Source organism: Rosistilla oblonga (genome assembly GCF_007751715.1).
In the GTDB taxonomy this organism is placed as follows: domain Bacteria; phylum Planctomycetota; class Planctomycetia; order Pirellulales; family Pirellulaceae; genus Rosistilla; species Rosistilla oblonga.
The window spans coordinates 7035920-7151262 of record NZ_CP036292.1; the positions used below are offsets into that span (position 1 = coordinate 7035920).

A 115343-nucleotide genomic window follows, 5' to 3' on the forward strand; every position below is an offset into this window, starting at 1 on the left:
TCAATCGCTCGGCGCCCCACAATTCGGCTAACCGACGCACGACCGGCTTAACATCCCGATGCGGATATTTATTCTGGTCTGGGATCGCCGCCAACTTCATCACCGTGTTCGGCAACTCCGACCAACGCAGCACCACCGCGTGTTCCTCTAGCGTTCCCTGCATCGGTCGGCCCAGATGGTCGATGATGACTTGAGTCTCTCTGTAGCGACGGATGTAGGGATCCAGCCGTTCTGCATAACGGGGTTCTAGATGGATCTGCATCGCGACACCCGCATCTGTGGCGATCGACCACAACCGATCGAGCTCCGGAGTGCCCCACGGAGGCAAACGGCCTGGCGCGTATGCATGCAGACGCGTCGCAACGATATGATCCTCGTGCTGCCTCAAAAATTGCGGCAAGCGTTGCAGCGAATTCGGCTGGTCTGCGAAGAAGAGGCAGGTCCCCTTCAAACGTCCTTTGCCGACTTCGATACAGTGTTCCAGGTAGCAGTGGTCATCCTGGTAGGGTTCGGGGTGAACGACAATCGCGCGATCCACCCCCGCTCCGTCCATACGCTCGAGCAGGAACTCGGGCGTTGCGGCTTGCCCAGGCCGATATGGCGCATTTTGGTGGTATGGAAAACGAGCATCATCCGGTCCCGCAAAACAGTGGAGATGGGCATCGACCACCATCGACGCATCGCTGGCAGCGTGCGTTACCGGCAACGACGACGAAACAGCAAGCCCGGCGGCGATGACGCCCATTGCCTCTCGACGATTTGGCAGGCGTCGTTTTTCATAACCCGAACGATCGATCATTTGATGAGACTCACAAGTTGCAGTAGGAAACTTCGTGCGGCGGGGATGGCTTCTTATCAGCGTCTAGTTTAGTCGATACCGACGCAAAACAAATATCCAGGCAGCGAAGCCTCTCCGTCGCACGCCCCCCACCCTCGGCTACTGTCGACTTTCAGGTCAGCTGCCAGGACTTTGACGAGCATCCAAATTACTGGTGCACCGTCTGGCGTCCAGTCTGCCTGAACACTGCTGCTGTGGCCGATGATGCACCCTTCACCCTCCGCCAAACGAAGCTTGAAGGGGAGGGTCGAACGAGCGAAGCGAAGTTCGGGGAGGCAAGTCCGCGCATCGACCCCGCCTGATCCTACGGCCGGCCCTCCTCAGAAAATTTGCTAAACGCTCTTTTTCTGGCTCTCCGTGCTTCGCAGTGCGGGTATCGTGTGGGACGTGGCAGCAAGGAGAGTGGGCGGTTTTAGGCGAGCAGTTGGTAGGGGATTTTGCGCTGCACCGATTGCGAGAGTCGCTGTGGGTCGGTCAGGACGATCTTGCGGCGGCCGACGTTGATGAAACCCTCAGCGCGGAGCTGCCCCAGCAGGATCGTGACGGTTTCTCGCGTGCTGCCTAACAGGTTGGCGATCTCTTGATGAGCTAAGCTGATCCGCAGCCGAATCCCGTCGTCGGCGACCGATCCAAACTGTTCAGCCAGGTCCAACAGCAGATGGATCAACCTGTCGCGGTTGGAAACAAACAACAGGTTCTTCAACCGGCGTTCGATTCGACTGCGCCGCAGACCGACCATCTTGGTGATCGCCAATGCGACGCCGCCGTGCTGTGACATCAACTGCTGCAACGCATCGGCAGGGATCATCACAACCGTCGTCGGCTCGACAGCTTCGACGTATTCCTCCCGCGCCACATCGGCAAACAACGCCAACTCGCCAAACATCTCCCCCGGCTCGACAAACGCCAGGATCGATTGCTTGCCATCTGGCGTATGATTGCAGACTTTGACCAACCCCTTGGTCAACAGGAACACGCTGTCCGCCTTCTCGCTGGGAAGGTAGACCGGGCTGCGGGCCCGAAAAGAACGGGAGCGACAGCGGGTTTCGAGCCGCTCGATCTGTTCGGGCAGAAGCCGAGCGAAGAGGTCACAGTTTTGCAGGTGCCATAATTTTTCAGGCATGGCCGTGTCCTTTCGTTGATCACCACACGATTAAACCGGAGATGGCTTGCGGTCGTCCGCAGGACTTCTCTAGATAGACGCGTGAACACCTGTCTGCTCACACACAAAAGCCGAAACTTCGCCGACTAATTCAGCGGCGCGTTGGCTGGGACTGCATATTTGGCGGGGTTCGCGAGGAACATCTGCCGCTGCTCATCGCTCGGGAACAGGTACCGCAGGCCCTGGTGAACCGTCGCAATCTCCGGCTTCCCCGGCACATCCTGCTGCATCTCGACGCGGCAGACCGAACAGAGGCCTTTCATCGCGAGGTCGACGTTGGCGTATTTCGCAGGGTCGGCACGGAACACTTCCTTCTGTTCTTCGCCGGGAAACAGGTACAAACGACCGCCGTAGAGAGCCGCGTGCTGGACCTTGCCAGGCATCCGCTGGGACATGTTGACCGAGCAAACGGTGCAGTCGCCGCCCAACGCGGGGACGTACTTCGCCGGGTCAGCCAGAAAAACCTGCTTCTGCTCTTCGCCGGGGAACAGATAGACCTTCCCGTCATAGGTGACTTGGTGCTGCGTCGTTCCACGAACCCACTTTTTCATGTCGATCACGCAAACCGGGCAATAACCGTCCATCGCGATCTTCGCCTGTGCCGCTCGACTCTGGCTGCCACCAGCTGCCGGCTGCGGCGCGCGGTTCTGACTGCCACCGCTCGCAGGCGGCTGGGCTGGACGAGGAGCTCGCGTGCCCGATTGGGCATCGACTTGAGAGGTGATTACCAGGCACATCGAAAGGGTTACAGCGGCCGAGAGCGAGCGAAGACCAAAGCGTTGATTCAGCATCGAAAAATGCATCCTTTGAGACGAAGGGAAGTTTCCAAAACAGGGGCGTTGATAGCCGAGAGGACGAGGCCAGCCAGAGATCCTTACAGACGAGGGCAAAGATTTTTTTGAGGCCGGCCAGCCGCGACTATCACCGCCCGAGCGGACTTCAATCGGGAACGCGGGCGAAAGAAACACTTCACCCTCTCACAGCGATTGCCGCGGAGAAGCGTGGGGACTGACAGCGCATTCGCCAAGATCGTCGACGCGCGATATAGAAATGCAAATCGAAACAGCTCAGTCGTTGCGGGCTTCGATCGCTTGCTTGATCCGCTGGCGAGCCCCTGCGGAGAGCTTCGCTTTTGCGACGCTGCGATCGCTGTCGAGCTCTTCCACGTGTTGCTGCGTGCGAAGATGCAGCGTATCGACATCGCGACGAAACGCAGCGCACAGCCGACAGAGCCGCAGGTGCATCCAAAGCTCGACCCGCTGACGTAGCGTCAGCTTGGTTTCGAGCGATTCGGAGACGAGCTTGGAGATTTCTTTGCAGCTGAGCATCATCGCGTGTCCAGTTGGTCCCTGTCTTGGTTCCAGCGAGCTTTCATGCACTGCGCCAGGCGAACACGCGCCCGATGGAGCAAGACCCAGAGGTTCGACGGAGTGATCGCAAGTTCCTTACAAATTTCTTCGGTTCCCAGGTCTTCCATCTCCCGCAACGTAAACGCATCGGCTTGATTCGCAGGCAATCGGTGCAGGCACTGCCGTAGAATCGGCCAGAATTCCTCCCGCTCCAACGAATCGAGTGGTTGCATGAGGGTCGATCGCACGCTTTTCTTCCAGTTGCCGGCGCGGTCGAACATCTGATCCATTGGATTGCCACCGTCATCATCGATCAAGTTCTCGGTTCGCTGGCGAACGCGAATCAGATCGATGACCTTGCGTTTCAGGATGCCGGTCAGCCAACCTCGCTCGGATCCTTTGCCCGAGAACTGATGCACATGTTGCAAACCAGCCAAAAACGTCTGCTGCACCACCTCTTCAGCCGCTTCGGCGTTCCGCAGCCGCGAGACCGCGTATCGGAAAAGGAAATCACCATGTTCGTCGACCCAGCTGGCTGGTTCCAGCAGCCCAGGGCCTTCAGGTTCAGCAGGATTATCCATCTGTCTCCAGCCGTAAAAAGAAGATTGCCAACTCGCGTGCGCCTATTGAACGCGATCGCCCGCCGCGACGGTGTGATGTAGCTCACGGTTCGCCATAAGGGTAGCCAAAACAGCGGCGGCCTGGCTGCTGGGGCTGCGTGGCTATCCGCATTGTACATGCTCCGGTAAAATTGTGCCCCGACGCGAAAAACACTACATACCCTTAAAAAACTCTTCCTCAGCAGATCCGATGCCACGATACAACCCTGCCCAGATCGAGCCGAAATGGCAAGCGTATTGGGAGCAGAACAAAACCTTCGCCGCCCCCGAGATGCCGGGCGACAAGAAGCTGTACGCCCTGGACATGTTCCCCTATCCCAGCGGCGATGGGTTGCATGTCGGTCACCCCGAAGGCTACACGGCGACCGATATCGTGTCCCGTTTCAACCGCATGCGCGGCGTCTCGGTCCTGCACCCGATGGGCTTCGACGCCTTTGGCCTGCCCGCCGAAGAGCACGCGATCAAAACCAACACGCCGCCGCGAGCGTCGACCGAAAAGAATATCGCCACTTTCCGCCGACAACTGAAGTCGCTCGGCTTCAGTTACGATTGGGACCGCGAGATCGCGACCACCGACGTCGATTACTTCCACTGGACCCAGTGGATCTTCTTGGTGTTGTTCGACACGTGGTTCGATGCCGATCAACAGAAGGGGCGTCCGATTGCGGAACTGCCGATCCCGGCAGAGGTCACCGCCGCGGGAGCCGACGCGGTCCGCAGCTATCAAGACGATCATCGCTTGGCCTTCCAGAGCGATGCGTTGGTGAACTGGTGCCCGGCGCTGGGGACAGTGTTGGCGAACGAAGAGGTTGTCGATGGTAAGAGCGAACGGGGCAGCCATCCGGTCGAACGCCGTCCGCTGCGACAGTGGATGTTGCGGATCACCGCTTACGGCGACCGCTTGCAGAACGACTTGGAATCGGTCGATTGGCCCGAGAGCATCAAGACGATGCAGCGCGATTGGATCGGCCGCAGCACGGGGGCGGAAGTCGATTTCTTTGTCGGCGAGGTCGATGACTTCCAGACTTGGAAAAGTGCCCGCAGCGAGTTTCCTGCAAAGCCAACCGACGACAGCTTGCGGATCTACACGACCCGCCCCGACACGCTTTACGGCGCGTCGTACATGGTGATCGCTCCGGAACATCCGTTTGTCGATCGCCTGACGACGGACGACCAAAAAGCGGAGGTCGAAGCCTACTGCCAAGCGGCGGCGAACAAGAGCGACCGCGAGCGTCAGGAGGACAAAGAGAAGTCGGGCGTCTTCACCGGCTCCTACGCGATCAACCCCGTCAACGGACAACCGACGCCGATCTGGATCAGCGATTACGTGCTGATTCACTACGGCACCGGTGCGATCATGGCGGTCCCGGCGCACGACCAGCGGGACTTTGAATTCGCCAAGAAGTTCGACTTGCCGATCACGCCGGTCGTCGATCCGGGCGAGGTGCATGAAGAGCGCGATCAGGTGCTGGCGGGCGAAGCCTGTTTCGCCGGACACGGCAACGCGATCAACAGCGGCCCGTACAACGGAGTCCCCACGGCCGACTTCAAGCAGAAGATCTCCGAGGCGCTGGAAGCGGAAGGGACTGGGCACGAAGCTGTCAATTACAAGCTCCGCGATTGGTTGTTCAGCCGTCAGCGATTCTGGGGCGAACCGTTCCCGATCCTGCACGAACTGGACGACGCTGGCAATCCGACGGGCAACATCCGCGCTGTCGATGTCGCCGACCTGCCGATCGATCTGCCGCATCTGGAAGATTACAAACCGCACGGAAAACCGGAACCGCCGCTGGGCAAATCGCCCGACGAGTGGCTGTATGTCGAGATCGACGGCAAGCGATACAAACGCGAAACGAACACGATGCCTCAGTGGGCTGGTTCGTGTTGGTACTACCTGCGGTTCATCGACCCCAAGAACGGCGACGCCTTTATCGATCCTGAAAAGGAAAAGGCTTGGATGCCGGTCGATCTGTACATCGGCGGTGCCGAACACGCGGTGCTGCATCTGCTGTACTCTCGCTTCTGGCACAAAGTCCTCTACGATCGCGGGCACGTCAGTTGTCCCGAGCCCTTTGGCCGCTTGGTCAACCAAGGGATGATCCTTGGCCAACCGCAGTACCACGTCAGCGAAGCAGCAGCCGAAGCGGCGGAAGCCAAACTGACATCGCTGGGCGTGACGCCGGTTCGCGTCGAGAATAACGACAAGGTTTCGTACATCCTGCAGCAGACCGCTGGTGGCGCCGACTTGTCGGACGACATGACCGAAAAGCGTCAGGGGCAAACCTATCTAGCCGGAACCGATATCGAACTGACGCCCAAGGCGGACAAGATGTCCAAGAGCCGCGGGAACGTGGTCAACCCAGACGACATCATCAAAGTCCATGGTGCCGACACGCTGCGGATGTACGAGATGTTCATGGGCCCGTTGGAAGCGACCAAGCCGTGGAACATGGCGGGCGTCGGCGGGATCCGCAAATTCCTGGATCGCGTGTGGCGAATGATCGCCGACGAAGATGCTGAAACGCCGACGTTGGCTGCGGAGGTGCAAGACGTCGCGCCGACCGAAGAGCAGAACCGTGTGCTGCATCAGACGATCAAAGCGGTTACGCACGACACCGACACGCTGGGCTTTAACACAGCGATCGCGCGGATGATGGAGTTCGTCAACTTCTTCAGCAAGCAGAAGGTCCGCCCTCGCGCGGCGATGGAAAGCTTTGTCCTGATGCTGGCTCCGTACGCTCCGCATGTCAGCGAAGAGTTGTGGGGACTGCTGGGGCATGACGGCACGCTGACTTACGCCACTTGGCCCGAGCACGACGAAGCGGCATTGGTCGAATCATCGATCGAATTGCCGGTTCAGATCCAGGGCAAGGTCCGCGCCAAGATCCAAGTCGCCGCCGACCTCTCGCAAGACGAAGTCCTCGCGATCGCATTGGCCGACGAAAAAGTGGTCGCCGCGATCGGCGACAAGCAGGTCGTCAAGAAGATCGTCGTCCCCGGACGCCTGGTCAACTTGGTCGTGAAGTAGTCCCGCCGTATCACCGTCGCACGAGGTTGCCCCATGTGCAAGCGAGTCACCGCCGTCCCCTTTGGGTTCGCAGTGGTCCTGTTTTTTTCATCGCTTGCAGTGGGGCAACAGGATGCCGATCCGTACAGGCACTACGTCCAGCATTCACGCGATTTCCAACGCGTGCATCAAGACCGCCAATGGGCACTGCAGGCGTTTCCTAGCTGGACCTACATGCCGTGGACCTACCGGTGGACGATCGGGTTTGACGACGCTGCGGGGCGTTGGAGCCAAGAGCATGGTTACAACGGCGGCTTTGTCGATCGCGACGACATCGGCACCGCCGGATCGCCGCGCGGGCGGCTGCAGTGGCTGGAGAAATTTCGCCTCCCCTTCTATATGGATCACGCTGCTGGCAAGGGATTGCTACATCTGTTTGATGGCGGCGAAGTAAAGCCCCATCTCGATGCGTTGCATTCGACCGGCATCCGAACGGTGCCGATGAACCAGCAGACGCTAACGCAACTGCGGGATCGAATGCGGAAACATATCACGGCGGTCCGAGATTCGCCGCAGCGCGTCGCGTATGCACTGGATGATGAAGCCTCCTGGGGGCATTTTGTCCATCCGACGATGTGGCAGATCACCGATGATCCGGCGGCCTACCAGGATTGGTTGACGGAGATCTACGGCGAGGCGAACGCGCCCAAGCGAACCGAATGGATCAGCTACGACACGCTCCTCCCGCATCTCCGCGAAACGACCATCGCCGAGTTCGACGCCAGTCCGCTGATGGACCAATGGACGTTCAACGACTCGTGGTGGAGCAACCAGATCGGCGAACTGGTTCAATACTCCAACACGCTGGATCCCGCCACGCCGTGCGGTCTCGTGGGCGGCCAGATGCCGAGCCCTTTTGGCGGATACGACTATGCCAAACTGATGCGGAAGGTGCAGTTCATCGAAAGCTACAACCTCGGCTCATCGCAGGCGATCATCCGCTCGCTTAATCCCGAGAACGGGCTGCCGGCAGTCACCACCCACTTTCATCGCTCGGTCGACGATACGATCTGGCAGACTTGGTATTACCTGGCGCACGGCAACCGCGGCTTCATCGGCTGGGTCGACGGATGGTTCGATGGCGAGACACCAAAACCGTGGCATCGCGAGGTAGCTCCGTCGTACCGCGAGGCGGGCGATACGATCGGGCCTCTGCTGGTCGGCAGCCGCTGGCAACACGATCGCGTGGCGATCTATTACAGCCATGCGTCGATTCAACTCGGATGGATCCTCGACGCGGAAGCCCATGGGAAAACCTGGCGAAATCGCAACAACGACCATCGACTCAGCAGCGCTGCCAACGTCCGCAAAGCTTGGGAGAACATGCTTCGCGATTCCGGTTTGCAATACGATTTCATCAGTTATGTCGATGCGATCCAGCAGGGGATTCCCGACGAGTACGACGTTCTGATCCTGCCCGCTTGCTTGGCGTTATCCGATGCGGAAGCCGACGCGATTCGCGCGTTTTGCAAACGAGGCGGAACGGTCATCGCCGACTACCTGCCGGGCATGTGGGACCAACATGGCACCGGACGCCCCGAGGGCGGAGCGTTGGACGACATGTTCGGTATCGAGCAACCCAGTTCGCTTGCGGCCAAGTCGATCTTTGGAGAATCGCTGTGGGTGGAAGTCGATCAGGACGCGAACTACTCCTACAAAACCGCGACCGACTTCTTGACCAACAAGAACACTTGCCTGGTCGACGAAAGCGGTTTCCATCTCGCCATCCGCGACTTCCCCACCGGGCAGACGGCACGCTTTGGAGAGGGACAAGCGTGGCTGATGAATCTATCGCCCCAGTGGTACAACGCCTATCGCGAGCAAGGAATGCAAACCGCGGCTAAGCGTGATCGGTTCATACAGCCGATCTTCGACGCGGGTGTGCGACCGTGGGTTCGGATCGCCGATGAAAGCGAGCAGACGTTTGGATACGAGATCACCTACTGGCGGATGCCCACCGACGAGGGCCAGCCGCCGCGAACGCTGCTGTTCGTATGCTTCAATCCCGACGTCAGCGGGAACTCACAAGGCGGCGGCAACTCGGTCGGACTCAAATCATCGGAGCTAGAAATCACGCTTCAGTTCGCCACACCCGTCACCCAAGTCCGCAACGAACGGACGGGAACGATGCTCCAGAACGGACGCCAAGTAACGGTTCCCTGGAAACAGAACGAAGCGGTAGTGCTGTCGCTGCAAACCGAAGCAGAGTAGCACCTACAAACACCAGCACGAAGCGCAAGCAAGTGAAATTCGATCACTCAAAAATACCAGCACGAAGCGCAAGCGAGTGATCAGAATCCACGGCTTGCGCCGTGTGTTCGCTCGCATGCGTCATGTATCCACTCGCTTGCGCTTCGTGCTGGTATTTAGGTGCTACACGGACCTCCATAGAGTGCTCGCCTGTGGCCAACTGCCCGCCGGGAGTCGTGGAGTGGTCGCAGCGAGCGGGAGTTCACGGGGATGCGTTGCGTGAAGCAATGGTCCTGCTGACTCGCGACGGCTTATTGAACCGGCGTTCTACGGGCGGTTTTTTTGTGCCGCACCCGGAAGAATTCGACTTCCGCGCGCTCCGGGATGCTCGCCTCGCAACCACAAAAGATGTATTCAATCTCTCAGAACGCGTGGAGCTTGTGGACCGTGGACTTGAGCAGGCTGCGATGCGAGTGTCTACACGGTTGGATGTTTTTCGTTCCAACGCTTCATCGCTGGCGTGATCGTTCTCATAAAGACCCAAGCACCACGCGTTTTGGAAAGGCAGCGGATGAGTGTTTCGGGACGTATCTCCCCCGAATCGATCCGGTGCAGAAATTCTGGTTCCCGGATCGGGCCGACTCGTTTCGAACCCAACCAGCCACGCTTCATGTAATACCAGTTCACTGACATACTCGGCGTCCCTTCGTTTATCGAGAATTACGATACCGAAGCCCCGCGGCTACTGCTCGACCGGTTATAGCCAGTTTGGATGGGGCATTGAAAAACTATCCCGATGATTGCCGATATTACCCAGGCACTTGCGGACAAGTGCATTGCGTGGCGGTGTTCAAATCCTCCCCAGCCGATATCTCAACTGGGCGCTAAGCTGCGTTGCAAATACCAGCACGAAGCGCAAGCGAGTGAATTCTCGTGATTTTCGCATGCGGGCGCGACGCTGTCGCGAGTGGAATTCGAATCACTCGCTTGCGCTTCGTGCTGGTATGCGTTGATCGCGCTTCGCTTTGGTGCCTACGCTTTTTGGGAGACTTCGCAGGCGGTGGAGCACGCTGTGGGACTGCTCGACTCGTGGCACATCGGCGTTGCCGACGCGGTGTCGACGGCTAGCTGCCGTTCGAAGAAGCAAACGAGCTTGTCGAAGTGGGTCTGCTGGTACTGCGTCGGATCCTCTTGGCCGACGAAATCGATCGCGCGGATCAGCTTCCGTTTGCCGCAATGTTCGTTCAGCCGCCAGTCGTTTTCGAGCGATTCGCTGATGTGATGCTCGGCGATCAATGCGTTGCCGCGCATGTGGCGGATCCGCGGATGTAGGTAGGCGTCGTTGTAAGCCTTCTCCGGATGCGGCTCGCGTTCGAGGCTGAAGACGTTCCCTTCAAAGTCGCCGTATTCCATCGTGATGATGTAATAGTCTTGCTGTTGGCCAAATTCGCTGTCCAAGATGTAATCGACAGCCAGCCCCTCGTGATACCGCGACTCGCCCGTCTCGCGGTCGACCACCATACAATCGCCCAAGAAGCCCGGTTGGTGCATCAGCCCGGCGTCGCTGCTGACGCGGTCGATGATCTTGTCGGCGAGCGGTTCGGCAGCCAACGGCAAGCGGTGCGACGGATAGGGCGTCGATTCGTGTCGCTGTGCGATGATGTTGTACAGCGATTTAATGTTGAACCGAAAACCGTGCAGCACGTTCGACATCGTCTTCTTCAGATCGCGGATCTGCATGATCGTGCCGGCGTAATACAGGTTGGGAATGTTTGTCGATTCCCAGCCGCTTGTCATCGCGGGCAAGCGGTCTTCGCAAGCCATATCGGGGCGGCAGTTCTCGCCAAAGAACTTCGGGTCCCAGCGGAATCCGGTGCAGCAGATCACGCGATCGTAAGCCATTTCCGCTCGCTGTCCTTCGGCGTGCGTAAACGTGATATTGACGCGGTATTCCCCGTCGACCTTTTCGATCTTGTCGATGTTGGCGTCGAGGACGGAGTTCTGTCCCTTCAGAATGTAGGTGTCCAGGAACTCATTGTTAACAGCTCGCAGGTGGCCGAAGAAGTGCGACTGCCAAGCCATCTTGATCGCCCCAGGGCTGGCCAGGTGCGTGACGCGGGTGGCGTTGAGCAGATGGTTCGCCGTCTCAAACGCCGAGTTCCCCTTGCCGATGATCAACAGCCGCTGGTCGGCGTAATCCTTGGGATCGATCGACATGTCGAAGTAGTTTTCGGTCAGTTCGATGCCCGGGATTTCGGGAACGTACGGCTTGGAAACTCCCGTCGCGACGGTGAACGTTCGCGAACGGTAGAGGTTGCCGTCGGCATCGCGAACGATAAACCTGCCCGACCCGTCCTCGGCACGGCTGACATCGCTGATCCAGGTGTTGTATTGGATCTTCAGATCGAAGCGGGCTGCGTAATCGCGCAGGTATTGCGCGTACAGTTGTGCGTTGGGATAATAGGCGTCGGTATAGTTCTGGAAGTTAAAACCATCGTCATCGCACAACAGCGAATTCCAGTCGTATCGCAACTGGGCCCGTCGCTCGGTATAGCCGTTGTAGACCTTATTGATCGAGATCAGTTTACCGTGTCGCGGGAACCGTTCGTAAAACGCTCCGGCGCGATCGTTTGCTTCGAGAACCAGATAATCGCGTTGCTCGCGGTCCATGAAATAGGCAAGCTGCAGCCCTGCAGGGCCGGCGCCGAGGATCAAGTGGTCGATGTCGCGAATGGTTTCTGTCGTGGTCATGTTTCGGGCTCGTTCGCTATTGGGAATCGCTCAAGTTGTCGTTGCGGTCGCGACCTGCGTCGTCGTCACCGCTGGCATCCAAGCTGCCCAGTCGTCGTTGCACCTCCTCGTCCGAGAGGCTCTCCAGTTCTTCAAGCATGCGGATTTCATCGATATCGGCCTGCTGCAGCTGATCCTGCACGATCGATTCGGCGATCGCTGCAATCGTTGGCGAATCGTACAGCAGCCGCAGCGGAATCTTCGCTTCGAATTGGTCGCGGAGCCGCGATAACAGCTGTGCCGCTTGCAATGAGTTGCCGCCGAGCTCGAAGAAACTTACGTCGCGGCCGATCGGTCCGGTCTGCAAAACTTCCTGCCAGAGATTGGCAACCGCATGTTCCAGCGGCGTCTGCGGCAGCGCAATCGCTGCGACCGCCACAGGCTCCGTGTTCGGAAGCGGCAACGCTTTGTAGTCGGTCTTGCCGGCGGGAGTTTGCGGGATCGCTGGCAGCCGACAAATCGTCGACGGCAGCATGTATTGCGGCAGTCGACCGCCGATCGATTGGCGAATCGCATCGACATCGACGTCGGTTTGGCAGAAGGCGACGATCTGCTGTTGAGCTGCTTCGCCGCGAACGACGACCGCCGCGCGATGAACTCCCGCGACCGATTCGATCGCCGATTCGATCTCATCCAGCTCGATCCGGAAGCCGCGGAGTTTGATCTGTCGGTCGTTGCGAGCCAAGAAGTGCAGCTGGCCTCGGCTGTCGATTCGCACTTGGTCGCCGGTCCGGTAGACGCGCGGCGAGGGCTGGTCGGTTGTGGATGAGTCGTCGGCGGAGAAGGACGTCGGCGGCAGCGTGACAAAACGCTGGCGCGTCAGTTCGGGTTGGTTCCAATAGCCGCGAGCCACTCCGGATCCGCCGATGCACAACTCGCCCGAGACGCCGCGTGGCACGGGGCGCAATTCAGGATCGAGCAGATAGATCGTGGTGTTGTCGATCGCTTGGCCGATGCAAACGCGTTCGCCTTCGACTCGGGAGATTGTCGACCAGACGGTCGTCTCGGTCGGACCATAGACATTCCACAGCTCGCACCCGCTGGCCAACAACTGGCTCGCGAGATCGGCTGGCAACGGTTCGCCACCGCTGAATACCCGCAACTGTTGACTGGGTGTCCAACCGGTCGTCATCAAGACACGCAGCGTCGAGGGCGTTGTCTGCAGGTGAGTGATCGGTTCGGTTTCGAGGATCGATTTCAGCGACTCTGGTTCGGTCGCCGCTCGATCGGCGGTCAACCGCACGTGCCCGCCGGCCCACAGCGGCAGAAACAGCTCCAACACCGAGATGTCAAACGAAGTCGTGGTCAGAGCCAGGATCGAATCGTCGGCGGTGAAGCCGGGACGCGCGGCGAAGCTGTTCAACAGATTGGCGACGCTGTGATGTTCGATCGCAACGCCTTTGGGTTTGCCCGTCGAACCGGATGTATAGATCACGTAAGCGAGATCCGTCGGCAGAGGTCCGTCCAGCGACAGATCTTGCGCATCCAATCGACTCAGTTCGGCGAACTGCCAGACGGGAACGTCGGCCTGCATCGATGTTGTATCGGAGAGGATCGCCGCGAGCCCGGCATCTTCGATCATCATCGCCAGTCGCTCTTGCGGAAGCGCCGGATCCAACGGCACATAAGCCGCTCCCGCTTTCCAAACCGCCAGCATCCCGACAAGCATCTCGATCGATCGCTGCATGTCGACGCCAACCAGATTCCCGGCCGCGATGCCTCGTTGCCGCAAGACCTTGGCCAAGGCTGTCGATTGCGCGTCGAGATCGCGGTAGCTGAGTCCGCGATGGTCGTCGGTGATCGCAATCTTATCAGCCGCATTGGCGGCGACATCGGCCAGCCGATCGCAGAGCGTTGCCGAATCACATTCCGCGGCGGTGGCGAGGTTCAGTTGTTCGAAAGCTTGGCGATCGGTCGGCGATGCACTGGGCAAGTCGATCAGCGCACAAGCGGGATTGGCGGCGATCGCTTGCAGCGTCGCTTCCATCAGATCCAGAACGCCTTCCGCTGTCGCACGATCGATGTGATCGTTGTGCACCACCGTGATCTCGGTCGTCGACGACGGATGGATGACCATCGACAGGTCGTATGCCGTGACGGCGGCGTAGTCGGGTTGGACCGCTTGCAGCGTGCCGCCGGCGATCTCGATCGGGGCGTCGCTGGCATGCAGCGGCTGTTGGAACAGGAACATGTTTTGCGCCAACGGCATCGCGTCCAGCGACCGCTGGTGATCGATCGATTCGACCACGCGTTGGAACGGCACGTCGGCATGTTCCAAATCGTGCAGCAGATGATCTCGTGTCGAGCGCAGCAATCGCAGGAACGAAGCTTGGCGATCGATTTGGCCGCGGAAGATGATCGGGTTCATGAAGCATCCGACCGTCGCGGCCAGTTGCGACGAGGGGCGATCGGTCGTTGGCATCGCGATCGGCAGATCGGACGATCCGGTGTATCGCGAGAGGACGTGTTGGTAGGCGGCCAGGTAGACCATCGACGCAGTGGTGCCGTGGTCGCGAGCGACGCTTTCGAGATCGCGAGCGAGCGAACTATCCAAGGCTCGCGTGATCGCTGGCGATTCGTCGGACGCGGCCACATCGGATTCCGCAGCTGGCAACTGCAGACGCTCGGGAATTCCGGCGAGTCGCGTTTGCCAATAGCCGACCTTTTGATCGATCTGTGCGATGTGCGATTCGGATTGATCCCATTGAGCGAAATCGAGATAGGTCAGCTGTTCTGGAGCGACCGGAGCCGCGGCGATCAGATCGCGCAACAGGATCTCGACCGAGCTGGCATCACAAACGATGTGATGCAATACGATCTCCAGCTGATATTGCGACGGACCGGTTTCGATCAGTGCCGCTCGCATCAGCGGAGCGGTTTGCAAATCAAATGGCTGGCGAACCAAATCGGATCGAACTTTGGCGACGTTTTCGGGCGAAGCGGTCAGCCTTTGCAAACGCAGCGGCGCATCGTCCAGCACGCGTTGCATCGGCACATCGCCCGACATCTCGATGATCGTTCGCAGCGCCGGATGACGTTGGCAGATCGCGGCGAGCGAGGCTTCCAATCGATCGGCGTCGACGTCGCCGGTGATTTGCAGCGAGACGGGGACATGCAAAAACGCGTTGGTCTGTTCCAGTTCGTGCAACAACCAGAAGCGTTGTTGCGCGGCCGACAGCGGCGCCACCTTGGCGTCGCTGTTGCGTCGTGTGACTTCGTCTTTAAGACGTCCTTCCCCCGCATCGATCGCAGCGGCAAGTCGGCCCAGTGTGCTGTGGCTGAAGAGCGTGGAGAGTCCGATCTCGACACCAAACTGTTCGCCGATCCGCGTGACCAACTGGCCAACCAGCAGCGACTGGCCGCCGAGATCGAAGAAGTCATGGTGTCGGCTGATCTCATCGACGTGCAGCAGTTCGTTCCAGATCGATGCCAGCGCGACTTCGGTCTCCGTTTCGGGAGCTTCGAACTCCGCAGCCGCCTGGGTTGCGGCGAACCCGCCAGCTTGCCAGCGTCGGACTTCGGAAAGCTCTCCGTCGAGGAACATCTGCCGGCAATCGCGACGGCGAAGTTTCCCGCTGGATGTTTTGGGCAACGATCCCGACTTCACCAACACGATCGCATGGGGCGTGACCTGATGACTTTCGGCGATCGCTTCCAAGGCTTCGGGCAGCAGGTTATCGATGGCAAATTTGCCCGGCCGCCAAACCTCTTGCAGCACGACCAACTGCTCTTGCCCATCGTGGTCGATCGAAAACGCCGTCCCCGAATCGGGCTTAAAGGCTTCGCTGATCGATTGCACGGTCGCTTCGATGTCGTGCGGATAATAATTGCGTCCGCCGATGATGATCAATTCTTTGATCCGCCCGGTGACGATCAATTGACCATCGATGATGCAGCCCAAGTCGCCAGTCCGCAGGTATCCCGATTCGCCGGTGCCAGCGATCGTCGCGTGGAAGGTGGCTTGCGTTAGTTCGGGTTGGTTCCAGTAGCCTGCGGCGATCGAACCGCTGCGCGCCCAGATCTCGGCGACTTGGCCTGGCGCGGCCAAGCGGCAGGTTTGCGGGTCGACGATTTCGACTTCCATTCCCAAAACCGGTTCGCCCGAACTGACCAACGTCTGCGTGCCGGGCCCCGGCTTGTCGACTTGTTTGATGCGGCCAGCGGCCAGCGCGCGGCTGTCGACTTCATACATGATCGGCATCTTGCCCAGCGGGCTGCCGGTCATGATGACTGTCGTTTCAGCCATCCCCATCGCGGGCGAGAAGGCTGCGGGATCGAAGCCATACGGTTGGAACTTTTCCGTGAATCGCTTTGCTGTCGCAGCGCGAACTGGTTCGGCTCCGGAAACCGCAACTTTCCAGCTGCTTAGGTCGAGCCCCTCGCACTGTTCCGGCTTGATCTTGCGAACGCACAGCTCGTATCCAAAGTTGGGACTGCCGTTGCTGGTCCCTTGGTAGCGGTCGATCGCTTGCAACCAGTGCAGCGGATTGGAGATGAAGTTCTTGGGCGTCAGGATGACCGTCTCGACACCTTCATAGGCTGGCAACAGGATTCCGCCGATCAACCCCATGTCGTGATAGGGAGGCAGCCAGTGCAACGCTTTGGCGCCGGGGAAGTGGTAGTGCCGGACGAGGGCTCGCAGGTTGTGCATCAAGTTGGCGTGCGTCAGCGCCACGCCGCGAGGGATGCCTGTCGAACCGGAAGTGTATTGCAGCAGGGCGAGTTCGTCGGGGGCCGGTGCCGAGGGACGCCAATCGTCGGCGGCCGAAAGCGACAACTCATCGACAGCGATCGCCGCGGCGTTGTCGAGATTCCAGAGCGGGCTGAGTTGCGGACCAATGATCTCGCGACTGGAGAGCATCACTTTGGCGTCGGCGTTTTGGATGATCGCTTGCAGCCGCCCCAGGGTGTGCTGCAGCCGCAACATGCTGGGCGGATAGACGGGGACCGCAACGGCACCGGCATACATGCACCCGAACAGCGAACTGACGTAATCCATGCCTGGATCGAGAACGATCAGCACTCGCTCGCCCGCGCCGCCAAGGGCTTGGATCCGAGCGGCGATCGCGCGGGCGCGATGGTCGAGATCGCGATAGTTCAGCTGGGTGTCGTTGAAGTCATGATCCAGGACCATCGTAAACGCGGTTCGATCCGCGTGCTCGGTCTGCCCGTACCAACGCAGCCGATGGACCAGCGTCGGCAGCTCCTTCGGCGCAGAGGTAGCGACAGGTGCCGTGAAGCCCTGGTGATGCGAATTGTGGTCGATGCTATTTTCCGTCGCGTCCAACAAATTTTCCCCAACGTCTTACTAAGAGAGTTTTGGACTATAAAGATAGAATAGGTCGCCTGTAAGGCGAGGAAGCACGTCTAACCATTTTCCACAGAAGTGGGGATAGACAACCGAGACAAAACCAAACGTACACCACGCTTTGCGAGGCATCACGGGTCGCGACCTGAAAGAGGAGCCATGATCACTAGTTTGAGGAATGCTGGATCGCTTCATCGAGTTGATACGTTTTGGAGATTGCAGGCGGTCAGGTTTGCGATCGCGACCCTGGTGACCGCAGTGTTAACCGCAAGCGATTGCTGCGCCGAAACCGACGAACCCTCCATAATTTCGAAGATTCCTGCCGGCAAACTTATAACTGCCGACGGACTTCAAGACTGGACAAACACTGTCCTCGTCGCGACACCCAAAGTTACTGGTGGGGAAGTCGATAAAGTCTCGGAAATGGTGCTGCGTTATGCGGCGATGTTCACGACGGTGATCGCTGTGGATGTTCAAAAGGTCCAGGGAGAACATCGACTGCAGCGGATCGGGCTCGGGATCGCTGTTGCCGATGGAGACAATTTCCGGATCGTCAGCGCTCGCGATGGTTCGGCGGGACTGGGGATGATCGGAACGCAGGTGTTGCAAGCTGCCGAGCAGTCGTTAGACCGCGTGACGGTTGCACTGCGATTGGCGACGGCGATCACGATCGATTCCCCCGCGGTGGTGGCAGTCGGCGGCCAGCATGAAAAGGTAGTCGCGAGGCACCTGATTTGGGCACAACCGAAGTCGGGTTCGGTCAGTTCGGCCGTCTGGTTCATCCGGGGCGGCGAGTCGCCCGAAGTGGTCGATGGGCAGGGGATGTTTTTGCCCGAAAACTTCCGCGAGACGCGACACTTACATGTCGACGTCGGCGAATTTTTCCTGGGCATCCCCGGTCCCAAAGCCTTTGCGATGCAAGGCTTGCCGCCGGGGAAGCCGTTTCCGTTGGCCGCGTCACACGCCGCAGCAGCTTGTGCGACGCCGCTGACGATCGACGACTTCAAGTCGCTGGCTCACTATCTGACGGCGGCGGCCAGTCGTCAGTAGACGGGGCCGGCGCGGAGTTCAATGCGTTGCTGGCATTACTTCAGCTGTTGCAAGGCAGCGACGACCTTTCCGGTATCGAGTCGTTCGCGGTAGTTCGGGTCGCTGTGAGCGAACACGATTTTGCCGCTTTTGTCCACGATATAGACCGCGGGTACGGGGAGTCCGTGGTGCTTGAATCCGGAGGCCTTCTCGAGGTCGATTCCAAATCCTTTGTAGCGTTCCAAGGTTGGCGCATCGACTTCGAATGCCAGCCCAAACGCTTTGGTTGCCGCCAGGTCGGAGTCCGAAAGGATTGGAAACGGAATCGAATTCTTGGCGACGTTCGCTTGCGAGTGCTGGGGATCATCGGGGCTGATGCCGACCAGTTCGGCTCCCAGTTGTTTGATCGCAGGATAGGCCTTGATCAAAGTTTGCGTGTGCCGGGTGCAGATCGGGCACCAACCGCCGCGGAAGAAGACAAGGACAACGGGCTTGTCTTGGTGCAGCGAAGCGATGCTGACCGGTTTGCCATCGACCGATTTGACAGCAACATCGGGCAGCGCCGCGCCAACCTCTAAAGGCTTCGTCTGGGTCGCGTCGCTAGCAATCGCAGCATCATCGGCTGTCGCCAATGCCGAACAGGACAGGATCGCGGCCAGCCCGAGGCTCAAACGCAGGGACAACAATTTTTTCAGCGACATCGAAATACTCTCCAGAGAAATGTTTGACACGTAAACGTTGTTCCATGGTAGACGTGCCGTCCAGCCAGCCCACCCCCCTGTTGGGTTGTCGCGACAATAGATCGAATACCAGTGGGGTGTCAGTCAGTGCATTTGAAGATGCTGGAAGAAAGACGCTGCCCGACGGGCGACATAGCTAATGCCGGTGGCGTCAGTCACCGGTAGGCGAGCGGGCTGATAGAGAAGAAAAAGCCCGGAGGGTGGCACAGGGACCGGAAAGCTTGTGTCGCCCTCCGGGCTTGGTGCGGCTTGCGGTCCGAGGTCCGGTGCCTCACGGCACCGGCAGTTCGTGTGCCGCCCTCCGGGCTGAGCAGGGGAGCGCCGTCCATCTGACGCCCTCCGAGCTTGTGCGGCTTGCGGTCCGGGGACCGGTGCCTGACGGAACTGGCAGTTCGTGTGCAGCCCTCTGGGCTGAGCAGCCGGGCACCGTTCATCTGTGTTGCCCTGCGGGCTTTTCAGCGGAGCGCTGGTTGCAGATGTCCGGTGAAAAAACCGCTCCGTGGCTGAGCTGGCTTATGCGGCGCCGGGCATCGCGCGGCCTTCTAATTGATAGACGTAGCGGAGGACTTCGGCGACGGCTTGGTACTGTTCCGAGGGCACCGGGTGGCCAACTTCGACGTTTTTGTACAACGCTTGAGCTAGCGGTTTGCGTTCGACGATCGCGATCCCGTGCTCGAGTCCGATGCGGCGGATCTTCTGCGCCAACAGACCGGCTCCTTTTGCAGAGACGATCGGGGCGGCCATCGTTTGCGGATCGTATTTGATCGCGATCGCCAGTTCGGTCGGGTTGGTGACGATCACGTCGGAATTGGGAACATCCGACTGCATCCGCTGCATCGCCAGTTGGCGTTGCACCTGGCGTCGGCGGGCGATGACCTGCGGATCGCCTTGAGACTCTTTCATCTCATCGCGCATCTCTTGCTCGGTCATCATCAAGTCCTGCTCGTGCTTCCACCATTGAAAGGCGAAATCGAAAGCGGCCAGAACAAACAATGCTCCGCCGATCCAAAGGCAGGTGAAAAAGGTGGCGTCGAAGATCACTTTGGCAACCGCGGCGACGCCGAATTGACTAACAGCCAACACCGCTTCGTACCAATGATAAAGACAGATAGCCGCGACGACCGAGATCACGGCGAGCTTAAAGATGCCAAAGCCCAGACGCATGAAGTTGGGGAGGGCCAGCAGACGCTTGATCCCTTGCATCGGGCTGATGTTGCTGAACTTGGGCATCAGTTTATCGGGCAACAACATCGGGCCGGTCTGCAAGATGTTGACGAGGATCGCGCAGATGAACATGCAGACCATGATCGGCCCGACGGCCATCAAGGTGAAGTAGCCGGTTTGGGTCAGCAAGCTGCTGGCACTTTCGATAGTAAACGCTTCGACTTCCGAATCGGCTAGCGATTTGGCTAACACCTCCGCAACATCGGCCACCATCGGTCGCCCGAAATATCCGATCACCGCCAGCGCGGCCAACAGCAGAGCCGCCGAAGCCAGGTCTTGGCTGCGGACGACTTGTCCCTGTTCGCGGGCTTTCTGTCGCCGGCTCTCACTGGCTGAAAACCTCTTTTCGCCGTCCTGGTCCGCCATCGCGTCTGACGCGTCCTTTCAAAAACTGTTGCAGTGGAAACTAAATCAAAACTCAAATCCGTCGACGTGTCAGCCGACTCGATCAGTCCGGCTTGGCCGACGCCAACAGGTCGCCAAGCCGTTCGAAGACCGCAAGCAACTCGGTCTCGAACAACAGTCCGCACGACCCCAGCGCGATCGCAGAGATCGCCATCATTGCGATCGCGTTGACATTCAAACCGACGGCAAGAATGTTCAATTGCGGCAGCGTGCGGCTGAGCAAACCGGTGATCAGATTCGACAGCAGCAGACCGGTCACGACGGGAGCTCCCGCGCGAACGCCGGTCGCCATCCCTTGGGTCAACTCATACGTCAGCAACTGGATCCAACCGATCTCGACTCGAACCTGCCCCGGCGGAATCGTGGTAAAGCTGTTGACCAAAGCGTCGAACATCATGTGCTGACCTCCGACGGACATCAAGATCACCGTTACCATCATCCCGATCATGTTGCCCAGGATCGGCATCGCCGCTTTGGTCTGCGGATCGGTGCCAGCCCCCAATTGCATACCGGCGGTCGAACTGATCAGTTCGCCAGCCAATTGGATTCCGGTGATCAACAATTGAACCACCAGCCCGATAAACAGACCGACGATCGCTTCGCGGCCGATCGCGATCGTGAGGTCGGTGATACTGTTGACTGGCGGAACGGGCAGATCGCCCAACAGCGGCAACAGCATCGCCGTCAGCGCCAACACCAAGAAGGCTTTCACTCGCCGCGGCACTCCCGCACCGATACCGGGCATCCCCATCAGCATCAAGCTCAGGCGCGTTAGCACGAGCATGAACAGCAGCAGTTGGTTTTGGCCGATTTCTGTCAGCAAATCCATCGGGCGAGCCTTTGATAATCCTTGGGAACGGCAGCGGTCGCTATGGGCCGATCTGACCGGCGCTGATGTACAATTCCCTCGCGAATTCGACCATCCGTTGGATCATCCAAGGCATGCAGACGATCATCGTGGTCGCCATCGCCAAGATCTTGGGAACAAACGAAACGGTTTGATCCTGAATCTGCGTCAACGCTTGCACCAACCCAATGATCAATCCGGCAGCCATCCCCATGAACAGCAGCGGCGAGGCGATGATCACCGCTTGCAGCAAGGCTTCGCGAACAAAATCGGCGGCGGAGTTTGCGTCCATGTCTCTTCCTGTGATGTCTTTCCGTTGGGGCTTTCGCCCGATGTCGCTGGCTGGCTGGGTGTGTGTCGTCGTGGTGGGTGGTCGCGTCGTCAACCAGGGATCGTGCCGAAACTGTCGAGTAACATTTGCACGACCAGACGCCAGCCGTCGACCAGAACAAACAGCAATAACTTAAAGGGCAGCGAGATCACTCCCGGCGGCAGCATCAACATACCCATCGAAATCGTGACGCTGGCGACGACGATGTCGAGGATTAAGAAGGGGAGATAGATCTTGAAGCCCATCAAAAACGCGACCTTCAATTCGCTGAGCATATAGGCCGGCAGCAACACGCGGATCGGCACATCGGCCATCTCCGTTGGGGGCGGTCCGTCGACGTAGCGGAAGAAGAGATGGACGTCGTCGTAATTCCCGGCCGCCGCGATCTGGCGGCTCATGAATTCACAGATCGGCGCCTTGCCGATATTCCACGCATCTTCAAGGCTCATCTCGACCGCAGGGTCGGTGTAGGGCTGGATCGCGTCTTTGTAGACCTGATGCCAAATCGGTCCCATCACAAACAGCGTCATGAACATCGCGATGCTGGTCATGACTTGGCTGGGAGGCAATTGTTGCAACCCCATCGCTTGTTTCAACAATCCAAACACGACGATGATCCGCACGTAGCAGGTGGTCATCAACAGGATCGCTGGGGCCAGGCTGAGGACTGTCAGCAACAGCATGATCTGCAGACTGCTGCTGAGCCCCTCGGGACTGGTCCAATGCTCGGGGCCCTGGCGGACAAAGTCCATCGGATCGTCTAACCGAATCGGCGTCTGCGTGATCACTTCCTGCGCGCACAAGTCGGCGGTGCTGATCGTCGCAGCAACGCAGCCGAGCAATACAGTGGTGATCCAACCTCGTCGCATCCGTGCACACCGCTTGGAGAGGAAACCGTCCTTAGGTTGGCTGAGGGTAGAAAACCAGGGCGTTCAGCGGAAGAGAAGTTAGGAAAAATCGAAACTTTGATTCAAGTTCGGGGCGTGCTAGCAACGCGGTTAATCTTTGTCGATTTTGGCGACTATCGCAGCCGAAGAAAAGGAAGTCATGGATGTCCGATTCCATAGTCGACGAATTGATGTGTAGCTAAACAAGGGTTCGCTGCTAGCGGATTAAATCAATCGATAGCATGCTCGGCCAAAGCACCTTCTGCAGGTCGCAGCCTTGCCACCCCCGATCCATGCGAACCAGACCGCACACCTCCCGCATTGCCCCTGTAAAAACTGGACGAGGAATCTCATGAAGAATCGATCGGCGACCCGTTTCGCAATCCATTGCATTCTGTTTGGAAGTGTTTCGCTCTGCACGCTGAGCAACCTCGATGGGGATGAAAGCGTTCTGATCCCATCGGGCGATTTCCCGGCGATCTTTGCTCCGACAAGCGAGCCAGAATCGCCTGAAAATCTTCCCGCCGTGGCGGAACCAGAGGCGATCACGCCCTACGTCGCTCAGCGATTCCAGGAAACAAACAACCAACTAACCATCAATCCAAGCGTCCCCGTAGCCGAAGATGCTAGCGATGGCGAAATCGTTCGCGAGCGATACGACGACGGATCGGTCCGAGTCGAACGGAGCGTGATGCAGGACGAACACGGCAACTTCGTCAACAACGGCACCTTCCGGATGTACAATCCCGCCGGCAGCCCGATCGCCGAAGGGCACTTCCAGATGGGCAACCGACACGGCGAATGGCGGCGTGTTTACGCAACCGCCGACGCTAGCTTATTAAGCGCTTACCCGTACAACGAATTCGAAGCCCCGTTTGTCTCCAAGGCGACCTTCGCTCACGGGCAACTGCACGGCAGTTGGATCATCAGCGACGCCGATGGCAAGATCGTCAGCGAGATTCCGTTTCGCAATGGGCTGCGGCACGGCCAAGCCGTCTGGCATCATCCCGGTGGCGAGCGGATGTATATCGCCAACTACCGCGACGGAATGCTCGAAGGGGTGATGGCCGAATACGACGACGCCGGCGCCGAACTAACAAGCTACACATTCCAGGATGGGCGGCGAGTCGAACGCGAAATCGAACGCTACAAGAGCCAACAACCGAAAGCCGACATCCGCTACCTTTCGGCTCAACAGACACTGAAACAACGCGACGATTGGTGGAATGCCAAGCCGGCGGTCTACGAGACTTCGGGCAAGCGTTTGAAACATGGCGGCTTTGTCGAATATCACCCCAACGGCCAGAAGAAGTCGACGGGAACGTATGCCGAGGGGCGTTTGACCGGCGAATTTTCCAGCTGGTATGAAAACGGCCAACGCGAAACCCAAGGCTTCTACCAAGACGGAGCCCCTTCGGGTGCATGGGCCTGGTGGCATGCCAACGGGATGCGTCGCGCCGAGGGAAGTTACGCCAACGGAGCTCCCGAAGGGCAATGGACCAGTTGGACGCCCGATGGCAAAGTTGCCAAACGGCAGAACTACAGCGAAGCCAACCAATCGGACATCGCGAGAAATCGCACGCCAGCACCAACTCCGAAGCGGCCTAGCTCTGCTAGCAACCAGCGTCGGGTGCAGCGTTAGCGGACCGAGACCACGGACCTACGACGCGCTGTGACTGAACAGACTGCGTCGCGGGGCCGACTGGGAATCGAGAAACCCACTGGCGGTCTTACCATCGCCGGCATCTTTCATCGCTTCGGCAAAGGTCGCTCGGGCCTTGCCGGTGGCGCGAGCCAGCAGGTCGTTGACTTCGCCCGGTTCGGTGAATTCGGTCAACGTCGTGACGCCGGTCTGCGTCAACGCGACCAACAACACGCGATCGCCGCACTTCACCAAAGCCGCTTGGTGGCGGGGATCGATCTGCGATGTGCCGAGCACCGAAAACAGCTCTTTATCGAGCGCTCCGCCTTGGCGTCCGGATGTCTTGCGAGACAGCCAGACGAATCCACAGAACAAGCCAAGCACAATCGCCAGGCTGCTAATCACGGTGAACATCGGTCCGGTAGAGGCTTTATCTTCGGGGGCGGTCGGATCGGCGCTACTGCCTGCCGGAGGCAACGGGATCGAGGTCCGCGCCGCCGCTTCCCGAGGTTCCGCGGCCGCCGGTTCGTTCAGCGGTTGGATCGAATAACTTGGATTCGAAACCACGCGTGGCAAAGGCTCTTGCGCCGCAACGGGCAGCATTCCGAGTAGTGTCAGCAGCAGCAAAGCGGTGTATCGCAACATCGTTCAGGCGTTGCCTCCGCTGACCAGTTCGGTGACCCGAACGCAGAAACTTTCGTTCAGCACCAAGACTTCGCCGCGCGCGACCAGGCGATCGTTGACAAACACATCGACTGGATCGCCGGCCAAGCGGTCCAATGCAACAACCGATCCGCTGCGCAGCTGCAGCACATCTTCGAGTCGCATGTGGGTGCGGCCAAGTTCGATCCGCAGATCGAGATCGACATCGCTGAGGATATTCAGCGAAACGAGATCGTCGGTCCCCGCTTCGCTTTGCAGTTCGTCCAGCGGAAAAGGTTGGGGATTGGCCGCGGTCGGTGCCGCCGGTCCATCGGCAGCCGCTAGATCGGCCTGTGCCTGATCGAGCAACTGCTCCATTCCGGCAGTCGACCGGGCATCGTCGCCCCCGCCAGAATCGGTCGACGGCGGCGGGTTCTGAGTCTGCGATCCATCATCTGACATCGAACGGCCTTCGCTAGGTTGCTATCATTCTTCGCGAACTTTGTATTGCTTGAAACCGACCGACAGCAGGATCGGTTCTTCCAGCAGGGCATTACATGTCGTCAAAATACGCCGTTCGATCAAGCCCAATTGATTGTCCTGCAGTTCCTCCAGCCGCGAATTCCGCACGACCATTCGGATCCCGTGCTGCAGCCGGCCCTCCTTTTCCTCAAATTCCTTGGTCATCATCTCTTTGTTCTTCTGACGCAACGTCCCAAACAAACGGAATTCGACCGCGTACTGCCGCTCGGTTCCCAGCGGAGAAAAGGTTTCGCCAAACGACCCCAGCTGGAATTCGATCACCTTCTTTTCGTCGTCTTCCTTTTTGATCTCGACTTCGCTTTCGTTTTGGACCTCTTCGATCAGCTGCGATTCGGCCATCGCGGCCACTTCATCAGCCGACGGGACCATGAAGAAGAACAGCAGCGTCTCGACGATCACAACCGCGGAAACAAACCCGACGATCATCAGCTTCTTGCTTTTGGGAGCCGCAGGCGGTGTCTCTTCGCCTTCGACGTTTTCGTTGTTGTCTGCCATCGTTATTGCCTCTCCTGTCCGGATTCAGGAATGATGTTCTTTTGACGTTCGACGTTGGTTCCAATCAGATCGGAAACCGTCTCGTCCAACAGGAAGACTTCGACCCGCGGGTTCTGCTGCTGCTTTGCCGGGTCGGCAGCGACGCTCATCGGTTCGCTGTCAGCCGCCGCGGCGATACGGCAGCGTCGCGGATCGATCTGGTGATGATTTACTAAATAGTCGTAGACCTGGACGGCTCGCGAATAGGCGAGATTCATCGGCTGGCGAATCGAGACAGCTTTAGCGGCCGTCCGCGCCGACGTATGCCCGCGGATCTCGATCTTCTGCGGCTTGCCTTTGAGTTCATCAGCGATCCCATCGAGAGCCGCTTTTGCGTCGGCCCCCAATTCCGCCTCTCCCTCGGGAAAGAAGACGACAGTCCCCACGGCGGTCAAACGCCCTGGACGGATGATCCGCACCGTCGGTTGTTCGCCGACGGGCGCTTTCGCTTTGACGCCGCCGTTGTGTGAATCGAGTCGCTTGGCGCGGCCCATCGTCGCGAGGACTTCGAAAGCCGTTTCGCGAGGCTTGGCTTCGCCCGGCGACATGCTTTCCATCGACCGTTCGTGACCAAATTGCTGCCGCATCGATTCGACAAGCGCCTGGTACTTATCCTCTTCCTTGATCTCGCTGAGCGATACCAACATGATAAAAAATGTCAACAGCAACGACATCATATCGCCAAACGTGACGACCCATTCTGGGATCGCTGCTGCGTCATCACCACCGCCGTCATCGTCCATTTCGAATCTATCCCGTTGACCTAAAAGGTGTCTATTCTGAGTCGCGTTGTTTTGGCGGCAGGTAGGTCCGCAGTTTCTGTTCGATCGCTCGAGGACTTTCGCCCGATTGGATCGCCAACACGCCGCGGATCGCGATCTCCATCGAGACCATTTCCTGGCGACTGATCAAACCCAACTTCTCCGCAAACGGTGAGAAGAAGACGTTGGCCACGATCGCTCCGTAAAGCGTGGTGATCAACGCGACCGCCATACCGGCACCAATGCTCGAAGGGTCGGACATGTTGCTCAACATCATGATCAGCCCCATCAGGGTTCCGATCATTCCGTAGGCCGGTGCGAAACGTCCCAGTTGATCCATCACGGCTTTGCCATCTTTATGGCGAATCGCGATCGCGCTGACCTCGGTTCGCAACACCTCTTCGACACCTTCGGGAGTGCTGCCATCGACAGCCATCTGCAAACCGGCTTTCACCAGCGGATGATCGACATCGGCGATCTTGCTCTCCAACGCCAGCAGCCCATCGCGGCGGGCCGTTTCAGCCAACTCGACGATCTGTTTGATCAACGCTTGCAGATCGGGAGCCTTATTTAAGAAGACCTTCATCGCCACCATCGGCGAACCGACCATGTTTTTCATCGGGAAACAGATCAACGCAGCCGCCACCGCACCACCGATCACAACGAGGAACGAAGGGAGGTCGATGAAGGCGCTAAACGGCGCTGAACCAAGTGCGATCGAGCCCAAGATCAGGCCCAAGGCCAAGATCACGCCGATGAGACTTGCAATATCCATAGTCGGGGGTGCCGTCTGTTCCGAATCAAAAAGGACGAATTACGCGCCGCAATGAGGAGACATTGTCGGCAGCAGTTGCTTTTGCTGTTGATAACCAATCGCTCGATCGACGACTTCATCCATCGACTCTCGCACGATGAAACGTTCCCCCGTGGTCAGGGTCACGAACGTGTCGGGGCGATTCTCGACATAACGAATCAGTTCGGCATTCAAGATGAATGCTTCCCCATCAATTCGCGTGAGCTTGATCATGGATAGTTTTGCCGATCGATGCGTCGACGCATTGTTCGCGTCGCCATGCGGAGTCACTTGGTCGATGATGCCCAAATACAACATCGAAGCCTCTGATCAACTGTAGAACACGCTGGCCCAAATGCACCGCGATCGAGAAGAATTGTCCACGATGCTGCGAAGCCAACGATCACCAGCCGACAGCAAGGCGTTGGTTTATCGTGGTTGTACCGGTCGCAGCGATCAGTCGTCCCAACCGACCACACGAATCACAATCCGTTGCACCGTGACTCAGGCGAGTCCCCAGCGGCGTCGCAAGATCCACTCGCCACTCAGCAAAGCGACAACCAGCGCGGCGGCAGCCCAATGATTCCAGATCGGGCGAGAGGGAAGTTCGCGGAGCCGGATCGTTCGCCCGGCAGGCAATTCGGCCAACAGCGATTCCGCCGCCTGTTCCGCCGTCAGCAATTTGCCGCCGCTGATCCGGCTCGCTTCATCCATCGCGATCAACGCCGCGTGTCCCTCCAGAAATTCGCTCGATGGCGATTCGATCCGCACCGCGACCGGGTCGGGCGGTTGGGCCAGCACAGGGTCGATCAACCGGATCCAATAGTCGCCCGGTGGCAGATCGTTGGCCGTCCCCCGCAGCAACTGCGGATCGCTTGTCGGATACAACGTCTCCAATCGCGGCGAATCGCCATCGCGGCCGATCGCGACACGAGCCTGTCGCGGACTCTCCGATTTGGGCAGCGTCAACTCGATCGGCAACGGTTGCCCTTCGGTAAACCGACTCCCCGAAACCTGCAGGCGAGCCGATTCGATGACGTCGGTCCGTTTGCGGCGAGCCAATTTCCGGACGACTTGCAACCAATAGCGTTCGTGGAGGTTGTGCGCCGACGATCCGCTCAGCCAACGAAACGACTCGTCGCTCAACTGCAGCCAGACCTGCCCAGCCCCAACAACTTGGCTTACAACCACCGGCAACGAAGCTGTCTGCTGAGGCGAGTCGCCGGTCGCCAGGATCACCTGTGCGGCTGGCTTGAGCTCGGCGGATCGCATCAGCCAATACAGCGGCGGCAGTTGCGACCACTGGATCCCGGCGGGCAGCGGCAGGTCGCCGGCGGCTTGCCCCAACCGCGTTCGCTCGACCACCAGCGGCCGCGATTGCGGACCGGCGGGAGCTTGCAAGCCGCGGGGATCGACCGGGATCAGATCGGCCAACGCCGATCCGTTGGGAATCGCCAACCGGTTCTCCGGGCCAGCGACAACAACCAGTCCCGTCCCGCGGGATCGCACCAGTTCGTCGATCTGACCGAGCATCAATTCGCCCAACTGGTCGACGTCGGCATCGCATAAGATCACCACGTCCAAGGCTTCCAATTCGTCCGGCTTGACCGGTGGCAGCGCGGCCGCCGAACGATCCTGTTCGGCATAACGTGGGTCGCCATCCTGCAGCACGCTGGTCAAGCGGATCAGATTTTCCGCCGCGTTGCCTTGTCCTTGAGCCCGTTCCAACAAGTGCTTTAGAAAACGGAACTCGTAGCTCGGCTGTTGAGCGATCAGCAGCACGCCGATCGGTTCGTCGCGAACCACCAGTCGCATCGGCTTGCGATTGTTGTCGGTAAAGATTTCGCCATCGATCGGCGGCACAACCACCTGCAGATTCCAGATTCCCGGTCGATCGGCGGTGAAGGTCAGCGGAACGACGGTCCGCGTCGGCGACGTTTCCATCCGCACTTGTTGGCGAGCCAGCAGCGCATCGGAATCGCGATCGCGCAGCTCGACAGCAACCTCGCTTCCCGCTGGCGCGGTGCCACGCAGCAGCACGCGAACCTGCACTTCATCCCCCAGGAACGCCCGGTCGTCGGCAACAACTTCGTCGATCGCAAGCTCCGGCGGCGGTTGCTCCCCGCCTAAGCCGACGGTCCACAGCGGAATGTTCTGCGCCGCCAATCGATCGGCTGCGACGCGCAAACTGGCACCGTCGGTAACGATCCCGTCGGACATCAAGACGACCGCCGCCGTCGAACGACCGCGTTGGGCATTGGTCAACTGCAGCAGCCCGTCTCCCAAGCGACTCGATTGACCATCGGCTTGCAGTTCGGCGACCGAACCCATCGGGCGGATCTGTTCGCTGACCGCGTACATCTTTAAGCGATACCGTTGCTCGAGCGCCTGCACCCAATCGGGCTCGGCCAACAATCTTTGGGCGCGAGCCAACCGATTGATCCCGACGTCGCTGGCCGAGTCACCCGCGGGCAACTGCATGCTGGCCGAATCGTCGACCAGCATCAGCAGATCGGGCAGATCGGTCTCGAAAAACGAGAGCCGCCAACCGCCAAGCATCAGAAACAGCCCAGCCAAAGCGGCCAGCCGCAGCGTCGACAACACAACGGTCTTCCGCCACGCGAGCTGCTGGGCGACCAACAACCACGTCGTCCAACCGGCGATCGCCAGGAACAACACCGCCAGCCCCCACGCTGGCAGCGGCCAAGCGTGTTGCAATTCCCAGCTGATGTCGACGGCTAATATCATCCGTTGAAACGTTCCCACAGTTTGGCGTCTGGCGGATTCCAAGAGGCCGGCGATCTCGGCGAGCGATTACGCATCGGGCTTCGCTTCGGCAGCGCTGCCGGAATTGCGAACCGCCGGTTTCTTCGCCTTCTTCGGACGCCGCTCTTTCCCCGCGCTGCCGCTCCGTTCGGGATGCAATTGGGCGAGCGTTTCTTGCAGTTCGGCAAGCTTCGCCTGAGTCGCTTCGATCTCGTCGGTCAAACGCTGCGCCAATTGTTCCCGCTGGTCGAAGAACGCCTGCACGTCGTCCAGCAGCGAACCGCTGCCGCCGCCAACTTCCGGTTCGGTCGCCTCCACCTCGTCGCTCTCGCTCGGAAGGTTCTCGTCGCCGCCAGCCTCGGCTTCGTCGTCGCTCGGTTTATCTTCGTCGCTGAGTGGCGCGTCGGTTTGGTCCTCTGTGGCGGTTGCCGCGTCGGCGGCATCACTGGTCTCGGGAGCGGCGGCGGCGGTCGACGATTCGGAAGCGGATGTTGTGGAAGCGGACGCGGCATCTTCGCGTCGCGGTGATTTTTTGGGCACTTTAGAATTCAGTCCTCATGAAAGCGAATTAAGGCAAGTTGCATGCGACCAGGCAAAGCAACCCTAGGCAAGCTAAGCAAGGTATGTCAATCGTTTCTATAATTCCGTGGCGTGCGATCCCATTGCCTCTAAAAGGGTGGAAATCGCTACAACACATTCCGTGGTCGGTCCGATTATTACAAGCATCAGGTTAACACGGCAACCGATCGAAATGGAAACCCGTTGCTCCCCATCGGATTCTATTCCCCGGTGCCGCGAAACCCTGAGTTTTCACTGTCTTCAAGAGTCTTCAATGTTTGCACGCTACCGGAGGAACTACTCGATGAAATGGAATTTGTCTTTTTAATATAGTGTCGCCGCATCCACATGTTGGACCGTCTGAGTTATGCCCCTAACTCAGACGGAACCGACGGATGCGTCGACAAATGCGATTCGCCCCTTCCGAGCGAGTGGTCACCAACTTTTGGAGATCACTCGCTCTTTTCGTTGCTACAGCAACCATGGATCGCAAATCGCCCGACCGTCGGTCCGCTGTGGCGCTCGCAAACCAACTAACGCAGTCGCAACTGACGGCTGCCCCACGATTCCGCCACCAAACATCCAATCAAACAGGCCAGCACAATTTGGAACAGCGGCACCCCCGTCGTTTCCAAAGCTTGCGGTTCTGGTTTCGCTTCGACCGCCCCATCGTCGGCTCCACGCAACCGCTCCGGCAGTTGTGCGGTCTCGATCATCGCAAGGTCGCTCTCCGCCACCGGCGGATTGATGACAAACCGGCCAACCGTTTTCCCGTCGCGCTCGACTGGATAGACGCCCGCATCGCGCGATGTGGAACCATCCGTAGTGTCAGCCGCACCGGTTTCGGTCTGCGTTACCGCAACCGATTCCTGCATCAACGGGATGAAGCTGGGCCATAGAGCGATTGCATTCCAAGCTTCGCCGTCGGCGCCAGCTTGCGGATTGACGGCTGTTGCCATGACCAACAGATGAGCTCCCGACGCGAGCCGTTTGGACAATAACAGCGGATCGCCATCGCCGATGCCAAGGACTGTTTCGATACTCGAGTCTGCCGCCGGATCGATCTTCCAGTAGCGAAAGATCGGCGTCGTGATCAATCCGCTGTCGGGATGCGATTGAAACGGTTTGCTGATCCGATGGCTGTATCCTTTGGGATCGATTGGATATTGATCGACGTCGGCGAGCGATTCGATACGCCCGATCGAAAGCGGATCGCCCGGATCGCCCGATGAAAATTCTCGGTTAAACGTTTGCGGGTCGATGCCCGGGCCAAGCCACAGCATCGCGCTGTGCCCCTGCCGCAGATAAGATCGCAGCCAGCGAGCGTCCTCGCTGCGCAGCGGTCCCCAATCGCATAACACGATGAAATCGAAGCCATCCGGCGGCAATTGGCTCAGCCGCTGCGAGGCGATCTGTTGGACATCCAATTGCCCGGCCGTGCCGCTCCGCAGCGCGGTCGCGACAAACCGCGTCGCCGCCGCGTCGGCACCGATGCAAGCCACTCGCAACTGCGACCGCATCTCGACCACCAGGCGTCGGATGTTGTCGGCGTTCAAATCGTCGTCGGGAATCTTAACCGCCAGCACATGTTCCCCGGCCGGCAACGCGACCTGCCACGCGACATCGCTGCGAGCACCCGGATCGATCGCGATCCGGCGACTCTCCCGGACCACGTCGTCGACCAATAACTGAACCAACATCGGATCGCTGCCACTCTGCGGTGATCGCGCGATCCGGCTGTGGAGTTGCAGCGGTTGCTGAGCTACAAAAAATCCGGGATCGGCGTGGAAGGCGTCGATGTGCGAGTTATCGACATCGCGGTTGCCGACGTCGACGATCGCCCAACTCGCATGTGGCGAGAGTTTCGTCTGCGCAGGGACGCTTCGCCAGGAAAGAGCTTGCAGATCGGCGAAGATCGCGACCTCGACGTCGCCCGACCACAACCGATCGCTGTTGATTTCATCGATCCGCCGAGAGACGTTTTCGATCGCCAGGCCAAATGCGGTTTCGCTGTCGGTCGGTTGCAGCGACGCCAGCGTTTGCTGCATCTCGACTGGATCATAGGTGATCGTATCGACGATCCAGTCGTTTTGGGCACTTGCCTGCAGCAACAGGAACCCGTCGCCGGGGTGCGCATCGTCGCACCGCCGGGTCGCCGCAGCGATCGCGTCGGACCACCGCGTTCCGTCGTCGTGGCGCGTCTTCATCGACATCGATCCGTCAATCACTAGGATCTGCAAACGCGGCCTGCGATCGAGCGGAACGTCCGCCGAAGCATCGATCACCGGATCGGCGAGCGCGATCGCAAACAGCACGATTGCCAGCACCCGCAAGGCCAACAGCAGCCATTGCCACAGTCGAAACTTTCGCTGCGATTTCTGTTGCGCCGCGATCACAAACTGGACTGCAGCCCAGCGGATCGAACGCCGCTGGCGACGCGAAAGCAGATGCAACACGATCGGAATCGCTGCTGCGGCCGCCCACAGCAACATCCAGCTGCTTGTAAAAAGGCCTAAAAAAAGCAGCTCATTTCCCATCGTGTTGGTTGTCGAGAAGGGGGTTTCAAAGAAAATAGACTGCTTCGCAATACCACAAGCACCGGCTTGCTGGCGTCGACTCCATTTCCAATTCTCTCAAATTGCAATGAATAACACTAGCAGCTTCAAGGTATTGTTTCTGATCGCCCTGATCGGGACCGTCGTGGGATGCAAGAGCGAGCCCGCCGATCGGCCCGAGGAAACGCCAGCCGAAGCGGTCGAAAAGGCTCCCGCATCGGACGCGCCAGCCGAATCGGAAGCGACTGCCGCGATGGATGATCCCGAATCGCAGCCGGGCGTGATCGTGATGGACGCCGACCAGCTGCTAGCCAACCGCTTGCCCGCCGAACAGGCGAGCCAAGGTTGGGTGCGACTGTTCGACGGCCAAACCTTCTTTGGATGGCAGATCGCTAGCCAAGCGAACTGGCAGATCGACGATGGGGTGCTGAGTGTCGATGACGGCGAAAAGGGGCTGATCTGCACCACCACGCGTTGGCGCGATTATCAACTGTCGCTGGAATTCAAAGCCTCTCCCGAAACCAACAGCGGCGTTTTTCTGCGAACGAACCTGTTCCCAACCGATCCGACGGTCGACTGCTATGAATTGAATATCGCTTCGGTCGACAACCCCTTCCCGACCGGCAGCTTGGTGCAGCGGGAACCGAAAAGCAGCGCCGACATCGCCGCATTCGATTACGACGTGTGGCATCGATACGACATTCGCGTCGAAGGTGCGACCGTCAACGTGAAGCTCGACGGCGTGGAAATCCTCAACTTCGTCGATCCCAACCCATTGCCCGCCGGCTTGATCGGTCTGCAATACAACGGCGGCCCGGCAGCGTTTCGCGATATCCGCGTCCGACCGCTGGGACTCGATTCGTTGATCTCCGAGAAGATCGAAGACCACTGGGTCCGCTATCCCGAGATGGAAGGGGATTACCAGATGACCGACGACGGGATGCAGATCACCGGCGGTCGGGCTCAACTGGAATCGAAGGCTCAATACGACGACTTTGCCCTGCTGGCCGAAGTCCGCACCAACGCGGCAGCTTTGAATTCGGGGATCTTCTTCCGCTGCATTCCCGGCGACGTGATGATGGGATACGAATGCCAGATCTCTAACGCCACGATCGAAGGCGATCCGATGTTCCCGGCCGATTGCGGAACCGGCGGATTCTTCCGTCGCAAGGATGCTCGGATCGTTGCCGCCGACGATCAGGAATGGTTTTCGATGCTGTTGATCGCCGATGGATCGACGATGGCGACGTGGGTCAACGGACTGCAGGTCAGCGAATGGAGCGACGATCGCGCCCCCGACGCCAACCCACGCAAGGGTCAACGCCTGGAAGCCGGTACGTTGATGCTGCAAGCTCACGATCCGACGACCGATATCCACATCCGCCAACTGGCCGTCGCAACCCTCGCCGCCCCCGTCGAAGAAGCGAAGCCCGAAGCCAAAGCAGAAGTGCAACCCGAATCGACGGAAGAAGCCAAGGAAGAGCCGAAGGAAGAGGCAAAGCCTGAAGCGAAAGAAGAGCCACAGCCCGAGGCGAAAGAGGAAGCGAAAGAAGAGAAAAAGCCCGAGGTGAAGGAAGAGGCAAAACCGGAAGCCAAGGAAGAAGCGAAGCCAGAAGTCAAGGAAGAGGCGAAGCCAGAGGCGGCGGAAGAAACGCAGGAGTAGGCCGGGCGAGCGTTTTGCCGGGCGAGAGTGGCCAGGGGCGAGCGGATCGATTCAAATCGGGGGATGTCGCGACGGGCTGGACCAGCCCTTTATAATGATCGGCCCTCGATTGGTTTGACTGGATCGAGGCCATTCCTTTAACGAAAGCTCCACGATGAAAAAAATCGCCTCCCTGCTTGGAATCTGCCTACTCTCGACCACCTGTTTCGCTCAAGCGACCGCGACAACTCTGAAGCCTGTCGCTCTGCAGGCCGGCACCGCAGCGATCTCTCCCGCGAATTCGCGGATCGATTTTGTTGGCACGCACGAAGGGGACAAGCCCGATCCGCGCAAGGGTGGCTTCGGCAAGTTTACGGGCCAAGCGAAGGTCGCCGCCGATGGCTCGCTGCAATCGATCGCTTGGGAGATCGAAACCGGATCGCTGTTTACCGAGATCCCCAAGCTGACCGGACACCTGAAGAACTCCGACTTCTTCGACGTCCGCGAATATCCAAAGGCTTCGTTCCAATCGACTTCCGTCGCCGCCGGTTCGGGTGAAGGGAACTACATCGTCACCGGTGATCTGACGCTGCTGAAGGCGACGAAGTCGATCAAGATTCCCGTTTCGGTCGACGTCTCCGCCGAAGGGCTAACGCTGCACAGTAAATTCAAAATCGATCGCACGCAGTTCGGAATGAACTACGGTCAAGGCAAGGTGAGCAACGATGTCCAGATGACAGTTGCCATCGGCCAGCCGACCGAAGCGGCGGGACGCTAACGTGTTCTCGATCCAGGACATCCTCTACGGCGGGTGCTTGCCCGCCGTGGTTGCGGTGCTTTCCTTTGTTACAGCATCGCGTGTATTGCCCGAACGGGTCGGATCTCGCTACGCTTCTGCTGCCGCGTTGACGCTCGGCTTTCTCGCCGGATACGCGATGCTCGCGCTCGGGCCCTGGGCAGCGGAATCGCACTGGCACTGGCTCCCCTACGCGCTGCTGATCGCATCGGTCGCCGGACCGATCGCCGCGGCCGAGGGTGTACATGCCGTCGAACGCTGGCTGATGTTTGCGCTCATGGGCGGCGTGGTCGCCTGGTTCTTAGTCCCCGACTGGGACGATCTGCAGCCGTCGTGGGCGGTCCATGCCAGCGTCTTGGCGATCTATATCGCTTGCCTGGCCGGCGGTTTGGAATCGTTGGCTCGGCGGATCCCGGGACCTCTGTTGCCCGCAACGCTTTGGATGACGCTCAGCGCTGCCGCCGTGGCGTTGGCTCTCTCGGGCAGCCTACGTTTCGCTCAGATTGCCTTGGCCGGTGCAGCGGCGATGTTTGGACTGACGCTCCTCGCCTGGTTTCGCCCGACGAAGACGTCGTTGGTCGGCTGCGGTTTTGCTGTCGCGGTGCTGACCGCGGGGGCGTTGTTGATCGGGCGAGTCAATTCGTTCAGCGAAGTGCCTTTGGCAACGTACCTGTTGATTCCGCTGGCACCGCTGGCGTTGTTCGCCAGTCTCGCCGGACCACTCTCTCGCAGCGAAGGTTTTAAAGGCGTCGTCGTTCGATTGGCGCTGCCGATCTTGCTGCTTGGCATCGCGGTCGGCCTAGCGATCGCCGCCGAAGCCGGTTCCGAAGAGATGGACTACAGCATGCGGCAACTCCCGCAACGACTTAACGCTTCTCCGATTCAGCTCGACGCGCTTCTTTAAACAACGCCTTCAGTTCCTCGCGCGCGGCGTTCAAGAAGTTCATCGCCGGCTCGGTTTGGTAATCGGGGTAGGTCCATGGATGCACCTTCCAGCTGCCGCCGGTGAACGACATCGTGACCTCGGCAAAGATGCCGTCGCGGAGATACAGCCGATGGTCGCGGTCTTTGGTCGTGGCCAGAACAAACTTGGCCAGCGTGAGGTAGCCCGAATCGAGATTCAACGGGCGGTCTTCGGGATAGCTGTTCTGCGCCTTGAAATCGAGCTCCCATTGATTGGTCAGCAGCTTCCAATCGGCAAGCTGTTGCGGATCGCGGAGCGGTTCAAAGGCGAAGATCTGTTTCTTCAGATCGTTGCCCATCTCGGCTTGGTAATAATTGGTCATGTCGAAGGCAAACAACTCGCTCTTCAGCCGGACCTGGAACCCGGCGGCGGCAAACGTTTCGACTGACCAATCGAGCGCGTCGTCGTATCGCGTGGTGATCGCGCACAACGGCATCACGCTCTCTGGCATTCGCACAACACCCATTACTGAACCGACCTTTTCTTGGATAGAATAGACGTTTTGAAGTACCCGGTCGACGAACCCTCGCGACTTCGTTCGACCTGAAATGACACGATCCGTTTCGATCGACGCGAAGGTGCCCCGCGTGGCATCGACCGATCTGCAGCAGAACAAAGGCCTTTTTCCCGATGACCAAATCAACGCACCCTTGGCTGGCGGATCGCACGGCGGCTTTCGACAGCAGCGGCATCCGCCGCGTCTTCGATCTGGCGGCCACGCTGAAGGATCCAATTAACCTGTCGATCGGTCAACCCGACTTCGATGTCCCCGACCCGGTCAAGCAAGCCTGCATCGCTGCGATCAACTCCGGCAAAAACGCCTACTCCCAAACCCAAGGGATCGCACCGCTGCGCGATAAACTGCAATCGCAGCTGGACGCCCAATACGGGCATGCCGATCGCAAGGTCTTCGTGACCAGCGGCACCAGCGGCGGGTTGGTGCTGTCGATGTTTGCGATGGTCAATCCGGGCGACGAAGTGATCTTCTTCGATCCCTTTTTTGTGATGTATCCGCCGTTGATCAAGCTGGTCGGTGGCGTGCCGGTTCCGATCGACACCTATCCCGACTTTAAGATCGACATCCAAAAGGTCGCCGATGCGATCACGCCTCGCACCAAGATGATCCTGTTGAACAGCCCCGGTAATCCGACGGGTGTGATCGCGACCGAACAGGAGCAACGAGAGCTGGCGGCGCTGGCTGCCGAGCGTGGGATCGCATTGGTATCCGACGAGATCTACAGCCGCTTCTGTTACGCCGACCGCTTCATTTCGCCGGCCGAATTCAACGATCAAACGATCGTGATCGATGGCTTCAGCAAAAGTCACGCGATGACCGGATGGCGGGTTGGATTTGTCCACGGCCCGACCGAAGTCGTCGAGACGATGACCAAGTTGCAGCAATATTCGTTTGTCTGCGCCCCGCAGCCGGCTCAATGGGCGGCGCTCGAAGCGATCGACGTCGATGTCGACGACTACCGCCAACAATATCAAGGCAAACGCGACCGGATCATCGACGCCCTGAAAGACGACTACGAAATCGAAGTCCCGGGCGGCGCGTTTTACATCTTCCCGAAAGTCCCATGGGGAACGGGAACGACGTTTGTCGAAGCGGCAATCGCGGCGGGGCTGTTGATCATCCCCGGCGGGATCTTCAGCGGTCGCGACACCCACTTCCGAATCTCCTACGCCGCCAGCGACCAGACGATCGATCGCGGCATCGAAGTCCTTAAGCAACTTGCCCGATCGGGCCCCAAGGCGTAGAGTGCCAGCCGATCGTGGCGGCGGATGCCTCGAGTCGACAAACTGTTTAGCCAATGTTTTTGCCCGCGACTTCCGGGCTTTGTGGTAAACTTTTGTTATGACTCTCAAGCTTTCGAAAGACTTATCGGATGCGTTGCATGCTAACGGCAGCAACGGATTGGAAGTTGTCGATCCCGACAGCAACCGCATATATTTCGTCGTCGATGCTGAAATTCATCGACAGGCGATGGAGGCGTTGCGTCGTCAGCAAGACCGAGAAGCGATCGCGCTGGGGATTGCAGAGATGGAAGCCGGCGAAGGGACTTCGGTCGACGAAGCCTTCGAAGGGATTCGGGCAAATCTCAGCCTGCCGCAGCGAACCACCGCCTGATTATTCTGCCGCAGGCTCGGGCCGACGTCCAGCGAAACGCTTTGTGGTGGGCAACGCATCACTCATCGGAACAAGCCGCCCGGTGGCTCGATCCGGTCCAATCGCAATTGGAGTCGATCGCGGAGTTCCCGGAAAGCCATTAGCTCGATCGGGCCCCAAGGCGTAGCGCACCGTGGATCATCGTAAGAAGAGATGATAGACCGGGTTGGCCGTTTCGTCGGCGTAGCGGTAACCCAAGGTGTCGATGAAGTCGGCAAAGGCCTGCAGTTCTGCATCGGGAACCTGGATGCCTACCAGGATCCTGCCGTAATCGGCGCCTTGATTGCGGTAATGGAACAGGCTGATGTTCCAGCTGGGGTGCATGCTGGACAGAAAACGGACCAGCGCGCCGGGACGCTCGGGGAATTCGAAGCGGTACAGCCGCTCGTTTCCCACAAGCCGGCTGCGGCCACCGACCATGTAACGCAAGTGTTCTTTGGCCAGTTCATCATCCTTGAGGTCCAACGCGGCGAAGCCTTCGGTGGCGAGCGACTGTTGAATTTCGGGCAGTTCCCCACGGCTGCTGATCGCTAGACCGACCAACACATGGGCTTCGCGTTCATCCGAGATGCGGTAGCTGAACTCGGTGACATTCCGCTGCCCAATGGTCTGGCACAATCGCTTGAAGCTGCCGCGCTGTTCGGGAATCGTGACCGCCAGCAGTGCCTCGCGTTCTTCACCCGCTTCAGCTCGTTCGGCAACAAACCGCAGCCGGTCGAAGTTCATGTTGGCGCCACAGGTGATCGCCACCAGACTTTCGCCTTGTAGGCCGTGCTGCGCGATGTACTGCTTCATTCCGGCGATCCCCATCGCCCCAGCCGGTTCCAAGATGCTGCGGGTATCTTCAAAGGCATCTTTGATGGCTGCACAGACCGCGTCGGTATCGACGGACACAAAACCATCGACCAATTCCCGCGTCAATCGGAACGTTTCGGTTCCAACAACTTTAACCGCCGTGCCGTCTGAAAAGAGTCCCACGTCGTGCAGCGGGACGACGCTGCCGGCATCGATCGATTGGATCATCGCATCGGAATCACCCATCTGAACGCCGATGACTTTGATCTCGGGGCGAACCGCTTTGATATAGGCAGCGACGCCCGAGATCAGCCCGCCACCGCCGATCGCCACAAACACGGCATGGATCGGATGCTGATGCTGACGCAGGATTTCCATCCCGATCGTTCCCTGACCCGCGATCACATCGGGGTCATCAAACGGATGCACAAAGACATATCCATGTTGCTGTTCGAGCTCCAGAGCGTGCAAATACGCGTCGGAATAACTGTCCCCATGCAGGACGATCTGGGCACCCAAGTCGCGGACGGCGTCGGACTTCAATTTCGGTGTTGTCACCGGCATCACGACGACAGCTTGGCAGCCTAGCTGGCGGGCGCTGAGCGCAACGCCTTGCGCATGGTTTCCCGCCGAAGCACAAACCACGCCGCGAGCCAGTTCCGCCGAAGAGAGTCGCGACATTTTGTTGTACGCGCCACGCAATTTGAAACTGTGGACCGGCTGTGTATCCTCGCGTTTCAGCCAGACCTGGTTGCCGAGCCGCGCGGACAATTTGTTCGCTCGTTCCAATGGCGATTCGATCGCGACATCGTAGACCCGGGCGTTGAGTATCCGTTGCAAGTATCCCAACAAGCGTTTATCCGTCATTGGCTCTCTCAATTCACATCGCTTCCGTTGACTCGATCCCGTTGCACCAAACCTATCGCAACAACCCTTCGGACAATCCCAGCATATGCCAAATCACCGTCGAGCGATCGGGGGCCTTGGTCCTAAGCCAACCCCACTGCTCGAGAAAATCACAGCAGGGACAGTCTATATTTTCGCGGAGAGCGATTGCCCATCCAGCGAGCGAGTTTTGTACCGCCCGAAAAGGAGCTCTGTCCCCGAATTGTTCCGCCTCCGGAATGCCTCGATGCTCCCGGAAGGATCGCAGATCGATATGCGTCCCCGTTGGGGGCGACGGGCGATTACGCGATCGAGTCCGGTGGTATTCGCTGCGCTCAAACCACCGGCTACCTTCTGTGGCCGCTTCGCGGTCCGTTGAATCTGGAACCTCGATCAGGGACAGTCTGCATTTTCGGGGAGAACGCCTGCCCGTCCAGAGAGCGACAGACCACGGATAGCGGACATTTGAAGAGGGCCGCAGGAGTACGCATCACGCACCTGCGGCGTTAAACTGCTCGGTAATCTTTAAAGTGACCGGATTGCGAGGGACTGCAAAAGCTCTCGTTAACTCCGATTAGTCCTGAGCGACAAAATGGATCGCTTCACCGCTGCGAGCCGCCAGCGGGATCTCTAGCGACTTGCTGGCGGCGACCGATTCGTTGCGAATCCCAACGTGGGTCCGCGTGGCGACTTGTGAGTCGTGGAAATAGCGTCGCGCCGTAAACGTTTGCTCGTCGCTGAGGAAGTCCAACGGCACCGACAGGGTCCGCGGTTGGTCGCCGTTCATCGCTCCCAAGAACCAATCTTTTCCGCTGCGACGGGCGATGACGGCAAACTCGCCGATCTCTCCTTGCAAGACGCGGGTTTCGTCCCAGACGACGGGCAGTTCCCGATAGAACTCCAGTTCCGGTTCGTCGCCGATCCGGCCTTCTGCCGTTGCGCCGGGACCGGCGGGGCGATCGTACCAGTAGAGGAATTGCCACGGGCTGTAGAAGCAGACGCCTTTGGCCAATTGATAGGCGTGGTTGGCGTTCCGCGTCACGCGGCTGTTGAAGTAGCAGATCGTATGGTCGGCCGCCCCACACAACATTCGCGTGAACAGAATCCGCAGCGTCTGTTGATTCGAAGGTGACGTTTCGTCGCCGCCAATTCCCTCTTGAGTCATCAGGTTGGGATAGGTCCGCTCGTAGCCGGTCGGTCGGTATTCATCGTGGATGTCGACCATCAATTGGTGCTCGGCGGCTTTGCGAACCGCGTCGTGCAACCACTGCGTCCACTTCTGCGGACCGACGTTTACAAATCCGTATTTGACTCCCGCGATGCCCCATTCTTGATAGAGGTCAAGGATTTGGTCGAGCTGTTTTTCCAGAGCTCGCCGGTTTACATAGACAATGATTCCGATCCCGTGCTGCTTGCCGTAACGGATCACTTCGTGAAGGTCCAATGGCCCGGCGGACCGTTTGGGATCGACGGTGATCGTCGATGCATCGGACGAATCGTCGTATTCGTGTCCGTACCATCCGGCGTCGTATTCGACATACTGCAACCCGTTGGCGACCGCGAAATCGATGCAGGCCTTTCCGCCGGCGGTCGTCAACGTCACCTCGCGGATGACTTTGCCGGGGCGAATCCAAGAGGTGTCTTCGATCGCGCAAGGATCGTTCAAATTTAAACTCAATGCGTTGTTGTTAAGCAGCTCCGCCGGCGAATCGGCGACCATCACGTAACGCCATGGTGTGGTGACACCTCCTTGGCAAACCACTTCGCTGGCCAATTGAGCCTGCAGCGCGTTGTCGACACCCTCGACAGGTTCCAACCGCATGCGAGCGTAATCGACCAACCGAGCTTCGCCGACGGCGAGGTATAGATCCTTGCGAGCCGACAGGACCAGCGGCCGTTCGCAGTTCTTCTTGACCTCTTGCAACTTGGTCTGTTCGTAGACACCTTGTGCCGAATAGACGGGCCAACATTTGTGATTTCCAGTAAACCGGAACTCGGTCTGTTCCCGTTGGATCACAAAGTCTTTCAGCCCATCCTGTTCGGGGACATGGTAGGCGAAGGCGATCCCTTCGTTGTAGGCGCGGACCCGCAACGTCATCCGCCGCGGCGGTTGTTGCGAATCGATCAGATCGATCTCCGCTTGGCGATAGTGATCGCGAATCGAACTCCGCTCGCCATAGACAGGACTCCACGTCGAATCGTGCGAACTGGTCCGCACCGCTTGAACCTGAAACCCATCCAACAGCGACGGGGCGTCTCGCAGCACCAAGCCCAATCGCGACGGCTCGATCACCTGTTCGCCCGATGCGAGGACGGAATAGCGAAGGGTGCCGTCGGAGCAATCCAACCGTAGCGACAATCGATCGTCGGGCGAAGCGACAGCGACCGACTGAGGCTGCGGATCAGCAGCCGTCAGATTCGCGTGAACCCCAAGTCCTATCAAGCTAAAGAGAAGCGTCCGAAGCAAACCAACACGAAGCATTCGACAAACCATTGAGTGGGAGCGGGAAATAAAAAAGCCTGCATGCAATATAGTCGAAGGAGGATGCAGCGGGATCAACTGTGTCGAGGCCTGCCAGAGCTGTTGAGTGACGGTGTTAACGTAATCGCAGGCATGCGTTGGTGCGGCATTGTTCAAAACCTCAAGCAGGGACAGTCTATCTTTTCGGGGAGAATGCGTGCCCGTCCAGAGAGCGACTTCGGTACCGCCTGAAAACAAGCTCTGTCCCCGAATTGCTCGATCGATATGCGTCCCCGTTGGGGACGGCGGGCGATTACGCGATCGAGTCCGGTGGTATTCGCTGCGCTCAAACCACCGGCTACCCTCTGTGGCCGCTTCGCGGTGCGTGGAATCTGGTAGCGATTTGATTTCGGTGGTATTCGCTGCGCTCCCAACCGTTGGCTCGCTTCTGCGAACCGTGCTGGATCGTTGGATTCAACACGCCTGTTGTTTCGGTGACGCATTCTCGATCGTGGGCGCGACTTCCGTTAAACTTGTTTTCGCGTTTTTGCGCGTCGTTTAACTCAGCTCACGAACCCTTCAGGATCTCTCTCATGCGATACGTGTTTGCCGTTCTGTTCGCCTCCCTGGTCAGCTTGCACACGGCGACTGCCGAAGTCCAAACCAAGACTGTCCAGTACACCGATGGCGATGTCACGCTGGAAGGTTTTGTGGCTTGGGATCCCGAGAAAGCTGGAGCAAATGCTCCCGGCGTGTTGGTCGTGCATCAATGGATGGGGCTTTCCGATTACGAAAAGGGACGCTGCAAACAATTGGCCGAACTCGGCTACGTCGCGTTCGCTGCGGATATCTACGGCAAGGGGATTCGTCCCGCCAACCGGCAGGATGCCGCAAAGCAAGCGGGCGTCTACAAAAATGATCGCGATCTGTATCGCCGCCGCTTGAACCTTGGGCTGGACCAGCTGCTGAAAATCGAGAACGTTTCGGCCGACAAAGTCGCCGCGATCGGGTACTGCTTCGGCGGCACCGGCGCGTTGGAACTGGCTCGCAGCGGCGCCAAGATCGGTGGCGTCGTCAGCTTCCACGGCGGCTTGGATTCTCCCACGCCAGCGGACGGGAAAAACATCGAAGCCAAATTGCTGATCTGCCACGGAGCGGACGATCCGTTTGTTCCGGCTGACGATATCGAAGCCTTCAAAGCCGAACTAAACGCCGCCGACGTCGATTGGCAGATGGTTTATTACTCCGGCGCCGTCCATTCGTTCACGCAGCCGATGGCGGGCAACGACAATTCGGCCGGTGCGGCTTACAATCCGCGCGCCGACCGACGATCATGGAATGCAATGCGAGTCTTCTTCACGGAATTATTCGCCGGCAAATAGAAGCTATCGTTCTTCCCACCTGAGTCCCCGCACGAGATCCCACCCAATGCCTCTGCCTACCAAGTTACTCCGCGTTGCAGCGTTCCTGTTTCTTGTCACCACAACCTGCGTCGCGGACGATCTGCGGGTGGGAGTGGCCGATGTCGATATCACGCCTTTGGAGTCGTATCCGATGGCGGGATATTTTCACGAGCGGTTGTCGACTGGCCAGCGGGATCCGCTGCGTGCCAAGGCGATTGTGATGCGTGACGGTGAGACAGCTTGTGCAGTCGCGTTCTGCGACATGCTCGGTGTCTCGCGCGACCTGTACGAAGAGGTCCGCGATCAAGCGGCCAAAGCGACGGGGATTGCTCCCGATCAGATCGTCGTTTCGGCGACGCATGCGCACACCGCGCCGGACTACTTCGCCGAACTGTATCGGGTTCAACAGCAACCCGATTCCGAAGCTTCGAAAAAGAGTTATGCGAAATACTTAAGCAACCAGATCGTCGCGGCGATCGTGCAAGCCAACGCTGCCGCAGTGCCGGTCAGCATCGCTTGCGGGCAAACGAACCAAGAGACTCCCGTCTCGTTCAATCGTCGATTTGTGATGCGTGACGGCAGCGTTGCCACGTGGCAAAACCATCGCAATCCGAAAGTCGTCCGAGCGGCGGGTCCGATCGATCCCGAGATCGGATTGCTGATGTTTCGCTCGGCAGCCGACGATCAACCGCTGGGCGTCATGAGCAACTTTGCGTTGCACCTAGATACCGTCGGCGGAACCCAGTGGAGTGCCGATTTCCCGTTTTACATCGAACAAGCACTCCGCAAGCATTTGGGCGAACAAACCATCTCGCTGTTTGGTGCGGGAACCTGCGGCGACATCAATCACTCCAACCCGAACCAAAAGGAACGGAACAAGTGTGATATGATCGGCGGCTCGCTGGCGACAACGATCGTCGACGCGTTGCCGACGCTTACTAAAATCGATTCGCCGCGTCTGCAAGTCTCACACGCCGTGGTCCAGTTGCCGTTGCAAGAGGTTTCGCCACTGGAAATCGAACGAGCCCAGCAATTGATCCCCGCAGCCGAAGCGGGTGAAAAGATCGCGATGATGGATCGGGTCGCGGCCTACAGAGCGTTGCATTTGTATCAACTGCGGCACGGGGAACCCGTTCCCGATATCACGCCTCGCCGTCAGGTGCACAGCCTGCGTGGCGTCGGGGCGTCGCTGCCGGTCGATGTGACCACGATCGCGTTGGGTGATCAAGCGGCGATCGTTTTCCTGCCCGGTGAGGTCTTCGTCGACATCGGTCTGGCGATCAAACGCGGATCTCCCTATCCAACGACACTGGTCGTCGAACTGGCCAACAGCAACGAGACGATGTACATCCCCACTCGCGGCGCTTTCGCGGGGGGCGGATATGAAGTCATCAACTCTGCGGTCGCACCTGGCAGCGGAGAGATGTTGATCGAATCGGCGTTGACACAGTTGCGACAATTGGCGACGCCAGGCCAATAGCGACCCCTTGCCGCGACACGGCTATAATTTGCGTGATCGTCCGCCGGACGATCACGCTCTCCCCCAACAACACCCAAGAGTAATTCCCATGCTGCGTACCCTTTTACTGCTGTTACTAGCGCTGGTCCCGCTGTCCGCCGGAGCTGCTGAAAAGCTGAAGGCGCTGATCGTCGATGGTCAAAACAACCACGAAGACTGGCCCAAGACAACGGTCATGATGAAGCGGTATCTCGAAGAGACCGGGCGGTTCACCGTCGATGTGCGACGCACCCAATACACCTGGAACGGCGGAAAGCTGCTGGACGATTATCCGCTGAACGACGGACGCAAATACCAAAGCCTCAGCAAGCCGAAGTCCGACCCCGACTTCAAGCCAACCTTTTCCGATTACGACGTCGTGATCAACAACTTCGGTCACAGCGCGGCGGCTTGGCCCAAGGAGACGCAGACGGCATTGGACAAGTTCGTCCATTCCGGTGGCGGGTTGGTCGTGGTTCATGCGGCGGACAACGCGTTCTCCGAATGGCCACAGTACAACAAGATGATTGGGCTGGGTGGCTGGGGCGGCCGCAATGAGAAATCGGGGCCTTACGTGTTCATCGACGCCGAAGGCAAAACGGTTCGCGACACGTCGCCAGGGCGAAGCGGAGCTCACGGACCGCAGCACGAGTACCAGATCGTCGTCCGCAATCCGGACCATCCGATCACCCGCGGTTTGCCCCGTTCGTGGATGCACACCAAAGATGAACTGTATCAACAACTGCGGGGCCCAGCCGACAAGATGACGATCCTGGCAACCGCCTTTGCCGCCGAAAATTTCAAAGGGACCGGACGCCACGAACCGATCATGATGACGATCGATTACGGCAAGGGACGTGTCTACCACACGCCGATGGGACACGCCGATTATTCGATGGAATGCGTCGGGTTCATCACGACACTGATCCGCGGAACCGAATGGGCTGCGACGGGGGACGTCACCCTGACCGAAGTTCCCAAGGACTTCCCGACCTTCGAAACGGCGAGCAAGCGGTCGTTCGAATGAGTCAACGGTATTTAGTTCCCGATCTGATCGGCCACTCAAGCGTCGCCCTGACCGACGATGAAGCGCATCATGCCGCCGGCGTGATGCGAGTTAAACCGGGGGCGACGCTGACCTTGTTCGACGGTCAAAACAACGAAGCTCAAGCGACCGTCGAATCGGTTTCTCGCAAGCGAGTGGAATGCCGGATCGATCAGATCGGCGAGGTCGATCGCGAATCGCCGCGGATGCTGTTGATCGCTGTGGCGCTCCCCAAAGGGGATCGCGCTCGCAGCGTGATCGAAAAAGCTGTCGAACTGGGAGCTCACGGCTTCGTGCCGATCGTCTGCCGCCGTTCGGTCGCTCGCCCCAGCGATGGCCAACGAAAGCGGCTTGAGCGGTACGTGATCGACGCCAGCAAACAGTGCGGGCGGAATCGTTTGATGCAGATCGCCCCGGCAATCGCTTGGTCCGATTTTGTCACCGCCGACGCGAGCGCGTTGTTCGACGGTACGACGATAGATCCACCGGCCGATGTGCAGCGGATCGTGGCCGACCCGACAGGCGTTTCAGCCGACCCGAGCGGCCAGCACCCGGTGTTGTTTGCCGTCGGTCCCGAAGGGGGCTTCGATCCCGAAGAGATTCGGTCGGCGCTCGATGCCGGATGGTCGACGATTTCGCTGGGACCGCGGATCTTACGAGTCGAAACTGCGGTCGGCGCGCTGCTGTCGATCGCTCAGTGAACCAACTGCGGCTCGGCAAATGAAGCGACATTCGGCGGCCCCATCAACGATTGCCGCAGCGTTCCGGTCGCGCGGCCGAGATCGATTTGGGCGACGCCGTAATTGATTTGCGATTGCAGCAGAGAATTCTCCGACGCCTGCAGACGATCCTGAGCGCGGAGGATGTTGTCCAGGTAGAGATCGGTAAAGCTGGTACCGTCGGCGAGGTAACGCATCCGAGCGTTGACGTAGTTGAGATCTTCGTGAGCCGAGACGAGAGCGCGTCCTTTGAGGTCGAGATCGGTGGCGGCTTGGGCTGTCGCCAGCCAGCGGTCGCGAACTTCCAAAGCGATATCGGCCGCCACGCCCTGCAGATCGGCTTCGAAGCGTTTTAGATTGGCTACCGTTTGACGCTGGCGAGCGTTCGCGGCGCGGTTGTAAACGGGGACTTCAAACGTCAGCCCGCCGCTGATCCCTGGATTGGAATCGACGAACTGATCGCGGAACGCGTCGCCGAATTGCTTGTTGCCGCGGAGCGATGCCGAATAGGTCGACAGCACGAGGTTCAGAACCGGCAGCAACTCGTTGTCGGCGACGTTGTTTTCGATCGCCGCCGATTGAATCTGCTTCAACGCCCGCCGCACCTCGGGGCGATAGGCCAACCCGACTTCGACATCGTGCTGCACGTCGCTGGCTTCACCCGTTTCGGGCGGCAGCGTCGTGGTGACAAATTCAAAGCCTTGCTGTTGAGCGTAGTTCGAACCAAAGATTTCGCGGAGCAAGGCTTCTTGAGCCCGCACCACATCGTATTCGGCCGACACCGTCGCTGCGTAACGCGATGCAACGGCGCTGCGGATGCGGTTCATATTGTCCTTGCCAGCATCGATTTGCTGACGCTTCTCGACGATCTTCAACAGTTTGTCGGCGCGGTGCCACGATGCTCGGGTTTGGACAAACCGGCCGCGGACGCCAACCAGATTCCAATACGCCACGGCGACCACCTGTAACTGCTGCTCGATCCCGGCCTGCAGATCTTCGACGGAAACTTGATGGGCGAACTTCGACAGTTCGACCGGACTGGTATTCACTTGGTAACCCGCACCGCGCAACAACGGTTGTGTGTAATCGATCGACAAGCGTTGATTAGCTTGATCCGGTGGGGTGAAGAAGCTGGAGTTCGAATCGCGGAAACCTGTGCGGTGCGCGATTTCGAGATCGCCGCCAAGTCGATTTCGCTGGCGGCCGCCGAAGCGGGTGCCGTAATCGTTGGCTTCCAAACGGCCAGCAGCACCGGCCAACGCGTCCCCCACGGGATCGTCTTCATGAGCCCAGATCGATTCGACAAACACCGTCCAGTCGAATCCGGCGTCCAGGCGAGCGACCTCGTAACCGCGGCTGTCGACTTCCGCGGTCAACGACAGCAGCTCGGGTGAAAACCGCAGCGCCGCGCGGTACGCATCTTCCAGCGTCATCGCTTGAGAGCGATCGAACCGCAACAAAGGTTTGCGAATTTCATCATCCCACCACTTGCCATCGCGTTGCAGCGACGGCTGGGGATCGACGCGATCGACAACGACGCTGGCTCCCTCCGGTTGTGGTGACGCGGTGCGCGGCGGAGCGATCGCTTCGATTGGAGCGGCCGGCTGCGGGTCCGCGGCAGGCGTCTCGGTGATACTCTCCAAAAGCGCTTCAAACTGAGGCAGCGGTTGCGACGGAGTTGCCGCTGGGGGCGGCAGATCTTCGGCCACCGCGTCGGGGCGGGGCGGATCGATCGTCTCGCGTCGCATTGGCGGTACATCGGGGATCGCGATCCCGGTGATCTCGCTGTCGAGCCGCGGATCGGACCGAGGGGGCAGGGGAGCGACTTGCAACGGTTCGTGGGGCTGGTTGTCCAAATTGGGCAGCCGAAACGCGTCGTAGAGACTTGGCCCCGATCCCTGCGATTCACCGATGATGTGGGGCAGACGCTGCGGTTGAGGCTTTTGCACCTTCGGCAGACGCTGGGTGTGGATGATGCTTGGAACCTCATCGACATCGGGCGATGAGGTCGCTGGCGGATCCGGCAGCGGTTGCTGCGAAGCGTCGGCGTTTTCCGCCGGCTGCAGCTGGATCGCCGGCAGGTCGACAAGCGGCGGCGGTTCGAGCGGATCGGTCGCGGACGCGTCATCGGTCGCCGGTTGTTCGTCTTCCGCAGGCTGCGACGGAGCCACTTCCTGCGGCTGCGATGCACTGTCTTGCGTCAGCACCGAATCGGGCAACCGGTCGCTGGGAGAAGGCGTTTCGTCTTCAGGAGGCGTGGGCCCGTTGAGAGCGATCGATAGTCGCACAGCTGCTGGAACGAAGGTGGCAGACGGTTTAGGTGTCGCCGGTTCGCGGACCCGTTGGACCCGTTTGGGCAACGGCCTGCCGAGCGATGTCCCCGAGTGTCGCGGCGGCGCGGGGGCTGGATATCCCAGAGCGGTTCGTGCCGCAGCAGGCCGGTTAACCGGGGCGGGCCGATTCCAGAGCTGCATGCTCTGGTCCGAACCGATCACCGGAGCCAACGGATTGACTGGATCGCCAGCCACTGCAAAACCTAGCGGCAGAGCGATCGAGAACGTCGCGATGATCTTATGAATAACCTGCATCGATAACCTGGCAGAATAGACCTAGCGGAACTGGGTGTCCGACAATCGTGTCCATTCTGTTATCGATTACCACGCGAACCGATTGCATCAATTCTACCGTGCAGATCGAAGTGCTTGCCCGGGAACTGAGGCGTGTCCGGTCTGCGGCAAGTTTGCCGGTTATCGCATCAAGCCATTGTCGCGCGATGCGGATTGAGGAACCGACTCCGATCCAGTCGCCGCTTTCAGCGCCGCTTTGACCTGGCTGTCGGTCAAGATATCGGGCAGCACGATCGGATTCTTCGGATCGCCGGCGGGATAGATTGCCAGCAATGGAATCGACGCGCTCTTCAGCTCGCTGAGCTTCGCTTTGATCTCGTCGCTCGGTTGACTCCAGTCGGCTTTCATCGGGACGACGTCGTGCTGTTGCAGCGCTTCGGCCATCGATTCGGTGTTCAACACGCTGTTGAAGTTGTAGATGCAAGTCGGGCACCAGTTGGCCGTGAAGTCGACCATCACGGTCTTGCCCTGCTTTTGCAATGCTATCAACTTGGCTTCGCTGTACGATTCCCACTTCATGATCTCCGCTGCGGGAACCAACAAGTGGAACATCAGCAGCGTCAGCGCGATCGCCGCGCTCGCACCGGTGCACCAAGCTGTAAACCGCTTCTGCATCGATTCCCAGTTCGGCACGCGGCCGATGATCCAGCAACCGAACCAGACCGCGATCAGCATGCCAAACACGGCGGCGCGGTATTCATCGGGGACGCCAGCGAACAGATAGACAACCGTTCCCAGCAGGAAGAACGAGAGCCCTTGTTTCAGGGTCTCCATCCATTCGCCCGGCTTGGGCAGCCAAGCGATCGTGCTGGGGAACAGTCCGATCAACAGATAGGGCAACGCCATCCCCAGTCCGATCGCCGTGAAGACTGCAACGACGACGACGTTCGACTGCGTCAGCATGAACCCAAAGACAGGGCCCAGGAACGGTCCGCTGCAGGGCGTGGCCAAGACCGTCGAAAAGACGCCCTTGGAAAACGCACCGGCGGGGCCCTCTTTCCGCTGCAGCGCGCCAGCGGAGCTGTTGGTCGCAAAGCCGGGCAGCGGGATCTCCCAGGTGCCCAGGAAGCTGAGTGCCATCGCAAAGACGAAGACCATCAACCCCAGCCGAAACTGGATGTAAGTGTATTGTTCACCCCACGAAAACGATTCGCCGTAAAAGGTGCGAAACCCGATTGCGACGGCTGCCAAGCACCAAAAGACCGACAGCAATCCGAGGGTATACCAAAGGTTCAGCGAGAGGATTTTGCCGCGATCTTGGCCGGCTTGTTCGACAAACGACATCACCTTCAACCCGATTACCGGCAGCACGCAAGGCATCAGGTTCAAGATCACACCGCCCAACAAACCAAAGGCGAGAGCCAGCGGGATACTGAATCCGCTGCCCCCCTCGGTTCCAACGCTGGCCGACAGATCGTCGACCCAGTTGCCAACCGTGGCAGCTTCGGCGATCTCGCGGTATTCCAGCGAGGTGATCGCGACGGGAACCGCGGCATCGGAAGCTTCTTTGCCCAGCGTGATCGCCGCTGTCAAACGAATACCACGCCGCTCCAAACAACTGCTGTCGGTGCACGCTTGGTAACCGACCATCACTTCCAACGGATACTCACCCGCTTCGGCGGTCTTGTCGACTTGGATCGGCAACGTCCAGGTCACATCCCCTTCGTGATACGCGATCTCGGCCAAGCCAGGAATCTGTTGGTCGCTGAGCACCGGCTCGCTCGAAGCGGTCGGCGAGCCAACGCGCAACGCATTCTTCTTGGTCACGATGATGACCGTCGAGAAGTTGGCATCGACTGTCGAAGACTTATATAAGTGGTAGCCGTCATCGACTGTCGCGCGGACGATCAATTGAGCATCGTCGCCGGGGCGAACCTTGCCCGGCAGCAATTCGGCACTCCAGGAGACAACGGAGTTTTCATCGCGGAACTCACCGCCGGCCATCGGCGGGGCGTAGCTGCCGGTGAACTTTGCCGTCAGCGTCTCTTCGACTGGCAGACAGGTGGCGTCTTTGCAAGCTTGAGCATCGACGATGATTTGCAATTCGCTGGACGCCGGGTTGGCCGGATCGGCGAACTGGATCGGCGCCGTCCAGATGACCTCATCGACATGGTCTTCCACCGTCACGCCTTGGAAGATCTCGGGATTCGATTTCTGCGGAGCGGTGTTGGGAGTGAACGGACCGAGCAGCTTGACCGGGCTGCCTTCGCCCAGTTCCAACCGCGTTCGCTTGGGACCGCCGGCGGGCTGAGTGACCGAATAGAGATGCCAGTCCTTGGCAACAACCGCTTTGACATGCACGCGGCCGCGGTCGGTCCCCTCGGCTTGTTCGAACGTCGCTGTCAGCTGCACCTCTTTCTCGACAGCCCCCATCTTCAAGCCCGAAGGCAATTGAGGCGTGAGGTTAAATCGTCGATCGGTTTGAGCCAGAGCAGGCACAGCCAGCGCGAGCAAGCAGATCAGCGTAGCCAATCGAGATCCGTGGTTTACCATAATTTGACACTTCATATTGGGTTTTCCCCGAGACGACTGGATAGCCTGGGTGATAAGCTCTGCCCCCTACAGAGACAGAAAATTTTACGGTGTCGACAAAAACAGGGTCAACAGCTTAGTCGGCGCGATCGAACGTTTTTCGTGTGCGTTAGCACACATAACGTTTCACTCGCGGCCGAAAATATCCAACCAACCTGCACCAACTGACATATATCTGCGCCGTGGGGGCTACGGGAACAGCATTTCCGCCCGATCGACAGCTTCTCGGAAGCGATCGACAGCTTTTTCCGCTCCCGCATCGAACCTGCGGTTCTCAACGCACAGCCATTGGGTCCAATTTGCCGACGCTATCAAATGGGTGGCGGCGTCCAACAAGGGGATCAGACGCTCCGAATCGGCTGCCAGCGGGCAGATCCGACGGTACGAAGCGATAGCTGCATTATACCACTGGGGAGGTATTCCCCCAAAACTTCCAAGAAATCTCGCCAGGTCGGTCGCTGGCGTGTCGATGCGGACGGCGTCGTAATCGACGATCGCTGAAACGGTTTCCGCCGCGTCGCCAAGGTTGTCAAACAACAGATGTTCCAGGTGGACATCGCGCAGCACCCATTGGGTTCTCACTCGGACCGCCGCCGCTTCTTGCAAGCGATAGCGAATCGAAGCGTGGTTCGCATTCCAGAGTGCCATCGCGCGGCGAGCCAACGATTGCAGTGGCGGTGGCGAAGCGAGCGCACGATCAAACGGATTGTTGTGAGTCAGTTGGTCGATCCGCGCGATCCGAGCCAAGACCGCCGGAGCGACCTGGTCTTGGCAATCGACAGCGGCAACCGACTGATGGATCGAGGCGATCGCTGCGGCCGCCTGTTCGATCCGCGGAAGCGACAGTTCGTCGCGCGAAAGGCATCGCCCGGGCATCCAACGCGTCAAATCCCAGACGCTATTTTCGCTAGCGGTCCTGGCGGCTGAGCCCTGGCGACAGCCGACCTCGGGGACTAACAGGCATCCGCCGGATCGCGCGGCGGTCATAAAGCGATGCACCTGATCGACTCGCGCGAGCTCGGTTCCCAGCGGCCAACGCCGCAGGCAATAGCTGGTCCCATCGGCCTCGACGCGATAGACTCTCGCGCCGCTGAGGCCCCAACCGCTAGCAGCCGGTTCGATCCGTGTGGCTCCTCGCGGCGCGAGCAGCTGATGGAGAATCGATTCGGGGATTTCGTTCATGCGAGCAAATCGGTTGCGGAGCCAGGGCAAAGCCTTGATTCTACCGATCGCAACCGCCGACGCTTAGACCAGTTCGCGGATCGGTTCGATTCCCTGAGCGACAGGATATTGAGGCCGCCCGCGGAGATCGAACTCGCGGACCGTGTTCAGGTCGATGCCAAGGTTGTGATAAAGCGTCGCCAAGATCTCTTGAAACTGAATCGGCCGATCGACTGCGTATTCGCCCAAGCGATTGGTCGAACCGATCACTTGGCCGGTTCGCATTCCACCGCACGCCAACAGCGCCGTCGAAACACGAGGCCAGTGGTCGCGTCCGGCGTTGGCGTTGATCTTCGGCGTGCGACCGAATTCACCCCAGCAGACGACCGAAACATCTTTGTCGAGATTCCGTTCGACGAGATCTTGGATCAGCGCGGCGAGGGCTTGGTCCAACATCGGCATGTCCTGACGGGCGCGTTTGAAGTTGCCGCCGTGCCAATCCCAACGGCTGAAGTTCAACGACACGACGCGTGCCCCCGCTTCGACCAACCGTCGGGCGATCAACAGATTCTCGACCATCTTGGGCGCTCCGTCGGCGCGGAACTGCGGATCTCCTTTGCCATAACGTTCGACGGTCGCGGGATCCTCTTTCGACAGATCCATCGCGTCGGCCAATTTGCTGCTGGTCAGGATTCCCAACGCTTGGTTTGTGAAAGCGTCCATCCCGTCCATCGCGCCGCTGCTGTCGAGATCCCGTTTCAGCGAATCGATCGATTTCAGCAGGCCGGCTCGATCCTGCAGTCGCTCGAGCGTGATGTCTTTGAGAACCATGTTGTCGATCTTGGAGGTCTCGCCTTTGCCTCCCATCAATCGGAACGGTGCATGGGCCAAGCCAAGGAAGCCGCCAGCGCCCGGTTCACCCCACGGGGCATGACGCGTCTTGTACATCAGGCTCACGTGCGGCGGCATCGCGTTGCCCGCGGGGCCTTGCAGTTTGCTGACCCATGCGCCCATCGACGGCCAGCCGCCGGCGGGTTCGTTGTTCCGAGCGTCCCAACCGGTGACGCATTGGTCGCTGTAGTGCGGCCCCTTGGCGCCGACGACCGAGCGGATGATCGCACAATGCTCCATCTGCTTGGCCAGCTTGGGAAACAGCTCACAAATTTCGATCCCCGGCACGCTGGTCCCGATCGGCCGGAACTCGCCCCGAATTTCGCTCGGGGCATCCTGCTTGAGATCCCACATGTCTTGATGGGGCGGGCCGCCGGGCAGGAAGACGTTGATCACCGCTTTGTGCGAACGATGCCCTTCACCTTTTGCCGCTTCGGCCTGCAACAACTGGGGCAACGAAAGCGTCCCCAGCGTCATCCCGCCGACTTTGATGAAGTTGCGCCGCGAGACGCCATCACAATACTGACCAGCACCGCCAGATCGGCCGAGAATCGTTAACATCAGACATTGCTCCACAGGTAGGAACGAACAACCTTCAAGTCGTTCGCGCGTGGTTGAGAGTCATTTGCGGCCGCCGTTGGTTTTGGATCGGGCAACCTAACGCATATCGTAACGGCCAATTGCCCGCCGTACAACAAACGAAACTTGCGGATTCGTGCTGTATTTTGCCTGCGATAGCAAAGGCGGCTCGGTTCGTAGCGACGGGACGAGCACCCCCAAACGCCATTCCCGCCACACCAAGTGACCCATAAACGACAGTCCAGGTGCTGATGGACACTATCCAGGCTTGAAATTTGACGCGGTGGTACGCGCCTGCACAACGAACGAATGCGTCCAAATCCCCGTAGGCCGCTCGCCTGGATCGAGGCTCTCGCAAAGGACCGTTTCCCGCTCCTCCTGCGGCAACGACACCAACCTCCGCGAGGACGCCAACAGAAGCGTTGTTTGCCGGCGCATCTACCAGAGCAATTAAGCGTTCGTTCTTAGGCGAATTAGCCGGCACCTTCCTCTAGCGCCTGGATGATGACTGCGCCGGACGATCCAAGCCAACAAACACGTCGTTTTTCTAGGCGATCACATTTGGCCACGTTGTTTGTCGGGACATCTGTTACACGCGATACAACGTCGGAAATCGCGTCCTGGAAAGAGAGCGCGAATAAAAGTTGCATGGTGAAAGTGACCTAGTCTTCTGAAGACACAAGGGAGCAGGACCACATGAACGTATTGGTTGTTGACGACGACTACATCTCGCGAACCGCAATCGCTCGAACGCTGGAAAAGGGAGGCTACCAAGTCACCACAGCAAACGACGGGCAGATGGCGTTAGAGCTATTCCACAAACACAACTTCCAGGTCGTCGTGACCGACTGGGAGATGCCGCGGATCAGTGGCATCGAATTGTGTAAGGCGATTCGCAAGCTGAGTCCGCGACGTTACATCTATTGTATTATCGTCACCGCTCGCGATCGCGCGGCCGATACCGCTGCGGGCTTCGCCGGCGGCGCAGACGATTACGTCACCAAACCGTTCAATCCGCACGAACTGTTGATGCGAGTTGGCGTGGGCCGCCGGATCGTTCAATTGGAATCCGCCAATATGACGATCTTCGCCTTGGCCAAACTGGCTGAATCGCGAGATCCCGAAACCGGTGCGCATCTCGAACGCGTGCAACGCTACTGCCGAATCCTGGCAGAACACCTGCAGAAGTGCCCGCGGTTCGCCGACCAGATCGACGACGAATACGTCGACCTGATCTGCCGTACCAGCCCGCTGCACGACATCGGCAAGGTCTCGATCCCCGACAACATTTTGTTGAAGCCGGGGCGATTGAGCAGAGAAGAGTTTGAGGTGATGAAGTCGCACACAACGCGTGGGGCCGACACGATCGAATCGTTGCTGCACGAATTCCCCAACACCTGCTTCTTGGACATGGCGCTGAACATCATCATTTCTCACCATGAGAAGTGGGACGGCAGCGGTTATCCGTTTGGCTTGTCGGGATCGGAGATTCCACTGTGCGGACGGATCATGGCGATCGCCGACGTCTACGACGCGCTGACATCCAAGCGGGTCTACAAAGAGGCGTTCTCTCACGAACGCGCCAAGTCGATCATCGTGGGCGATGCCGGAACTCACTTCGATCCCGACATGGTCGACGCCTTTGTCGCCCTGGAAGATGAGTTTATCAAGATCGCCGAGCAGTTCGCCGAACCTGCTTCGCCGAGCCTGCCGCCGGAGTCGAACACGCCAACGGAGCTGGCTCCGCCGAGCGAGGCGATTGCGAACGCTCCCGCTCCTGCGCTCAACAACTCTGCACCCAGCCTCGAACATGCCTAAGACGCTCCGCGCCTTGGGCGTCGATGACGGAGCGAGCGCCCGCACTACCGACATCGACACACCGATTGCAACGCTGCGGTTGCCAAGTCCGCACGACAAAACGCTTAACGCGATTTCGACGCTGGCGACTTAGCCGCAATCAAATGCAGTTCCTCTCGATCGTCGACGCTGCAAAACAACTCGACAAGCGCCGCATGCAACTGCGTTTGCCCGATCGGTTTGGGCAGCGGGCGAACATCCAACGTCTCGTCGGACAAGATCGGACTGACCGCCGACACGACTAACATCATCGCCGCTTGCCGCGCTGCCGACTGTTGTTGAATCGCGAGACTCAGCGGATGACCTTCCCGATCGCTGAGCGTTTCGTCAACGATCACCAGGTCGTACGTTATCCCCGCGTCGGATGCTTGTCGCAGCCGGTCCAATCCGGTTTCCAAATCGACCGCCGAATCGACCTCGATCCCCCAGTCGCGAAGCGAATCGACAAGCATGATTCGGACCGCAGGATGAGCTTGAATCACCAACACGCGGCGTGAATCGAAGCCGCGCAGCACGTGTTCGGAGACTGCGTCCGCGGCGGAATTGGTTCGGCGAAAGTCGACCGAGAACCAAAACCGCGAACCGACACCGACATCACTCTCCACACCGATCTGGCCTCCCATCGCTTCGACGATCGCTTGGCTGATCGACAGCCCCAATCCCGAGCCTCCGTAGCGGCGGCTGATCGAACTGTCGACCTGAGAGAACGACTGAAAAACCGCTTCCAAGCGATCGGCAGGAATCCCGATCCCGGTATCTTCGACGGAGAACAGCAGCCGCGCTTCGTCGTCGTTCAGATGTTGCACTTTGACGCGGAGCGTGATCTCGCCGCGCTCGGTGAATTTGATCGCGTTGGCCATCAGATTCACAAGCACTTGCCGCAACCGATGGCTGTCCCCCAACAGATGCAACGTGGTCGGATGGTCGAGATGATAGAGCAGTTCGATATCTTTATTGACCACGCGAGCTGGCATCGCTTCCATCAGATCGTCGAGCAATTGCAGCAGTTCGAACGGATGATCCTCCAACTCCATCGCCCCCGCTTCGACCCGCGATAGATCTAGGATATCGCTGATCAAGGTCAGCAGAGCACTGCCGCTGCTTTGACACGCGCTGACAAACCGTCGCTGCCTCGCATCCAACGGCGAATCGGCCAATAGCTCGGTCATTCCGATCACACCGTTGAGCGGCGTCCGCAGTTCATGACTCATCGTCGCCAGGAACTCGCTCTTCGCATTGCTCGCCCGCTCCGCTTCTTCTTTCGCCGCCAGCAGCGATCGTTCGCTCTCCTTGCGCTGCGTGATATCGACTTGCGTGACGACAAAATTGCAGACCTCGCCAGCTTCGTCGAACACCGGATCGATTTTCAGATCGGTCCAATAGCCTTTGCCGAACTTGTTGTAGTTATAGATTTCGGTTGCCACGTTCTGCCGCCGCTTCAGTCGGCTAATGATCTGAGCAACCGTCGCGGGATCGGTTTCGGGGCCGTGCAAAATCGTTTCGGGCCGGCGGCCGACAACATCTTCTTGCGTGTAACCAGTCAACATCGTGAACGCATGGTTCACCCACTCGACCCGCCGCAGGGAGTCGGTGATGAAGACCGAGTGCTGGGTCTTGCTGGCAACCAACGACAGTTTGGAGATCTCGCGATGCGAATCGCGGAGCTTGTCCTCGGCTCGCTTCCGCTCGACAAACAGCGCGATCGTATCGGCGATCGCCGCCAAGCCTTCGAGCGTTTTCGCTTCCAAGCGATCGGCGGCAAACAGCGCCAAGACGCCGGCAACGCGATCGCCAACGATCAACGGATATCCCGCAAACGCGACCATTCCTTCACGCTTCGCCCACTCCGGATTGCCGATCTCGGGATCGCTGGAAACATCGTTGGTCAGATGGGGCTTGCGCGTCGACGCGATCCGGCCAATCTTTAAACTACCTACCGGAACGCGTGCGTGACCGCCATCGATGTGCGTGTAGATCCCCGCGCTCGCTTGCAGATCGAGCATTTTTTCAGAGTGATCGACGGTCCAGATCCTAGCGAAACTGGCCCCCAGTCGATTCACCACCGCTTCGCAACATTGCTGTAACCCCGGCTGCAGTTGATCTGCCCGCGAGAGGGCGATTCCAACATCGGCCATCAAGTTCGCAACCTGAGTCCGCTCGGCCAGTCGCGCTTCGACCTGCTTGCGCTGCGAGATGTCGCGGACGATCGCGACAAACCGCGGCGGTTCGTCGTTGGGAGCGACGTACTGGATCAGAACGTCGACGGGCACCTCCAGCCCATCCTTGCGGCGATGCAGCGTTTCGAAGCGTCGCGAGGATTGCGAATCGGCAATCAACTCCTCAAAAAATCCGCTCAGCTGATCGGTTGAGGCCGACGCGTCGATGTCGAAGATCGACATCTGCCCCAGCTCCTCTGCACTATAGCCAAGGTGTTCGATCGCGCCGCGGTTCACGTAATAGAAAAGGAAATTGTCCGGACGGAACATGAACACGCAGTCATACGTCTGGTCGAGCGTCGTCTTAAATTGATTCAGTTCCAGTTCGTGTTGCTTCCACTTTGTCAGATCGACCTGAGTTCCAACCATCCGGTAGGGACGCTCTTCGCCCACGCGGCGGACCGCGACGGCACGGGCCAACACGTGCAGATAGCGACCGTCTTTGTGTCGCATCCGACATTCGAGTTCAAGCGTGTCGACGCGACCGCTGACGCAGCGATCGATGACTTCTTTGACGCGTGGCTGTTCGTCGGGATGCAGCAGCGAAAAAGCCCACCGAGGTCCGACGCCGACTTCTTCCCGCTCATACCCCAGCATTTCCAAAAACCGGGGCGAATAAAACATATCGCCCGACTCAAGATTCCAATCCCAAATCCCATCGTTGCTGCCGCGGACCGCTAAATTTAACTGCTCGCGACTTAGCTGCAATTCATCCTCCAACGCCAACTGACGCGCGATCTGTTCGTCGGCGTCGCGTTTCGCCGAACGCAATTCCGCTGTGCGAACGGCGACCAAACGCTGAACATGTTCGGTGCGACGCGACAGATAACAGACAAATCCGCTAGCCAAAAACGAGACCAAAATCCCCGATGCCAGCGCCAGCGTTGGGGTGCTGCTGCGACGCTTGCTGATGTAGTCGTTGTTGGCGGTGCAGTGCATCGTCCACTGTCGCCCGGCCAGTTCAAAGCTGCCGTCATGCACTAACGAGTTTGCCGAAAGCAGCCCGTAGGGTCCATGATTGGGACGCCCCGCGCCATCGACTAAGCGCGGCTTGCGGACATAGGTGACGCGGTCCTCTTGCTTCGGTTCGGTCTCGAACAGCGAGATTTGGATTCCGACAGGAACCAACGCATCGATAGCCTCTTCGAGGACGTGATCGATCCGCAGATGAGCGACCACATAACCTCGCAACAGCGACTCAGCGGCCACCGTAAAAGGTGCATCGGGCGACTCAAAGAAAATCGGATGGAACAATTTGACTCGCAACCCGGCCTCGCCATCGGCAGGCCGTTCGGCCGACGTCGCAACGATCCGCGGCGGGGATTCAGAACTGGCAAGCGTCTCGCGAATCTTCGGACGCGCCAAAAGGTCTTCGCCCATCGCGTTCGCCGAATCGTCCAGCGGATAGACAAACGTCACCGGCAGATAGCGATCGCGAGCCGCAGCGATCTTCAACGTCCCGTCGGCTTGCCGCTCCAGAATCTCGTTGGTCGGCACGATCGGATCGTCTTCAAACGGGCCGCGAGAATGCCCGGCGACGTTTCGCACCCACTGGATGCGATCGAACCCGCTGGCAACGGGATCGACCGTCTCGAGAAACACTTCGAATTCCGACCGATCGACCACCGAAGAACTGTTGTACATCCCCTCGACCGCCTCGATCAGATCGATCGACCGAGCCAACCGGGCGTTAAACACAGCGATCCGTTCGAGCGACGAGGCGTGAAATTCATTGCCGATCGCGGTGCGTTCGAGCGACCGCATCATCTGCCACAACGACAAACTTGCGATCACGCCCGAGACGAGGATCATCGCGGGCAGAATCCACTGCATCCATCGCGTTCCGCGGAACTCGCGTGCTTCGTTGGGGCTTGTTGGAAAATTCATGACTTCGATGCGAAACAAAAGCGTGATCGGACCCAATCCATCAAGCGACGCAGGGCCCAGTTGCAGCCCGCCGATCCATCCGTCGCCTCTCATCCGCGATCGGTCTCGATCCGAGGCGAATTGCGGGCAGGGGCAAGCTCCGCGTCACATGGTCTCTCGAGCAAATCGAATCCCGCCACAGTTCGGTGCTCACCGATTTATCGTCTAAGCGAGGCGCGTGTGCCTGTAAATCAGGAGCGATTCGGTGCGGGATTAAATTGCTATCGTCCCCCTCAAACAAAACCAGCCTTGCGATCGACACAGTCGCTTCAATCGGCAAACCTCCGATCGGATTTGCCTGCGGAAACGGAGCATGTTGAGAAGAAAAACGTATGTTTGCGGTGAGCTTCCTCTCACGCTTTTCCCTCGCAAAACTACGCAACATGCCCATTCCAGACCGCCGCGATCCACTCATGCAGGGCACGTCCCGCCTGCTACGCTTCGAGACGCGACTTGCGCTCTCCGCGAGCGCCACCGCCGACGTGTTGATGGACCTATGGGACATCGATCCGCTTGCAGGAGCGCAGGCTGGCGATGCCTCGGCGTCGCAAACGTTGATGGACCAGGCGCAAGACATCTTCGAAAACTATGGCCTCGATGGTTCGGGGCAGACCGTGGCCGTGATCGACAGCGGAATCGCATACGATCACGTCGCACTCGGCGGAGGATTTGGCCCCGGTTATCGCGTCGTTGGCGGATGGGACTTTGCCGAAAACGACGCCAATCCATACGACGATGGCCCCTCCGGTTTTCATGGAACCCATGTCGCCGGAACGCTGGCCGGTTCGACCGATTCGTTTTCGGGAATCGCGCCGGGAGCCGACCTGGTCGCGCTCCGCGTGTTCGACGACTACGGTGGCGGCAACCTCGACTGGATCGAAGACGCGCTAGCTTGGGTGCACGAGAATCGGTTCGCTTTCGAAAACCCGATCACAACGGTCAACCTGTCGCTCGGATCGGTCTTGCCGGAAGAGATGGCATCGCAGATTCAAGCGCAGCTGGAAGACGAACTTAGCCTGTTGAAAGCCGACGGGATCATGGTCTTTGCCGCTGCCGGAAACGCGTTCGACGCCGACGCTCCGTCGCAGCTAGCCTATCCCGCTGCGAGCCCCAGCGTGACGCCGGTCGGCAGCATCTCAGGAGACGGTTCGCTCAGTTCCTTCTCCCAGCGAACCGATGGAATCCTCGTCGCCCCCGGCGAATTGGTCAACAGTTCGGTCCCCGATCACGTCCTCGGCCGCGATGGCCGCATCGACGACTTCGTCAACGCCACCGGTACCAGCATGGCCTCGCCACAGATCGCTGGAGCGGCGGTCTTGGTCCGCGAAGCGATGCTATCGGCCGGTCTCGAGACCGACGGCGACGCGGTTCTCGATCACCTTTATGACACCGCCGATCGATCGACCGACGATGCGACGGGGCTTACGTATTATCAAATCAATCTAACCCGCGCGATCGAACAATTGATCGTCGACGGCGGCGGCGGTGAAGAACCCACCGAACCGCCCGCGCCGGTCGATCCTCCCGCGATCGAACCCGAACCAATCGACCCGATCGACGAATCGATGGAAGATCTGGGTTCGGTCCAATGGACGCAGACCGAATTGGAAACCGGCCGCTGGTATACCGTCGATGCGGAGCGCGATGGAGTCCTTTCGGTCGTTCGCGGCGATGAATCGAACGACGCGTTGCCGATCGTGATCGAGCGTGTCGGCGGAGACGCGGTCGTCGAATCGGGGACCGCGGCGCAGCGACAATACGACGTCAACGTCCAAGCTGGCGAGACGCTCCGCTTCCGCATCGATTCCAGCGCCGGAGATTCGCTGGCCGTCGAAATCGCAAACCTTGTCAGCGTTTCCGGCGGCGAGGCACGCTTCACCGGAACCGATGCTGCCGACCGAGTCGAGATCGATCTGCGGAACGATGCGATGCTGCGGTTTGGGAATTTCGAATACCAGTTCAGCCACGGCGCGATCTCCAACCTGCAGATCCTTGGCGGCGGCGGCAACGATACCGTCGACGTGATCGGCTCGGAAGCTGTCGAAAAAGTGACTCTCCGCGTCGGCAGCGGCGAGATCGAAAACGCGTCGCTGCTGGTCCAAATGTCGGCGGTCGAAAAGGTCGCGATCGATGGCGGCGGCGGCTCCGACAGAGCCTACCTCTACGATTCCCCCGGCAACGACACGCTCTCGGCCAGCCCTGGCGACACGAAACTGTCGGGCGTCGGATTTGAGCACACAGTCACCGGGATCCACAGCATCTACGTGCACGCCACCGCTGGCGGAAACGATACAGCGTACCTGTACGATTCGGCCGGCGACGACCGCTTGGCGATCCGCCCCGAATTCACAAGCCTTCGCGGCGACGACTTCCTGAGCCTGGTCTACGGCTTCGATCGCGTTAACGCCTACGGCACCGCGGGGGGCAACGACACGGCGGACCTCTACGATTCGGCCGGCGACGATCGGATGAGTGCCAACGCGACCAATGCTTACATCAGCGGGCCGGGCTACTACAGTCAAGCGAGACACTTTGAATCGGTCGTCGGACACGCGACAGCTGGTGGTACCGACCACGCGACGATCTATGCCGATTCAGCCGATCAGACGCTGCACAACATCGGTGGCTTGGTGCAATTGGATGCTGGCGGAGGAGCGGTCCGCGCGGCTCAAGGCTTTGAAATCGCCGAGACCTTCCTCAACGGATCGCCGATCGTTGTCACGCCGCAAGCTCTGGCTGTCGAGATCGACAGCGACCGGATCGAAGAACCGGAATATCGAGGCGTCGTGACGCTCGACGAAGACCCGACCGATCTATCGGTCTCCAAACGAGCCAACGAAATCATGGGTCTCGCCCAGTCTCGGGTCCAGGGTCCTAGCGACGACGAAGATCGCGATCTGCTGGACCAATTGTTCGCCGAACTCTAACCCGTTAGCGAAGCTTTGGATTTGCGAGCGACGACGGCTGGCAAGACTTAGGCCGATTGAGCTTGAACGCGAGCCATTGCGGCGCGGCGTTGTGCTTCGCGGCGGCGATGCACCATGTCGTAGCGAGCCAGAACCAAGTGAGCGAGGTTGCCCATTCGTTGAGGTTCGTCACGCGATGTCGTTGCGGCAAACGAAGGCTGGCCGGTGTAGCGAGAATCGACGGCCGAGCGACTGGGAACCGAAGCGACGGGAACGTTGGTGGGGACGGGAGCGTCGAACAGCATCAATTGAGTCATCGGATGGTCTCCAGTTCGTGGCACATGACAACAAAGCAAATGTCTTATGTCCACAATCATTGGCGACCGGCGTGACACGTCAGGTCAAACCGAATTCGTCGGCTGCGGAATTTCCCCCTGCAGCCCCAGCGACAACTCGATCTCCGCTTGCGGAAGTCCCATCCGTTGCGAGATCTCTTCGGCCGAAAACCCGATCGCCGCCAAACGCTGAACCTTGCCGTAGACGCCTGGAGAATCCGACACGTGGGTGGTCGCGGCCGGATCGTCCCGCTGCAACGCTCGCAATTCCTCGACCCGTTGATCGACCCGACGCAGCAGCGATTCGACGACCAAAATCCGCGAATCCAGCTCCGCCTTCAGCTCGCGCTGCAGATCGAAGATCGACGCCTGCCACCGCAGAACCTCTTTGGGTGCGTCCGCAAGCGGTGCTCCCCGCACGGGCTTTTGCACCTCGGCCTGCTGCGCTTTCAGCTCCCGATCGACAGCCCGGCTGCGTCCCCGCATCTTGATGTTCCGCCGCACCAAGATCCATGCCAGCAGGACCATCCCGACAAGCAGCATCATTTGAGGCAGGAACGATCCGGCTGCTAGCAATAACATCAAAGCACCATCGGAACGGGGATCGGTAACTCAACACGCGCACACCCCTAGACATCGACAGTCAGCTAGCAGCGCATGAACAACTTGGCAAAGATTTCCAGTCGCAACGATTACAGCAGAGATCCGCCCGCGTCGCTGCCAATCGTTGCGCGGCCCCGCCGACGCCAGCGCGTGCCTTCGATCGGAACATGCGGTTAGCTCTGCCCGCACACCCTTTCCGGCGTCCCAGCATCAGCCACTAGGCCAGCAAGACAAAAAAAGGACAGCCAAAGCCAACAATCGCCCGCCCGATTCGGGTAAACTCGCGGTAACTATGGTCCTTCTCCGGGTGACCTTTCCCGCCTCTCCCTCCCGCCTGCTCGACATCTCATGACTACCACTGCGCCCTACGTCAAATCGTTGACGTGCCTATTCATTGTGTTGCTCTCCACGGTCACGTTCGGTCAATCCGACGCGATCTACCAAGTTGGTTTTGCCAAAGTCGACATCACGCCCGACTATCCGGTGCGGCTCAACGGCTTTGGGTTCCGCCGCGAGGAATCCGAAGGCGTTTCGCAGTCGGTATTCGCCCGCGCGATGGCGATCTCGCAGACCGACGCTCCGCCGCTGGTGATCATCGCCGTCGACAACCTCGGTTTGCGGTTGCCTCAAGTCGACCAGATCGCGGAACAACTGAAGCAGTCCCACGGGCTGCCGCGCGAGAACTTTGCCCTCACCTTCAGCCATTCGCACTGCGCCCCGAAAGTCAACGGCGCCAGCGACAACATCTTCAGCCAAGCGATCCCGCCGGAGCACCAGGAACATCTCGACCGATACAGCGAAGAAATCATCGGCCTGATCGTCCAGGCCGCCAGCGAAGCGATCGATTCGCGCCAACCGGCGACCTTGCATCGATCGACAGGGACCGTTGGATTCGCAAAAAATCGGCGGCCGATGGGCGGACCGACCGATCACGATCTGCCGACGTTGATCGCTCGCGATCCCAACACGCAAGCCGTCCGCGGCGTCTACGTTTCTTACGCCTGCCACTGCGTGACGCTGCGATTCAATCAGATCAGCGGCGATTGGGCGGGATACGCCGCCGAAGGGATCGAGCGACAGTTTCCCGACAGCGTCGCCCTGGTATCGATCGGTGCCGGATCGGATCAAAACCCGATCGACATGTCGGTCGGCGACGTCTCGATCGCGCAGCGACAGGGGGCGGAGATCGCCAGCGAAGTCAAACGCCTTGCCGAAACCAAAGCCCTGCCGATCAGCGGCCCGTTGAGTGCTCAACTGCAACGCATCTCGCTGCCGCTCAATCCGCTGCCGTCGCGGGAGGAACTGACCGAACTGGCCGAAAAGAACTCCAATGTTGCGGTTCGCTACAACGCGACGACTCAGCTGGCAAAGCTCGATCGTGGCGAACCGCTGCTGACCGAGATCGATTACCCGATCCAAACCTTTGTGTTCGGGGACAGCTTGTGCATGAGCTTCTTAGCTGGCGAGGTTTGCGTCGACTATTCGATCCGTTTGAAAAACGAAATCGATCGCAAGCGTTATTGGTTGAACACCTACAGCAACGATTTCTGCAGCTACATCCCGTCGGAACGCCTTGTCGGCGAAGGGGGCTACGGCGGCGGAGCGGAAGTCCCTTACTTCGCTCTGCCAACCACATTGGCTGCCGGCTTGGAACAGCGGATCGTCGACGAGGTCCATCGCCAGGTTCCCGATGAGTTTGTGATCCCCAAGGGTGTCCAAGGCGTTGCGCCGAAATCGCCTCAGGATGCGCTGCAAAGCATGCAGACGCACGACGATCTGGAGATCGAACTGGTGGCCGCCGAACCGTTGGTCCGCGATCCGGTCGCTATCGATTTTGCCGCGGACGGCAGCGTTTGGGTTGCTCAGATGAGCGACTACGGCCGCGGCGTCTACGAGAAATTTGAACATCACGGCCAGGTCCGCCGACTGAGCGATACGACCGGCGACGGACAATTTGATAAAGCGGTAACCTTTGTCGATGGGTTGCGTTTCCCCACCGATGTCAAGGTTTGGCGCGATGGACTGCTGATCTGCGATGCTCCCGATATCCTGCTGGCTCGCGACACCGACGGCGACGGCGTCGCCGATTCGGTCGACAAGCTCTTCTCGGGTTTCGAGATCGTCAACGCTCAAGCGCGAGTCAACAGTTTGCGGTGGGGCATCGATAACTGGATCTACGGTTCGTGTGGACTCTTCGGCGGAAAAATCCTCAGCCACAAGACGGGTCAGACGCACAACATCGTCGGTCGCGATTTCCGCATGAATCCCGATACCGGCGAGATCCAAGCTGTCGCCGGTCGCACGCAACAAGGCCGCAGCCAAAACGACTGGGGCGATTGGTTTGGCTGCACCAACAGCTCGCTGCTGCTGCACTATGCAAGCGACGCACGCTACGACAGTCGCAATGCCTTGGTCTCGCTGCCGACTCCGGCGGGGCTCGCCGGCGGGGCGGAAACCCGACGCCTGTTCCCCCCCGAGGACCTCGTTCAATTTGCGCTCAGCGGAGCGTCCGGAAATGCGACCGCCGCCTGCGGCTTGGACATCTACCGCGACAACCAACTGGGCGAAGAATACCTTAACAACGCTTTCACCTGCGAACCGGTGAATCAATTGGTGCACCGCAGCGTCCTGCAACCGACCGGGATCGATTATCAAGTTTCGCGTGGCGAGAACGAAACCGAATCGGAGTTCCTGACATCGACCGACCGCTGGTTTCGTCCAGTCCAAGCCCGGACCGGCCCCGACGGCAGCCTGTGGGTCGTCGACATGTACCGCTACGTGATCGAACACTCCCGTTGGATCCCGCAAGCGACGTTGGCGGAACTGGACGTCTACGCGGGTCAGTCGATGGGCCGGATCTATCGCGTGCGTCCCAAGTCCGATCAATCTGCCGCACCGGCGACGGAAGCTTCTTCGGCCCCGTTCGATCTGACGGGGAAGTCGGATCTGCAGTTGGCGATGCTGTTGAAGTCGAGCAACGGAACGGTCCGCGATCTCGCGCATCAGATGCTCTTCTGGAATTCCCCCACCGCTCCGGTCGCCGATCAATTGCGAGCGATCGTTGCCGAAGCCCCGTTGGCGGCGTCTCGGATCCACGCTCTCGCTCTCCTTTCGGCTTGGCAGAAGTTGGATGCTCCCACGCTGCTTGTAGCCCTCGCCAATACGCATAATGAAGTCGTCCGCCACGGGATCCGCTTCGCCGAACCGATGCTCGACGACGACGCAGCCCTCCGCGACGCGGTGATCCGGCACGCAGCTCACGCCAGCCCGCGCGTCCGGCGTCAAGTCGCCTGGTCGTTGGGCGAACTGCAAAACGCATCGGCGATTCCCGCTCTGACAGCATTGGCATCCAAAACGGAAACCGATCGCTACGTCCGCGCCGCCGCCATCTCGTCGCTCAATCCGACGAACGTCTCGTCGATGCTGGCTGCCTACGTCGCGCTGCCGCCTGCACAACAACAGCCCGAATCGCTGCAGCAGATCATGCGAACGGCGATCCGATTGGGCGACGCCGAGGGAATCAACGCCTCCGCATCGCAAGTCCTGCCAGCGATTGCCAACGATGACGCCGCGGCAAACCGCTTGCTGATCGAACTGCTCGATTCGGCTGACGCTCGAATCGGCGACGCCACGATCGCCTGGACGCCCGAACTGAAACAAGCGGTTCAGGAAGCTCATCGCCGCGCGATCGAGACGCTCGATCCCAACGCGTTGGCATTGTTGGGCCGATACCGCGGCGCCGCGACGACTCAACTATTAACGTCCGGCGACCAGCCATCGGTAGCCGATGAATTGTCGATGGCAAACGTGCTCGACGCGATCAGCCAACGCGTCAGCGCGCGACATGCTGCACCGCTGCAAGTCGCTGCCATCAACGCGTTGGCCAAAACGCGGCATCCCGACGCGGCGGAGTTGCTGTTGGAGCGTTATCGCGAAGTCAGCGCGTCGGCGCAAACGGCGATCCTCGACCACTTGATCGCTCGCAACGACTGGTCCTTGACGCTGCTGGACACGATCGCCGAGGGAGATTTGCGAGCCAACATTCTCGACGCGGACCGTCGCGGCAAGCTGTTGTCGCACGCCGATGAAACGATCCGCCAGCGAGCCAAGAGTGCCTTGGAGATGGCCGGTTCGCCCAGCCGAGCTGCCATCCTCGACACGTTTCAAGCTTCGCTGAAGCTGGCCGGCGACGTCGACCGCGGCCGCGCCGTGTTCCGCAAACATTGTTCGGCCTGTCATCGCGTCGAGGAACATGGGTTTGTTGTTGGTCCCGACCTGACGGCACTCACCAACCGCGACCCGCAATGGATGCTCTCGGCGATCCTGGATCCCAACCGCGAAGTCGATGCACGTTACGTTTCTTGGTCGGCGCTCTCCGAAGATGGCCGCGTCCTGTCGGGCTTGGTCGTCGAAGAGAACGCCGCGATGATTCGGCTGCGTGAATCGGGCGGCAAGGAGCACGAACTGCTCCGCGATTCGATCGAACAACTGCGAGCAAGCGACCGTTCGTTGATGCCCGAAGGACTTGAAAAGGATATGACGACGCAGGAGGTCAGCGATCTGATCGCCTACGTGATCCATTCGATTGGCACCCCGGCACCGATGGCTGCGGACCAACCGCTGCCGCGACAAGCTCATGCTATCGCTCCGTTTCTGTTGGACGAATCCCAATCGATCGAGCGACGTCAGCAGGCGATCGACCAGCGGCCGGGAATGGGACCAGCGATCTTGAATCTGTTGGCAGTCGATCTGCGAGCCGACGATCTGGCGACGCAATACAAGCGGATCCCGTGGATCTGGCGAGTCGCGTTGGCGGTCGGTCGCCGCAGCGACGATGGCGAACTTCACGACGCGTTGGAATCGAGCTTGCCCCGCTCGGGCGATCCGTTATTGGATTGGCAAGCGGTTGTGATCGGCGGCGGCCTGATCAATGGACTGACGCAGATCGGCCAGTGGCCGGGAGATCGGATCGCAGCAATTCTGGACGCCGATCCGGCGCTCGCTCCACGCTGGCAGCAGACGTTGGCGATGTCAGCAGCGATGGCTGACGATGACGCGGTGAAGAATGGCACCCGGTACGACGCGCTGCGAATCGTGGCGTTAGACGATCCAGAAAAAGCGATTTCGCACCTGAAGCGTTACCTGGGGGCCGACATCAACGGAGAACTGCAGATGGGAGCGGTCAGCGGCTTGGCTGACATCGACGCCCCGCAGATCGCGGCTCTGCTGATCGAAAGCCTCCCCGGGCTGACACCACGAAATCGCCAGCTCGCGATCGAAGGTCTGTTAAGAACGCCCACTCGCCGCGAGGCCCTTGAAGCCGCGCTTGCGAAAGACGCCAAGCTGTTGACCGCCGAAGAAGCTAAACAGCTAGCCCAACCGTAGCCACTCCGTTCCCATTGCGGTCCGCAGCACGGACGATTTATTCGCGAACGATCCCGACAGGGATCGCAGAAGGTAGCCGGTGGTTTGAGCGCAGCGAACACCACCGGCCCCGAATCGCGAAATCAAACGCCGTCCTCAACGGGGACGCACGCCGATCTGCGGGATCACCGCGCGTTTGGGACGTCGTATTCCGGAGGTGCGCCGCTGCGCGACAACCTCCGGCTACCAACTTGCATCTCTTTGGAATCGTTGCGTCAGGCACAAACTGCCCCTGATCGCAACGCGGGCGAGGCGGAACTGCTACAGCGGTAGGATGCTCACGCGATGAAAACGGTACCTGCAATTGTAGCTACCCAAAACGAGTTTGGTCTTGTCGGGCGTCGACCAGTAATCGCCGATCGACAACGCGCTGCGGTCGCCTTTCCAGTCGATCGTCGTGTGGCCGTCGACTTCGACTTGCACTCCCGACTTGCGAACCGTGACGATCACTTCGGACAACTGGTTCTCAACAAGACACTTGCCCTTGAACGTAGTCTCGTTGCCCACGTTACGTCCGCCAACGTTCTCCAACGCACTTAGCCATGTGTCGCCCGTGCGGAAGTTCAGAAGCGTCATGAATCGGTTCTCTCCCGATCGCTGTCCCAACAGCAAAGCGTTGATTTCGTCCAACGGTTCGACGATCACAGTCATGCGATATTCTTCGGGCGGCGTGTAGGGAAGTTGGATGCGAACACCATACGCTTTGTTCGATTCGAGCACTCCATCGACGAGCTTCCATTCGCCAGCTGTCCAGCATTTTTCAACCTCCAGTTTGTCCAGCAGATCGACTTCGCCCTGCGGCCACTTGTCGATCGGTGCGTTGGATACCGCGGTTCCGGGTGAGACAAACAGGTCTTTTGAAAGCGCCATCGGTTGCGGCGGCGTGTTGGGGTCGGAGCGAACTTGCAAGTACCCCCAGAGTTCTGCCGTCGCTCCAGATTCCAATTGGGCATCGATGCGATAGCTGACCGGCGTCGGCCGGTCGAATCGTCCGACCGATGCTAATTCGGGGGCGTCGTTGTCCCATGCTTGCGGTATCTCTACCCAGGCTCCGTCGATCGCGGTCTGCACGCGGACACGAAACGACTTCACCTTCGCATCGTCGGGCCATTGCAATTTCAATTGCACCGGCTCGCCCGGCTTGGGAACCATCGGTTCGGGAAGAGCCGAGAAGGCGTCGAACAGCTCCATCTGCGAGGTCGGTGGAATCGTTTCGGGCTGCCAATTCATGCGAAGCTTTTGCTCTTTGTCCAGCCAAGATTGGTTGATCCAACCGCGATACTGCCCGACGCTCATGACCGACCCGTTTTGAGGCTCTGGATGTGGCAAGCCGACCGTGTGGCCGCATCCCTCGTGATAGATCACGCAGTCGCTGCCTCGATAGGGAACGCGCCAGCCATCGCCGCTGACAAGACCACGCCCCACGCCGCTGCGCGAAATGTAGCTGGCTCGCGAACCGCCCGACGCTGCCCCGGGAAAGTGTTGCCCGTTGTTCAGGTTGCCTTCGAACTTCAACGTCCCGTCGGCGTCGGGATGCAACCGGTAGAAGTCGTCCAACGCTCGCCAATTGATGTCGCTCAGCACCAACAGAATCGGAAACGTGTCATCGTCTTTGCGGCCAAATCCAATCCGCCGCTCCACTTCGCTGAGCGTCCGGTAGTAGATCGCGTTTGCGTCGCCACGACGCAGCGTGGCGGTATCGGATTCCGAAACCAAAGGTTCTGGATGCACATTCGCCTTCATCACCGACTGAGTCCCAAATTCGCGACGATGAAATTGTTCGATACGGCGGCAATAGTAATCCAGACGATCTCGCCAGTCGGGCAGAGCCACGCGGTCGGATGGCACGAAGTAGACCACCGTCACATCGATTCTTTCGGTCGAGTATTTGCCATCCCAAGTCGTGGTGGCGGCGAAGGCGATCGATCCCAACGATGCCAACAAAAGCGTGGCAAAACAGCGTATCATTGCAAAAGGCCTCTCATCGGTTGAACTGAAAACGGATCGCCCAAAAGAGCGCCCGGTTCGATCTGCCTGTTTGGTTAGGCGACTCGCCCGAGGCGTCGCTCGTGGTGATTGGGCAACAACTGTCGAGGAACAGTTTAGTCGATAAAACAAGGCGTATTCACGCATGTCATTCCCGTGTGATGCGGCCGTGCTGGAGCCATCGCAGTCAAACGCCCAAAATCCACGAAGCGAAACGCGGTAGCACACCGATCTGCGATCCCTCCGGGATCACCTCGCGTTTGGGTCAGCATTCCGGAGCTGCGCCGCTGCGCGACAACCTCCGGCTACCTTCTTGCATCCCTTCGGGATCGTCGCATCGGACGCAACCGCACCAGCACTCCACCAACCGTACCAACGTCCCAACAGCCCATGGACCGCGGAGCGGCCCCAGAAGGTAGCCGGTGGTTTGAGCGTTGCGAACACCACCGGAAAACCAACGCCCATCAAATCACCGCCCCCAGCGGGGGCGCACCTCGATTGCCCTCGCGGAGTGTCACAATCGTTAAAATCGGCTAGTCGCTCGATGGGGAACAAACGCGAACCGATAGATAAACAAGGTGTGAAGCGAACGAGAACAAACTCACGTCAAATCCCCAATCCGCTGCAACAAATGATGCATTCTCTTGCAAAGAGTCATGCCGCGATCGTCATCGCCAGCGTCATTGCGGTAACGGGAGTCCTTTCGGTCAGAGCTGATGAGGGGAGTGTCGATTGTGACGTTGAAACATGGTGTTGTGACGATCCGGCGGAAGAGGCCATCTGTCCACGGGAGTACCTATTGTGCGACTGGTGTGGCGCCCGTCCTTGCCTTCAAGATTCAGGCATCACTCCGTTTTTCTATTACGATTCGATCACTGCGGCGAATGTTGACGGTGGAATCGAAGCGGACCAGGACTTTACCGGGCAGGTTTACGCGGGTGCCGATCTCGATCTGGATACCCTGCTGGGATGGAACCGCACGACGTTGAAGATCTCCACGGTCCAGCGGCACGGCGACAGCATCAGCCCATCGGTCGGCGGAATCTACGATCCGATGTGTATCTTCGGAGGACAGGTCCTTTTCCTGTACCAGCTTTGGCTCGAGAGAGAGGTATGCGACAACTGGTCGATCAAAGCGGGTCGCGTCTCCGCAGACATCGATTTCTTGAACGATGGCCTCTACCGCTATTCGCTTAGCACGGCGATCAACGGTCCTATTCGCGCCACGCTTCTGGAAAGCACGGTCACGTCGTTTCCGTTTCCTGTTTGGGGTGGCCGCGTCAAATACACGCCCGACGACAAACATCAATTCCAAGTCGGCGCCTACCAGATCGGCGACGACATGTTTGATTTCACCAAACATGGGCTCGACTTCAGCATCCGCAGCGACGATGGAGTTTCGATCCTGATGCAATACGACTGGACGTCGACGGTTTGCGAACGTCCAACGCATCTTTTCGTCGGAGCGGTCAACTCCTTTTTCGAATTCGACAACCACGACGGCGTGGGAACCACCGACTACGTGCTGCGGGTCTATGCGCATCTCGCGGTCGAGGTGGTTCCCAATCTGACCGTTTTTGGTTTCGCTGCCAATTCCGAACAGGATGAGGTCGCGTTGACGCCGCTGCAAATCAGTGTCGGCATCAACGGCAAGGGAATGTTCTCCAGTCGTCCCGACGACCACACGATGCTCTTTGCAACCTGTGGTGATCTCAGCGACGACTACGGCGATTCGATCGGCGAAGCTGTCGACCACGAAATCGTCTACGAAGTGGGGCATCGATTCCAGGTCTTGCCCTCGGCCTACATCCAGCCAGCATTGCAATACATCGTCACCCCCGGCGGCACCGGCGATATTGCGAACAGTACGGTCATGGGCGCGTGGGTCGGCGCGACATTTTGATATCACCGAAGGGCATGGTGCCTACGCATACATCACGTGAACTCAACGTTCTCGGCGCCTCCCCGTTTTAAAACGAGCGTCTTCCAACCCGCGAGGGCATCAACCCGCCGCACTGTTGCCCCAGCGGCTGCGGAGTGCGTCGAGCAAGACGGCAACGACGATCACGCTGCCGGTGATGATCTGTTTCATCGGGTCGGAGACGCCGATCTGAGCGAGCCCCGTTTGCAGGACGGCGATGATCAGCACGCCCAAGAACGAATTGATCACGTTGCCGCGGCCGCCCATCAGGCTCGTCCCTCCGATTACACAGGCGGCGATCGCGGACAGCTCCAAGCCAATCGCCGCGTTGGGGTCGGCTGTCGACAATCGAGAGGCGTAGGTTAGCCCGGCCAGTCCACACATCACGCCGCTGATCACAAACACGCCGATCGCGTAGGGCGCCGGTCGGACTCCCGACATCCGAACCGCTTCTTCGTTGGTCCCAATCGCGACGCAGTATCGCCCGAAAACGGTCCGCGTCAGCAGCAGTTGCCCGCCGACGACCGCGGCGATCGCCAGCAGGAAGGCCGGCGATAGCGAGAGCCCTGCGATCGGCTGGCCGATCGATTCGACTGCCTGCCCGATGTATTTGGTTTGCGAATCGGTAACCAGTTTCGTTCCGCCGCGCGCGATCTCCAGCATCCCTAGAGTGACGATAAACGATGGGATTCTTGCCAGCACCGAAACACACCCGTTAAACAATCCGCAGGCCGCGCCGGCTAGGATGCAAAACGGAATCGATGCCCACAGCGACCATTGCCAATCGACCATCAAGGCGCCTAAGACCGCAGAGGAGAAGGCGAGGATTGAACCGACCGATAGATCGATCCCACCAACGACCAAGACCAACGTCATCCCAACGGCGACCAGAGTCAGGTCGGGGATCTGGTTGGCGATCGAAATGAAGGTGCGGGTTTGCAGAAAGTTCTCGCTCGACGACGCGAACACAACAATCAAAAGCGCCAGCACGCCCAGCAGGCCGGCGTATTGGATCAACGAACGATAGGCGGCGGTGTTTTTCATCGAGGAAGTGTTGTTGTCGGGTTGGATAAGGCAGCTTGCGACGCAACAGGCTTTCGGCAATCGAGATGGTCAGCCGACAGCAACAGAGCCTGGGGGTGCAAAGGCGGCTTGCATGATCTGTTCCGGCGACCAGTCGCCGCGTGCGAAACTGGCGACCAAGCGTCCCGCCGACATGACGGCGATTCGGTCGCAGGTTTCCATCAGTTCCTCGAGGTCGCTGCTAACGATCACCAGCGACTTTTCCTCGCGAGCCAAGGTTTCGAACAGCCGATAGATCCGCCGCCGCGCGGCGACGTCGATCCCACGCGTCGGTTCGTCGAACAAAAAGATATCGGCATCGCGGACCAACCACTTCGCCACAGCAACCTTTTGCTGATTGCCGCCGCTGAGTGTCCCAACGGTCTGTTCGATGCTGGTGCAACGCGTCTCCATCGACTCGCGCATCCGATCGGCCATCTGCCGTTCGGCGGCTCCGCGGATCCATCCGCCCGCGGAAAAGAGTCGGTTCATCGAGGCGAGGGTCGTGTTGGCGCGGATCGATTGGGACAGCAGCAGGCCGTTTTCCTTGCGGTCTTCGGTCACCATCGCCAGTCCCGCCGCAACGGCATCGCTCGGATCGACGAAGCGTCGCGGCGTCGATTCGTCGTTGAGATAGACTTCGCCGCTATCGGCGCGATCGGCGGCAAAGATCAGTCGCAGAAGTTCGGTTCGCCCGGCGCCGACCAGTCCGGCGATTCCCAGTCGTTCGCCACGATTTACCGAAAACGATACGTCGCGAACCCAACGGCCGCGCGACATTCCTTCGACTCGCATCGCAACACGATCGGTTTGATGCGACACATACTCGTCGCCCGCCTGGTTTTCGGTGCTTTCACCGGTCATCAGATCGACCATCGCATCACGGTCGACATCGGCAGTCCGCCGCGTGCAGATGAACTTTCCATCGCGGAGGACCGTGATCCGGTCGGAGAGCCTGGCGACTTCGTCCAATCGATGCGAGATGTAGATGATCCCGACGCCTTGCTGTCGCAGCTTGTTCAGCCACGTAAAGAGCGTTTCGGATTCACCGGCGCTCAACGCCGCTGTCGGTTCGTCGAGGATCAGCACCCGGCAATCACGATCTAGCGCCGTGGCGATCTCGATCATCTGTTGCCGTCCCACGCCCAATGAACCAGTGATCGCGTGGGTGTCGATCTCTTGCAAGCCGAAGCGATCCAATGCGATTCGGGCGCGGCGGTGCAGTTTGCCCCGATCGACGACGCCAAACCGAGCGGGCAAGCGGCCGATCATGATGTTTTCAGCGACCGAGAGCGTGGCGATCTGGTTTAACTCTTGTTGGACGATCTGCACGCCGGCCGCTTCGGCGGCCCGCTTTTCTTGCGGCGCGTAGACTTGGCCCGCGACCTGCATCGTTCCGGACGACGACGGGGTTAGCCCAGCGATGATCCGGCACAGGGTGCTTTTGCCCGCCCCGTTCGCGCCCAGCAGCGCATGGATTTCTCCGGCGTGGAAATCGATCGACACATCGTCCAAGACCTTGACCGCATAACGTTTGGTCAGGTTTCGGACCGAAAGCAACAGCGGGTCACTCACTGGGCCAACGTCTCTTTGGTGACCAGATCGACCGGCGTCTGAACGTCTTCGGTCGCCGCCGCCGGATCCTTCAAGATCTTCAGCGCCGTCTCGATCCCATAGACCGCCAGCTGGTCGCCGTGCTGATCCGCTGTGGCCAAGACCTTCTCCTCGCGGATCAATTGCTGGACCGCGCCGATGTTGTCGAAACCAACAACCAAGACCTCGCCCGTTTTGCCAGCCGACTTGATCGCCGCCACAGCGCCTAGCGCCATCGAATCGTTGGCCGCCAGGATCGCTTTGATCTGCGGATGTTCGCTGAGCATCGAAGCAGCGATCGTGTTCGCCTTGTTCGTTTCCCAGTCGGCCGATTGGCTGCTGGCGATTTCAATCCCGGCCTGCTTCATCGCCGCTTCGAATCCCAGTCGACGTTGGATCCCGTTGAAGGCAGTCGTCTTTCCTTCGAGGACTGCGACCTGATCTCCTTTGGCGAGCGATGCAGCCAACAGATCGCCGACCTGTTTTGCGCCGGCTTGGTTGTCGGGACCAACAAACGGAATCGTCACCTTTTCCGACTTCAGCACTTCGGCATCCAGGCGATTGTCGATGTTGACGACAACCACGCCAGCCTGCTGAGCCTTGCGAAGCGCCGGGACCAACGCTTTGGAATCGGCCGGAGCGATCACGATCGCGTCGACTCCCGCCGCCACCATCTCGTCGACCAACGCAACTTGGCGGCCGAGATCCGATTCATCTTTGATTCCGTTGACCAGCAGTTCGTATTGATCGCTGTTCGCCGCTTGATGCTTTTCGGCTCCCTTTTCCATCGTCGAAAAGAATTCGTTCGCCAGCGACTTCATCACTAATGCGATTCGCGGCTTGCCCGCCGCGGCGGGATCGGCCGATTCGTTGGTCGCGGTTTTGGAACTGCATCCGCCGGCCAACACCATCATTGCGATTGCCGAGAGGATCAACGGCAGGGAGCGTCGTTTGTTCGTTTTCATGATTTTTGACTTTGCAAAATTTGATCGATTTCAGTTCGTGTCGGCATGCCCGGCTGAGCTCCAGGGCGAGTCGCGGCCAATGCGCCGGCGACGGCAGCAAAACCGGCGGCTTCAAACAAGTTGGCTCCTTCGGCCAAGCGAACCGCCAACGCGCCGGCAAACGCATCGCCGGCGGCTGTTGTGTCGACCGGATCGATCGGCGTCGGATCGATCCGCCGAATTGTCGTTCCATCGCTAGCGACCGCGCCGCGCGACCCAAGCGTCAGGATCACCTGTCGGGCTCCCCGAGCGTGCAGACGGGCGATCGCGCGATCGATCTCTTCGTCGCTTGAAACCGGATGCCCGACGATCGCCTCGGTCTCCGATTCGTTGGGGCAGATTAGATCGACGCGCAGTAGCGAGTCGTCCAACGTCGCTGGCATCGGAGCGGGATCCAGCACGATCGTGACTCCAGCTTGTCGCGCGACTTCGATCGCGGCTTGGACGGTTTCGATCGGGACCTCCAATTGCAGCATCAGCACATCGGCGGTGCGGATCCGGTCGGCAAACGTCGTGACATCGGCTGGAGACAGCTGGGCGTTGGCACCGGGAACGGCGACTATCGAGTTTTCGCCGCTGCTTTCAACAGCAACGATCGCCAGCCCGCTGGGCGTTTCCGTTGTGGGGAGCACGCCATCCGTAGCGACCTGTTCGCGTTGCAGGTTCTCGACCAAGCGGCTCGAAAACGCGTCGTCACCAACGCGTCCGATCATCGACACGTTGCCGCCGGCCCGCGCGGCGGCGACAGCTTGGTTGGCCCCTTTGCCGCCGGGAACCTCCGCCGACGAATCGGCGATGATCGTTTGCCCCGGCCGCGGCAACTGGTTGCAGCGGATCATGAGATCCATGTTGATCGAACCGAGGACCACGATCTGTGCCCCTCGATTCGTTGACTCAGGCGTGCTCATTGCTTCGGTGGCTCGCTGGACAACAGGACCAAGGTTTCGACGACGCGCAACTTCTGGGCGTCGGTCAGCGTCAGGTATTGATGCAAGCCATCTTCCGCCGGTGCGAAGGTCGTCAGCCCATCGTCGGCGACGGTGACCGTGCCGCGTGGGGAGAGTCCAAAATAGTCGCGTCCCGGACGCACGGCGATCAGCACGCTGGTCAGATCCCAAGTCGGTCGATTGTGGGGGGGCGGATTGTAAGCGATGTAGGCTTCGGCCAACGGATGATGTGGCACGTAGCCGTAATCCTGTTGGATGCTTTCGTGCGGATAAGCGACAGCCAAACCGATCTCAAAACCGCTCCAGAGGATCGGCGTTGGCCAATCGGTGGCGAGAGCTTGAGCAGCCGGAATGTCTTTGATGATGTTGTATTCCTTGTGGTCGTACGGGCCCTTGGAACCGGAGATCTTAGTGAAAGCGCCAGCCATCGCCGACAGCAAGCGAACCTTCTTTTTGACAAGGGCCGTGCCGTCCAACGGGCTCACATCGTCCGGTTTTGACTTCAGCAGATCTGCTAGGTTCGTCGAAAAGCCGACTTGAGCGATCACCACGCTGCCATCCTCTGCGTCGGCCAGCGCCTTTCGCAAGACAGTCACCGCGTTGGGAGCGTCTTTGCCCGATCGCAGGTCGTGTGGGAAACGGAATTCATCGCCATCTTTGATCGATGCCAAGCCGTTGAATCGCCCGGTGCCAGGCGTCACGCCGCTACGGCAGACTCCGATCGGAATCTCGCCCCGTCCATAAAACGTGTTGACGGCATCGGTGAAGGGAGCGGCCATCGGATCGTCTTTGGTGATCGTCACGGCAAGCAGTTCGCATTCGCCGCGAGTCTGCAACGCGTGGATCATTCCCAACGCCAGCACATCGTCGACGTCGTTACCGATGTCGGTATCGAAGATCAACGGCACCGGACGTTTTACATCGTCGGCATTCGATACAGCCGGCAGACAGCACAGCGATACCAGCATCAGCGGCAGGACGAGAGAGCGTGAACGATCGATCATCATGGGAAGAACCTCTGGGGTGTCGGGTTTCGTAGCGTTCAACGTTGGGGCGGTTCGCTGGACAAGAGGACCAGCGTTTCGATCACGCGGAGTTTTTGGTCCTCGGTCAGCGTGAGGTATCGGTGGCGGCCGTCGGGCGACGGTGTGAACTGGGTCGATCCATCGTCGGCGACCGCAACGCTGCCGGGCTGGGAGATGCCAAAGTAGTTGCGATTTGGGCGAACGACTTGCAACACGCTGGTCAAATCCCAGGTGGGACGATTGTGCGGCGGAGGCAGGAACGCGACGTAGGCTTCGGACAGCGGATGATGCGGCACGTAGCCGTAATCCTGCTGGATGCTTTGGTGCGGGTAGGGAAGCGAGATGCCGATCTCGTAGCCGCTCCACAAAAGCGGCGTCGGCCAATGGTGAGCCACCGTTTGCGCCGACGGGATGTCTTTGATGATGTTGTATCCCTTGTGATTCTTCAGCCGACCGACCGCTTCGGCGGGCTTGGGAAATGCGCCAGCCATCAACGACAACAGACGGACCTTCTGTTTGACAAGAGCTTCTCCGTCCAACGGGCTCGCCTGGTCCGGTTTCGATTTCAGCAGGTTCGCCAGGTTGGTCGAAAAGCCAACTTGAGCGATCACGACGCTGTGATCTTCAGCCGCAGCCAACGTCTCTCGCAAGACCGAGACCGCATCGGGAGCATCGTCTCCCGACAAAAGATCGTGCGGGTAGCGGAGGCGCTGGCCATCTTTCTGCTTCGCCAGTTGCGTAAACCGCCCCGGTTCGGGAGTTTTTCCACTGCGGCAGACACCGATCGGAATCTCTCCCCGTCCGTAAAACGTATTGACGGCATCGGCAAACGGAGCGGCCAGCGGATGATCTTTGGTGATCGTCACGGCCAACAGTTCGCACTCGCCGCGCGACTGCAACGCATGGATCATCCCCAGCGCCAACGCATCATCGACATCGTTGCCGATATCGGTATCGAAGATCAGCGGCACCGGCCGCCTTTCATCGCCAGCAGCTAACGCGGGTAAGGCAACGGTCCAAGCCAACATCAGCGTAACGGCGGCGCATCGAAAACAATCGAACATCAGGTGGGAAACTTTCCAGGGGATAGGAGGCGTAGCGGTTGGATCGGCATTGCAATCGGATCGTCAAGGGAAGATAGGATCCTCTTGGCAGTCGGACGTGACAGTATAAAACCGCCGCCACAGAAATGCCATCGCGTGAGCGCGGTTGCCGAACGCGAAACCCTATTTCCATCTGCGTCTCTCTACTCTCGTCCTTTCCACCCGGCGATCATTCTGCCCCATCATTCTGCCCCATCATTCTGCCCCATCATTCTGCCAACCCGAGCATCGTTTGGCCCAACCGCACAAGCATCTGCTTCTGCGTCTTCGGTCGATCGAACGCGCGGCCCGCTGGGCACGCGGTTAAACAAAAAGCGCGGGCCGTTTGGGGTGGGGGTGTCGCCTGGGCAACGTTGCTTTGCCGCCAGATCCGGTGCGAACGTTTTTCCACAATAACGGTCTGCTTAGGTGTAGTTCTTGGATCGAGGGCAACGACCTCGCCCTGAAACTCGAAGCTGTTACGAGAGGAGTTAACTGATGGAATCGCTGGAAGAGAAGCTGCAATTTTTGCGAGAGACGTATCCGCTGGTGCCTCACACCTCGGCCGGGCAGATGTGGTCGTCGGTGCGGCGGATGAAAGCGGAAAAGGAGTTGGGAATTCCGATCAACCGCCGCACAGGATTTGCCGTTTCGCTGGAGTCGGGGTTAGCTGCGAATGAGATGCAGGAGGAGGCGTGGGAGGAGTTTTACGCTGGCCTGTGCGATGACCTCCACCAGCGGTTTCCCGAGTTGTACCGCAGCATCTTTCGCGATGCCGCCGATGCAACCTAACCGCACCGCTCCGTCCCAACGCAGCTCGCCCGAGATGCACAAGCGTGCGTGATTCACACGTCGACGCGGACCTTGCCGAGCAAGAGCAAAGCGATTGGGGGATCGTTGCCGATCCGTGGTTTGAACTTGAAGGCGGCGGCTTTTTCGGTTGGGGCACGACGACTCGGGGCTTGCTTCGTCTGCATCATTGTGTTCGACACGTGCGATCGCTCATGGTACAAAACACCTCCCGGTTCGATTTCCAGGAGGTCATTTGTGACGCAGCCCAAACCGTCGTCTCGTCTTTCACCAACGCTTCGCGCGACGGAGATCTTTCGCGCTCATGGCGGCATGATGAGGATGGCCGATGCCGTACGGGTGGGGATCAGTCGTCGAACGTTGTACCAAATGCGAGACTCTGGACAGCTGGAGCAGCTGGCCCGAGGTCTCTATCGGATCGCAGACCTTCCGCCGCTAAGCGAACCCGACCTAGTCACGGTCGCAAAGAAGGTCCCCCAGGGAGTCGTCTACCTGATTTCAGCGCTCGCGTTCCATGGGCTGACGACGCAGATTCCGCATGAAGTGTGGATCGCGATACCGCGCAATAGCGAACCGCCTCGGCTGGCCTTTCCTCCGACGCGAGCGGCTCGGCTCAGCGACACCGCCTATGAACTGGGGATCGAGAGACACAACTGCGATGGCGTGACCGTGAAGGTCTACTCTCGCGAAAAAACGCTCGTCGATTGTTTCTGTCGCCGAAACGAGACCGGACTCGATGTCGCGATCGAAGCGGTCAAGGCATACCGGACTCAAAAGCGGACCAACTTTGACTTGGTCATGGATTACGCTAAGAAGCTACGAGCGGCAAAGACGATGCGGCCCTATCTGGAGGCATTGCTGTGACGCGCGATCTGGCAGCGTCTGTTCGCGGGCGTCTGCTGCGTCAGGCAAAAGAATCGGGCCGCCCGCTGCAAGAATTGCTTCAGTATTTTGCGATGGAACGCTTCTTGTTCCGGTTGTCTCGATCGGAGCACGCCGATCGTTTCGTTTTGAAGGGAGCGCTCATGTTTCGTGTTTGGGGCACACCCCAGACGCGTGCGACGCGCGACATCGACCTGCTGGCTCGGGCCGACAATTCAGTCGACTCGATGACACAGATCATGCGGTCGGTTTGCGAACATGCGGTTGCACCCGATGGCGTTATATTTCACGGCCAGAGCGTGCAAGGCATCGCGATCAAAGAAGATGCCGACTACTTAGGCGTACGCGTGACGTTTCTGGCGACGATTCAAAACGCTCGCTTGCCAATGCAAATCGATATTGGGTTTGGGGACGTTGTGAATCCAGCGGCAATAGCGATCGCCTACCCCGCAATGCTCGACTTTGAACCGGCCAAGCTGATCGGTTACCCGCGAGAAACCGTGATCGCTGAGAAGTTTGAAGCGATGGTTAAGCTCGGGCAACTCAACAGTCGCATGAAAGACTTCTACGACATCCTTATTTTGTCCCGGCAGTTTGCCTTCGATGGCGAGTCGCTTGCCACAGCGATCTCCGCGACGTTTCGAAATCGAGGGACGACGGCCAAGGCGAATCCGCCGGCATTCTCCAATGAGTTTGCCAACGATCCAGGGAAGCAAATCCAGTGGGCCAGCTTCATTCGCAAATCCAAGCTTTCGGATGTACCCGATGCTTTAGCTGACGCGATTCGTGAGATCGCTGGTTTCCTAAACCCCATCGCAAAAGCAATCGAGTCAAACGAGCCTTTCGCCGCCACCTGGATTCCCGGTTCCGGATGGATTAAGTCGCAACCGCCCGCCAACAGCGGGAGGGCTGTTGGAGGGACAGAGTAAATTTTTGTTGGAGCCGACAGCGCTTGCCGTGGATGGTTGGTGGCAGGCTCCGCGGCGACGTGGGCTGCGGGAGAATTGCCCCTCGAGAACGCTGGCCCCGGCGATGTTCTGTTGCGATTAGAATACGGTGCCACGTCTTTAGTATTGCTTCACGTTGGTCGCCTTTCGCTCCGCGAAAGTACGCCCGGGAAACACCGCTGATTTCGCGGAGCGCAAGGCGACCAACGGCAGGCCTGCCTTCTTTTAGAACTGCAACGGGAGCCCCATGATGAAGCCCTTCTTCCTGCGGACCTTCTGCCAATTGGCAGGCTGCGTTTTTGCAACCCTCAGCTTCGCTCATGCACTGATCGCCGCCGATGCCTCGCGGCCCAATATCGTTTACATTCTGGCCGACGATCTCGGGTACGGCGACTTGAGTTGTTACAACGAGCAGTCAAAGATCCCGACGCCCCATGTCGATCGACTGGCCGCCGAGGGGATGCGTTTTAGCGACGCCCACACGCCGTCGGCAGTTTGCACGCCGACGCGTTATGGAATTTTGACGGGGCGTTATTGCTGGCGGACGCGATTGACCAAACGTGTGCTCGATGGACTCGATCCGCCGCTGATCGACGCCGATCAAGTCACGGTTCCCGGCTTTCTTCGCGATCACGGCTACAGCACGCACTGCGTCGGCAAGTGGCATCTGGGGATGCAATTTACCGATCGCGAGGGCAAGCCCGTGCCAGCGGTTCCGGTCGATCGACGCACGCCGCCGCGTCCGGGCCGCGACGTCGATTACGAACAACCGATCACCGGCGGTCCGATCGACCGCGGGTTCGATTCCTACTTTGGAATTTCAGCCTCTCTAAATATGCCGCCGTTGTGTTTTCTGCGCGACGACCGTCCGGTGATCCTGCCGACGATCGATTCGCCTCGCATGAAGACCGAATTCATTTCGGTCGATGCCGGGATGCGGTCTCCCGATTTCACGATCGCCAGCGTCATGCCGCGGCTGGCGGGCGAAGCGACCGACTGCATTCGGCAAGCTTGCGAAACTCCCGACCAACCGTTTTTCCTCTACCTGCCCCTCACCTCGCCCCATCTGCCCGTCGTCCCCAATCAAGAGTATTTGGGACTCAGCCAAGCTGGACTCTATGGCGACTTTGTCGTCGAGACCGATGCCTTGGTCGGCGCGGTGATCGATGAACTTGAGCGCTGCGGGATCGCCGACAACACGTTGGTGATCTTCACTTCGGACAACGGCGGTCTGTATCACGCCTGGGATGCTGCCGAAGCGGATGACGTGAAGCACTACCGTCCCAGCAAGCGCGGCGAGTCGGTTCGAGCGATGGGGCATCAGGGGAACCGGCATCTGCGTGGCACCAAAGCCGATATCTGGGAAGGGGGCCACCGCGTGCCGTTTGTCGTCCGTTGGCCGGGGAAGACGCCCGCGGGAACTGTCAGCGATGAATTGATCGAGCTGACCGATCTGATCGCCACCTGCGCGGCAATGCTTGGGAAACCTCTACCCGAAGGGGCGGGCCCCGACAGCTTGAACATCTTGCCAGCGCTGTTGGCCGCCAAGCCACCGCAGCCGGTTCGCGAATTTGCGGTCCATCATTCACTGTGGGGGCATTTTGCGATTCGCCAAGGTCCCTGGAAGATGATCCCGCAACGCGGATCGGGCGGCTTTACGCGTCCCCGCGAGATCGACCCCAACAAAGAGGGAGGTCCTGTCGGTCAGTTGTATCATCTTGGCGACGATCCCTCGGAAACCAAGAACCTTTGGGATCAGCACCCTGAGGTTGTGACAGAATTGCAATCGCGTTTGCGACAGATCCAAGCTGACGACGTCGCGCCATAAGCTGCAGATGGTCGTCTTTCGCTCCGCGAAAAAACTTCCGAGAGGCACACTGCTTTCACGCAGCGAACGGCGACGTTCCAAAAAGCTCGCGGCGGCTTGCATTCTCGACCACTCTGGGACACGCTGGGTGAATCATGATTAAAAATCCAACATCCCACCGAGAGGAAACATCGGAAGCGTGTGCAGCTCCCGATATCGCTGCGCATCTGCAGCTTGTCCGCCAACAACTACTGAACGCCCGCGGCGATCAAAAACACTGGACCGGCCGCTTGGCTGCTTCATCGCTGTCCACGGCGACCGCGATCAGTGCGCTGTCGGTCTTCAGTCGCGTCGGCGACGACGAACATGCGGTGTCGGCTCGCGAATCGGTTAAGAAGGGACTCGTGTGGCTCGATGCCGCGCAAAACGATGACGGCGGATTTGGGGATACCGATCGCAGTCCGTCGAACATCGCGTCGAGCTTTCTGGCGATGGCAGCCTGGCATCTTGGCGACGATCCGGCAAACCGGACCGAAGCGATCGCGCGGCTGCAGAAATACATTGACCGCGAAGGCGGCTGGGCTGGGCTGAAGCGACGCTATGGCCGCGACAAGACCTTTGTCGTCCCGATCCTCTCGAACTGTGCGATCGCTGGGCTGGTCCCCTGGTCGCGAGTTCCGGCGCTTCCGTTTGAATTGGCGGCGTTCCCGCAAAGCATGTATCGCTTCGTGCAGATGCCGGTCGTCAGCTACGCCATTCCCGCATTGGTCGCGATCGGGCAAGCACGCTACCAGCACGCCGGCACCTGGAATCCGATCACTTGGTTGGCGCGAGCCGCCACCCGCGGCAAGACGCTGGACGTGTTGCAGAAGATGCAGCCCGAGAGCGGCGGCTATCTGGAAGCGACGCCGCTGACCAGTTTCGTTTTGATGAGCCTGTCGTCGATCGGGCACGCTCAACATCCGGTCAGCCGCGACGCTGTGAAGTTCCTGTTGGGCAGCCAGTTGCCCGACGGCAGTTGGCCGATCGACGAAAATCTGGCGACTTGGATCACTTCCCTTTCGTTGGGGGCGTTGGCGAAATCGCAGCCGAGCGAACTGGCGCAATTTGTCGACGACGGGACGCTCGACTGGCTGCTCAGTTGTCAGTATCACGAGCGGCATCCGTTCACCGGCGCCGATCCGGGCGGTTGGGGATGGACCGATCTCAGCGGAGCGGTTCCCGATGCCGACGACACGCCGGCGGCGATCCTGGCGCTCTCCAAGATTCGAGCTTCGGTCGATCTCGAATCCTCGCGGCGGCAACAATTGGCTGAAGCTTCGCTTGCGGGAGTCCGTTGGCTGTTGGGACTGCAGAATCGCAACGGCGGCTGGCCGACCTTCTGCCGCGGTTGGGGCAAGTTGCCCTTCGATCGCAGCGGCAGCGATCTGACGGCGCACGCGATGCGGGCGTTAAACGCTTGGCGAACATCGCTCGAAACCGAGGCTGAGGCTGGCGTCGAGCCAACTGTCGACCCGGCCGAATTGCAAAAAATGAAGCGGGATGTTGCAGCAGCGATCGAACGAGGGTTCGTTTATATCGAGAAGACCCAGCGAGCCGATGGCAGCTGGCTGCCGTTGTGGTTCGGAAACCACGACCTCCCCGACGACGAAAACCCCTACTATGGAACCGCTCGCGTCCTGCTGGCCTACCAGGAACTGGGCCGCGACGAAACTCCAGCTTGCCGCCGGGGTTGGGATTTCTTGGTGAAGACCCAGAACACCGATGGGGGCTGGGGCGGCGGCGCGTCGGTCGGCGACTGGTTGCGACGCCACGGATTGCCCGATCGGAACGCCGAAACGGGACAATTGATCAGCAGTAGCGTTGAGGAAACGGCAGTTGTCGTGGAAGCTCTGTCCGGGAGTGGCTATCCGCCCCACCGAGCAACTATAATCGAAGGCGTCCGATTCCTGTGCGATGCTGTCGACGCCGGTCGATGCGAGCATCCCTGGCCGATCGGATTTTATTTTGCGAAGCTTTGGTATCACGAACAATTGTATCCGCTGGTCTTTACGACCGCCGCGTTGGGACAAGCCCAGCACGCATTGAAGCACGCTAAACGTAGTCGATCTTGTTGAAAGATCCTTTTGCGTGAGGGATCTTTAACCAGATCCACTACCACGTGAACTGAGGGATCTTTTAACAAGATCCACTACGACGTGAATTGGGGGATCTTTTGACAAGATCCGCTACGACGTGAAATGTTGAGAGCCTGTTGCCGCCTTCCGTTAGCAAACCAAGTATCGTCCCGCCTGCTAGCCCGATCTGCACCGAAGAAGAACTGACGAGGAAAGCCTTTGTCCACTGTTACGCCCCCCGCCACGGTCGCTTCCGATGCTGAAAACGTCACGCCTAAAGAAGGTCGCCGAAAACGGCGCCGCAGCACCGGGCACTTAAAGATTGTTCCCGAGACGCCCGAACTGCGGCAACGCCTGCGCGATCGTTGTCGCGAGGTCGCGGCGAAGTTCGATAAGTCGACGCCGATGACCAAAGACGAGATGGAAACCGTCTCGCGTGGGTTGTTGGCCGACATGGATATGCCCGAGGGCTATCTGGGCTGGATCATGGTCGTGTTGAGCAGCGAATACTGGCGCGATCAGGTCGCCGGGGTGCCGCACAACCGCCGGTTGTTCCTGCTGCCCCACTGCCTCAAGCACGCCGAGGGCTGCCCCGCCGACTACGACGAATTTGGTATGAACTGCAAGACCTGCGGTGCCTGTTCGATCGCCGACTTCCGAACTCGAGCCGAAGAGTTGGGGCATCGCGTGCTGGTCGCCGAAGGCTCGCCAGTCGTCATGAAGATCATCGTCAGCGGATATGTCGACGCGGTTGTTGGTGTCGCTTGTTTAAATGTGTTAGAGAAGGCGATCGACAAGATCTTGCTGGCTGGCATTCCTTGCATGGCGGTTCCGTTGCTTTCGAGCGATTGCCGCAACACCAGCGTCGACGAGGATTGGGTCCGCGAGATGGTGATGCTGGAACATCGCGAACCGGAACAGAAGACGCGGTCTTACGTTCACCTGCTGCGTGGTGCGGCCGATATCTTTGAACCCGAACAGCTTCAAAACTTGGTCCCTAAGCTGCGCGGGGAACTCTCGCTGCGGGAGATCAAAGAAAAACTGCACGACGGCAGCGACGCACTGGTCGGAATCGATCCGATCGCCGCGACCGAAGCCCTCGGTTTGGACTTCGTCTCGCGCGGTGGAAAGTACGCGCGGCCCTTCATCACGCTAGCGGCTTACGATGCGTTGACGGGCGACAAGGGAACCGAATCGGGAGGCGCCGATGTCGTTGCGGAGATTCCCGACGGCGTCAAACGAGCGGCTCTCTGCATCGAGACGTTCCACAAGGCGAGCTTGGTTCACGACGACATCGAAGACGACGATACGTTCCGTTACGGCGAGCAATCGGTTCACAAATCGCACGGTATCCCAACGGCGATCAACGTCGGCGATTACCTGATCGGACTCGGATACCGCTTGGTCGCCGGGGAAACCAAAACGCTTGGCCCTGCCGCGGTTGCCGACGTCCTGCACTGCTTGTCGAACGCTCACACGCGGTTGTCCGAAGGTCAGGGAGCGGAATTGGTGTGGCGCGATAATCGCGACAAACGACTGAAACCGATCGATGCTCTGAAGGTCTACGCGCTTAAGACCGCGCCAGCTTTCGAAGCGGCACTCTACAGCGGCGTCCGCCTGGCCGGCGAAGCGGAAGCCTACGAAGAACCGATTCGCGGCTTCTCGCGAAACCTCGGCGTCGCCTTCCAGATCCTCAACGATCTGAAGGATTGGCAAGGCGATGCGGACAACAAACTGGAAGCCGGCGGCGACGTCTTGGGCGGACGCCCGACGTTGTTGTGGGCTCTGGCGTTGGCTTCGTTGGATGCCGACGATCAGTCGAAGTTGCTCTCGATGGCTTCGGCCGATTGCGGGCTGTCCGATACGCAGCGAATCGCCACGGTCCGGACGCTGTACAACAAAGCCAAGGTCTTCGATCAGGCGAGTCGTTTGGTCGACAAGCATCAGCAGCGGGCCGAAGAGATCGCCGACGCGATCCAGCCCGAACCGCTGCGTCGGTTGTTGTATCATTTGGTCGATACCGTTTTGGAACGCCCCAGCGAATCGGCGGTGCCGCTGGTTTCGATCAGCAGCTCGCTGCCGATCACTGCTCCAACAAAAGCGTAAGCGATCGATGCGGAGGGTCGCCGTGGAGGGCGGCTCTCGATTCGACCGATGGCCCCATTCCTGCTTCACTCACTGGAAAACCTGTGACATCAGAAATTGCCAACCTGCCGCCGTCGGTCGACTTACATGCTCTGATCGCCCTCTTTTATGACCGCAGCGAAGAGCTCGGCGAGTTCACTCAGCAGCCGGCCGAAGCGCTGCCGCCGGCGTATCAGCAATTGTTGGCGCACCATGCCCACATGACGGTGACGGTGGAGCGGTTTCACAACTCGTTGGTCGATGTCCACGTACACCGGACCGACACCGACGAAAACCGTTACGCGCGGGAAATCACGTTGGCACGGCAGAGCGATGGCGAGGTCGTTCAATATGGAATCGTTCGATTGAACCACGAATATCTGGAGCCACAGGTTTGGAAGGAGATCGCCAGCGAAGAGATCCCGCTGGGCCGCGTCTTGATCCAACACAACGTGTTGCGCGAAGTGGTGCTCGAAAAACTGTGGCAGGTAAAGTGTGCTCCGCCGTTGGCTCGGTTCCTGAACGTCTCGCCCGGTGACATCGTCTACGGCCGCACCGCGATGATCTTCTGCAACAAAGAACCCGCAATCGAACTTCTGGAAATCGTCGTCGCCTAAGATTCGTGGTCGACATATACCAGCACGAAGCGCAAGTTTTGATGTTGCGCGTTGATGGGGTTGCTAGCGAAAATTGGTATTGCAGAAAGAGGTGAGACATCCTGAGTTTGTGAGTTACCACACAAACAAAGCCCAGGAGCTCACCGATGGCAATCATGGAAGATTCCCTCCCCGCAATCAAGTCGTTTCTGCCGAACACGCAGGTTTCTGCTCACTTTCGAAGCATGCTGCTGCGATTCTTGATCGCTATTCTTACGCGGCACGGTCGAAACTCGTGCATGTCTGCTGCCTCCGCCATCGAGGGAAAACCGCGACATCGGGCACAACCCCGACGCTTCCTTAAACGGTACCGGCAGGCGATCGCCGATTTGCTCACGGCGATCACACTGAAGATGCTCCGTGATCAGGATTGGAACGGCCGCTATCTCCTACTGCTCGATTCAACACTCGTCGCCACTGCCGGCCAGACCGTCGAAAACACCTTCAGCACCGGTAACTCCAAGCGACGACCGGCCAAGAATCGCCGCTACACAAAGTACAAGTATCAACGAAAGAGTTGCCACTGTTTCGTGTTCGCATTGCTGCTGACGCCCGATGGACTGCGAGTACCGATGTGGCTGCCGTACTACACCAAGCCTTATGCGAAGGCCCACAAGATCAAACATCGGACGCAGGCGCAGCTTGCGGCGCAGTTGATTTGCGACGCGCAAGTACCCGCCGGCACCGAACTGATTGTGCTCGGAGACACCGCATTTGACGCCAAATGCGTGCGTGCGGCTTGCCGGGAGCGAGGCTATTTTTGGATCGTTCCGGTCAACACCAATCGCGTCTTCTCTGCAAAGAAGCACGGCAAGCGGCCTCGTGTGAGTTTGCGAATCGAACAACTTCCTGCATCACGTTTCCAAACCATTCGTCTTTCGATCGGTGCGGGGCCTTACGCTGCTCAGCGACGAGCCTCCTGCCATCGAACGGCACGCCGCCGCGACGGGACGAAGTCAACTCGGACGTATCACGTCCACAGCGAGAGAAGCGAGGTCCACAATGTGGGCATGGTCATGCTCGTCTTTTCCTCGAGTAAGCCGATTGGCAAAAAGATTCAACGTGAAGGGACGAAGTTGTTGATGACCAATGCAAAGCACTTGTCGGCTCGGCAGGTTTGTGAGCTGTACAGTCTACGTTGGCAGATCGAGTTGTTCTTCAAAGAACTCAAGAGCACGCTGGGAATGAACCAGTACAGCTTCAAAGATTTCGAGGCGGTCGAGAGCTGGATGGGGATTGTCTTGATCACGTTCTGCTATCTGGAATGGACTCGTCGCCGCAAGCTGGCCGATCGCCGAATCGATGATCGGCAGCGCAAATGCTGGAAGCACGCTCGCAGCTACACCGTCCGCGAGGCGTTGTTGGTAGGCATTCGCTATCGCGAGCACCAGTGGCATCTGCGACGGCTAAAAACCAACCACGGCCTCCGCACACTGAGGAAACGCTACACTGAGCTTTTATCCCAGGAATACCGGTGCATCGCCTGATTAAAGCATCCACCGGCGCAACATCAAAACTTGCGCTTCGTGCTAGTATTGCTAACGCTGCATCCCTGGTGCTGGATCGGGAGCATGGGCTACAACCAAACCGACGCCCAAACGTTTCACGCGTTTCGAGATTTTTGGTTGGTCGCCTTTCGCTCCGCGAAAGTGCGTACGCGAACAAATTGCTAGCACGAAGCGCAAGCGAGTGATTCTCGAGTGATAAAAGTATGCGCATTCACTCGCTTGCGCTTCGTGCTAGTATTGCTGGCGCTGCATCCCTGGTGCTGGATTGGGAGCATGGGCTACAACCAAACCGACGCCCAAACGTTTCACACGTTTCGAGATTTTTGGTTGGTCGCCTTTCGCTCCGCGAAAGAGCGTACGCGAACCATTTACGAGCACGAAGCGCAATACTAGCACGAAGCGCAAGCGAGTGATTCTCGAGTGATAAAAGTGTGCATTCACTCGCTTGCGCTTCGTGCTAGTATTGGTGGCGTTGCATCCCGAGGTGCCGGATTGGGAGCATGGGCTACAACCAAACCGACGACCAAGCGTGTCACGCGTTTCGAGATTTTTGGTTGGTCGCCTTTCGCTCCGCGAAAGTGCGTCCGCGAACAATTTACTAGCACGAAGCGCAAGCGAGTGATTCTCGAGTGATAAAACGGTGCGCGTTCACTCGCTTGCGCTTCGTGTTAGTATTGCTGGCGCTGCATTCCGGGGGGATGGGCTCAATACGGCGATCAACTGTTTCATTATTTCAAGCTCAACGGCAGGTAGTTCCGCAGAATGGACGCACGTTTCGACTGGATCGCTAAACGACTGAAGCAATTCGATGGCGAAGGGGCGACGCGGCGACTGGCGCCTCGGCAATCGCAGCCCAGCCGGATGGTGATCCAATCCGAGGGCATCAACATGGTGAACTTCGGTTCCAACGATTACTTGGGATTGGCGGCGGAGCAATCGACCCAGCGGCCTGAACATGGATCGATGGGGAGTGGTTCGAGCGCACTGGTCACCGGATTTTCTCCCGTTGCGTTGCAGTTGCAACAACGACTGGCCCAGTGGGAAGCGACCGAGAGCTGCGTTTTGTTCCCGAGCGGATTCGCAGCTAACTTGGGGACGATCTCCGCTTTGGCCGAAGCGGGGGATCTGATCTTGAGCGACGCCGCGAACCACGCGAGCATCATCGACGGCTGTCGCTTGTCGAAGGCGCAGCGATTCGTCTACCCGCACAACGACACGTCGGCCGTCGCCGCGCTGTTGGAAACGCATCGGCGGCGATTTGCGCGGGTCTTCATCGTCACCGACAGCGTCTTCAGCATGGATGGCGACTTTGCGCCGCTGGAGGCGTTGTGCGATCTGGCCGACCGATACGATTCGATTCTGATCGCCGATGAAGCGCATGGAACGGGAGTCTTTGGCGATTCTGGCAGCGGGTTGTGCGAGCACTTGGGAGTCAAACATCGGGTGCCGATTCGGATCGGCACGCTCAGCAAAGCGATCGGCGCGATGGGCGGTTTTGTTGTCGGGCCGCAAGTCGTCACCGACTATCTGGTGAACCGAGCCCGATCGATGATCTACAGCACGGCCCTGCCACCGGCGCTCGTTTCGGCGGCGCTTGCCAACGTGATCCAGATTCAAGAGGAACCGCAGCGGCGGGCGCAGCTGTTTGAACTCTCCCAGCGGCTGCGCGATCGCGTCGCCAGCAAGTGGCGGCTGCCGCCGATGTCGACTCCCGGGCAGATTGTTCCGTTTGTTGTTGGCAGCAACGAGGAAGCGGTTCACGCCTCGCAGCGGCTGGCCGATGCCGGTCTGTTTGTCCCCGCGATTCGGCCGCCCACGGTTCCCGCGGGGACGGCGCGATTGCGGGTGAGTCTGTCGTCGAGTCACAGCGACGAAGAGATCGATCGCTTGGCGGAGGCGTTGTGCGGGCTGCGATGATCGGCAGCGCGGCATCACATCGATCGGCGCCCTGGGCGGGCGCGATCTACTCGCGCGGACGCAACTGATAAAAGAGCGCCTTCTTTTGATCGGGCAACGCGTAATCGAAGCCGCACGATTGCAGGAACCGTTCCGACGAACTGATCGCCATCACCTCCATCACTCCCAATTCCCGGGCTCGCATCGCACAACGGCGGACCAATTCGTGGCCGATCCCTTGGTTGCGGAACCTTTCGGAAACGGCCAGGCACTGAATTTCGGCCAGCTTGCGGCTGTAGATCTCGACCGCGGCAAATCCGATGCAGACGTCGGCTTCGAAGGCGACGAAGCCGTGTTTGCTGAGCACTTGGACCTCTTCCTCGCTGCGGCGCAACAACAGCCGATCGGCGAAGAAGGGTTCCAGGAATTCCCAGATCACCGCAGCGTCGTCCGCTGTCGCTTCACGAATTGTTGTGCTCATTAATGTCTTTCATTTTACCGCGTTAGAGGGAGATGGGATCCGTAACGCAAGATCATCGGCAGCGCGTCGGGCGGCCTTGGGGAACTTCAAAAAATTACGCTTGCCGCGAGCTCGTCGCACAGCACCAACGTTGAATGACTTGTCGATAGACTTCCACGCCACGATCCAGTTGCTGCAGATCGATCCATTCGTCGACGGTGTGGGCTTGGGCGATATCGCCGGGGCCACAGACGACCATCTGCTTGAACGCGTTGAAAATTCCCGCATCGGTTCCGTAGCAAACGGTTTTCGATTTTTCCGATCCGGTTAGTTCAACCATCTCGCGAACAAACGGAGCATCGGGATCGATCCACATCGGACCGCAACCGTTGATCCGTTGGAAGGCGATCCCCAGTTCGTCGGCTTTGGCTTGCACTTGAGCGACCAATTCGCTGCCGTCGATGCCGGGCATCGTTCGCAGACTGCCCCATGCCTGGCACTTCGCAGGAGTCACGTTGATCGCGGTCCCGCCGCCGGTGATGCCGATGTTCCAGGAGAGGTCGGGCGGATCGAAGCGGCTGTCTTGCAGAGTGGGATCGCTTTGCGTTTGTTCGTAGATCGACTTCAACAGTTGCAGCATCGAGATCATCGGCAGCGTGGCGTTGACGCCGTCGCGCGAGCTGCTGTGCCCCGCCTTGCCGCGGCTGGTCAGTCGAAAGCCGTCGATCCCTTTGTGGGCGTGGACGATGTCCAGCGAAGTCGGTTCGCCGATCACGGCGACCGGTTGTTGTTCGACCATCTGGCGATACAGCTGCGACTGGTCAGCGACGTTCCGCGCGCCGCCAAAACCTGTCTCCTCGTCGGCGGTGACGACGATCCACAGCGGCGCTTGCTGTTGTGTTGCTGTGACGCTTTCGGCGGCGATCAACATCGCGGCCAGCGAGCCTTTCATGTCGCAACTGCCGCGGCCGTACAGCCGCCCCCCCTCGATGATCGGATCAAATGGATCGTTGCTGCCGGGGCCCTGCCAGTCGTCGACTGGGACGACATCGTTGTGCGCGAAGTAGGCCAGCCCGCCAACTCCCTCGCCACGGCGTGCGACCAGACTGACCTTCGTGACGCCCGCGGGGTCGATGTAAGAGACGCGTTCGGTGGTGAAGTCCAACCGATCCAATCGCTGCTGGATAAACGCAGCGACATCTTCGTTGCAGCGGTGGCTGACCGATGGAAAGCGAATCAGATCGGACGTTAAGTCGACGACGGGCGACATCAAACAAACCTTTGGGGGTGGCGACGGAATGGAACAAGAGAACCTTGGGAGGTCAAAAGGTTCGCCCGCGCGTGAGGATATCGATCGGTGAGGGCGTTGTCGACGGGCGGACTCGCGTTAGGGGAAGATCGCTTTGACTTCCGCTTCCAATCCTGTCACGTCGGCGTCGGCCGATTGCCCGGCAACGCGTTGCCAATCTTTAAACGCCGCCTCGCGATCGGCTGGCCTCGAATCCTTCTGAACGCACAACCACGCCGCTCGGAAAGCCGTCAGCAGCGCTTCGTCTTTGGGGAGCGAGAGTGGCGCCAAGGCGCTGGCGACGACTGCGGGAAGCGTCGCTCGCGGGTAGGTCTTGTTCCGCCCGGGAAGCCGCAGCGTCAGTTCGGTCGGGGTGACTTCGACCACGGCAACTTTCAAACCCTCGCGGATCTCCAGCGTATCGAGCGGTTGAGCCAGCGTGCGATCGATCGCAGCTTGATACTCTCCGGCGTAGTGGACCAATCGTCGGCGAGCCGCTGCGGATTGCTTTTGGTCGGCGGTCTGAGCCAGGTCGTACGCCTTTTCAGCCAGCGGCATCATTTGATCCCAGTCGCCGGCAGCGATTGCATCGCGGGCCTGTTTGGTCGCCGCCGTCGCAGCTTGAACCATCGCCGCCGAAGGGGCTTCCGGTTCGGAAGGTGTGGCCGGCTTGGGATCTTCCGCCATCGGGATCTCTTCGACAGTCGTCATCTCCATCGATGGGCCTGAATTCATCGGCTGATTCATATCCATCGACGGCGACATGTTATCCATGTTGTTTTGGTTGGCCATCATGCCCTCCATTCCTCCGTCGGGTACGGGACCATCGTTGGTCAGCAGCACGCCCATCTGGATTCCCGAATCCTCGACCGTCGACTGCGTGGGAGAGCCCTCGGGCAACAGATCACCCATCACGTTGTCGCGTGGTCGCTGGGGGGCGGCCGCCGGAGCAGCAGCGGGCGCGGCGGGACGTGTCTGAGCGATCTGCGCGGCATGGTCCTTTTCGCGGTCCATCAACAGCTTGACGCAGTAGCCCATCGCGCCGAACAGGCCGAGCACAAATAGCGTCATGAAGATCCCGGCGATCGGCAATCCTCGCTTGCGACGGACTCGTGTTTTGGGAGTGTCGACGATCGCATCGCTGATGACAGCCGTCGCCGCCGTCTGCCCAAACGGATTCTCCTCTTCGATCGGCTCCAGATCGTCGTCGGCCATCTCCAGCGTCTCTTCGATTTCCTGATCGATCTGTTCGGGATCTGAGGAGAGCGCTTCGAACGCCGCCGCCATATCGAAGCTGGCAAACGGGTCTCCCTCCGGCAGCCAGCCTGCTAGCGGGTCGGTTGCCCCCGCCGCCGCACCGGTTGCCGCGCCGACGGTCGCGACGGCAGGCTGCGTTTCGCCGACAGCCATCGAATCGAAAGTGCTCCGCAAGCGGCTGTCGTATTTGCCCTTCTGCTCCGGATCGCCAAGGATCTGCTGAGCCTTGTTGACGCTCTTGGCCGCCTGAGCCCATGCGGTTGGATCGGCACTCTCCTTGGCAGCTTTTAAGCTAGCAATCCGCGTTCGGATCGCAGCTCGAATCGTTGCGTCGTCCGATTCCAGCACCTCCAGCCCAAAGATCTGGTAGGCGTTGGGTCGCTCGATTCGCGGGTCCAGCCCCAGTAATTGGTGCATTTCGGACATGGGAGGCCTTCTTTTGTTGTCTTTAAAATGTGTCTCGCAGTCGCATCGTTCCGACGCGCCAGATCGGATCGAGTTCCATCGCGCGGCGGCTGTCGCTGCGTTCGAGCTGCTGACGGAATCCACAACATGGTCGGCGAACAGCCAGCATCTGAACCATCAATAATAGCCTGAAGAGCTGTTTTTCGCGAAGCGACATTCGAAAAACTGCAGCTTCCAGCCCGATTGGCCGCTCGTTATATCCCCACTAAACCCGCTCAGGCGTTTTCCGGGTTGACATCGCCCGGCGGTTTCGGCGAATAGGTTGGCTGGGTATAGCCCGCGGGCGATCGGTGCGCAATCTCTGTCGACCGATCGCGTGCCGGCCTGATCGATTCAAAGAATATCGCGCGAGACGTCCGTCATGAAAGAAATCAATCGTCGCCAGTGCCTCGGCGGTCTGCTGGTCACAGGAGCCGCAGCAGGAGTCGCCTCATGTGGATGCCGCAGCGCCCCATACACCGGCCGCAAACAGTTGCTGATCTATCCCGAAGGGAAGGAGATGTCGCTGGGATCGGAAGCTTACGGGGAGGTGACGAAAGAGACTCCGCTGAGCGAAAACCCGCAATACACAGCGATGGTCCAACGCGTTGGCGAGCGGATCGCGGCGGTCGCCGGCCGCAGCGATTTCGAGTGGGAATTCAAAACGCTGCAGAGCGAAGAGCAAAACGCGTTCTGCCTGCCCGGTGGCAAGGTCGCCGTTTACGAGGGGATTCTGCCGGTCTGCCAGAACGAAGCGGGGTTGGCTGTCGTGATGGGGCACGAGATCGCTCACGCGTTGGCTCGCCACGGCGGGGAACGGATGAGCCAAAACGCGGCGGTGCAAGGCGTCCAGACGGCAGCCAGCTACATCCTGCAGAATCAGGAAGAGACGAAGAAGGAGATGATCTTCAAAGCCTACGGGATGGCGACCGAATATGGCGTGCTGTTGCCCTTCAGCCGCAAACACGAATCGGAAGCCGATGAGATCGGGATCACGCTGATGGCCAATGCCGGTTACGATCCTGCGGAGGCTCCCAAATTCTGGACTCGCTTTGGCGCAGCCGGTACGGGGGAGAAGCAGCCAGAGTTCCTGTCGACCCACCCGTCGGATGAACGCCGGTCCCAAGATCTCGAAGCGTTGTTGCCCGGTGCGCGGGAACTATATGAACAGGCTGCCGAGAAGGTTGGGTTGGGCGAAGCGATCTCCTGATCGTTATTGCTTCATGTGCTCGCTCGAAAACGCAGCGTCAGTTGCGTTGCCCAGCTCTTTCAGCTTCTGCCTCGGTGTGTGCTGAAGCCAAGAACAGCAGCGTCGATTCAATGCGGCCGATCTTCGATCCAAGGCCGCCGGCCGTGCTGGCCGGCGGGGAAGAGAAGCGGCTGCCGTCCGCAGCGTGAGCTGCAGCGAGAGAAATCGCTAGGCAGATTTTGCAAGTACGGCATACATGTTATCGCTTAAAGGAAACTTATCCAAAACGTTCTGTCGCGCAACGGCAAACTGCGACTCATGCGCCAGCCTCTGGAGCGTTTTCGGTGTGAAATAGTTGACGTGATCTGGGTATCGAAACCCACACCACTTCCGTCCCCGAATCAGGCGATTCCAACAATCGAAATTTGGGACTTTGAGGACCACGGCTCCGTTCGGCGCGAGAACGATGTGAAGTCGCTGAAGAAGTTGCAGCGGTTGGCATTCGTGCTCAAGAAATGAAGACATCAGTGCTAGGTCGATGCTATCGGGTTCCAGATCTGAGATTCCATCGATAGCGTTTGCACAAATCACCTTTCCACCTATCGGCGCAATCTTCTCTTCCGATAGCAGAGCGAGCTCCTTCGATACTTCAATGCCAATAGGCAGGACGTCGCGGCCAAGTTGCGCAAAACGACAGTGGACTTCCAACATAAGATCGCCCCATCCGCAGCCGATATCCAGGACTTTCAGGGGCTTCGAATGGTCCTGAGTTTGCATGACGTCGAAGGCAACGGACGCGATTTTGTTGCGTTTCGGTGCGATAAATGATTTCACGTTTTTGGCGAATGACGAAACACGTGTCATCACAGGCTCAGCCGTTTCGCGGCGTTGCCGTTCCGCAAAGTGCGTTTTTTCCCAAGCAAATTCTGATTCAAGCTGGGAGTATTCGGGCGGATTTGCCAGAAACACAAAGCCTGTTTCCTGACAACGGACGATTTCCCACGAGTCCTGGCAAAAGTCCGTTTTGTCGACGTCGGTATCTCGTTTGAGAATTGGGCAGGTATGGCGCAACGTAATACATTCCTCCGCGCGGGTGTCTACGCCCGCGTCAAAAAACGACCAAGTTTAAGTATCCCAACTTGAAGCGTGTCGCGAACGGAGGACAGGGTTGTCCGGCGTGCTGAGACGTTTCGCCGACACGATTCTGGTTGACTCTTAGCAGTTGTTGTGGAGTCGACGGTAGGCCAGATTGACGGGTTCTTTGTCTTGGGGAGGGAATGACTGCCGTGGTCCTTGAATGGCGTATAGAATCCCTTTATGGGGTTGTCGCTGCTAAGCAATGAAAATTATCTGCGCGAAAAGTCTCGCTCCTGCTCACGCATTTGTATGCAAAGCACCCAACGATATTTTCGGGCTTTTTGAACTGAGTCTTGTGAGCATCAGTTCCGTTGTACGTCGGTTGGCGACGGCAAGTCATTCTGGCGAGACAATCTGCTTCTTGTTTCTCAAGATCGTGTGCGACATCCAGTTCCTTCAGCTTCTGTCGCGCCGGGGCGCTGCGCTCTGCAAACGCGGGTTGGGGCTCAGGTGCGAGGTTCGGAAATCCGCAGCGCTTGATTCTGACAAGTCGCTCCTACGCGTAAAACTTGCTGGCGCTTGTTTTCCGAGCCTGCCGGCTGTTCGCCGGGGAGCAAATGCAAGTCGCAGAAATCGCCGGTAAGAGCGAAACGTCGGCTGCGGCGGACGGGTGAAGCAAGTTGTTGATATTCGGGTGTGGAGAACCGCAGACCGTCGGTGTTGTGGGGGAACTGCAGGTCCAATGGACGTGCAGTCGCTTGGGCGATGCGTTAGAATACGGGCTTTCCTGCTCGCTTTTTACTTTTGCTCCAGGTGCATCGCATGGGTCTGTACCGTCACAGCGGACGCGTTCCGATCACTGGATTGATCTTGTGCAGCTTGCTGCTGACACCGTTGGCGATTTTTGGGGGGGCGGCCTACAGTGCCGCGATGGTTTTTCTCCCCTTCATCAAACTGAAGTGGCTGATCAGTCTGCTGTTTGCTGCGGCGGCTGGGTTTATCGTCGGTAAGGTTTGTCTAGCGGGGAAGGTCCGCAATCGCGGTTTTGTGATCTTGGCAACCGTCAGCACGATGGGACTTGCCTACTACGTATCATGGGGAGTGCAGCGTTTTTGGTTGGTGGTAGGTGAGTTGGGATTTGAGGGGGCGATCGACAACGTCGGCTTGGCCGATCTGTTGCCGCTCTCGCTAGCAGCCTGGGTGACCTGGCTGTTCGAAAACGGATTGTGGAGCATGCGTGGGGGAGCCGACACGATCAAGGGTTGGCCCTTGGTGGCGCTGTGGGGGATCGAAGCGGCGACGCTATTTGTCACCAGTTGGACGCTGGCACTTGGCACGTATGGCTTCCGGCCATTTTGTGAAGCCTGCGAACGCTGGACGACGTTGGATGTGGGGATTGCAGAACTGCCGGTCGATGTCGACGATCCGGCTTGGGCGGAGGTTCGCGACGGTCGATTCGAAGCCTTGCGTCATTTGAAGATCAATCCCGCCGAAGACCGACACGCCCGCATCGATCTAGCGACCTGTCCCGAATGTGAAACCAGCGACCACGTGCTGATCTCGGGGGTCGTTTACGCGGTCGATAAAGAAGGTAATTTGACAGCAAACGAGACGCCGATCATCGAGTATCTGCATATGACGCGTGAGAAGACGAACGAGCTGCGCGAGTTTGCGGCGGAGTTGAACGAAGCTGTCGAGTTGATGCGAGCCGATGAAGAAGCGTTGAGTGAAGAGCCGACCGATGAATAGGTTTGCCGGGGCAGAACGAGACGCAGTCGCTTGAGTACGAGGTTGATGTTGGAGTAAATGTTTGGCTGACGAACGAAATCCGAGTGTCGATACATCCAATTCGGCTGCGGCTCGCGATCATCATACGACCGAACACGGGTACGTCACCGCTCACGATCCATGTGTCGACCGCACGTTGTTGTTGCCCGGCATGCATGTCGATCGTTTTGTGATCCAGCAGGAGGTTGGCCGCGGTGGATTTGGGATCGTCTACAAGGCGTTGGATCCCAATCTGGGACGGCACGTCGCTATCAAGGTTCCCAGAGCCGACTTTTTGACGACCTCCACCGATCGACTGTATCGGGAAGCGAAGATCGTCGCGACGTTGGAACACGAAGGGATCGTGAGAGTCTACGAAGCGGGGACCGACAGCGAGACGTCGTTCATTGTTTCGCAGCTTTGCGAAGGTCCCGACCTGCACACCTGGATGCTCGATCGCGCGAACCGGCTGTCGTTTGTGCAGGCTGCCGAATTGATCGCCCAACTGGCCGATGCGTTGAGCTATGCACATCGTCATGGCGTTTTGCATCGCGATGTCAAACCGGGCAACGTGTTGTTGTTTCCGCTGGCAACGCCGACGTCGGACGATGGACCACTGCCGGGCCACGCATTGCCGTTCCAGCCACGGTTGACCGATTTTGGGCTGGCGTCGATGCAATCGAGCGATTGGGCGATCACTCGCAACAGCGTCGCGATCGGCACTCCGCTTTATATGGCTCCGGAATGTTTCGCTCGCGGCGACCAGACGCCTGGTGAACCCGCCGACATCTATGGTCTAGGAGCTGTGCTGTTTGAACTGTTGATCGGCAAGCCGCCTGTCAGAGGTGAGCATTTTGGGCAACTGTTGCACAGCATCACCAACGAGGTTCGCGAGTACCCGCATCAACTGGATGCTCGGGTTCCGATCGATCTTTCGATCATCTGCAACAAATGCCTTCGCAAAGATGCCGAGGATCGGTACGCGTCGGCTGGCGATTTACGCGACGATTTGAGACGCTTTCTGCAGGGTCAACCGATCGACGCCCGCGTGCCGACGTGGCGCGATCGGTTTGCCAAATGGTGCCAACAGCCGCAGCGAATTCGGATCGCCGGTGCCAGCTCGTTTTGGTTCCACTTGATGCTTGTCCCTTGGTTGGTAGGCCAGTTGTTGCTGCTGGGGAACATGGGGGCGATCCCGCGGGATATTTTAGTTCGCAGTCTGATCGATGCCTTTTGGGTCTCCGTCGTCCTGCATCTTCCCCAGGTCTGGCTCGGCTATCGACTTGCCAAAGGAAGCCGCTGGGCCTTTTGGCCCTCTGCGATCACAAGCGTTTTGAGCCTCTGCGTGTTTGCAGCTTCCGCATTTTCGCAGCAAGCATTGTTCGACTATATGTACCCCTCATCGGTATCGAAAGTCGCAACCTTTTCTCTGCTGATCTCCGCTGGCAGCATCGTGCTGGGGTGCTACGTGCTCGCCATCCCGGCCTATTTGCGATCTCGCCGCCACGCTGCTTGACCGGTTTCTTGCAATCGCCCTCGTCTGTGTCATGCTGGTTGGTAGCCCGACCGTTCGCCGATCCGGTAGAATGTTCGGGCAACGGTTCGATCCCCCAGCAACCGTCCCCATCCGATTCCCACCCGTCGCCCCCTGCGACGGACGCCCGCCTAACCTTCGAGAGTTTGCCCATGTTCGATCGACGCTGCCTGCTTGCGCTGGGGCTTGTGCTTTTTTCTATCGGTTCGCTTGCTGCTGCCCCGTCGCGTCCCAATGTCGTTTTCATCCTGACCGACAACCACGGCGCATGGACTCTCGGTTGTTATGGTAACCAAGAGATCAAGACGCCGCATCTGGACAAACTGGCTGCCGAAGGCGTTCGCTTCGACAACGCCTTTGCCGTCAATCCGGTCTGTTCGCCCAACCGGGCAACGCTGCTGACCGGCTTGATTCCCAGCCAACATGGCGTGCACAGCTACCTGCACGGCGGACGCTGGCAGACCGGACCTGACGCTCGCAATACGATCGCCCCGTTTATGTCGGTCCCTGCCGTCTTGAAGGAATCCGGCTACGCGTGCGGCTTGGTCGGCAAGTGGCATCTGGGCGGCAACATGAGTCCGCAGAGTGGGCTGGACGATTATTGGATCACCAAACCTGTTGGCGGCAGCGGCACGTTTTATGGCGACCAGGTGATCGAAAACGGCAAGCAACGCAGCGAACCGCAATACACCACCGATCTCTGGACCGACCACGCGGTGAAGTTCATTCGCCAACAGGCAGCGGTCGAAAAACCGTTTTTCTTGTACCTCGCCTACAACGGCCCCTACGCTCTGAGCAATCTGTTGTTGCGCGAAGGAAAGAACCGACATGCCGAAGCGTATCGCGGGAAGAACTTGGATTCGTTCCCCGATGGCAAACCGCATCCATGGCAATACAACAACAAAGACTTCCAAAACAATCCGGTCTCGATCTCCCGCGTGGCGACCGAAATCAGCGGCATCGACGATGGCGTTGGCGAGATCATGCAGACGCTTGCCGAACTGGGAATCGATGAAAACACCATCGTCATCTTTACCGGAGACCAAGGCTGGGCCGGCGGCCACGGTGGGCTGTTTGGCATGGGCGATCACACGCGTCCCACGATGGTGACCGATCCGATGATGCAGGTGCCGCTGATCTGGCGTCACCCCGGTGCGATCGATGCGGGGAAGACCAGCGATCTGCTGACCTGCAACTACGACTTTGCCCCCACGCTGCTGAACTATCTGGGACTCGGCGATTCGATCCCGGAATCGGCCAATCTGCCTGGTCGCGATACCAGCGGCGAACTGCGCGGCCAGCCGTTGCAGCGTTCGGTCGACGATGCGGTCTTCTTCGAATTCGAGACGCTCCGTTCGATTCGCACCAACGACTGGAAATTGATCCGACGCTTTCCCAACGGCCCCGATGAACTGTTCGATCTGAAAGCGGATCCCGAAGAGCAATACAACCGGATCGCAGACCAATCGCAAGTCGCGGGCGATCTGTCGGCGCGGCTGGAGCGATTCTTCAACGAGCACGCCGATCCGAAGTACGACCTCTGGAATGGAGGGGATGCGCAGACGGTGTTGTTCGAGCCGGTACCGGAAAAGAAGCAGCCGTTGCCCGCCGTCGAACCGCCAGCCCTGCCCGAGGGCTACGCTCCGGCAGAGCTCACGGTTCCCGAGGGCTACAGCGTCGAACTGGTCGCCGGTCCGCCGATGATCCAGCATCCGATGATGGCTTCGTTCGATGATCGCGGGCGATTGTTCGTCGCCGAAAGCGCGGGGCTGAACCTGCGCAGCGACGACTTGGAAGAACAGCTGCCCAATTCGATCGTGATGTTGGAGGATACCGATCGCGACGGCCGGTTCGATCGACGCAGCCTGTTTGCCGACAAGATGACGCTGCCGATGGGAGCCGCTTGGCACGCCGGATCGCTGTACGTCGCCGCCCCGCCAAATATCTGGCGACTGCAGGATACCGACGACGATGGCGTCGCCGACGTCCGCGAGAAATTGGTCAGCGGGTTTGGATACAACGGAAACGCGGCGAGCATTCACGGTTGCTTCGTCTCGCCCGACGGCCGGATCTATTGGTGCGATGGCCGGCACGGACACGAATTCAAAGACGACGCCGGGAACGTGACCAGCAAGGGTTCGGGATCTTATATCTTCTCCTGCCGTCCCGACGGTTCGGATGTTCGAGCCCATAGCGGCGGCGGGATGGACAATCCTGTCGAAGTCGACTTCACCGAAACGGGCGACGTTTTCGGAACCGTCAATATTCTCAAGACCTCGCCTCGCGAAGACTGCTTGGTCCACTGGCTGCACGGCGGCACCTATCCTCACTCGCAGCGGGTGCTGGGTGAATTCAAGCGGACCGGTGATCTGCTGGAACCGGTATTCAGTTTTGGTCACGTCGCCGTCTCGGGGCTGGCCAGGTATCGCAGCGGCGTGATCGACCGTTCGTTCCGCGACGACATCTTTGTGACGATCTTCAACACCGGCGAGGTGGTCCGCTGCACGTGGAACGAAGAGGGATCGAGCTTCCGTTCGGAGATGTCTCCATTCCTAAAGTCCTCCTCGCCCGATTTCCATCCGACCGACATCCTGGAGGATGCCGATGGCAGCTTGTTGGTCGTCGACACCGGCGGCTGGTTTCGCATCGGTTGCCCGACATCACAAATTGCGAAACCGGAGCAGTTCGGCGGCATCTATCGGATCACTCGCGATGGCGTTACAAACCTTCCCGATCCGTGGGGACATGAACTCGATTGGCAGGATCCACCGATCTCCGACTTGGTGCGACGATTGCGAGACACGCGGTTTAAGGTTCGCGAGCGAGCGATCGCCGAATGTGCGGCTCGCGGCGACCAAGCCGTTGCGTCGCTGAAGTCGACGATCGATCGGCAGCCTTATCCCGACGGACGCCTTGGTGCGTTGTGGGCGCTGGCGCGGATCGGCACTCCCGCCGCTCAAGCGGTTGTTCGCCAGGCGTTGACCAATCGGTTTGCACCGATGCGAAAAGCGGCTTGCCAGATCTTGGCGAGTAACCCCGACCCCGAGGCAACGCCTGGCCTGATTGAATTGTTGCAAGACGATTCGCCCCAGATCCGCCGCGTGGCGGCGAAGGCGTTGGGGCGAACCGCCGATCCGGCCGCTGTCGGTCCGCTGTTGGCATCGCTGTCGCACAGCGTCGATCGTTCCGAGCAGCATGCGATCATCTACGCATTGATCGAGATCGATGCGATCGATCCGACGCGCGAGGGTTTGGTTGCCGAATCGGCTGCGACGCGATTGGGAGCACTGATCGCGATCGACCAGCTCGACTCCGGTTCCCTGACGGCCGAAGAGATGACGCGTCTGTTGGATGATCCCGACGATGCCGTTCGCGCCGCGGCGCTGCAGATTATTCGCCAGCATGCCGAGTTCCGCGACGCGGCGCTGGCGACGTTGCAGCAGTGGTTCGGCGACGGCCGCGATGTCACCGAACTGCTAGCCGCCTTTCTCTCGGATCCCTCGATCGCCGCCTGGGCTGCGGAGCAGTTCAGCTCGCCGTCGTTGAACGACTCGCAGCGCCGCGAATTGCTCACCGCGATCGCCCGCGCCGAATCGCCTCATTCCGCATCGTTGGCATCGGTGGTCGTCAAGCAGTTGGCCGACGCGGAGGATTCGCAGCGGATGCTGCTGATCGCCGCAGCGGGTAATTTGCGCAGCCCGCAGATCGCCGAATCGCTCGCCGCGATCGCTCACGATTCCAAAACATCGACCTCGGTTCGGTTGGCCGCCGTCGCCGCCGCTTCGGTAAACAACAAGTCGTTGGACGCCGAATCGTTTGAATTGTTGATCGAGACGCTAGCCGATGAAGCTGCCGGAACCGACGCCAGCAGTGCCGTTGCGATCCTCAGCCGCGCCTACCTGACCTCGCCGCAACTGATCCAGCTCAGTCGACATCTGCGGGGGCTCAGTCCCACATCGTTGGCCGATCTGTTGGTCGCCTACAGCCGCGATCGGAACCCCGAGGTGGCGTTGGCGCTGATCGAAGCGTTGCAATCGTCGACTCACGGCGGGCTGTTGTCCGAGGCACAGGTCACCGTGGCGATCGGCGGGCATGCTCCCGAGGTTCGAGCTGCTGCCGATCCGTTGTTGGAACGCATCCGCCAGCACGCCCAGACGACTTCGGAAAAACTGGCTCGCTGGAAATCAAAGCTCTCCAGCGGCGATCCGGTTCGCGGACGCGAGGTCTTCTTTGGCAAGAAGGCTCAGTGCGCCAGCTGTCACCGCGTTGGCGATGCTTCGCTTGCCGGCGGTGCGGTCGAGGGGAACCCGATCGGTCCCGATCTATCGCGGATCGGCCGGATCCGCGGAGCGCACGATCTGTTGGAAGCGATCCTGTTTCCGTCGGCCAGTTTTGCTCGCGAGTTTGAACCGTACAGCGTGCTGACCAGTTCGGGCCAGCTGCTCAACGGACTGCTGAAGCAAACCGGATCGATCGACACGGTGACGCTTCAAGGAGCGACGGGCGATCCGATCGAGATCGATCGCGACGAGATCGAACAGATGAAACCGGGCAGCGTCTCGATCATGCCGCAAGGGCTGCACGAATCGTTGACCGACCAAGAGATGGCCGATCTGATCGGGTATCTGCAGTCGCTGCGTTAGGCGGTCGATTGGAACGCGGTTTTATTGCGTGCGATCGGCTAAAGCCTTTACTCCAACGCGATCGGCTAAAGCCTTTACTCCAGCGCTTTAGGGCGTGAGGCCTTGGAAGACGGTTTCCAGTCGGTCGCGGGCGGCTTGCGCCTGCGGATCTTGGTTGTCCGCATCGGGTTCGGCGGGAAGCGATCGGGCGTCTTTTAAGGCATCCGATTGGCGGAACAGCCGCCACGATCCGTCGAATAGATTTTCCTCTTTGCCGATCCCTTGATGCGTCCAGGGACGCGTTGGTCCAGGTTGGCCGTGGATTTGAGCGGCGATGCTGTGCCCGTCGATCGACAGTCCCTCGGGGATCGATGTTCCTGTCAGTTCGCAGAACGTCGGAAACAGATCGACGACGTCGACCAGGTCGTCGCAGACCTGCCCCGCCGGAACGCTAGGTGGTCCCCAGACGATCAGCGGAACGTGAGTGCCGGCATCGCCGAGTTTGAACTTGCCGCCGTCGACGTTCCCGGCGCGGGTGTGCCGCGTGTGACGTCGCTGCCCAGGTTCGTTGGCTCGCGGATTGCGAAAGTCTTCCTCGTGCGTGCCGTTGTCTCCCATGAACAGCACGTAGGTGTTGTCTCGCAGTCCCATCGAATCGACAGCGTCCAAAAGGCGGCCGACCAGATGGTCCATGTAGTTGATCATGTGATCCAATTTCGCGGGGCGGCCCAGTCGGCGATCCTCCGGCGTGGCGATGATCGGATCGTGCGGCAGCATTTCATTGTGGACGATCAGAAACGGTTGCTCTTTCGCTTGAGCGTCCCGCATCTGGTCGATCACGTAATCGACAAGCACGTCGGGGCCAAAGCGGTCGGCGATGTCGTCGCGAACTTGGCCGTCTTGATTAAGCGTCGGGTTCCAATGCCGCAGCGTCTTCTTGCCCTGCAACCAGATCTGCCAGACGCACCATGAATCGAAACCGGCGTCGCGGATGTGATCGGGCCAATATTCGAGTGTCGCCAGTTGCCATTTGCCCGTCACGCTGGTGGCGTATCCTGTCGACCGGATCGATTGAGCGAAGGTTGGCATCGCTTGGAAATCGACAGTCTTTTTGGTCCCGCGGTGGACCGGCAATACGATCGTGTGTTGGTGTCGCGTGGTGTAGAGACTGGTGTGCAAGCTGACTCGCGTCGGCGTGCAGACGGGACTTGCGTAGGCGCGGGAGAATCGAAGCCCCTCGGCCGCCATCGCGTCCAGTCGTGGCGTCTGGAAATCGAGGCCGCCGTAACAGCCCAACGCCTCGTAACCGATGTCGTCGGCCAGAATCAAAAGGACGTTGGGACGGTCGTCGGCGGTGAGCGACGTCGACAACAAAAGCAGCAACAGCGGAAGCGTGCGGAGCGGATTTGGCATCGGCTTGGGCATCTATAAAGGGACAGCGGGCGAGCGACATCTCGCAGCACCATCGATCGTGCAGCGACCGCGAGAAAAGATTGGAGTGCCAGTATATTAGCAGCACGCCCAATGTCGAGCTTCGCCCGCCGGACGCCCTACTGCGCGGCGGGGTTGTCGTAACGCTCCAACGATCGCGGCCCAACGGTTTGAAGCGAGTTGCTCGCTTCGCGGACTCGCACCTCCGGTCCGGTCACGACGATCAGCAACGCTCCATCACGCACCCGGGCAGCATATCCCGACGCATCCTCCTCTTGCACGCCATGGTTCTCCATCGCGCTCCACACACTGCCACCAACCGCTCCCGCAGCCATCCCCACGATCGGCCCGGCGAGCAGCATCGGGCCAACCATCGTCGCGGTGCCCAACAGGCCTCCCAAGGCTCCGCCGATCAACGCACCAACGCCCGTCGTCTTGCTGCCCGGCGGTTGAACTCCTGTCTCTTTCCCGGATCCGGACAATTGGGCGAAGCTTGGATCGGTCACTCGCGTGATCGTCGATACCTCGTCACGCGTGTAGCCCGCTTTCTCCAAAACCCGAAGCGCGGTAGCAAAGTCGTCTCGGTTGTCGAACTCCGCGATCACGCAGTATTCGGCGTCGTTCTGCTGGCTGGCCTCCGGTTCTGCGTCAGTTGGCGGGGATTGCTTCGGCGTCATGGTCGCTGCGTTTTCGGGAAACTCCATCGGCGGGTGACGCGTTGGAGTGATTCCGCCGGGGACCTCGACGTAGATTCGTTCTCCGCAATGAGGGCATCCGACCGCTCGATCGTCCACCTCCCGATGGCACTTGGGACACGCGGTGTGATTCAGCGGCGGCTCTTGATGTTGTGGACACATGGCAATTGCTCCTCTTTCCGACTCGATCGGTTCGAAACACGGAGCGTTGTCGACTGACAACATCACCGGCTGCGTTCAGCGCGGTCGCTCCGCAAATACGCACCCGCGGAAAAGTAGAGGGCCATTGTCCCGTTGCCTTCCGCAGTTGCATTTAGAAAGTTATGCATTTTGCGTGCCGCCGCGCGAGATCGTTGCTGTCTGGTATCGCACCGCTTAGCTTTGGCCGCAAAGGTGATTGCAATCCGCAGTATTAGCGACCAGCGCGGTCGATCAGCCAGCAGATCTTTGGCCGCAACCGCTTCGGTGACGCAGGCTCGCCGCCGGGGAGACGCAGCAGCATTTGCTGCGTGAAAGAGAGGGGGCCCACGAGTGATTGTGGGACCAGCGAAATCCAGCCGCGGTGCAAACGCGCGGCGATAAGAATGAAGGGCGAGTGATTAAAAGTTCGCTGGGCTTTCTGCCTGCAGTTGCTGCGATGTCACAGCAACCGCATGGCATCCTCGCCTGGCCAGCGGATCGACTTCCTAGTGGTTGATCCGGAAGTTGGTCTTGAGGACCGCGTCGTTGAAGTCGCGGTCGCCAAGATTCTTCAAGTCTTCGATGCCAATCACCGTTCCGCCATCGTGCGTATCGGTGTAGCGGAAGTGGTCCTTGCCATCGAGGTTGAACTGGGCATCGGAGAAGAAGACGTCGGCATGGACCGCCCTCCCGTCGGCTATCAGACCGCCGTGGCCGTCGAAGTCGAGCGACTTTGCACCGGCGAAGTTGCTGCCGTTGGCGATCACGAACATGTGCAGATCTTGATCGACGTTGTTGGAGACCGTGCCAGTCGCTTGATGGTTGGTGTTTCCTACAAGGACTTGGAAGTTCGTCGGTTTCCCTTGAGCATCCAGTTCATAGGTTCCAATCACGTTGTTGAAATCAGCACCCTCGGAAACGAAATCCAGTCGACCCGTCTGATTGGCTTCGCTGCCGTGACCTCCGGTGTCGACTTTGTCCTGAGTGTTGTTCTCCTTGGCGTCCGCGTCATGCGGGTTCTCCACCTTGGCCGCCGGCTTCGCATTGTGAGCGTCGTCACCAGCATCGACTTGTGGTTCGTGAGGATCGTCGCCACTCGAGCCATTGCCGATGTCCAAGATCTTGCCACCTTGAACCTTCACGTTTTCGATGTTGTCGAAGTGGATCTCGAAGCTCATCTTCTGATTGGTCAGCGCTCCGTGGCCATCGCGAGCCGACATGATCGTATTGATACTGATCTTGCCGTCGGCGATCGTGATGTCCTTCTCTGGGATGTTTGAAAGATCGATTGTGTTGTGACCATCGCCGCCATCGACAGTGAACTTGTCGCCGTTTTCTGCGCCACTGAAGGAGAAGTTGTCATCGCCCGTGGTGCCGATCACCTTCTCGATGTTCTGGAATGTGACCTTCTCGCCACCCACGTTCGCTACGCCGCTGGCGACATTAATCTCCGCTGGTTTATGCGCATCGGGTGGCAGTTCCGACAGGTCCAACGTGTCGTTGCCCGCACCGCCGTTGACCTTCACGTTTCCAGCTTTGGCGACGATCACATCGTCACCCGCTCCACCGTTGGCGACATCGTTTTTGCCAGCGATGATCTTGTCATCCCCATTGTCGCCGTTGAGCGTATCGCGAGTTGTATCGTCGCTGCCGTCGATGACGTCGTTCCCTTTGCCCCCTCGCAGCGTATCGGATCCTTCACCGCCGGTCAGAGTGTCGTTGCCTTCGTTTCCGTCGATGATGTCGTTGCCGGCACCACCTTCGATGACGTCGTCACCTGCTCCGCCGGAGATGCGATCGTTCCCATCGCCGCCATCGATCTTGTCGTTGCCGTCACCGCCGTTGATCGTATCAACTCCAGCTCCGCCATCGATATGGTCATTTCCTGCACCCCCTTCGATCTTGTCGTTCCCATCGCCGCCGCTAAGGTTGTCGTTCCCTTTGCCGCCGTCGATCACGTCGTTCCCTTTACCGCCGTCGATGACATCGTTGCCGTCGCCGCCGTTGAGTTTATCGTTGCCAGCTCCACCTTCGATCTTGTCATCGCCAGCTCCACCGTCGAAGTTGTCAGCGATATCGCTGCCGACTTGATGATCGTTGCCATCGGTAGCTTGGTTCTGTTCATGCCGAGCAACTTCTCCTTCGATGTCCAGCACCTTACCACCTTCGACCTTGACGTTTTCGACGTTATCGAAGTGGATCTCGAAGCTCATCTTCTGATTGGTCAACGCTCCGTGGCCATCGCGAGCCGACATAATCGTGTTGATGGTGATCTTTCCATCGGCGATCGTGATGTCCTTCTCGGGAATGTTTGACAAATCGATCGTGTTGTGGCCATCGCCGCCATCGACAGTGAACTTGTCGCCGTTTTCTGCGCCACTGAAGGAGAAGTTGTCATCGCCCGTGGTGCCGATCACTTTCTCGATGTTCTGGAATGTGACCTTCTCGCCACCCACGTTTGCTACGCCGCCAGGGACGTTGATCTCCGCTGGCTTATGCGCGTCGGGGGGCAGTTCCGATAGGTCCAGCGTGTCGTTGCCCGCACCGCCGTTGACCTTCACGTTTCCAGCTTTGGCGACGATCACATCGTCACCCGCTCCGCCATTGGCTATATCGTTTTTGCCAGCGATGATCTTGTCATCCCCATTGTCGCCGTTGAGCGTATCGCGAGTTGCATCGTCGCTGCCGTCGATGACGTCGTTCCCTTTGCCGCCTCGCAGCGTATCGGATCCTTCACCGCCGGTCAGAGTGTCGTTTCCTTCGTTTCCATCGATGACATCGTTGCCGGCACCACCTTCAATGACGTCGTCACCTGCACCGCCGGAGATGCGATCGTTCCCATCGCCTCCGTCGATCTTATCGTTGCCGTCACCGCCGTTCAGAGTGTCGGCTCCAGTTCCGCCTTCGATGTGGTCGTTCCCATCACCACCTTCGATCTTGTCGTTCCCATCGCCGCCGCTAAGGTTGTCGTTCCCCTTGCCGCCATCGATCACATCGTTCCCTTTACCGCCGTCGATGACATCGTTGCCGTCGCCGCCGTTGAGTTTATCGTTGCCGGCTCCTCCTTCGATCTTGTCATCGCCAGCACCGGCGTCGAACGTGTCAGCGATGTCGCTGCCGACTTGATGGTCGTTTCCGTCGGTGGCTTGGTTCTGTTCATGCCGAGCAACTTCGCCTTCGATGTTCAGCACCTTACCACCTTCGACCTTGACGTTTTCGACGTTGTCGAAGTGGATCTCGAAGCTCATCTTCTGATTGGTCAACGCTCCGTGGCCGTCGCGAGCTGACATGATCGTATTGATGGTGATCTTGCCATCGGCGATCGTGATATCCTTCTCGGGGATGTTCGACAGATCGATCGTGTTGTGGCCATCGCCACCATCGACAGTGAACTTGTCGCCGTTTTCTGCGCCACTGAAGGAGAAGTTGTCATCACCCGTGGTGCCGATCACCTTCTCGATGTTCTGGAATGTGACCTTCTCACCACCCACGTTCGCTACGCCGCCGGGAACGTTGATCTCCGCTGGCTTATGCGCATCGGGTGGCAGTTCCGATAGGTCCAGCGTGTCGTTGCCCGCACCGCCGTTGACCTTCACGCCGCCAGCTTTGGCGACGATCACGTCATCACCCGCTCCGCCGTTGGCTATATCGTTTTTGCCAGCGATGATCTTGTCATCCCCATTGTCGCCGTTGAGCGTATCGCGAGTTGCATCGTCGCTGCCGTCGATGACGTCGTTGCCTTTGCCCCCTCGCAGCGTATCGGATCCTTCACCGCCGGTCAGAGTATCGTTGCCTTCATTTCCGTCGATGATGTCGTTACCGGCACCACCTTCGATGACGTCGTCACCTGCTCCGCCGGAGATGCGATCGTTCCCATCGCCTCCATCGATCTTGTCGTTGCCAGCACCGCCGTTCAGAGTGTCGGCTCCAGCTCCGCCTTCGATGTGGTCATTGCCTTCACCACCTTCGATCTTGTCATTTCCATCGCCGCCGACAAGGGTGTCGTTTCCTTTGCCGCCGTCGATCACGTCGTTGCCAGCACCGCCGTCGATGTGGTCATTCCCGTCGCCGCCAGAGAGTTTATCGTTGCCAGCTCCACCTTCGATCTTGTCATCGCCAGCACCGGCGTCGAACGTGTCAGCGATGTCGCTGCCGACTTGATGATCGTTTCCATCGGTCGCTTGGTTCTGTTCATGGCGAGCGACTTCGCCTTCGATGTCCAGCACCTTACCACCTTCGACCTTGACGTTTTCGACGTTGTCGAAGTGGATCTCGAAGCTCATCTTCTGATTGGTCAGCGCTCCGTGGCCATCGCGAGCCGACATGATCGTATTGATGCTGATCTTGCCATCGGCGATCGTGATATCCTTCTCGGGGATGTTCGACAGATCGATCGTGTTGTGGCCATCGCCGCCATCGACAGTGAACTTGTCGCCGTTTTCTGCGCCACTGAAGGAGAAGTTGTCATCGCCCGTGGTGCCGATCACTTTCTCGATGTTCTGGAATGTGACCTTCTCGCCCCCCACGTTCGCTACGCCGCCCGGAACGTTGATCTCCGCTGGTTTATGCGCGTCGGGGGGCAGTTCCGACAGGTCCAGCGTGTCGTTGCCCGCACCGCCGTTGACCTTCACGTTTCCAGCTTTGGCGACGATCACGTCGTCACCCGCTCCGCCATTGGCGACGTCGTTTTTACCAGCGATGATCTTGTCATCACCTGCGTCACCGTTGAGCGTATCGCGAGTTGCATCGTCGCTGCCGTCGATGACGTCGTTGCCCGCGCCGCCTCGCAGCGTGTCGGATCCTTCGCCGCCGGTCAGAGTGTCGTTGCCTTCGTTTCCGTCGATAATGTCGTTGCCGGCACCACCTTCGATGACGTCGTCACCCGCACCGCCGGAGATGCGATCGTTCCCATCGCCTCCATCGATCTTGTCGTTGCCGTCACCGCCGTTCAGAGTGTCGGCTCCAGCTCCGCCATCGATGTGGTCGTTCCCATCGGTGCCGTTAAGCTTGTCCGCA

At 59.2% G+C, this 115343-nt stretch carries 78 protein-coding genes (2 of these 78 running past the window's edge); 31 read left to right on the plus strand and 47 right to left on the minus strand.

The genetic code is table 11. The features are described from left to right. From CA51_RS24845 to CA51_RS24865, 5 genes are all read right to left on the minus strand, one after another. A protein-coding gene (locus tag CA51_RS24845) for an amidohydrolase family protein (RefSeq protein WP_145123800.1) crosses the window boundary here: on the minus strand, positions 1-799 show its 5' portion. Its footprint begins 152 nt before the window's first position; 799 of the gene's 951 nt are visible here — the first part of the coding sequence; it begins with the start codon at positions 797-799; its stop codon lies off the left edge, out of view. 451 nt (positions 800-1250) lie between these two features. Then, on the minus strand, positions 1251-1961 hold the full coding sequence (locus CA51_RS24850) for a Crp/Fnr family transcriptional regulator (protein WP_145123801.1): 711 nt from the start codon (positions 1959-1961) through the stop codon (positions 1251-1253). Between the two features lie 125 nt (positions 1962-2086). Next, positions 2087-2791 (minus strand): eL24 family ribosomal protein, encoded by a 705-nt coding sequence (locus CA51_RS24855; RefSeq protein ID WP_145123802.1) that lies wholly within the window; start codon positions 2789-2791, stop codon positions 2087-2089. A 276-nt stretch (positions 2792-3067) separates the two neighbouring features. Then, positions 3068-3331, minus strand: a complete 264-nt coding sequence (locus tag CA51_RS24860; RefSeq protein WP_145123803.1) for an anti-sigma factor family protein — start codon at positions 3329-3331, stop codon at positions 3068-3070. Then, positions 3328-3930, minus strand: a complete 603-nt coding sequence (locus CA51_RS24865; protein ID WP_145123804.1) for a sigma-70 family RNA polymerase sigma factor — start codon at positions 3928-3930, stop codon at positions 3328-3330. The genes CA51_RS24860 and CA51_RS24865 overlap by 4 nt, the downstream gene beginning before the upstream one ends. 229 nt (positions 3931-4159) lie before the next feature. Here CA51_RS24865 and leuS point away from each other — a divergent pair, with 229 nt between their 5' ends. Beyond that, positions 4160-6997: a leucine--tRNA ligase gene (gene leuS, locus CA51_RS24870; protein ID WP_145123805.1), complete on the plus strand. Its 2838-nt coding sequence runs from the start codon at positions 4160-4162 to the stop codon at positions 6995-6997. A gap of 33 nt (positions 6998-7030) precedes the next feature. After that, a complete protein-coding gene (locus CA51_RS24875; RefSeq protein WP_145123806.1) occupies positions 7031-9247 on the plus strand; it encodes a beta-galactosidase trimerization domain-containing protein in 2217 nt (738 codons plus the stop codon). Positions 9248-9703: 456 nt separating this feature from the next. On the opposite strand, the gene CA51_RS24880 is transcribed toward CA51_RS24875, so the two are convergent. From CA51_RS24880 to CA51_RS24890, 3 genes are all read right to left on the minus strand, one after another. Beyond that, positions 9704-9919 (minus strand): DUF4339 domain-containing protein, encoded by a 216-nt coding sequence (locus tag CA51_RS24880; RefSeq protein WP_231745885.1) that lies wholly within the window; start codon positions 9917-9919, stop codon positions 9704-9706. A gap of 339 nt (positions 9920-10258) precedes the next feature. Further along, positions 10259-11977, minus strand: a complete 1719-nt coding sequence (locus CA51_RS24885) for an NAD(P)-binding domain-containing protein (protein ID WP_145123807.1) — start codon at positions 11975-11977, stop codon at positions 10259-10261. Between the two features lie 16 nt (positions 11978-11993). Next, on the minus strand, positions 11994-17303 hold the full coding sequence (locus CA51_RS24890; RefSeq protein ID WP_145123808.1) for a non-ribosomal peptide synthetase: 5310 nt from the start codon (positions 17301-17303) through the stop codon (positions 11994-11996). Positions 17304-17747: 444 nt separating this feature from the next. On the opposite strand from CA51_RS24890, the gene CA51_RS24895 reads away from it, so the two are divergent. Continuing rightward, entirely contained in the window at positions 17748-18374 is a 627-nt protein-coding gene (locus CA51_RS24895; RefSeq protein ID WP_145123809.1) for a hypothetical protein, read from the plus strand. 35 nt (positions 18375-18409) lie between these two features. On the opposite strand, the gene CA51_RS24900 is transcribed toward CA51_RS24895, so the two are convergent. The 5 genes from CA51_RS24900 to fliP all read right to left on the minus strand — a co-directional run bounded on the left by CA51_RS24900 (position 18410) and on the right by fliP (position 22769). Continuing rightward, the gene (locus tag CA51_RS24900; RefSeq protein ID WP_145123810.1) at positions 18410-19054 is read right to left on the minus strand and encodes a peroxiredoxin-like family protein; all 645 of its coding nucleotides are present in this window, start codon (positions 19052-19054) and stop codon (positions 18410-18412) included. A gap of 552 nt (positions 19055-19606) precedes the next feature. Then, on the minus strand, positions 19607-20683 hold the full coding sequence (locus CA51_RS24905; RefSeq protein ID WP_145123811.1) for an EscU/YscU/HrcU family type III secretion system export apparatus switch protein: 1077 nt from the start codon (positions 20681-20683) through the stop codon (positions 19607-19609). Positions 20684-20765: 82 nt separating this feature from the next. Beyond that, the gene (locus CA51_RS24910) at positions 20766-21551 is read right to left on the minus strand and encodes a flagellar biosynthetic protein FliR (protein ID WP_145123812.1); all 786 of its coding nucleotides are present in this window, start codon (positions 21549-21551) and stop codon (positions 20766-20768) included. Between the two features lie 40 nt (positions 21552-21591). Beyond that, the gene (locus tag CA51_RS24915; RefSeq protein ID WP_145123813.1) at positions 21592-21861 is read right to left on the minus strand and encodes a flagellar biosynthetic protein FliQ; all 270 of its coding nucleotides are present in this window, start codon (positions 21859-21861) and stop codon (positions 21592-21594) included. Between the two features lie 89 nt (positions 21862-21950). After that, positions 21951-22769: a flagellar type III secretion system pore protein FliP gene (gene fliP, locus CA51_RS24920; protein WP_145123814.1), complete on the minus strand. Its 819-nt coding sequence runs from the start codon at positions 22767-22769 to the stop codon at positions 21951-21953. Between the two features lie 370 nt (positions 22770-23139). On the opposite strand from fliP, the gene CA51_RS24925 reads away from it, so the two are divergent. Further along, a complete protein-coding gene (locus tag CA51_RS24925) occupies positions 23140-24429 on the plus strand; it encodes a toxin-antitoxin system YwqK family antitoxin (protein ID WP_145123815.1) in 1290 nt (429 codons plus the stop codon). A gap of 18 nt (positions 24430-24447) precedes the next feature. Here CA51_RS24925 and CA51_RS24930 read toward each other — a convergent pair whose 3' ends face one another. The 9 genes from CA51_RS24930 to CA51_RS24970 all read right to left on the minus strand — a co-directional run bounded on the left by CA51_RS24930 (position 24448) and on the right by CA51_RS24970 (position 33563). Beyond that, entirely contained in the window at positions 24448-25074 is a 627-nt protein-coding gene (locus CA51_RS24930; protein ID WP_145123816.1) for a FliO/MopB family protein, read from the minus strand. Positions 25075-25077: 3 nt separating this feature from the next. After that, positions 25078-25533, minus strand: a complete 456-nt coding sequence (gene fliN, locus CA51_RS24935; protein WP_231745886.1) for a flagellar motor switch protein FliN — start codon at positions 25531-25533, stop codon at positions 25078-25080. A gap of 24 nt (positions 25534-25557) precedes the next feature. Then, entirely contained in the window at positions 25558-26109 is a 552-nt protein-coding gene (locus CA51_RS24940) for a dihydrolipoamide acetyltransferase (protein ID WP_145123817.1), read from the minus strand. Between the two features lie 2 nt (positions 26110-26111). Further along, positions 26112-26891, minus strand: a complete 780-nt coding sequence (locus CA51_RS24945; protein ID WP_145123818.1) for an OmpA/MotB family protein — start codon at positions 26889-26891, stop codon at positions 26112-26114. A gap of 31 nt (positions 26892-26922) precedes the next feature. Then, complete coding sequence (locus tag CA51_RS24950; RefSeq protein ID WP_145123819.1) at positions 26923-27684, minus strand: motility protein A; 762 nt, start codon at positions 27682-27684, stop codon at positions 26923-26925. 39 nt (positions 27685-27723) lie between these two features. Beyond that, positions 27724-28020 carry a flagellar FlbD family protein gene (locus CA51_RS24955; protein ID WP_231745887.1) on the minus strand — a complete coding sequence of 99 codons (297 nt, stop codon included), beginning with the start codon at positions 28018-28020 and terminating at the stop codon, positions 27724-27726. Positions 28021-28206: 186 nt separating this feature from the next. Further along, positions 28207-30450 (minus strand): vWA domain-containing protein, encoded by a 2244-nt coding sequence (locus tag CA51_RS24960; RefSeq protein WP_145123820.1) that lies wholly within the window; start codon positions 30448-30450, stop codon positions 28207-28209. 66 nt (positions 30451-30516) lie between these two features. After that, complete coding sequence (locus tag CA51_RS24965) at positions 30517-31008, minus strand: hypothetical protein (protein ID WP_145123821.1); 492 nt, start codon at positions 31006-31008, stop codon at positions 30517-30519. A 551-nt stretch (positions 31009-31559) separates the two neighbouring features. After that, a complete protein-coding gene (locus CA51_RS24970) occupies positions 31560-33563 on the minus strand; it encodes a BatA domain-containing protein (protein ID WP_145123822.1) in 2004 nt (667 codons plus the stop codon). 106 nt (positions 33564-33669) lie between these two features. Here CA51_RS24970 and CA51_RS24975 point away from each other — a divergent pair, with 106 nt between their 5' ends. From CA51_RS24975 to CA51_RS24985, 3 genes are all read left to right on the plus strand, one after another. Continuing rightward, positions 33670-35244: a 3-keto-disaccharide hydrolase gene (locus CA51_RS24975; protein ID WP_145123823.1), complete on the plus strand. Its 1575-nt coding sequence runs from the start codon at positions 33670-33672 to the stop codon at positions 35242-35244. Positions 35245-35398: 154 nt separating this feature from the next. Beyond that, positions 35399-36001, plus strand: a complete 603-nt coding sequence (locus tag CA51_RS24980) for a YceI family protein (RefSeq protein WP_145123824.1) — start codon at positions 35399-35401, stop codon at positions 35999-36001. Between the two features lies 1 nt (position 36002). Continuing rightward, a complete protein-coding gene (locus CA51_RS24985) occupies positions 36003-36923 on the plus strand; it encodes a hypothetical protein (protein ID WP_145123825.1) in 921 nt (306 codons plus the stop codon). On the opposite strand, the gene CA51_RS24990 is transcribed toward CA51_RS24985, so the two are convergent. Then, positions 36886-37449 (minus strand): DUF4416 family protein, encoded by a 564-nt coding sequence (locus CA51_RS24990; RefSeq protein ID WP_145123826.1) that lies wholly within the window; start codon positions 37447-37449, stop codon positions 36886-36888. The genes CA51_RS24985 and CA51_RS24990 overlap by 38 nt on opposite strands. 164 nt (positions 37450-37613) lie before the next feature. Here CA51_RS24990 and CA51_RS24995 point away from each other — a divergent pair, with 164 nt between their 5' ends. Both CA51_RS24995 and CA51_RS25000 read left to right on the plus strand, forming a co-directional pair. Continuing rightward, on the plus strand, positions 37614-38744 hold the full coding sequence (locus CA51_RS24995) for a pyridoxal phosphate-dependent aminotransferase (RefSeq protein WP_145123827.1): 1131 nt from the start codon (positions 37614-37616) through the stop codon (positions 38742-38744). Between the two features lie 97 nt (positions 38745-38841). Then, positions 38842-39114, plus strand: coding sequence for a hypothetical protein (locus CA51_RS25000; RefSeq protein WP_145123828.1), 273 nt, complete (start codon positions 38842-38844; stop codon positions 39112-39114). Between the two features lie 177 nt (positions 39115-39291). Here CA51_RS25000 and ilvA read toward each other — a convergent pair whose 3' ends face one another. Together ilvA and CA51_RS25010 are read right to left on the minus strand one after the other, a co-directional pair. Continuing rightward, entirely contained in the window at positions 39292-40815 is a 1524-nt protein-coding gene (gene ilvA / locus CA51_RS25005; protein WP_145123829.1) for a threonine ammonia-lyase, biosynthetic, read from the minus strand. A 592-nt stretch (positions 40816-41407) separates the two neighbouring features. Continuing rightward, positions 41408-43276 carry a glycoside hydrolase family 97 protein gene (locus CA51_RS25010; protein ID WP_197451460.1) on the minus strand — a complete coding sequence of 623 codons (1869 nt, stop codon included), beginning with the start codon at positions 43274-43276 and terminating at the stop codon, positions 41408-41410. A gap of 611 nt (positions 43277-43887) precedes the next feature. Between CA51_RS25010 and CA51_RS25015 the strand changes: the two genes are divergently transcribed. From CA51_RS25015 to CA51_RS25030, 4 genes are all read left to right on the plus strand, one after another. After that, complete coding sequence (locus CA51_RS25015; protein WP_145123831.1) at positions 43888-44676, plus strand: dienelactone hydrolase family protein; 789 nt, start codon at positions 43888-43890, stop codon at positions 44674-44676. Between the two features lie 46 nt (positions 44677-44722). Further along, entirely contained in the window at positions 44723-46177 is a 1455-nt protein-coding gene (locus tag CA51_RS25020) for a neutral/alkaline non-lysosomal ceramidase N-terminal domain-containing protein (protein ID WP_197451461.1), read from the plus strand. Between the two features lie 88 nt (positions 46178-46265). After that, the gene (locus tag CA51_RS25025) at positions 46266-47222 is read left to right on the plus strand and encodes a ThuA domain-containing protein (RefSeq protein ID WP_145123832.1); all 957 of its coding nucleotides are present in this window, start codon (positions 46266-46268) and stop codon (positions 47220-47222) included. Then, on the plus strand, positions 47219-47941 hold the full coding sequence (locus tag CA51_RS25030; protein WP_197451462.1) for an RsmE family RNA methyltransferase: 723 nt from the start codon (positions 47219-47221) through the stop codon (positions 47939-47941). The genes CA51_RS25025 and CA51_RS25030 overlap by 4 nt, the downstream gene beginning before the upstream one ends. Here the strand turns inward: CA51_RS25030 and CA51_RS25035 are convergent. From CA51_RS25035 to CA51_RS25050, 4 genes are all read right to left on the minus strand, one after another. Further along, entirely contained in the window at positions 47935-50547 is a 2613-nt protein-coding gene (locus CA51_RS25035) for a TolC family protein (RefSeq protein WP_145123834.1), read from the minus strand. The genes CA51_RS25030 and CA51_RS25035 overlap by 7 nt on opposite strands. Positions 50548-50706: 159 nt before the next feature. Next, positions 50707-53094, minus strand: coding sequence for a protein-disulfide reductase DsbD family protein (locus CA51_RS25040; protein ID WP_145123835.1), 2388 nt, complete (start codon positions 53092-53094; stop codon positions 50707-50709). A gap of 213 nt (positions 53095-53307) precedes the next feature. Further along, on the minus strand, positions 53308-54300 hold the full coding sequence (locus tag CA51_RS25045) for a phosphotransferase (RefSeq protein WP_145123836.1): 993 nt from the start codon (positions 54298-54300) through the stop codon (positions 53308-53310). 63 nt (positions 54301-54363) lie between these two features. Then, complete coding sequence (locus CA51_RS25050; protein ID WP_145123837.1) at positions 54364-55731, minus strand: DUF1501 domain-containing protein; 1368 nt, start codon at positions 55729-55731, stop codon at positions 54364-54366. 714 nt (positions 55732-56445) lie between these two features. On the opposite strand from CA51_RS25050, the gene CA51_RS25055 reads away from it, so the two are divergent. Together CA51_RS25055 and CA51_RS26025 are read left to right on the plus strand one after the other, a co-directional pair. Then, the gene (locus CA51_RS25055; RefSeq protein WP_145123838.1) at positions 56446-57567 is read left to right on the plus strand and encodes an HD domain-containing phosphohydrolase; all 1122 of its coding nucleotides are present in this window, start codon (positions 56446-56448) and stop codon (positions 57565-57567) included. Next, the gene (locus tag CA51_RS26025; protein WP_197451463.1) at positions 57560-57700 is read left to right on the plus strand and encodes a hypothetical protein; all 141 of its coding nucleotides are present in this window, start codon (positions 57560-57562) and stop codon (positions 57698-57700) included. The genes CA51_RS25055 and CA51_RS26025 overlap by 8 nt, the downstream gene beginning before the upstream one ends. Here the strand turns inward: CA51_RS26025 and CA51_RS25060 are convergent. Then, positions 57672-61709, minus strand: a complete 4038-nt coding sequence (locus CA51_RS25060; RefSeq protein WP_197451464.1) for a PAS domain S-box protein — start codon at positions 61707-61709, stop codon at positions 57672-57674. The two genes, CA51_RS26025 and CA51_RS25060, sit on opposite strands and share 29 nt — an antisense overlap. Positions 61710-62131: 422 nt before the next feature. Here CA51_RS25060 and CA51_RS25065 point away from each other — a divergent pair, with 422 nt between their 5' ends. Further along, entirely contained in the window at positions 62132-64675 is a 2544-nt protein-coding gene (locus tag CA51_RS25065; protein ID WP_197451465.1) for a S8 family peptidase, read from the plus strand. Positions 64676-64722: 47 nt separating this feature from the next. On the opposite strand, the gene CA51_RS25070 is transcribed toward CA51_RS25065, so the two are convergent. Together CA51_RS25070 and CA51_RS25075 are read right to left on the minus strand one after the other, a co-directional pair. Continuing rightward, the gene (locus CA51_RS25070) at positions 64723-64971 is read right to left on the minus strand and encodes a hypothetical protein (protein WP_145123841.1); all 249 of its coding nucleotides are present in this window, start codon (positions 64969-64971) and stop codon (positions 64723-64725) included. Positions 64972-65055: 84 nt separating this feature from the next. After that, positions 65056-65571: a DUF2802 domain-containing protein gene (locus tag CA51_RS25075; protein WP_145123842.1), complete on the minus strand. Its 516-nt coding sequence runs from the start codon at positions 65569-65571 to the stop codon at positions 65056-65058. A gap of 369 nt (positions 65572-65940) precedes the next feature. On the opposite strand from CA51_RS25075, the gene CA51_RS25080 reads away from it, so the two are divergent. Then, the gene (locus tag CA51_RS25080) at positions 65941-70977 is read left to right on the plus strand and encodes a neutral/alkaline non-lysosomal ceramidase N-terminal domain-containing protein (RefSeq protein ID WP_145123843.1); all 5037 of its coding nucleotides are present in this window, start codon (positions 65941-65943) and stop codon (positions 70975-70977) included. 300 nt (positions 70978-71277) lie between these two features. Here the strand turns inward: CA51_RS25080 and CA51_RS25085 are convergent, their stop codons facing one another. Beyond that, positions 71278-72984 carry a hypothetical protein gene (locus CA51_RS25085; RefSeq protein WP_145123844.1) on the minus strand — a complete coding sequence of 569 codons (1707 nt, stop codon included), beginning with the start codon at positions 72982-72984 and terminating at the stop codon, positions 71278-71280. A gap of 652 nt (positions 72985-73636) precedes the next feature. On the opposite strand from CA51_RS25085, the gene CA51_RS25090 reads away from it, so the two are divergent. Beyond that, positions 73637-74905, plus strand: coding sequence for a carbohydrate porin (locus CA51_RS25090; protein ID WP_231745888.1), 1269 nt, complete (start codon positions 73637-73639; stop codon positions 74903-74905). 99 nt (positions 74906-75004) lie between these two features. On the opposite strand, the gene CA51_RS25095 is transcribed toward CA51_RS25090, so the two are convergent. The 6 genes from CA51_RS25095 to CA51_RS25120 form a co-directional block, all read right to left on the minus strand. Then, on the minus strand, positions 75005-75967 hold the full coding sequence (locus tag CA51_RS25095; protein WP_145123846.1) for an ABC transporter permease: 963 nt from the start codon (positions 75965-75967) through the stop codon (positions 75005-75007). A 69-nt stretch (positions 75968-76036) separates the two neighbouring features. After that, a complete protein-coding gene (locus tag CA51_RS25100; RefSeq protein WP_231745889.1) occupies positions 76037-77560 on the minus strand; it encodes a sugar ABC transporter ATP-binding protein in 1524 nt (507 codons plus the stop codon). Then, positions 77557-78543 (minus strand): sugar ABC transporter substrate-binding protein, encoded by a 987-nt coding sequence (locus CA51_RS25105; RefSeq protein ID WP_145123847.1) that lies wholly within the window; start codon positions 78541-78543, stop codon positions 77557-77559. Before CA51_RS25105 ends, CA51_RS25100 begins: the two co-directional genes overlap by 4 nt. Then, positions 78540-79490, minus strand: coding sequence for a ribokinase (gene rbsK, locus CA51_RS25110; protein WP_145123848.1), 951 nt, complete (start codon positions 79488-79490; stop codon positions 78540-78542). Before rbsK ends, CA51_RS25105 begins: the two co-directional genes overlap by 4 nt. After that, entirely contained in the window at positions 79487-80533 is a 1047-nt protein-coding gene (locus tag CA51_RS25115) for a nucleoside hydrolase (RefSeq protein WP_420821488.1), read from the minus strand. Before CA51_RS25115 ends, rbsK begins: the two co-directional genes overlap by 4 nt. Positions 80534-80571: 38 nt before the next feature. Then, entirely contained in the window at positions 80572-81618 is a 1047-nt protein-coding gene (locus tag CA51_RS25120) for a nucleoside hydrolase (protein WP_145123850.1), read from the minus strand. A 516-nt stretch (positions 81619-82134) separates the two neighbouring features. On the opposite strand from CA51_RS25120, the gene CA51_RS25125 reads away from it, so the two are divergent. From CA51_RS25125 to bioF, 9 genes are all read left to right on the plus strand, one after another. After that, complete coding sequence (locus tag CA51_RS25125; RefSeq protein WP_145123851.1) at positions 82135-82428, plus strand: hypothetical protein; 294 nt, start codon at positions 82135-82137, stop codon at positions 82426-82428. Between the two features lie 255 nt (positions 82429-82683). Further along, positions 82684-83310: a type IV toxin-antitoxin system AbiEi family antitoxin domain-containing protein gene (locus CA51_RS25130; protein ID WP_231745890.1), complete on the plus strand. Its 627-nt coding sequence runs from the start codon at positions 82684-82686 to the stop codon at positions 83308-83310. Beyond that, positions 83307-84257, plus strand: a complete 951-nt coding sequence (locus CA51_RS25135; RefSeq protein WP_197451466.1) for a nucleotidyl transferase AbiEii/AbiGii toxin family protein — start codon at positions 83307-83309, stop codon at positions 84255-84257. The genes CA51_RS25130 and CA51_RS25135 overlap by 4 nt, the downstream gene beginning before the upstream one ends. A 268-nt stretch (positions 84258-84525) precedes the next feature. Further along, complete coding sequence (locus CA51_RS25140; protein WP_231745891.1) at positions 84526-86103, plus strand: sulfatase family protein; 1578 nt, start codon at positions 84526-84528, stop codon at positions 86101-86103. Between the two features lie 134 nt (positions 86104-86237). Then, entirely contained in the window at positions 86238-88199 is a 1962-nt protein-coding gene (locus tag CA51_RS25145; protein ID WP_145123854.1) for a prenyltransferase/squalene oxidase repeat-containing protein, read from the plus strand. 219 nt (positions 88200-88418) lie between these two features. Beyond that, on the plus strand, positions 88419-90305 hold the full coding sequence (locus tag CA51_RS25150) for a polyprenyl synthetase family protein (RefSeq protein ID WP_145123855.1): 1887 nt from the start codon (positions 88419-88421) through the stop codon (positions 90303-90305). A gap of 83 nt (positions 90306-90388) precedes the next feature. Next, positions 90389-90940, plus strand: a complete 552-nt coding sequence (locus CA51_RS25155; RefSeq protein ID WP_231745892.1) for a hypothetical protein — start codon at positions 90389-90391, stop codon at positions 90938-90940. Positions 90941-91218: 278 nt separating this feature from the next. After that, on the plus strand, positions 91219-92466 hold the full coding sequence (locus CA51_RS25160; RefSeq protein ID WP_145119033.1) for a transposase: 1248 nt from the start codon (positions 91219-91221) through the stop codon (positions 92464-92466). A gap of 783 nt (positions 92467-93249) precedes the next feature. Next, positions 93250-94404, plus strand: a complete 1155-nt coding sequence (gene bioF / locus CA51_RS25165; protein WP_145123856.1) for an 8-amino-7-oxononanoate synthase — start codon at positions 93250-93252, stop codon at positions 94402-94404. Positions 94405-94450: 46 nt separating this feature from the next. Here the strand turns inward: bioF and CA51_RS25170 are convergent, their stop codons facing one another. The 4 genes from CA51_RS25170 to CA51_RS26440 all read right to left on the minus strand — a co-directional run bounded on the left by CA51_RS25170 (position 94451) and on the right by CA51_RS26440 (position 97971). After that, the gene (locus CA51_RS25170) at positions 94451-94864 is read right to left on the minus strand and encodes a GNAT family N-acetyltransferase (protein ID WP_145123857.1); all 414 of its coding nucleotides are present in this window, start codon (positions 94862-94864) and stop codon (positions 94451-94453) included. Positions 94865-94958: 94 nt separating this feature from the next. Further along, complete coding sequence (locus tag CA51_RS25175) at positions 94959-96113, minus strand: M20 family metallopeptidase (protein WP_145123858.1); 1155 nt, start codon at positions 96111-96113, stop codon at positions 94959-94961. Positions 96114-96230: 117 nt separating this feature from the next. Beyond that, complete coding sequence (locus CA51_RS25180; RefSeq protein ID WP_145123859.1) at positions 96231-97814, minus strand: J domain-containing protein; 1584 nt, start codon at positions 97812-97814, stop codon at positions 96231-96233. 22 nt (positions 97815-97836) lie between these two features. Beyond that, complete coding sequence (locus CA51_RS26440; RefSeq protein WP_261343043.1) at positions 97837-97971, minus strand: hypothetical protein; 135 nt, start codon at positions 97969-97971, stop codon at positions 97837-97839. Positions 97972-98214: 243 nt separating this feature from the next. On the opposite strand from CA51_RS26440, the gene CA51_RS25185 reads away from it, so the two are divergent. Further along, the gene (locus CA51_RS25185) at positions 98215-99042 is read left to right on the plus strand and encodes a M48 family metallopeptidase (RefSeq protein WP_145123860.1); all 828 of its coding nucleotides are present in this window, start codon (positions 98215-98217) and stop codon (positions 99040-99042) included. A gap of 207 nt (positions 99043-99249) precedes the next feature. Here the strand turns inward: CA51_RS25185 and CA51_RS25190 are convergent, their stop codons facing one another. Next, the gene (locus CA51_RS25190; RefSeq protein ID WP_145123861.1) at positions 99250-99990 is read right to left on the minus strand and encodes a class I SAM-dependent methyltransferase; all 741 of its coding nucleotides are present in this window, start codon (positions 99988-99990) and stop codon (positions 99250-99252) included. Positions 99991-100920: 930 nt separating this feature from the next. Between CA51_RS25190 and CA51_RS25195 the strand changes: the two genes are divergently transcribed. The 3 genes from CA51_RS25195 (at position 100921) to CA51_RS25205 (ending at position 108042) form a co-directional block, all read left to right on the plus strand. After that, entirely contained in the window at positions 100921-101847 is a 927-nt protein-coding gene (locus CA51_RS25195; protein WP_145123862.1) for a hypothetical protein, read from the plus strand. A 61-nt stretch (positions 101848-101908) separates the two neighbouring features. Then, entirely contained in the window at positions 101909-103381 is a 1473-nt protein-coding gene (locus tag CA51_RS25200) for a serine/threonine-protein kinase (protein ID WP_145123863.1), read from the plus strand. A gap of 170 nt (positions 103382-103551) precedes the next feature. Next, positions 103552-108042, plus strand: coding sequence for a PVC-type heme-binding CxxCH protein (locus tag CA51_RS25205; RefSeq protein WP_197451467.1), 4491 nt, complete (start codon positions 103552-103554; stop codon positions 108040-108042). A gap of 87 nt (positions 108043-108129) precedes the next feature. Here the strand turns inward: CA51_RS25205 and CA51_RS25210 are convergent, their stop codons facing one another. The 3 genes from CA51_RS25210 to CA51_RS25220 all read right to left on the minus strand — a co-directional run. Then, positions 108130-109434 carry a sulfatase-like hydrolase/transferase gene (locus CA51_RS25210; RefSeq protein WP_145123865.1) on the minus strand — a complete coding sequence of 435 codons (1305 nt, stop codon included), beginning with the start codon at positions 109432-109434 and terminating at the stop codon, positions 108130-108132. A gap of 137 nt (positions 109435-109571) precedes the next feature. Further along, a complete protein-coding gene (locus CA51_RS26315) occupies positions 109572-110309 on the minus strand; it encodes a hypothetical protein (RefSeq protein WP_231745893.1) in 738 nt (245 codons plus the stop codon). Positions 110310-110833: 524 nt separating this feature from the next. After that, on the minus strand, positions 110834-115343 hold the 3' portion of the coding sequence (locus CA51_RS25220) for a DUF4114 domain-containing protein (RefSeq protein ID WP_145123866.1). Its footprint extends 2282 nt past the window's final position; only the last 4510 of its 6792 coding nucleotides appear in the window; its start codon lies beyond the right edge, outside the window — the gene reads right to left on this strand; it ends in the stop codon at positions 110834-110836.

Coding starts and splice junctions, on each gene's coding strand:
- CA51_RS24850 (WP_145123801.1), bottom strand. CDS start 1,961: ATGCCTGAAAAATTATGGCACCTGCAAAACTGTGACCTCTTCGCTCGG.
- CA51_RS24855 (WP_145123802.1), bottom strand. CDS start 2,791: ATGCTGAATCAACGCTTTGGTCTTCGCTCGCTCTCGGCCGCTGTAACC.
- CA51_RS24860 (WP_145123803.1), bottom strand. CDS start 3,331: ATGATGCTCAGCTGCAAAGAAATCTCCAAGCTCGTCTCCGAATCGCTC.
- CA51_RS24865 (WP_145123804.1), bottom strand. CDS start 3,930: ATGGATAATCCTGCTGAACCTGAAGGCCCTGGGCTGCTGGAACCAGCC.
- leuS (WP_145123805.1), top strand. CDS start 4,160: ATGCCACGATACAACCCTGCCCAGATCGAGCCGAAATGGCAAGCGTAT.
- CA51_RS24875 (WP_145123806.1), top strand. CDS start 7,031: ATGTGCAAGCGAGTCACCGCCGTCCCCTTTGGGTTCGCAGTGGTCCTG.
- CA51_RS24880 (WP_231745885.1), bottom strand. CDS start 9,919: ATGTCAGTGAACTGGTATTACATGAAGCGTGGCTGGTTGGGTTCGAAA.
- CA51_RS24885 (WP_145123807.1), bottom strand. CDS start 11,977: ATGACCACGACAGAAACCATTCGCGACATCGACCACTTGATCCTCGGC.
- CA51_RS24895 (WP_145123809.1), top strand. CDS start 17,748: ATGGTGCTGCGTTATGCGGCGATGTTCACGACGGTGATCGCTGTGGAT.
- CA51_RS24900 (WP_145123810.1), bottom strand. CDS start 19,054: ATGTCGCTGAAAAAATTGTTGTCCCTGCGTTTGAGCCTCGGGCTGGCC.
- CA51_RS24905 (WP_145123811.1), bottom strand. CDS start 20,683: ATGGCGGACCAGGACGGCGAAAAGAGGTTTTCAGCCAGTGAGAGCCGG.
- CA51_RS24910 (WP_145123812.1), bottom strand. CDS start 21,551: ATGGATTTGCTGACAGAAATCGGCCAAAACCAACTGCTGCTGTTCATG.
- CA51_RS24915 (WP_145123813.1), bottom strand. CDS start 21,861: ATGGACGCAAACTCCGCCGCCGATTTTGTTCGCGAAGCCTTGCTGCAA.
- fliP (WP_145123814.1), bottom strand. CDS start 22,769: ATGCGACGAGGTTGGATCACCACTGTATTGCTCGGCTGCGTTGCTGCG.
- CA51_RS24925 (WP_145123815.1), top strand. CDS start 23,140: ATGAAGAATCGATCGGCGACCCGTTTCGCAATCCATTGCATTCTGTTT.
- CA51_RS24930 (WP_145123816.1), bottom strand. CDS start 25,074: ATGTTGCGATACACCGCTTTGCTGCTGCTGACACTACTCGGAATGCTG.
- fliN (WP_231745886.1), bottom strand. CDS start 25,533: ATGTCAGATGATGGATCGCAGACTCAGAACCCGCCGCCGTCGACCGAT.
- CA51_RS24940 (WP_145123817.1), bottom strand. CDS start 26,109: ATGGCAGACAACAACGAAAACGTCGAAGGCGAAGAGACACCGCCTGCG.
- CA51_RS24945 (WP_145123818.1), bottom strand. CDS start 26,891: ATGGACGATGACGGCGGTGGTGATGACGCAGCAGCGATCCCAGAATGG.
- CA51_RS24950 (WP_145123819.1), bottom strand. CDS start 27,684: ATGGATATTGCAAGTCTCATCGGCGTGATCTTGGCCTTGGGCCTGATC.
- CA51_RS24955 (WP_231745887.1), bottom strand. CDS start 28,020: ATGTTGTATTTGGGCATCATCGACCAAGTGACTCCGCATGGCGACGCG.
- CA51_RS24960 (WP_145123820.1), bottom strand. CDS start 30,450: ATGATATTAGCCGTCGACATCAGCTGGGAATTGCAACACGCTTGGCCG.
- CA51_RS24970 (WP_145123822.1), bottom strand. CDS start 33,563: ATGGGAAATGAGCTGCTTTTTTTAGGCCTTTTTACAAGCAGCTGGATG.
- CA51_RS24975 (WP_145123823.1), top strand. CDS start 33,670: ATGAATAACACTAGCAGCTTCAAGGTATTGTTTCTGATCGCCCTGATC.
- CA51_RS24980 (WP_145123824.1), top strand. CDS start 35,399: ATGAAAAAAATCGCCTCCCTGCTTGGAATCTGCCTACTCTCGACCACC.
- CA51_RS24990 (WP_145123826.1), bottom strand. CDS start 37,449: ATGGGTGTTGTGCGAATGCCAGAGAGCGTGATGCCGTTGTGCGCGATC.
- CA51_RS24995 (WP_145123827.1), top strand. CDS start 37,614: ATGACCAAATCAACGCACCCTTGGCTGGCGGATCGCACGGCGGCTTTC.
- CA51_RS25000 (WP_145123828.1), top strand. CDS start 38,842: ATGACTCTCAAGCTTTCGAAAGACTTATCGGATGCGTTGCATGCTAAC.
- ilvA (WP_145123829.1), bottom strand. CDS start 40,815: ATGACGGATAAACGCTTGTTGGGATACTTGCAACGGATACTCAACGCC.
- CA51_RS25015 (WP_145123831.1), top strand. CDS start 43,888: ATGCGATACGTGTTTGCCGTTCTGTTCGCCTCCCTGGTCAGCTTGCAC.
- CA51_RS25020 (WP_197451461.1), top strand. CDS start 44,723: ATGCCTCTGCCTACCAAGTTACTCCGCGTTGCAGCGTTCCTGTTTCTT.
- CA51_RS25025 (WP_145123832.1), top strand. CDS start 46,266: ATGCTGCGTACCCTTTTACTGCTGTTACTAGCGCTGGTCCCGCTGTCC.
- CA51_RS25030 (WP_197451462.1), top strand. CDS start 47,219: ATGAGTCAACGGTATTTAGTTCCCGATCTGATCGGCCACTCAAGCGTC.
- CA51_RS25035 (WP_145123834.1), bottom strand. CDS start 50,547: ATGCAGGTTATTCATAAGATCATCGCGACGTTCTCGATCGCTCTGCCG.
- CA51_RS25040 (WP_145123835.1), bottom strand. CDS start 53,094: ATGAAGTGTCAAATTATGGTAAACCACGGATCTCGATTGGCTACGCTG.
- CA51_RS25045 (WP_145123836.1), bottom strand. CDS start 54,300: ATGAACGAAATCCCCGAATCGATTCTCCATCAGCTGCTCGCGCCGCGA.
- CA51_RS25050 (WP_145123837.1), bottom strand. CDS start 55,731: ATGTTAACGATTCTCGGCCGATCTGGCGGTGCTGGTCAGTATTGTGAT.
- CA51_RS25055 (WP_145123838.1), top strand. CDS start 56,446: ATGAACGTATTGGTTGTTGACGACGACTACATCTCGCGAACCGCAATC.
- CA51_RS26025 (WP_197451463.1), top strand. CDS start 57,560: ATGCCTAAGACGCTCCGCGCCTTGGGCGTCGATGACGGAGCGAGCGCC.
- CA51_RS25060 (WP_197451464.1), bottom strand. CDS start 61,709: ATGAATTTTCCAACAAGCCCCAACGAAGCACGCGAGTTCCGCGGAACG.
- CA51_RS25065 (WP_197451465.1), top strand. CDS start 62,132: ATGCCCATTCCAGACCGCCGCGATCCACTCATGCAGGGCACGTCCCGC.
- CA51_RS25070 (WP_145123841.1), bottom strand. CDS start 64,971: ATGACTCAATTGATGCTGTTCGACGCTCCCGTCCCCACCAACGTTCCC.
- CA51_RS25075 (WP_145123842.1), bottom strand. CDS start 65,571: ATGTTATTGCTAGCAGCCGGATCGTTCCTGCCTCAAATGATGCTGCTT.
- CA51_RS25080 (WP_145123843.1), top strand. CDS start 65,941: ATGACTACCACTGCGCCCTACGTCAAATCGTTGACGTGCCTATTCATT.
- CA51_RS25085 (WP_145123844.1), bottom strand. CDS start 72,984: ATGATACGCTGTTTTGCCACGCTTTTGTTGGCATCGTTGGGATCGATC.
- CA51_RS25090 (WP_231745888.1), top strand. CDS start 73,637: ATGCATTCTCTTGCAAAGAGTCATGCCGCGATCGTCATCGCCAGCGTC.
- CA51_RS25095 (WP_145123846.1), bottom strand. CDS start 75,967: ATGAAAAACACCGCCGCCTATCGTTCGTTGATCCAATACGCCGGCCTG.
- CA51_RS25105 (WP_145123847.1), bottom strand. CDS start 78,543: ATGAAAACGAACAAACGACGCTCCCTGCCGTTGATCCTCTCGGCAATC.
- rbsK (WP_145123848.1), bottom strand. CDS start 79,490: ATGAGCACGCCTGAGTCAACGAATCGAGGGGCACAGATCGTGGTCCTC.
- CA51_RS25115 (WP_420821488.1), bottom strand. CDS start 80,533: ATGATCGATCGTTCACGCTCTCTCGTCCTGCCGCTGATGCTGGTATCG.
- CA51_RS25120 (WP_145123850.1), bottom strand. CDS start 81,618: ATGTTCGATTGTTTTCGATGCGCCGCCGTTACGCTGATGTTGGCTTGG.
- CA51_RS25125 (WP_145123851.1), top strand. CDS start 82,135: ATGGAATCGCTGGAAGAGAAGCTGCAATTTTTGCGAGAGACGTATCCG.
- CA51_RS25140 (WP_231745891.1), top strand. CDS start 84,526: ATGAAGCCCTTCTTCCTGCGGACCTTCTGCCAATTGGCAGGCTGCGTT.
- CA51_RS25145 (WP_145123854.1), top strand. CDS start 86,238: ATGATTAAAAATCCAACATCCCACCGAGAGGAAACATCGGAAGCGTGT.
- CA51_RS25160 (WP_145119033.1), top strand. CDS start 91,219: ATGTCTGCTGCCTCCGCCATCGAGGGAAAACCGCGACATCGGGCACAA.
- bioF (WP_145123856.1), top strand. CDS start 93,250: ATGGACGCACGTTTCGACTGGATCGCTAAACGACTGAAGCAATTCGAT.
- CA51_RS25170 (WP_145123857.1), bottom strand. CDS start 94,864: ATGAGCACAACAATTCGTGAAGCGACAGCGGACGACGCTGCGGTGATC.
- CA51_RS25175 (WP_145123858.1), bottom strand. CDS start 96,113: ATGTCGCCCGTCGTCGACTTAACGTCCGATCTGATTCGCTTTCCATCG.
- CA51_RS25180 (WP_145123859.1), bottom strand. CDS start 97,814: ATGTCCGAAATGCACCAATTACTGGGGCTGGACCCGCGAATCGAGCGA.
- CA51_RS26440 (WP_261343043.1), bottom strand. CDS start 97,971: ATGGTTCAGATGCTGGCTGTTCGCCGACCATGTTGTGGATTCCGTCAG.
- CA51_RS25185 (WP_145123860.1), top strand. CDS start 98,215: ATGAAAGAAATCAATCGTCGCCAGTGCCTCGGCGGTCTGCTGGTCACA.
- CA51_RS25195 (WP_145123862.1), top strand. CDS start 100,921: ATGGGTCTGTACCGTCACAGCGGACGCGTTCCGATCACTGGATTGATC.
- CA51_RS25205 (WP_197451467.1), top strand. CDS start 103,552: ATGTTCGATCGACGCTGCCTGCTTGCGCTGGGGCTTGTGCTTTTTTCT.
- CA51_RS25210 (WP_145123865.1), bottom strand. CDS start 109,434: ATGCCAAATCCGCTCCGCACGCTTCCGCTGTTGCTGCTTTTGTTGTCG.
- CA51_RS26315 (WP_231745893.1), bottom strand. CDS start 110,309: ATGTGTCCACAACATCAAGAGCCGCCGCTGAATCACACCGCGTGTCCC.